Source organism: Stutzerimonas sp. Brlt_14, from assembly GCF_051948915.1.
In the GTDB taxonomy this organism is placed as follows: domain Bacteria; phylum Pseudomonadota; class Gammaproteobacteria; order Pseudomonadales; family Pseudomonadaceae; genus Stutzerimonas; species Stutzerimonas stutzeri.
In genome coordinates this window covers 398,928-514,270 of record NZ_JAYJLM010000004.1, presented here as the reverse complement: position 1 = coordinate 514,270, position 115,343 = coordinate 398,928, and the positions used below count along the sequence as shown (strand labels likewise).

Here is a 115,343-nt window from a genome sequence, read left to right as displayed (position 1 = left end):
TCATGTCGACCACGTGCGGACGGCCTTCGGTCACCTTGTTCACGCGACGCACCGGCAGCCCGGCCGCCTCGATGATACGCGCCGTGCCAGCGGTGGCAACGACCTCGAAGCCGAGGCCAACCAGATCACGTGCGACCTGTTCGACGTAGGGCTTATCGTCTTCGCGCACGCTGAGGAAGGCGCAGCCGGAGGTCGGCAGGATTTCACTGGCACCCAGCTGGGCCTTGGCGAAGGCTTCGGCGAAGCTGTCGCCGACACCCATCACCTCGCCAGTGGACTTCATTTCCGGGCCAAGAATGGTATCGACACCCGGGAATTTGGCGAACGGGAACACCGCTTCCTTGACGCTGAAATAGGTCGGGATGATCTCGCGGGTGAAGCCGACCTCGGCCAGGCTCTTGCCCGCCATGACGCGCGCAGCGACCTTGGCCAGCGACTCGCCGATGCACTTGGACACGAACGGCACGGTACGCGAGGCGCGCGGGTTGACCTCGAGCACGTAGATGTCCTCGCCCTGCACGGCCATTTGCACGTTCATTAGACCAACCACGTCGAGCTCCAGGGCCATCTTGCGCACCTGCTCGCGGATCTCGTCCTGGATGTGCTGCGGCAGCGAGTAGGCCGGCAGCGAGCAGGCCGAATCGCCGGAGTGCACGCCGGCCTGTTCGATGTGCTGCATGATGCCGCCAATCACTACCGTCTCGCCGTCGCAGACGGCGTCGACGTCCACTTCGATGGCGCAGTTGAGGAAGTGGTCCAGCAGCACCGGGCTGTCGTTGGACACCTGCACCGCCTCGCGCATGTAGCGCTTGAGCTCTTCTTCCTCGTAGACGATTTCCATCGCGCGACCGCCCAGCACGTAGGACGGGCGCACCACCAGCGGATACCCGATGGCCTTGGAGGCAGCGATGGCTTCTTCTTCGCTGCGTGCAGTGGCGTTCTGCGGCTGGCGCAGGTTCAGGCGCTGCACCATCTGCTGGAAACGCTCACGGTCTTCGGCGCGGTCGATGGCATCCGGGCTGGTGCCGATGATCGGCACGCCGGCTTCTTCCAGGGCGCGGCAGATCTTCAGCGGCGTCTGACCGCCGTACTGCACGATCACACCCTTGGGCTGCTCGACGCGAACGATCTCCAGCACGTCTTCCAGGGTCACCGGCTCGAAGTACAGGCGGTCGGACGTGTCGTAATCGGTGGAGACGGTCTCCGGGTTGCAGTTGACCATGATGGTCTCGTATCCGTCTTCACGCATGGCCAACGCGGCATGCACACAGCAGTAGTCGAACTCGATACCCTGACCGATACGGTTGGGGCCGCCGCCGAGGATCATGATCTTCTCGCGGCCACTCGGGTTGGCCTCGCACTCTTCCTCATAGGTCGAGTACATGTAGGCGGTGTCGGTGGCGAACTCGGCGGCGCAGGTGTCGACGCGCTTGTAGACCGGCAGCACCTTGAGCTTGTGGCGATGGCTACGCAGGTTCTTTTCGGTGACGCCGAGCAGCTTGGCCAGACGGGCATCGGAGAAACCCTTGCGCTTGAGCTTGTACATCAGGTCACGGTCGATGCTGGACAGGCCGAGCGTCTTGACCTGCTCCTCGTCCTTGACCAGGTCTTCGATCTGCACCAGGAACCACGGATCGATGTTGGTCAGGGCGAACACGTCTTCGACGCTCTTGCCGGCGCGGAAGGCATCGGCCACGAACCAGATGCGGTCGGCGCCCGGCACGGTCAGCTCGCGCTTGAGGGTGCTCTCGGCCTCGGCATCGGCCAGGTTCAGCTTCGGATCGAAACCGGTGGCGCCGACTTCCAGACCGCGCAGAGCTTTCTGCATGGACTCCTGGAAGGTGCGGCCGATGGCCATGACCTCACCGACCGATTTCATCTGGGTGGTCAGGCGGGCATCGGCCTTGGGGAATTTCTCGAAGGCGAAGCGCGGCACCTTGGTCACGACATAGTCGATCGCCGGCTCGAACGATGCCGGGGTGCGACCACCGGTGATGTCATTGGACAATTCGTCGAGGGTGTAGCCGACGGCCAGCTTGGCGGCGATCTTGGCGATCGGGAACCCGGTGGCCTTGGAGGCCAGTGCAGAGGAACGCGACACGCGCGGGTTCATCTCGATCACGACCATGCGCCCAGTGTTCGGGCAGATCCCGAACTGCACGTTGGAACCGCCAGTTTCCACGCCGATCTCACGCAGCACCGCCAGCGAGGCGTTGCGCATGATCTGGTATTCCTTGTCGGTCAGGGTCTGCGCCGGGGCTACGGTGATGGAGTCGCCGGTGTGGACGCCCATCGGATCGAAGTTCTCGATGGAGCAGACGATGATGCAGTTGTCCTTCTTGTCGCGGACCACCTCCATCTCGTATTCCTTCCAGCCGATCAGCGACTCGTCGATCAGCAGTTCGCTGGTCGGAGACAGATCCAGACCGCGGGCACAGATCTCTTCGAACTCCTCACGGTTGTAGGCGATGCCGCCACCGGTACCGCCCATGGTGAACGACGGACGGATGATGCAGGGGAAGCCGACCTTGTCGAGAACCGCGTAGGCCTCTTCCATGTTGTGCGCAATGCCGGATTCCGGGCAGGCCAGGCCGATATTCTTCATCGCCTTGTCGAAGCGCGAACGGTCTTCGGCCTTGTCGATGGTGTCGGCGTTGGCACCGATCATCTCGACACCGAACTTCTCCAGCACACCGTGCTTTTCCAGGTCCAGCGCGCAGTTCAGCGCCGTCTGGCCGCCCATGGTCGGCAGCAGCGCGTCGGGGCGCTCCTTCTCGATGATCTTGGCCACGGTGGCCCACTTGATCGGCTCGATGTAGGTGGCGTCGGCCATGGCCGGGTCGGTCATGATGGTGGCCGGATTGGAGTTCACCAGGATGACGCGGAAGCCTTCTTCCTTCAGCGCCTTGCACGCCTGGGCACCGGAATAGTCGAACTCGCAGGCCTGGCCGATGACGATGGGGCCAGCGCCGAGGATGAGGATGCTTTTGATATCTGTACGTTTTGGCATTTTCTTACTCTCGAATCCTTTGGTCAGTCGGCAGGCTTAGCGGCGCTTGGCCATGGCTTCGATGAAACGGTCGAACAGTGGCGCGACGTCGTGCGGGCCCGGGCTCGCCTCGGGATGGCCCTGGAAGCTGAAGGCGTCCTTGTCGGTACGCTCGATGCCCTGCAGGGTGCCGTCGAACAGCGACTTGTGCGTAGCGCGCACATTGGCCGGCAGGCTGGCTTCGTCCACGGCGAAACCGTGGTTCTGACTGGTGATCATCACCACGCCGGTCTTCAGATCCTGTACCGGATGGTTGGCGCCGTGGTGGCCATTGGGCATCTTCACGGTCTTGGCGCCGGAGGCCAGGGCCAGCAGCTGATGGCCGAGGCAGATGCCGAACACCGGGATGTCGGTTTCGAGCACCTGCTGAATCGCCTTGATCGCGTAGTCGCACGGTTCGGGGTCACCCGGGCCGTTGGCCAGGAAGATGCCGTCCGGATTCAGCGCCAGGGCTTCGCTGGCTGGCGTCTGCGCCGGCAGCACGGTGACGCGGCAACCGCGGGCGACCAGCATGCGCAGGATGTTGTACTTCACGCCATAGTCGAAGGCGACGACGTGATAGGGCAGCTCGCTGGCCGGGATCTCGGCATGCGCGTCGTCCTTCAGGCACCAGACACTGGAACGCCACTCGTAACGCTCCTTCACGCTGACTTCCTTGGCCAGGTCCATGCCCTTCAGGCCGGGGAAGCTGCGCGCCAGCTCCAGCGCCTTCTCTTCGGTCGCGTCGGCACCAGCCAGGATGCAGCCGTTCTGCGCACCTTTCTCGCGCAGGATACGGGTCAGGCGACGGGTATCGATGCCGGCGATGGCAACGGTGCCGTTGGCCTTGAGGTAATCGGGCAGTGATCGCTTGTTGCGCCAGTTGCTGGAAATCAACGGCAGGTCGCGAATCACCAGACCAGCGGCCCAGACTTTCCAGGACTCGGCGTCTTCCGGCGTAGTGCCGGTGTTACCGACATGGGGATAGGTGAGGGTAACGATCTGCTTGGCGTAGGAGGGATCGGTGAGGATTTCCTGATAGCCGGTCATGGCGGTGTTGAACACCACCTCACCAATGGTTTGCCCATCGGCGCCGATGGATTCGCCGCGAAAGATGCTGCCATCGGCAAGGGCCAGAATGGCTGGCGTAAGGGCTGGCTTAGTCAAGAGACCTCCCGTAGATCAAGGCTGGAGCAGACGCAGATTGTAAAAAAGCGGGATGACGTGTGAAGGTCATCCCGCTTTTTGTTTGATTCATTTCTGCGCAACTTTTAGTGGACACACTAAAGCGGGAAGCTTACACAAAACCGCCTTTCCGGTCCAGCCGAAATAGCCGGCCAGCGCACCCGAACGGGGCACAGGGCAACCGGTGCGCGCAGCGAATCATTTCAGGCCAAGGACGTCCTGCATGTCGTAGAGCCCTGCCGGCTTCTCGTCCAACCACAGCGCGGCGCGCACAGCCCCCTTGGCGAAGGTCATGCGACTGGAGGCCTTGTGGGTGATCTCGACGCGCTCGCCATCGGCGGCGAACAGCACGGTATGGTCGCCCACGACGTCCCCGGCACGTACAGTCGCGAAGCCGATGGTCTCGCGCGCCCGCGCACCGGTCTGGCCTTCGCGACCATAGACGGCAACCTTCTGCAGATCGCGCCCGAGCGCCTCGGCCACCACCTCCCCCATGCGCAGCGCGGTGCCGGACGGCGCATCAACCTTGTGCCGGTGATGCGCCTCGATGATCTCGATATCCACATCGTCACCCAGCACGCGCGCCGCGGTATCCAGCAGCTTGAGGCACAGATTGACGCCAACGCTGAAGTTGGCGGCGAAGACGATCGGGATCTCTCTGGCCGCCGCGACCAGGCGCTCCTTCTCTTCCGGCGAAAAGCCGGTGGTACCGATCACCATGGCCTTGCCGGCGCGCCGGCAGACCTCCAGGTTCTTCAGCGTCACCGAAGGGTGGGTGAAGTCGATCAGCACGTCGAACTCGTCGACGGCCTTGCCGACATCTCCCGTCAGCGGCACGCCCAGCCGCCCGATGGCGGCCAGTTCGCCGGCATCGGCACCCACCAGGGTACTGTCCGGCCGATCGATGGCAGCGGTCAGACCGGCGACGCCGCCAGTCTGCTGCACCGCCTCGATCAGGGTCTTGCCCATGCGCCCGGCGGCGCCCGTCACTGCAATACGTCGCATAGCATCAGCTCCAAGCTGCAAGCCGGAAACCGAGCGCGAGGCCGATGCACCAGGCACCGGACCTCAAGCCCTCAGCTCGACTCAAACATCACCGAAAAAGCGCTTCACACCCTCGAACCAGCCGCTGGCCTTGGGTGAATGGGAGGTGTCGCCCTGTAGCGTGCCGCGGAACTCCTCGAGCATCTCGCGCTGGCGCTTGCTCAGGTTGACCGGCGTTTCGACCACGACGCGACACATCAGGTCGCCCGCCGCACCACCACGCACCGGTGCTACACCCTTGCCACGCAGACGGAACTGCTTGCCGGTCTGGGTGCCTTCCGGGATTTTCAGCTTGACCCGGCCATCCAGCGTCGGGACCTCGAGCTCACCGCCCAGCGCCGCATCGGCGAAGCTGATCGGCACTTCGCAGTACAGATGCTTGCCGTCGCGCTGGAAGATCGCGTGCTCGCGCACGTTGACCACCACGTAGAGGTCGCCCGCCGGCCCGCCCTGGGTTCCGGCCTCGCCCTCGCCGGAGAGGCGGATGCGGTCGCCGGTATCCACGCCTGGCGGCACCTTGACCGAGAGCGTCTTCTGCTCTTCGACGCGGCCCTGGCCGTGGCAGCTGCCACAGGGGTCCGAAATCATCTTGCCGCTGCCATGGCAGCGCGGACAGGTCTGCTGTACAGAGAAGAAGCCCTGCTGCATGCGCACCTGACCGATGCCGCCGCAGGTGGTACAGGTCACCGGGCTGGTGCCTTTCTTTGCCCCGGAGCCATCGCAGGTCTTGCACTCGACCAGGGTCGGCACGCGGATGGTCACCGTGGTGCCGCGCACGGCTTCTTCCAGATCCAGCTCCAGCGTGTAACGCAGGTCGCTGCCGCGCTGAGCGCCACCGCGGGAGCCGCCACGACCGCCACTGAAGAAATCGCTGAATACATCGCCGAAGATGTCGGAGAAGTTGGCGCCGCCGTAACCGGCTCCACCTGCCCCGGCGCCCATCTGCGGATCGACGCCGGCGTGCCCGTACTGATCGTAGGCAGCCCGCTTGCTCGGGTCGGAAAGCACCTCGTAGGCCTCGTTGGCCTCCTTGAAGGCTTCCTCCGCCGCCTTGTCACCCGGATTGCGGTCGGGGTGATGCTTCATGGCGAGGCGGCGGTAAGCCTTTTTCAGCTCCGCCTCGCTGGCACCGCGCTCAACGCCCAGCACCTCGTAAAAATCGCGTTTGGCCATAACTATCCTGAACCCTCAATTTCATGCCTTCCAGACACGCCGACGCGGGAGCAAGCCCCCGCGTGGCGGTCTTGCCCGCCCCGACGATGTCGAGGGCGGGCTGGAGCGGAAGCAAGCCGGGGCTTACTTGTTGTCCTTGACCTCTTCGAACTCGGCATCGACCACGTCGTCGCCCGGCTTCGCCTGCTCACCTGCGGGCTGACCTTCACCGGCCTGAGCCTGCTCGGCGTACATCTTCTGCGCAACCGGAGTGGAGGCCTGGGACACCGCAGCGATCTTCGCTTCGATCGCAGCCTTGTCGTCGCCCTTGATGGCCAGCTCCAGCTCGCCGAGCGCCTTCTCGATCGCAGCCTTGTCATCGTCGCTGGCCTTGTCGCCGGCTTCGGTGAGCATCTTGCGGGTGGCGTGCACCAGCTGATCGCCCTGGTTGCGTGCGGTAGCCAGCTCCTCGAACTTGCGGTCTTCCTCGGCATTGGCCTCGGCGTCGCGCACCATCTGCTCGATTTCCTCCTCCGACAGACCGGAGTTGGCCTTGATCACGATGGACTGCTGCTTGCCAGTGGCCTTGTCCTTGGCGGATACGTGCAGGATGCCGTTGGCGTCGATATCGAAGGTGACTTCGATCTGCGGCATGCCGCGCGGGGCCGGCGGAATCTCGGCCAGATCGAAGCGACCCAGCGACTTGTTCTGCGCAGCCTGCTTACGCTCACCCTGCAGCACGTGAATGGTCACGGCACTCTGGTTGTCGTCGGCAGTGGAGAACACCTGCGACTTCTTGGTCGGGATGGTGGTGTTCTTCTCGATCAGCGGAGTCATCACGCCGCCCAGCGTCTCGATACCCAGGGTCAGCGGGGAAACGTCGAGCAGCAGCACGTCCTTGACGTCGCCCGCCAGCACGGCGCCCTGGATGGCAGCACCCATGGCCACGGCTTCGTCCGGGTTGACGTCCTTGCGCGCCTCCTTGCCGAAGAACTCGGCGACCTTCTGCTGCACCAGCGGCATGCGGGTCTGGCCACCGACCAGGATCACGTCATTGATCTTCGACACATCGATGCCGGCATCCTTCAGCGCGATGCGGCACGGCTCGATGGTGCGCTCGACCAGATCCTCGACCAACGACTCCAGCTTGGCGCGGGAGATCTTCACGTTCAGGTGCTTCGGGCCGGACGCGTCAGCCGTGATGTACGGCAGGTTGACGTCGGTCTGCTGGCTCGAGGACAGCTCGATCTTGGCCTTCTCGGCAGCTTCCTTCAGGCGCTGCATGGCCAGCGGGTCGCCCTTGAGGTTCATGCCGGTTTCTTTCTTGAACTCGTCGACGAGGTAGTCGATCAGGCGGATGTCGAAGTCTTCGCCGCCGAGGAAGGTGTCACCATTGGTAGCCAGCACCTCGAACTGGTGCTCGCCGTCGACCTCGGCGATCTCGATCACCGACACGTCGAAGGTACCGCCACCCAGGTCATAGACGATCACGGTGTGGTCGCCCTTGGCCTTGTCCATGCCATAGGCCAGCGCGGCCGCGGTCGGCTCGTTGATGATGCGCTTGACGTCCAGACCGGCGATGCGACCGGCGTCCTTGGTAGCCTGACGCTGGCTGTCGTTGAAGTAGGCCGGCACGGTGATGACCGCTTCGGTGACCGGCTCGCCCAGGTAATCCTCGGCGGTCTTCTTCATCTTCTTCAGCACTTCGGCAGAAATCTGCGGAGGCGCCATCTTCTGGCCCTTCACTTCCACCCAGGCATCACCGTTATCGGCCTTGACGATGGTGTAGGGCACCATCTTGATGTCCTTCTGCACGACATCTTCTTCGAAACGGCGGCCGATCAGGCGCTTGACCGCGTACAGAGTGTTCTGCGGGTTGGTGACTGCCTGGCGCTTGGCCGACTGACCGACCAGCGTCTCGCCATCGTTGGTGTAGGCGATGATGGACGGCGTGGTGCGTCCGCCTTCGGCGTTCTCGATGACCTTGACGTTGCCGTTTTCCATGATGGAGACACAGGAGTTGGTGGTCCCCAGGTCGATACCGATGATCTTGCCCATTTAATTCGCTCTCCAAATTTCGATTGATCCGCGCCTGTCTACCGGCTGCGGGTAACACAAAAACGCTTGGCTACCAGATGGGGATGGGTATGCCGATTTCAAGCCTTCTCATCGATAGAAGGCGGCGCGTCGGCGGGCGCCTTGCTGACCACGACCATCGCCGGACGCAACAGGCGCCCGTTGAGCAGATAACCTTTCTGGAACACCTTGAGCACGCTGCCCGGCTCGACGTGAGTGCTCTCCTCCATCGCCATGGCCTGGTGATGCTCGGGATTGAACGGCTCGCCGTGCGGATCCAACTGCTCCAGCTGATGACGGGCCAGGGTGTCGAGCAGCAGCTTGAGGGTAAGCTCGACGCCTTCGCGCATCGGCTTGACCGCCTCGTCATCCGGGTTCGACAGCTCGAGACCGCGCTCCAGGCTGTCGGCGACGGCCAGCAGGTCACCGGCGAACTTTTCCAGCGCGAACTTGTGCGCCTTCTCGACATCCTGCTCGGCACGCCGACGGATGTTCTGCAGCTCTGCCGCCACGCGCAGCGACTGATCCTGCGCGGCCGCCAGCTGCTCCTCCAGCGATTGCACGCGGGCTGCCAGATCCTCGGCTACGTCTGCTTGCGATTGCTCTGGCGTTTCCGGGTTCTGGTTATCCAGGTTCTGCTCGTCGGCCATGGGTCCTCCTCTCAGTACGATCAGCGGGCAGCAAGCCCGCGCTTGTGCCGCTATATGGGGGCGCGAAAACCGGCTTCAAGGGTATGCGGCGATGTGCAGCGGGCGAAATGACGAGCGACCGCACATTCATCCTTCTGCGCTTGTGGGCAGCAGGAAAACCACTGTATAAATAGCCAGCCACGCAAAATCGGGAGCCTTGCCATGCTGGTTCATCTGTCGGTTCACAACTACGCCATCGTCGAACACCTGGACCTCGAGCTGAAACGCGGCATGAGCGTGATCAGCGGTGAAACCGGCGCGGGCAAATCGATCATGCTCGATGCCCTCGGCCTGACCCTCGGCGACCGGGCCGACAGCAGCGTGGTGCGCATCGGTGCGGACAAGGCCGACATCCTCGCCAGCTTCGACCTGGACGACATCCCCGACGCCCGCGCCTGGCTGGCCGAACGCGACATGGACAGCGAAGGCCCCTGCATCCTGCGCCGAGTGATCACCGCCGAGGGCCGCTCGCGCGGCTACATCAATGGCACACCCTGCCCGCAGGGTGACCTCAAGGCGCTGGGCGAACTGCTGATCGACATTCACAGCCAGCACGAGCACCAGTCGCTGCTCAAGACCGACACCCATCGGCGCCTGCTCGACGAGTACAGCGGCAGCCAGGACCTGGCGCGCCAGGTGCAACTGGCCGCGCAGCGCTGGCGGCAGACGCGCCAGACCCTGGAACGGCTGAGCAACAGCAGCGACGAGCAGCGCGCACGCCACCAGCTGCTCAGCTATCAGCTGGAAGAGCTGGAGAATCTCGCGCTCGGCGAGCACGAACTGGAGCAGCTCGAACAGGAACACAAGAACCTGGCCAACGCCGAGCAGCTGCTCGGCGCCTGCCGCCAGGTCATGGAGCTGTGCAGCGAGAGTGATGCCGGCAACGTGCTCTCCGCCCTGACCAGCAGCCTGCAGCGGCTGACCGCCTTCCAGAATCAGCCGCAGGCGCTGAGCGAGGCGGTCAACCTGCTCGCCAGCGCGCAAATCCAGGTCGAAGAGGCGATCGGTGAGCTCAATCGCTTCGTCGACCATTTCGACGCCGATCCGGAACGCCAACAGATGCTGGAGGAGCGCCTGGACACCATCTACACCCTGGCGCGCAAGCACCGCGTACAGCCGAGCGAACTGCCCAACCTGCACCAGCAGCTGCTGGAAGAACTGGAAGGCCTCAATGCCGATGACGAAGCGGTCGAGCGCCTCGGCGAAGAGCTGGCCGCCTACGCTCGCCACTACGAGGAGAAAGCCGGCGAACTGAGCCGCAACCGTCAGGCTGCCGCCGAACAACTGGCGAGCGCGGTCGAGGCAGAAATCCAGCGCCTGGGCATGCCCGGCGGACGCTTCAGCGTACAGCTCAAGCCGGCAGCAGAAGGCGAGTACACGCCCTACGGCCTGGAACAGGTGGAGTTCCTGGTCAGCGCCAACCCTGGCCAGCCACTGCGCCCGCTGGCCAAGGTCGCGTCGGGCGGCGAGCTGTCACGGATCAGCCTGGCGATCCAGGTGATCACGGCACAAACCTCGCGCGTGCCGACGCTGGTGTTCGACGAAGTCGATGTCGGCATCGGCGGCCCCACTGCGGAAATCGTCGGCCAACTCCTGCGCCGCCTCGGCGAGCGCGGCCAGGTCCTGACCGTCACGCACCTGCCGCAGGTGGCTGCGCAAGGACACCACCACCTGTTCGTGCACAAGGCCCGCGGTACCGACGAAACCCGCACGGCGGTTACCGAACTGGACCAGGCGGGGCGCGTCGAGGAGATCGCCCGGATGCTGGGCGGCGTCGACCTGACCGAACAATCCCTGGCTCATGCCCGGCAGATGGTCACCTCCGCACAGGCCTGAACGCCAGGCAGAGCGGCACAAAAAAGGCGGCCCATGGCCGCCTTTTCAACATCTATTGAGGATCAGTCCTTCTTGCGCACGTAGAGCACCAGGTTGTGATCCACCAGCTCATAGCCGTGACGCTTGACGATTTCTTTCTGCAGTTTTTCGATTTCCTGGTCGAAGAACTCGATGACATCGCCCGTATCGACGCAGACCATGTGGTCGTGATGCCCGCTATCGGCCAGCTCGAAGACGGCATGACCACCATCGAAGTTGTGCCGAACTACCAGGCCGGCCGCCTCGAACTGGGTCAGCACACGATAGACAGTCGCCAGACCGACATCCTCGCCCGCCTCCATCAACGCCTTGTAGACGTCCTCGGCGCTCATGTGTCGACGGTCGGTCGCATCCAGCATCTGCAGGATCTTGACCCGCGGCAGCGTTACCTTGAGACCTGCTTTACGTAGTTCGCTATTTTCAACCATGGTTGGCTTTCTCGCTGCTGCTGTTTCGCAGCCTCCTTCAATACGGGTATGATCCGGGTTCTTTGCCCAGCCAAGATAGTGGAAGTCACCCACCGATGCAAAACACCAAGCTCATGCTGGCCAGCCTCACCCTCGTGGGTCTGTTCGCACTCGCCGGTTGTTCATTTCCCGGGGTTTACAAGGTCGACATTCAACAGGGCAATGTCGTCACGCAGGACATGATAGACCAGTTGCGGCCTGGAATGACCCGCCAGCAGGTGCGGTTTATCATGGGCAACCCGCTGATCACCGACACTTTCCATCCCAATCGCTGGGATTACCTGTACAGCATTCAGCCCGGCGGCAGTCAGCGCCAGCAGGAGCGCGTGAGCCTGGTATTCAATGCCAACGACCAGCTGGCCGGCCTGGCAGGCGATTTCATGCCTGGCGTCAGCCGTGACGAACAGATCCTCGGTCGCCAACCCCAGGCGCCGAGCGCGCCCGCAGCCACGCCCCGCCAACCGGAAGAACGTCCGGCGCCGGGATCGCTGCTGGAGCAGATTCAGCGCGAAGTGGACGAAGCGGAAGCCGTTCCGGTACCGATTCCAGAACCACTGGAAACCGAATGAAAAAACGCCCGGCGAGTCCGGGCGTTTTGCTATCTAGCGTTCAAGCATCCTCTGCCTTGTTCTTCGCCGCTTTCGCCGCACGCTGCTTGCGGACTTCCTTCGGATCGGCGATCAGCGGTCGGTAGATCTCGACGCGCTCGCCCTCTTCCAGCACCCGCTCTTCAGGCTTGGGCACCGCCTTGCCGAAGATTCCCAACGGCGCGCTGGCGAGATCGAGACCGGGAAAATGCGCATCCAGCCCGGAACGCAGCGCGGCCTCGCGGACGGTAGTGCCGGCTGGCACGGTCATCTGCAGCAGCTTCTGCTTGTCGGCCAGCGCATACACCACTTCGACGGCAATCGATGACTTATCCATAGAGCTGTTTCGCTCGCTCGCAAAAGGCGTCCACCAGGGTATTGGCGGCCTGATTGAACAGCGGACCAAGCGTCGCCTTGACCAGTGGCCCGGCGTAATCGAAGGTCAGATCGAGGCTGATCTTGCAGGCCTTCTCGCCCAGCGCCTTGAACTCCCAGATGCCGTGCAGGTGACTGAACGGCCCTTCTTCCAATGTCATTTCGATGCGCTTGCCGACTTCCAACGCATTGCGCGTCATGAACCGCTGGCTGAGCCCGGCCTTGGCCACCGTCATGCTGGCGTGCATCTCGGTCTCGCTGCTAGAGAGCACCTCGGTCGCAGAGCACCAGGGCAGGAACTGCGGATAGCTGGCTACGTCGTTGACCATGTCGAACAGCGCGTGCGCGGGGTAAGGCAGCAGCGCGGAACGTTGAATGTGCGTCGTCATGCGGACCTTCTACGTCGTCGTTTCATTGCGCGCCATCCGAACGTCGGCGCAGCCAGCCCGCGACCACGACTTCGACCTTTGCCAAAGCCGCTCAGCGCAAAGCGGGGCACATTGTCGGGGATTAACGGCTGCCCCTCAAGTTTCTGCCGCCAACGCTCCTGCAGGTTGTCGCCAGCCGCAACGGGACTCCCTATAATGCCGCCCCTATGGCCAAACAGAAGAAGCAGTCCCCCGGGACCATCGCGCTGAACAAGAAAGCGCTACACGATTACTTCATCGAGCAGAAGTTCGAGGCCGGCCTCGTCCTTGCCGGCTGGGAAGTGAAAAGCCTGCGCGCCGGCAAGGCGCAGCTGGTGGACAGCTACGTGCTGCTCAAGGATGGCGAAGCCTGGCTGATGGGCGCGCACATCACCCCGCTGACGAGCGCCAGCACCCATGTCATCGCCGACCCGACCCGTACCCGCAAGCTGCTGCTGAACAAGCGCGAGCTGGGCAAGCTGTTCGGCGCCGTGCAGCAGAAGGGCTATGCCTGCGTAGCGCTGTCGCTGTACTGGAAGAAGCACATGATCAAGTGCGAGATCGCCCTGGCCAAGGGCAAGAAGGAATTCGACAAGCGTCACACCGAGAAAGAACGCGATTCCGATCGGGAAATCCAGCGCGCCATGCGTACCAAGGGCAAGGACGACTGATCAGCTCCGGGCGGAGCGCCCACCGCCTCGCCCGCCAACCCCGCAGCACCCATCACCCCGCCTTTTGCGATGCCCCCACTCTCTCCTGCCGGCGCTGCGCGCGCGCCAGCCGCTGGGCTTCCTGCTGGCCTTCGGCAAGCACCTCCTGCACATAGTTGATGTGCCGATGGATGACGTCGCGCGCCTCCACCGCACGCCGCGCCATGATCGCCTCGTACAGCTCGCGATGCTGGCTCATCAGCATGTCGCGGGTCTCGTCGCGCAGGGCGTACATGCCGCCGATATTGGTCACCACGTTGCGCTTGAGCAGATCGAATAGGCCGCGAATGGTGTGCAGCAGCACCGCGTTGTGACTGGCCTCGGCAATCGCCAGGTGGAACTGCGCGTCAGCCGCGCCCTCTTCCGCGCGAGTCACCTTGCCCTCACGGGCGTAGCAGTCCTGCAGTGCCGAGAAGGCCTCCGTGAGTCGCTTCTGATCCACCTCGGTTGCACGCAGCGCCGCATAGTACGCACAGCTGCCCTCCAGGGTATGCCGGAACTCCAGCAGGTCACGCTGGGCGTCGCTGTTGTTTTCCAGCAGGTGCAGCAACGGGTCGCTGAAGGTGGAGCCCAGCGACTCGGCGACGAAGGTGCCGCCACCGTGCCGACTGATCAGCAGGCCCTTGGCCGCAAGCTTCTGGATCGCCTCGCGCAGAGAGGGGCGCGACACCCCGAAGCGCTCGGCCAGCACCCGTTCGGCCGGCAGTCGCTCACCGGCCTTGAGGGTGCCCTCCAGAATCATGGTTTCCAACTGCGCGACGATGTCGTCGGCCAGCCGCCGCTGACGCACCATGCCCACGTCCATACCCACCTCAGAAATGGTCTTACCAGTCGGAGAATGCTAGCCGTCGGCCCAAAGCCACACAAGGCCATCGGCTGCGACCAAAGTCTATGCCCGCCTGATTGACGCTCCCAGACGCAGCTCTTACGCTGGCCATTCGCTTCTGTTAATTGGTCTTACCACTTTACAGAAGCAACTAACAATAAGAGGACTCAGCATGAGATCTGTGCACAACAACTATTCCACGGTCCGCTCAGGGCCCCATCTGAATCGAACCGTAGGGGACGCCTGACATGTCCAACGGACTGCTCGCACTTTTCGCTTTCACTCCCATTCTGCTCGCGGCCGTGATGCTGATCGGCCTGCGCTGGCCCGCCAGCCGCGCCATGCCGCTGGTCTACCTGTTCACCGCGGCCATCGGCCTGTTCGTCTGGGACATGAGCTTCAACCGGATCATCGCATCCACGCTGCAGGGCCTGGTGATCACGCTCGGTCTGTTGTGGATCATCTTCGGCGCGATCCTGCTGCTGAACACGCTGAAGCACTCCGGCGGCATCACCGCCATCCGCGCCGGCTTCACCACCATCAGCCCCGACCGCCGCATCCAGGCCATCATCATCGCCTGGCTATTCGGTTGCTTCATCGAAGGTGCCTCCGGCTTCGGCACCCCGGCGGCAATCGCTGCACCGCTGCTGGTCGCGGTCGGCTTTCCGGCAATGGCCGCGGTGCTGCTCGGCATGCTGGTACAGAGTACGCCGGTTTCCTTCGGCGCCGTCGGCACCCCGATCGTGGTGGGCATCAACAGCGGCCTGGACACCGCCACCATCGGCGCGCAACTGACCGCCCAGGGTTCCAGCTGGAGCATCTTCCTGCAGCAGATCACCAGCAGCGTAGCGATCACCCATGCCATCGTCGGCACCGTCATGCCGCTGGTCATGGTGCTGATGCTGACGCGCTTTTTCGGCAAGGAGAAAAGCTGGAAAGCCGGCTTCGAAGTGCTGCCGTTCGCGATCTTCGCCGGTCTGGCCTTCACCCTGCCCTATGCCGCCACCGGCATCTTCCTCGGCCCGGAATTCCCGTCGCTGCTCGGCGGCCTGGTAGGCCTGGCGATCGTCACCACCGCGGCACGCTTCAAGTTCCTGACGCCGAAGACCACCTGGGACTTCGCCGACGCCAAGGAATGGCCGGCCGAATGGCTGGGCACCATCGAGATGAAGCTGGACGACATCGCCGCTCGCCCGATGAGCGCATTCCGTGCCTGGCTGCCCTACGTACTGGTCGGCGCGCTGCTGGTGATCAGCCGCGTGTTCCCGCAGGTGGGCGCCGCGCTGAAATCGGTCTCCGTTGCCTTCGCCAACATCCTCGGCGAGGCCGGCATCAACGCGGGCATCGAGCCGCTGTACCTGCCCGGCGGCATTCTCGTCGCGGTGGTGCTGATCACCTTCTTCCTGCACGGCATGCGTGCCGCCGAACTCAAGGCAGCGGTAAAGGAGTCCAGCAGCGTACTGCTGAGCGCCGGATTCGTTCTGCTGTTCACCGTGCCGATGGTGCGCATCCTGATCAACTCCGGCGTCAACGGCGCCGAACTGGCCAGCATGCCGATCGTCATGGCGCGTTATGTCGCGGACAGCGTAGGCGGTATCTACCCGCTGCTGGCGCCATCGGTCGGCGCACTGGGCGCCTTCCTGGCCGGCTCCAACACCGTCAGCAACATGATGTTCAGCCAGTTCCAGTTCGGTGTCGCACAGTCCCTGGGGATTTCCGGCGCGATGGTCGTCGCCACGCAGGCGGTCGGTGCCGCGGCGGGCAACATGGTCGCGATCCACAACGTGGTCGCCGCCTCCGCCACCGTCGGCCTGCTCGGCCGCGAAGGCTCCACGTTGCGCAAGACCGTATGGCCTACGCTGTACTATGTGCTCTTCACCGGGGTGATCGGCCTGATCGCCATCTACGTGCTGGGCGTCACCGACCCGCTGGTCGGGGTGTAAACGACAGAAACAGACCGTGCCCCCGCTGGGGGCACGGTTGCATTCCAGAAACCGCACTTGACAGTGCTATTGGAAAACGCAGGCGGGGCAGGCAAGACGAGGCAAACGCAGCCAAAGAAAAAGGACTGGGCTCGCATGGGAGTTTAGATTTCCTGAATGAGCGTTCTGAGGCTGCTTTAACGACGTATTGCCAACGCAGTTAGTTTTTCAAAAGCCTGTTTGCGGATAACCGGGCTGACCCGGAGACCAAGCCGATGAGCGAACTCTTCTACAATGCCGCGCCGAACGCCACCCGCGTCGCGCCGCCGCTGCCCAAGCCACGCGAGTATCCAGCCAAGCCGAGCCAGGTCTACCTGTTCGGTACCTGCGTAGTGGATCTGTTCTATCCCGAGGCTGGCCTGGATGCCATCCGCCTGCTCGAGCGCGAAGGACTGACCGTGCACTATCCGCAGGGCCAGACCTGCTGCGGTCAACCGGCCTACACCACCGGCTATACCGACGAGGCGCGCAAGGTCGCCCGCGCGCAGCTGGAGCTGTTCGCCAACGACTGGCCGGTGGTGGTGCCCTCCGGCTCCTGCGCCGGGATGCTGCGCCACCATTACCTTGAGCTGTTCAAGGACGAGCCGGCCACGCTGAAGCAGGCCCAGGCGCTGGCCGAGCGCACCTTCGAGCTGGCCGAGTTCCTGCTCAACGTCTGCAAGGTCGAGTTCAAGGATGCCGGCACACCGACCAAAGTGGCCCTGCATACGTCCTGCTCGGCCCGCCGCGAGATGAACACGCACCTGCACGGCCGCGCCCTGCTCGCCCAGCTGGGCCAGGTCGAGCGTGTCGAGCACGATCACGAGAGCGAATGCTGCGGCTTCGGTGGCACCTTCAGCGTGCGCATGCCCGACATCTCCGGCGCCATGGTGCTGGACAAGACCCGTGCGCTGAAGGAATCCGGCGCGCATCAGGTGGTTAGCGCCGACTGTGGCTGCCTGATGAACATCAACGGCTCGCTGGAAAAGCAGCGCGAATCCCTGCGCGGCCAGCATTTGGCGAGCTTCCTCTGGCAACGCACCGGAGGTGCCCGATGAACGCCGAACAGCGCATCCCAGCGATCCAGATCGAGAACGCCGGCGACCCGGACTTCCGCGCCCGCGCCCGCAAGTCCCTGAAGGACGACCAGCTGCGACGCAACTTCCGCACCGCCATGGATTCGCTGATGACCAAGCGCGCCGCGGCCTTCAGCGATGCCGACGAGCGCGAGCGGCTGCGCGAGATGGGCAACCATATCCGCGCCCGCGCCTTGTCCAAGCTGCCCGAACTGCTGGAGCGACTGGAAGCCAACCTGACCCGCAACGGTGTGAAAGTGCACTGGGCGGAGACGGTCGAGGAGGCCAACAACATCGTCCTCGCGATCGCCCAGGCACGACAGGCGAAACAGGTGATCAAGGGCAAATCGATGGTCAGCGAAGAAATGGAGATGAACCATTTCCTCGAAGGCCACGGGATCGAGAGCCTGGAATCGGACATGGGCGAGTACATCGTCCAGCTCGACCACGAAAAGCCGTCCCACATCATCATGCCGGCGATCCACAAGAATGCCGGCCAGGTCGCCTCGCTGTTCCATGACAAGCTCGGCGTGGAATACACCAAGGATGTCGACCAGCTCATCCAGATCGGCCGCCGTACGCTGCGGCAGAAATTCTTCGAGGCCGATATCGGCGTCTCCGGTGTGAACTTCGCGGTAGCCGAAACCGGCACCCTGCTGCTGGTGGAAAACGAAGGCAACGGCCGCATGAGCACCACAGTGCCACCGGTGCACATCGCCGTCACCGGTATCGAGAAGGTGGTGGAGAATCTGCGCGACGTGGTCCCGCTGCTCTCCTTGCTGACCCGCTCCGCGCTGGGCCAGCCCATCACTACCTACGTCAACATGATCTCCGGCCCGCGCAAGGCGCATGAGCTGGACGGTCCGCAGGAAGTGCACCTGATCCTGCTGGACAACGGCCGCAGCCAGGCCTTCGCCGACAGCGAGCTGCGCCAGACGCTCAACTGCATCCGTTGCGGCGCCTGCATGAACCACTGCCCGGTGTACACCCGCGTCGGCGGCCACACTTACGGCGAGGTCTATCCCGGGCCGATCGGCAAGATCATCACTCCGCACATGGTCGGTCTGGACAAGGTGCCGGACCACCCCAGCGCCTCGTCGCTGTGTGGCGCCTGCGGCGAAGTCTGCCCGGTGAAGATTCCGATTCCGACCATCCTGCGGCGCCTGCGTGAGGAAAACGTCAAGGCACCGGACGACCCGCACAAGGTCATGCGCGGCCAGGGCAGCAAGTACTCGCGCAAGGAGCGGCTGATCTGGGCCGGCTGGCGCCTGCTCAACACCAGCCCGACGCTGTACCGCGTATTCGGCTTCTTCGCCACACGCCTGCGCGGCCTGACGCCATCGAACATCGGCCCCTGGACACAGAACCACAGCGCACCGAAACCTGCCGCCCGCTCGCTGCACGAGCTGGCCCGCGAGCACCTGGAGGGCAAGCGATGAGCGCCAAGGCCAATATCCTCGCCAAGCTGAAGAAAAGCCTGGAAGGCACCACGCCGGTGGTCGATGACTACGACGCGTCGCTGGTCACCCAGCCCTGGAGCTACGCGCCGGAACAGCGTATCGCTCGTCTGCGTCAGCTGATGGAAGCGGTGCACACCGAAATCCACCTGACCACGGACGCCGGTTGGCCCGCCCTGCTCGAGCAGCTGCTGCACGACCGTCAGCTGCCGAGCCTGCTGATCGCCCCGACCACGCCGTACGGCCAGCGCTTCACCGCGCATTGCGCCGGCCGTGAAGGCCTGCCGGCGCTGAAGGCCTACGATCGCCCGGTCGAGGAGTGGAAGGAAGAGCTGTTCAACGACACGCCGGCGAGCCTCACCGCCACCCTCGGCGCCATCGCCTCCACCGGCAGTCTGATCATGTGGCCCACCCGCGAGGAGCCGCGCCTGATGAGCCTAGTGCCGCCGGTGCATTTCGCCATCCTCAAGGCCAGCGAAATTCACGACAACTTCTACGAAATCCAGCAGAAGTTCCAGTGGGCCGCCGGCATGCCGACCAATGCGCTGCTGGTTTCCGGCCCATCGAAGACCGCCGACATCGAGCAGGTGCTGGCCTATGGCGCCCACGGGCCGAAGGATCTGATCGTGCTGATCCTGGAGGACGCATGAACGCCGCCCTGCCCCTGGAACGCACTCCGCTGCGGGCGGCGTTCCTCGCCGAGGTCGAGCGGCTGATCCCTGCCGAGCGCCGCTTTGACGACCCGCTTTCCACCCTCGCCTTCGGCACCGACGCCAGCTTTTACCGGCTGATCCCCAAGCTGGTGGTGCGCGTCGAATCCGAAGCCGAGGTGATCGCCCTGCTCAAGCTGGCCCACGCGGAAAACGTCCCGGTGACTTTCCGCGCCGCCGGCACCAGCCTGTCCGGCCAGGCGATCAGCGACTCGGTGCTGATCGTGCTCGGCGACAACTGGAACGGCCGCGAGATTCGCAACGGCGGCGAGCAGATCCGCCTGCAGCCAGGCGTCATCGGCGCCAACGCCAACGCCGTGCTGGCACCTTTTCAGCGCAAGATCGGCCCTGATCCGGCCTCGATCAATGCCGCGAAGATCGGCGGCATCGTCGCCAACAATTCCAGCGGCATGTGCTGCGGTACGGCGCAGAACACCTACAAAACACTCGCTGGCCTGCGCGTCGTGCTGGCCGATGGCACCGTGGTCGACAGCGAGGATGCCGCCAGCGTTGCCGCGTTCCGCCAGAGCCACGCCGCCCTGCTCGAGCAGCTGGCCGAGCTGGGCCGCGAAACCCGCGCCAATACCGAACTGGCCGCGAAGATCCGCCACAAGTACCGGCTGAAGAACACCACCGGTTTTTCGCTCAATGCGCTGGTCGACTACGACGAGCCGCTGGACATCCTCAACCACCTGATGGTCGGTTCCGAAGGCACGCTGGGCTTCATCAGCGCAGTGACCTACGACACCGTGCCGGACCATCCGCACAAGGCCAGCGCGCTGGTCGTGTTCCCCGACGTGGAAACCTGCTGCCTCGCCGTGCCGGTGCTCAAGCAGCAACCGGTGTCCGCGGTGGAGCTGCTCGACCGCCGCAGCCTGCGCTCGGTCGAGCACAAGGCTGGGATGCCCGAGTGGGTGAAGGAACTGTCGCCGACGGCCTGCGCGCTCCTGATCGAATCACGCGCCGCCAGTCAGTCGCTGCTGCACGAGCAGATCAACCTGATCATGACCTCCATCGCGCACTTCCCGGTGGAGAAACAGGTCGACTTCAGCGAAGACCCGGTGGTCTACAACCAGCTGTGGAAGATCCGCAAGGACACCTTCCCAGCGGTCGGCGCCGTGCGCCAGACCGGCACCACGGTGATCATCGAGGACGTGACCTTCCCCGTCGAGCGCCTGGCCGAGGGCGTCAACCGGCTGATCGAATTGCTCGACAAGCACCGCTACGACGAGGCGATCCTCTTCGGCCACGCGCTGGAGGGCAACCTGCACTTCGTCTTCACCCAGGGCTTCGATGATCCGGCGCAGGTCGCCCGTTACGAAGCCTTCATGGGCGAAGTGGCGCAGCTGGTGGCTGTCGAGTTCGGCGGCGCACTCAAGGCCGAGCACGGCACCGGGCGCAACATGGCGCCCTTCGTCGAGCTGGAATGGGGCAGCGAAGCCTACGCGCTGATGTGGAAGATCAAGCGCCTGCTCGACCCCAGCGGCATCCTCAACCCGGACGTGGTGCTCTCCGAAGACCCGGACATCCACCTGAAGAACCTCAAGCCGATGCCGGCCGCCGACGAGATCGTCGACAAGTGTATCGAGTGCGGTTTCTGCGAGCCGGTCTGCCCATCCAACGGGCTGACCCTGACGCCGCGCCAGCGCATCGTCATCTGGCGCGATATCCAGGCCCGTAAGCGCGCCGGTGTCGATACCACGGAAATAGAGCGGCTCTACCACTACCACGGCGTCGAGACCTGCGCCGCCACCGGCCTCTGCGCCCAGCGCTGCCCGGTGGGCATCAACACCGGCGACCTGGTGCGCAAGCTGCGCGGACGTGAAGCGAGCAAAACCGGCGCCGCCAACTGGCTGGCCGATCATTTCTCCACGGCCGTGCAGGGCACCCGTTTCATGCTGCATGCCGCCAATGGCGCGCACATCATTCTTGGCACCAAGCGCCTGGCCAAGCTGTCTGCGACCATGACCAACGCCAGCAAGGGCCGCGTGCCGCAGTGGACCCCTGCGACACCGCAGCCGCTGCAACGCCTGCATCTGCCCAAACCAGCCGTGCAGGACGAGCGTCCGCGCGTGGTCTATCTGGCCGCCTGCGTTTCCCGCGCCATGGGCCCGGCGGCGCGTGATCAGGAACAGGAGCCGCTGCTCGACAAGACCCGCAGCCTGCTGGAAAAGGCCGGCTACCAGGTGATCTTCCCCGAACAGTTGAACGACCTGTGCTGCGGCCAGCCGTTCGCTTCCAAGGGCTATGCCGAACAGGGCGAACGCAAGCGCCAGGAGATGCTCGATGCGCTGCTCAAGGCCAGTCGGGGCGGGCTCGACCCGATCTACTGCGACACCAGCCCCTGCACGCTGCGCCTGGTCCAGGGCCTGACCGATCAGCGCCTCGACATGTACGACCCGGTGCGCTTCATCCGCACGCATCTGCTCGACAAACTGGACTTCGTCCCGCAGGACAAGCCGATCGCCGTGCACGTCACCTGCAGCACCCAGCATCTTGGGGAAGCACAGGCACTGATCGATATCGCCCGCCGCTGCGCAAACGAGGTGGTCATTCCGGAAGGCATCCACTGCTGCGGCTTCGCTGGCGACAAGGGCTTCACCACGCCGGAACTGAACGAGCACGCACTGCGCAGCCTGAAGAACGCCGTGCAGATCTGCGAGGAAGGCATCTCCACCAGCCGCACCTGCGAGATCGGCCTGTCACGTCATGGCGAGATCGACTATCACGGCCTGGTCTATCTGGTTGACCGTGTAACGCGTCGTAAAACTGCCGACCAACCGCTCTAGCACCAGCGTTACGGCCCCGCTCAGCGGAGCGGGGCCGTTCCGTTTGTGTCGCTTCGATGAACGCTCTTGCGCAATCGCAGTCGGATTTTTAGAGCCCCTGACGGGTTCGATTCGACTCGGCGCCGCCGTTTCAGCAGTTCTCAGGCAGGCCCGGGAAGTCCACAAGACTGGAGGACCCACAATGAAAGTTCATGCACTGCTCGCATCCGCGGTACTGCTAGCCAGCCCCGCCGTCTTCGCACAACAGGATCTGTGCCAGACCAACCTGCAGGAAATCGACGACAACATGGCCACCAACACCGCGACCCTGGGTGAGCCGGCCAAGAGCAAAGTCGAGGAGTATGTCCAACAGGCCCGCCAGGCACAGCAGTCCGGCGACACCGAAGCCTGCATCGCCCATTCCACCAAGGCCCTGCAAGAACTCAAGGGCCCAGGCAGCTCCGGCAGCGGCGGCACCGCCGGCTCCGGCTCGGGCGGCGGCAAATGAGCCAAGGCGGCGGGATCGTACCTGCGATCCTGCCGCTGCAGCTGATCATTTTCTAACCAGCATGATTAAAAAGTGATCGACACGCCGTAAAGATCTCCGTACACTTGTGCCCAGCACCACAAGCTGCACCAGGGGCCGATTAGGATTCGACGCCGGTAACGAAACTTGAGGGGCATGCCGAGTTGGTAACAGAACTCGTAAATAAACTGTTGCAAACCTATAGTTGCCAACGACGACAACTACGAAGGGTACGCGCTAGCCGCCTAACCTTCATCTGGTAGCTTCGGCTCCAGCGGTCACTAGGGGATGCCTGTAAACCCGAAATGACCGTCAGATAGAACAGGATCGCCGCCAAGTTCGCTGTAGACGTAACGGCTAAAACTCATACAGCTCGCTCCAAGCACCCTGCCAATCGGGCGGCGCGGAGTTAACTCAGTAGATCTGGCTAAGCATGTAGAACCAATAGCGGAGAGCTGGCGGACGGGGGTTCAAATCCCCCCGGCTCCACCAATTCAACACTGAAACCCGTCTAGAACGCGGGTTTCAGCCCAGATTTGATGGCATTGGATTACTCACAGTCCGTCTGTGAATCCAAAAGGTATGCCATCATGTCCAAGCGCCAAAGCAAAACGGGTGTCCCCCACCTGGTCTATCAAGCCAACACTGGCTTCCAGTACTACCTCACATTCCCTAAGCATTTCGCGGCCAACCCGAAACTGCCTGCGCAAATCCGGTGGTCGCTCAGCCACGACGAAGCCCTGGCCCGCGATCTCGCTAAGTACCTGAATGCTTCTTTCGAGCAGTTCCTTGCCAAGGCAACCGAGCACTATGTCGAGCTCTTTTCTGACCGCCTGCTGGTTGACCTCCAAAGGTTTCACTTAGCGGTAGCGGAAGCACTCAAATTCGCCGACCGGGTTTGGAAAGTCCGTCCGTCGCCCATGAAGCTCGCGAACCAAGACCTTTCGGTCGCCCACGCTCGCATGATGAAAGAGAGTGCCGAGCGTGTAGTGCTCTATAGCCACGAGCCAGGGGGCGAAATTTTCTTCGCACTGACACCAACGCCCGCACTGGTAAAAGCGCTTGGCGTTGGGTTCGTACGCTTCGACTGGCCGCTCGGAACCTGCAATCACAACGTCGCCAGCGACGCTGCCCGGTACATTTACGCCGCCCTTGATGTGCTTGAGACTGTCCCACCCTCTCCAGGTCGCTACTCGAAAGAATCTCCTGCGTTTGCAGCGATGACGCTTTATGAATACCTGTGCCATGCCCGCCCAGACCAGGGTCGGAATCTCATGCACATCCCCCCAGCACTACCGCAGTCTCGGCAAGCTTTGCATTTTCATCTTCAACAAGCCAACGCGATGCATTTGAAGCTGCGCATCATTGATCGTGCGTTCCTGATGCAGGAAGAGTCCGGGCTTTATGTGATGCTTATCGAACTCGATCCGCTGTGCATGAAAGCGCATCTGAGAGAAAAGAAAAGCTTTCGGATTGAGCTGCTCACTAGCTCCATCATCATTGCGGTCCTCATGCTGACGTATACGCTGCAGAAGGTTGATAAGGTGCTGTTGCGTTACTTTCAGGAAGACGATCACGAAGATCCTTACGCCCAGGCGATGCAGGAGATCGGTGACCTCGTTCGGCGGATGTTGGGTGTTGGCGCTGATGGAAAATTGACCCACCCTGCCGATTGAAATTTGACCCAGGGCGGATTGCTGATTTTGTTACCAGCAACTGTGGATAAGTCTACCAGCGCAGCTGCTGTTGCCCCCACTCCTTCGCTAGCCCAGTTCAGTTGTTTAAGACCTGCCACACGCAGCCATGTAGCAGGCCGTCGTCGCCATGAAATCAGAACGGCTCATCGTCCTCCGGTTCCTGGCCGCCCTTACGCTTTCGCTCCCGTGATTTGATCTTGGCCTGGGCCGCCAAGCTACTGTGTTGCAGGCGATAGGACTCGTTACCGGTTTCGACGATGTGGCAGTGGTGGGTCAGCCGATCCAGCAGGGCGGTGGTCATCTTGGCGTCGCCGAACACGCTCGACCATTCGGCGAAGCTCAGGTTGGTGGTGATCACCACGCTAGTGTGTTCGTACAGCTTGGACAGCAGGTGAAACAGCAACGCACCGCCAGCCTGGCTGAACGGCAGATAACCCAGTTCGTCGAGGATGACCAGATCCATGCGCAGCAGTGCCTGGGCGATCCGCCCGGCTTTGCCGTCGTGTTTTTCGCGCTCCAGCAGATTGACCAGATCGACCGTGGAGTAGAAGCGCACGCGCTTACCGTGCCGGGTGATGCCGGACACGGCCAGCGCGGTGGCTAGGTGGGTTTTACCGGTGCCTGGCCCACCGATCAGCACCACGTTCTGCGCGGTGTCGGTAAAGCTCAGATTGGCCAGCTCGCTGATCAAGCGAGCGTCGGCGCTGGAGGCGCTGAAGTCGAAGCCGGCCAGATCGCGGTGCATCGGCAGCTTGGCCATGTTCATCTGGTGGCTCACCGAGCGCATGGCGCGATCTGTGTGCTCTTGTTCCAGCAGGTGTTCGAGCAGCCACTTGGACGAGGCTGTGTTCGACTCACCCTGAGCAGTTAACTCCGCCCAGGCCGTGGCCATGCCGTGCAGGCGCAGCTCCTTGAGTTCCGCCATCAAATCACGCATGACCGACCTCCTCGGCCTGGCCACGCAGGCGGTCGTAGCGCGCCGTGTTAGCGACGGGGGCTTCCTTGAGCGACAAGTGGGTTTCGACGCTGGGTGGTGGTTCGGATGCTGTCAGCCGTGCCACGACATTGAGGATGTGTTCGGCGCTCAGGCTGCCGCTCTCCAGTACCAGCTCAACGGCTACCAGCACGGCATCGAGCCCGGCGACCGGTACGGCAGCCAGAACTTGCGCCATGATCCGGTCACCGCCGGCATGACGCCCCAGACCGTGCTTAAGCTGACGCAGCGGCGCCGGCAGATCAGCAAAGGGCGCGCCGTTGCGCAGCGCACCGGGCTTGCGTTCGATCAGCGGGAGGTAGTGCTGCCAGTCATAGCTGACCTGGTCGCGATCCAGCAAGCGGACATGGCTGGCGATCAGCGCGTCGTCAGCCACCACCTCGATTCGCGTCGGATACAAACGGCTGCTGACCCACTTACCCGCGTACTCACACGGCACCGAGTAGCGGTTGCGCCCGACGCTGACCAAGCAGGTGCTGGAGACCCGCGCAGGCCGCTCGACGTAACCGTCGAATGGCGCTGGCACAGGCATCAGTTCAGCGCGCTCCAACTCCAGCACTTCGGCCACACTCAGCCCGCTGTATTGAGGGTGCGTCAGCTCGTTCCAAAGCGCGCGGCAGCGCTGGCCCAGCCAGGCATTGAGTTCCTCGACGGAGTGAAACTGGCAGTCCTGGGCGTCTAGCCAGATACGCCTGCGGCTGTCTTGCACGTTCTTTTCAACGATGCCCTTTTCCCAACCAGCGGCGACGTTGCAGAAGTCCGGATCGAACAGGTAATGCGCGCACATCACCGCAAAGCGCGCATTCACCGCCCGGCCTTTGCCCTTATTGACCTTGTCGACGGCGGTCTTCATGTTGTCGTAGATGCCCCGGCGCGGCACGCCGCCCAAGGAGCCGAACGAGCGTGTATGGGCGTCAAATAACATCTCATGGCCCTGGCTCGGATACGCCACAAGCCAGAACGCACGGCTGGCACACAGCTTCAGATGTGCCACCTGCATACGCCGGTAAATGCCGCCGACCAGCAAGCCTTCCTCGCTCCAGTCAAACTGAAACGCCTCGCCAAGAGCAAAGGTCAGCGGCACAAAGGCCTGCGACGCCTTGCCCTGTCCCCCTCGCCAGGCACGGATAAACGCGGTGAGCTGGCTGTAGCCACCGTCATAACCTTCGGCTTTGATTTGCGCCAACAGCGCCTTGGCACTGCGCTGCTGTTGCTTGGGCCGCAGCGAATCGGCTTTTAGCGCCTGCTCTAGCGTGGCGTGAAAAGGGCTGAGTTTGTTGAAGATCGCGCGGCGTTGGTAGACCGGCGGCTTGGCCTCAGGTGCTCTGACCCACTTGCGAATCGTGTTGCGCGCCAACCCGGTGCGCTTGGCTATCTCATGCAGCGACAGCTTGTCGCGGAAATACATCCGGCGGATTTTGCCCATCATTTCCATACTGATCACCCTGTGTTCTCCTGCTCAAAAATTGAGCAGGAGCAGTTGAACACCTGGGTCAGTTTTCAGTCGGCAGAACAGCCTCTACTGGGTCAGTTTTCGGTCAGCGGCAACACACATATTACCGTCAGCGCAGCGGTGCTGGCTTCATGGTGACCGAGGGCACACAGATCGAACCCCGAGGACAGGGTTATGCCTGGACACCTGGCATTCATAGCCCGGAACAGATACAAGGCTGGCGTAAGGTCACCGACGCTGTTCACGCCGAAGGGGGGGTGATCTTTGCTCAACTTTGGCATGTGGGCCGCGTGTCGCACACGTCGCTGCAACCCGGTGGTGAAGCGCCCGTCGCGCCATCAGCCATCCGCGCGGACAACGTCAAGGTGTTCATCGAAACTGGCCCCGGCACGGGTACACTGGCCGACCCTTCGACCCCACGAGCCCTGTCCACCAAGGAGGTAAAGGAACTGGTTGAGCTCTACGCCCAAGCAGCCCGAAATGCTTTGGACGCAGGTTTTGACGGGGTGGAGCTTCACTGCGCGAATGGGTACCTGGTAAACCAGTTCATTTCGGCGCATACCAACCAGCGTGATGATGAATATGGCGGTTCGCTGCAGAACCGTCTTCGCTTCCTGCGCGAAATCACCCTCGCCGTTGCTGGTGTCGTCGGCAAGGAGCGCGTTGGCGTTCGCTTCGCCCCGCTGTTCGCGACCACAGACGAAGACCGCGTCTACCTTGGCCTGGTCGAAGAAGATCCTCACCAAACCTACATCGAGGCAGTGAAGATCCTCGAGGAAGTAGGCATTGCCTACCTGTCGCTCGCCGAAGCCGATTGGGAAAACGCACCCGAGCTGCCTGAGACGTTCCGGGAAGCTGTTCGTAAGACCTTCAGCGGCAAGATTATCTATGCCGGCAAGTACACCGCTGAACGAGGAAATCGCGTGATAAAAGCTGGCTGGGGCGACCTGATCGCTTTTGGCCGCCCCTTCATTGCGAACCCCGACCTGCCCGCTCGTATCGCCAACAACTGGCCGCTTAACCCAGTTGATCCAAGCAGCATGTACGGCGGTACCGATAAGGGCTACACCGACTACCCGACTTACAAATCCTAAACGCTCAGAGCCACGCCCCATAACTCAGGGGCGTGGCTCAGCGTTTGCTGACCGAGGAAGTTAAGCATGTACCAACCGAGCACGATCCCCTACCAAGAGCATAGGGGATTCAAACGAACCTTCAGGCAGGGTCATCTAAGCCTTGGGCTGTTCTTTCCCCTGGAGGCTTTCGAAGGTGATACACCGAGCATGCTAGATCAGGTCGCGCTGGCCAAACGTGCAGAGGCACTTGGTTTTTCGGCGCTCTGGTTTCGCGACGTCCCGCTCAGGGACCCAAGCTTCGGTGATGTCGGCCAGGTTTTCGACCCTTGGGTGTATCTGGGCTACATCGCAGCCCATACAACAAAAATCGCACTAGGCACCGCCTCCATCGCCCTTACTTTGCGTAATCCCTTGCACACGGCAAAGGCCGCAGCGAGCATTGATCAATTGAGCGGAGGTCGCTTGCTCCTGGGAGTAGCCTCTGGCGATCGTCCCGTGGAGTTTCCCGCATTCAGCGTTGATCCAGAACAGCGTGGCGAGACCTTTCAAGAAAACCTCAATGTGATACGCCAAGCCCATCGAACACACTTCGAGCCCATTCGCTGGAGTCACGGCGAGTTACTGGGGGCCGATCTCGTTCCCAAACCTACGACTCGGGAAATACCGCTATTCGTAACCGGACACAGCCGCCAGCCGCTCGATTGGATCGCGCGTGAAAGCCATGGATGGATCAACTATCCACGTCCGCCAAAAATGCAGCGACTCATCGTGGAAGATTGGCGACAGGAAACGGCTAAACAATGTGGCACTATCTACAAGCCGTTCTTGCAATCGCTGTATATCGACCTGGACGAACACCCATCCACGCCACCCTCGCCTATCCATCTAGGATTCCGACTGGGACGTAACCACCTGCGGGCCTTGCTGGATACACTTCAGGAAATCGGTGTAGATCACGTCATCCTGAACCTCAAGTATAGTAAACGCCCCGCAGCAGAGGTTATCGAGGAACTTGGCAAACATATCGTCCCGCAATTCGGCGCACAGGTGCCCGATAGTCCTACCTGACAGGACAATAGGATTCCAGTCCAAACCAGCCCGTCATTGCGACGGGCAGGCGCGCAGAGATCATGGCGAAGCCTTCCAATTTGATGCGCGAATCAGGAAGATATCTAGATATCGAAAAAAACAGGTCTCAAAAAATTCATGACTATTGACGTCAACGAAGCCCTGAAAGCATTGGCGAACCCGATGCGCCTTGCCATCCTCAATTGGCTCAAGGATCCCAGGACAGTCTTTCCCGAGCAGGAAGTCGACCCAGAAACGGTAGGCGTGTGCGTCAGTATCATCCAAGAGCGCACGGGCCTCTCGCAGTCAACGACATCGCTTTATCTCGCAGCTCTACAGCGCGCGCAATTGGTGACATCGCAGCGGATCGGCCCCTGGACCTACTACAAACGCCACGATGAGAATATCGATGCCTTCTTCAAGGCGCTGCAAGAAAGAATCTAGGGCTGCACACCCTTGTATTTCTGACTGATTTCAGTCTTTGCCGATGTCAAAAACAGCAATCTGACCAAATAACGATCAGATCATCCGAAGCTTCGAGTGATCGAACAGCATTACCAGTGATGCGGTGCGCGGAAAAAACGCTCCTATAGCAAAACTGCCATTTGACAACGCTGAAACCAGGGGCTGTACACGCAAAAGACAGCACACTCCAGAGAGGGACGCGCAGCCCTTCAAGTGCTCTTCTACGGCCAACCTTCTTTAGGGGGCAGCCGCCACGGCGTCGACATCCCACGCCAGCCCCTGGCGCGTTGGGTGATCCAAAGTGGCGAGCAACTGCAACCGTTGCTCAACCTGATGCGCGACAAGCTGCTGGACTACCCCGTGTTGCACTGCGACGAAACGCGCTTGCAGGTGCTGCATGAACCGGGACGAGACCCCTCGGCACAATCCTGGATGTGGGTGCAAAGCGGTGGGCCGCCGGACAAGCCGGTGATCCTTTTCGACTACACAGCCAGCCGCGCGCAGGAGGTGCCGCTACGCCTGCTCGATGGCTACCGCGGCTACCTGATGACCGACGACTACGCCGGTTACAACGCCGTGGCTGCACGCGACGGCATCGAACGCCTGGGCTGCTGGGCGCATGCGCGACGCAAGTTCGTCGAAGCCCAAAAGGTGCAGCCCAAGGGCAAGACTGGGCGTGCCGACGTGGCGCTGAGCCTGATCAACAAGCTCTACGGCATCGAGCGTGACCTGAAGGACGCTGACCATTCCATTCCAGCGGGTTCCCCATTGACGCTGGAGCCGCATCCCATTTCCCGCTATACCGAAGCGGTTAAAGGCCAAAGGGCCGAAACGGCAAGGGAATGGGGGTGCAAGGGGAAAGGCCCTACCTCGAAAAGGCGAAAAGGCATCCCGGCCGGCCCCCCCCAGAGGACACCCACATGCTCTCCCTGTTCCAGCGAAAACGGCCTCCGGTCACTGCCCCATCACCAGCGCCCGCCACCGACCTCCCCAAAGGGCTGCTACGGCCCGAATCGGCCGCATCGCTGCTGGCGACACCGCGCCGACAGAAGCTGCTGGAACACATCTGGCAGCGCACGCCGCTGGAGCGCTACGCCGAGCTGGTCCAGCAATTCCCCGCTTCCGAGAGCCATCATCACGCTTACCCCGGCGGCATGCTGGATCACGGGTTGGAGATCGTCGCCTATGCGCTCAAGCTGCGGCAGTCCCATCTGTTGCCCATCGGCGCCAGCCCCTAAGACCAGGCGGCGCAGTCGGAAGCCTGGACCGCCGCCGTTGCTTACGCCGCGCTGCTGCACGACATCGGCAAGGTGGCCGTCGATCTGCTGGTCGAGCTGGCAGACGGCTCGCTGTGGCATCCCTGGCACGGCCCGCTGCACCAGTCGTACCGCTTCCGCTACCGCGAAGACCGCGAGTACCGGTTGCACAGCGCCGCAACAGGGCTGCTCTACCGCCAATTGCTCGATGGTCCGCTCCTAGACTGGCTCAGCGGCTATCCGTCTCTGTGGGCACCATTGCTCTACGTCTTGGCCGGGCAGTACGAGCACGCCGGCGTGCTGGGTGAACTGGTCGTGCAGGCTGATCGCGCTTCTGTGGCACAGGAACTGGGCGGCGATCCCGCGCGCGCCATGGCCGCGCCCAGGCACGCGCTGCAACGCAAGCTGCTGGACGGGCTGCGCTTCCTGCTCAAGGAACAGTTGAAGCTGAATCAGCCGGAAGCCTCCGATGGCTGGCTCACTGAGGATGGGCTGTGGCTGGTGAGCAAGACTGTCTCGGACAAGCTGCGCGCGCACCTGCTGTCTCAGGGGATCGACGGCATTCCTGCGAACAACACCGCAGTCTTCAACGTGCTGCAGGACCACGGCATGCTCCAGCCTACCTCAGACGGCAAGGCGGTCTGGCGCGCGACCGTGACCAGTGCGACCGGCTGGTCCTACTCGTTCACCCTGTTGCGCCTCGCGCCCGCGCTGATCTGGGAATCCGGCGAGCGGCCAGCGCTTTTCGCAGGCACGGTGGCGATCGACACGACGCCAGCGGAAACCAACGGCAGTGCACCAGGCACACCGCCCGCGGTCGTGGGGCAGCCAACCCCCGAAGGTCTGGAGACTCCCCCTTGGGAATGCCCTCGCAGCGATACCGCCTTGCCGACTGCGGCCCCGCCCGTGCCCGACGTCATGGAGGACATGCTGCCGATGGTTGGATTGGATGGCACGGCCGACATGGGGAAGGGTGAAGAGCCAGTGGAGAAAGTCCCTGCCCAGCCTGACGTTCCTGCCCCAACCACAGCCGCAGCGTCTCCCTTGCCACTTACCCCTGCGCCTGGACCTGCATCAACTCCAATAGTCGCGATACCATCCGGGGAGCATTTCATGACGTGGCTGCAACAGGGAGTCGCCGCGCGGCGACTCATCATCAACGACGCCAAGGCGCTCGTGCATACGGTGAGCGACACCGCCTACCTGGTCAGTCCCAGCGTGTTCCAGCGCTATGCGTAGGAACATCCCCAGGTGGATGCGCTGGTCAGGCAGGACAAGCAACCGGATTGGCCGTGGGTGCAAAAGCGCTTTTAGAAACTGCAGCTACACCGCAAGCACCCAAATGGCCTGAACATTTGGACCTGTGAAGTCACGGCCCCGAGGAAGTCCCGCCGACTGCATGGCTACCTCCTCGAAAATGGGTCCTTGGTATTCGCCGAAATACCGCCCAACAATCCCTATCTTGCTCTGACTCAGGAAGGATGACGCGACTCGGGCAGCGACCGTCACCACCGTGTGGCGACGATCAATGCCCCGCGAAGCTGGCAACATTTGGCGAACTAAGCTACTCGGCCCGCGCCAACTCCCGTGCAAGGAACGGAGCGGTTCGGCTGCCAGACTTTCGGGCCACCTGCTGAGGGGAACCCGCCACCACGATGCTGCCGCCGGCAGCGCCCGCGCCTGGCCCTACGTCAATCACCCAGTCGGCTTGGGCCACCGCACGCATGTCGTGCTCGATCATCACTACGGTATTGCCGGCATCGACCAGGCGCTGCAACTGCACCAGCAGCCGGTCGGCATCCGACGCGTGCAGCCCGGTGGTCGGCTCGTCGAGCACGTACAGGCTTCGGCCGCGCTGGCTGCGCTGAAGCTCGGTCGCCAGCTTGATGCGCTGCGCCTCGCCACCGGAAAGCTCAGTGGCCGGTTGCCCCAGGCGCAGATAGCCCAGTCCGATGTCGCGCAGCAGTTGCAGGGGCCTTGCCACCGCGTCTTCACCCGCGAAGAATTCGCTGGCCTCGTCCACGGTCATCTGCAGCACCTCGGCGATGTTGCGCCCGTTCCACTGCACCTTCAGCGTGGCCTCGTTGTAGCGCGCGCCATGGCAGGTCGGGCACGGCGCGTACACGCTAGGCATGAACAGCAGTTCCACGCTAACGAAACCTTCGCCCTCGCAAGTCTCGCAGCGCCCCTTGGCGACGTTGAACGAGAACCGTCCGGCATCATAGCGGCGGCGTCGAGCATCGGGCGTGGCGGCGAACAGCTTGCGCACATGGTCGAACAGACCCGTGTAGGTAGCCAGGTTCGACCGCGGCGTGCGCCCGATCGGCTTCTGGTCCACCTGCACCAGGCGCTGTATGGCGTCCACGTCGCCCGCCAGATGGCCGCCGGTCGCTTCGACCACTGCCGGCCCTTCGCTGGTGGCGCTTTCGGCGGCATCGTCTTCAGGCTCGTGGCCCAGGTGCAGCAGCACCAATTCCGGCAGGGCCTGCGCGACGAGGCTGGATTTGCCGGAGCCAGAGATGCCGGTAACGGCTGTCAGCACGCCCAGCGGAATGCGCGCATCCACGCCATGCAGGTTATGGCGGTGGATGCCCTGCAGCTCCAACCAGCCGGTCGCTTCGCGTGCTCGGCTTCCGGGTGCGGGAATTTCGTCGAACAGGTAACGTGCAGTACGCGATTCGGCAATCTTGCGCAGGCCATCCGGCTCGCCGCTGTAGAGCACGCGGCCGCCACGCTCCCCGGCATCCGGCCCGACATCCACGAGCCATTGCGCGCGGCGCATCAGGTCCAGGTCGTGCTCCACCACAAACACCGAGTTGCCCGCGTCGCGCAGCCGGTCGAGTGCATCGTACAGGGCCTGGCTGTCGGAGGGATGCAGGCCCGCCGAGGGTTCGTCAAGTACGTACACGACGCCGAACAGCAGGGAACTTAATTGCGTGGCCAACCGCAAGCGTTGCAACTCGCCGGCCGAAAGCGTCGGCGTGGCCCGGTCCAGCGTCAGGTAGCCCAGGCCTAGCTCGCGCAGTTGGCGCAGGCGCGCCATCACGCCTCCAGCCAGGCGCTGTGCGGCGAGGCGCTTTTCTTCCGACAGCGCGGAGGTACGGCGCACGTCGGGCGATACCGCATGGACCGCATGGCCGGTGGCAGCGCGTTCGGCACGCTCGCGCCGGGTCGCTTCCTTGTCCGTAGCCGCACCCGCTGCATGGGCGCGGAAATCGCCCTGTGCGATGGGTTCGAGCAATGCCGCCAAGTGGTCCAGCGGCATCTGCATAAACGCGCCGATGTCCACCCCAGCGAAGGTGACCGACAGCGCTTCGGGCTTGAGCCTCTTGCCGTGGCAGGTGGGGCACGGCTTGCCCTCCATGAACCGGGATACGCGCTTTCTCATCAGCGCGCTCTGGGTATTGGCGAAGGTGTGCAACACATACCGCCGGGCGCCGGTGAAGGTGCCCATGTAGCTCGGCTCCATCTTGCGTTTGAGCGCGGTACGGGTTTCGGCAGGCGTGAAACCGGCGTACACCGGCACCGTTGGTGTTTCCTCGGTGAACAGGATCCAGTCGCGATCCTTTTTCGGCAGGTCCTTCCACGGCCGGTCAACGTCGTAGCCCATGCTGACCAGGATGTCGCGCAGGTTCTGGCCCTGCCAGGCGGGTGGCCAGGAAGCAATCGCCCGCTCACGGATGCTCAGGGAGGGGTCGGGCACCATGATCGCCTCGGACACCTCGTACACATGACCCAAGCCGTGGCAGGTCGGGCACGCCCCCTGCGGCGTGTTCGGCGAAAAATCCTCGGCGTACAGCATCGGCTGATTGGCGGGATAGGCGCCGGCGCGCGAATACATCATCCGCACCAGGCTGGACAGGGTGGTCACACTGCCCACGGAGGAACGCGCATTGCTGGACCCCCGCTGCTGCTGCAGCGCCACCGCTGGTGGCAGGCCGTCGATCGCATCTACGTCCGGCACGCCCGCCTGGTCGATCAGGCGCCGTGCATAGGGGGCCACCGACTCAAAGTAGCGTCGCTGCGCCTCGGCATAGATGGTGCCGAAGGCCAGCGAGGACTTCCCGGAGCCGGAGACACCCGAGAACACCACCAGCGCATTCCGCGGGATAGAGACGTCCACCTCTTTGAGGTTGTTCTCACGCGCGCCACGCACCTGCACGAGGCCGCTGGCCGCAGCGGTACAAGAGGATTCACCGAAAGTATTGTTTGGCATGTTCTTATCCTGTAGTTCGCCCCGCTCAGGACGGGACTTCCTGAGTGGTAGGGAAAACTGATGCTCTGCAGATGCTCGTCACGCTTGATGCGGTGCTTCTTCCTGTTCAGCCCCGCTCAGAAACAATTGGCACTGCTGATTGAAGAAGTCTTCCAGTTCAGCGGCTGTGAAGTGGTCGCTGAAGGCATGCTCGGCGTGACTCATCACGTCGAAATACACCACAGCCAATTCCAACTCTTCCAGCTCAAGCTGCTGGCAGAGCAGCCAGCCGTAGACCTTGACCTGCGCCCAATGCAGCAGCCGGTGGTTGGCCGGAATGCGGCTGATATCGCCACGGTGGGTTTTGATCTCTTCTAGGCGCCGCTCTTGCGGATCGTACCCGTCGGCCCTGCCGCCGACCAGCAGGCCGGGGTAGCTGCCACTTAGAGGTAACTCGGCGATATAGCCGTCTCCCCGCCGATCAACCACTGTCTGGTGCCCAGCCATGCCTTCCTGAGCGGTGGGGGAAGGGGTGAAGCGCAGATCCAGGTCACCTTCCTTGGCGGTGAACTCGCACAGTGCCCGCACCGCTACCCGATAGCTCATGCCTCAGCCCAGCGCACGTAGCAAACTACAACGGCGATACCGTGCTCAGCCGCGAAACTGAGCCAGCGTTTCTGGTTGTCCTGCAGGCGGTCGCCGGGGCCTTTGACCTCAATCATCCGGTAGCGATGTTCCTGCGGATAAAACTGGATCAGATCGGGCATGCCGGCGCGGTTGGCTTTCAGATCTCGCAGCAGGCGGGTAAAACAGGCGTGCAGGTGTGCAGCGGGAATGCACTGCAGGGCTAGTTCCAGGCGCGCCTCATCGAGCATGCCCCAAAAGACGAAGGGTGATTGCAGGCCGAACTTTTCCTGATACCGAGCCTTGATCAATTGCCTGTAGTCGGGTTGTTCAAGTTGTAGTAGACAGCGTTTGAACAGGTGTTGGCGGCGCGCATAAAAGTCCGGGCTGTGCAGGTCCACCGGGCCACTGTGGAACGGGTGAAAAAATGACCCCGGCAGCGGTGCGAAGATCGCCTCCCAGCACAGCAAGCCGAACAGGCTGCAGAGCAGGGTATTTTCCACATAGTGCACCGGAGCATCATCCTGCTGCAGGTGATCACGCACAGCTATCTCCACACTGCCATGTGTCGGCGCCGGCAATACCAAGTCGATGCGGGTTTCGCTCGCAGCCTTGGGCTTTTTCACCATCTGCAGGCCGAGCTTGCGCTGCAGGCGGGTGAGGGCTCGTTCCAGGCGCTGGCTTTCTTCATCGCTGCCTGGGGTTTGGCTAAAGGCCAGGGCCTGATCATAGGCCTCGGCATCGCGCCCCAGTTGTTCCAGTACGCGAATCTGTCGCCAGCGGGCTTCGCCATGCGCGCTTTGCTGATAAAGCAGCAGGGCCTGCTCCAGCTCACCGCTCCTCTCCAGTTGCTGGGCGATCTGAAACAGCAGGCACGATTGGCGGCTGCAAAGGTATGGGTTGCTTGAACTGAACGCCAGCAACGGCGGTACAATGTCCGCCAGGTCTGCGCCTTGCTCAACGCTGACGCGTAACTGGCGCAGGTGCAGGTAATCCTCAAGATCCTGGCGGCACTGAAAACCACGTGACTCCGGGCCTATATCCACCGATTCGTAACGGTAGATCCCCAGATCCGTCAGCACGAACTCGGACCAGTCCTGAGCCAGATTGCCAAAGAACATCAGGCGCAAACGATCACACAACTCGCCCACCATCAGGCTGAGTAACTGATCATCCAACATAGGGCACCAGTCCGTGAAGGTCTGGGCAGGTAGCTCCATTGCGCGCAGTTGTTCGAGCAGCTCGGCCTTTTTCTGCGCCGCGCGGCGGTCTGTGAGCGGCATATGAGTCAGCACCTCATCCTTGCGCAGCAGCTCGGCAATCTCATCGGCTGTGAGCAGCGCCTGCTCGGTGATCCATCCCTGTTCAAGCAGTGGATCGGCAGCAGCCAGGCAGTCGCCGATTTCCGGGTAAACGAGCTTGCTCAGACGAAAATGACAGCCCTTGCGCTAATCATGCGCACCAGCAAGGCCTGGGATGGCCAGGGCAGGGTATTGAAGGTGTCGAGAAAGGCACGTTCTTCATCCGCCAGTAGATCTGCATAGCGCTCAGCCACCCAGGCGAGTGCCGTACGGAAATTGCTGAGGTAGTAAAGCTCAGGGGCTAACGAGACGGACATGGTAGTGATCACTGTATTCTTGTACAGGATTGTCCGTGTTGCGGTGCCGAGGATCAACTGGCGCAGAAGCTGACGGTATCAGCAGGTGAAAGTGGCCAACTCCAGCCCGATGCTACTGGCGACTCCCGGCCGGTATCTGCCTGTCGCGTTAGGCAGGTACCGGCCGAGACTGTGTAAAAACGTTTTCAAGTGCGGCAGGTACTCAAACACAAGCTAGAAATCGTGCATCTGGGAGAAATCCACATTTGCTGACGTGCCGATAAACTCCAGATTTCACGTAGACGCGAGTACTTCAATTTTGACGAAGCGTTTTTACACACTCTGGGCCAATAGCGGTCAGTCGCGATACCATAGAGATGATTCACCATAAGGCAGCGACTGGAGCTCACGCAGCAATAATCCTTAGATCCATTGCTAACTGACTAATACAAGATGCTGCTTGTTGGCAGATTCGATTCGTTCTCTCATCAGGATCACAAGCCGTCGGTACTCAAGCTTAGGAACAGCATGGCGATTGGCAGATTTCCAAAGTCGCCATGAGTCGCTCAGAACGATGTTTCATGACCGGCGAAACTTGGATCCTGCCTGAGCATCATTGATGCTCGCATGGATTCGAACGATACAGCATCCGAGTAGCCGCCCCGAGCAGGAGACGGCTACTCAAAACACTAAGCCGCAGGCTTCATCACAACCTTCGTCCACCCCTTGTCTCGTGCATCGAAGTGCTTATAAGCACTTGGGCCATCATCCAGCTTCAATCGATGGGAAACGATCTGCGAGGGTGCGGCACGCCCGTGATGAATTAGCTCAGCCAACTGGCGGTTGTACGCCTTGACGTTGGCTTGCCCGGTGCCGATTTTCTGCCCTTTGAACCAGAAGGAACCGAAGTCGAAAGCCATCTTCCCTTCTTTGGCTAACTCGTTCTTGGCACCCGGATCTTGGGGAACGAATAGCCCGACTACTCCGATACCACCGGTTGCCTTGGTCGAGGCGACGAGGTTGTTCATGGTCAGGTGATTCACCTCGTGGCCATGTTTGTCGCAGCACTGGTAGCCCACGCATTCGCACCCACGATCCGTGCCTTTACCATCGGTGTAATTCAGGATTTCATCGACAGCCTTCTGCTCGACGGAATTGATTGGCGTGGCCCCCATCTGGGCAGCCAGTTTCAAGCGGTCTGGTTGATCGTCTATTACGAAGACCTGCGAAGCGCCTTGGATAAGCGCGGAGTGCGCCGCCATCAAGCCGACCGGGCCTGCGCCGTAGATGGCAATGGACTCGCCTGGTTGCAGCCCCGCCAGCCTTGTTGCGTGCCATCCCGTGGGGAAAATGTCGGAGAGCATGACGTAGTCGTCCTCGCGCTCCTTCGCATCCTCAGGCAGCACGAGACAGTTGAAGTCCGCGAAGGGAACTCGCAGCAGCTCGGCCTGGCCACCGTCATAAGTGCCCATCTCTGCAAAGCCGTAGGCGGCACCAGCGCTGCCTGGATTGGCGGTCAAGCAATAGCCGGTAAGTCCTTTCTCGCAGTTTTCACAAAAACCACAGCCGATGTTGAAGGGCAAGCAGACCATGTCTCCAACCTTAACGCGCTCAACTCCTGCACCTACCTCGACCACCTCACCGAGGTTCTCGTGACCGAAGACTCGACCCGTCTCGAAGGTGGTTCTGCCTTCGTACATGTGCAGATCGGAACCACAAATATTCGTGGATGTGACTCGAACGAGAGCATCCGTTGGTCTCTCGATCTTCGCATCTGGGACGTTCTGGACGCTGACGTCACGCGGGCCGTTGTAGACGATTGCTTTCATCTGGGTTCTCCAAGTCAGTTCAAAGGAGCGCCGATTGCGCTTTCGCTCCTACCTTGGTTCGTCTCCCATACAACGCGCGTTGTTCAGGAAAACTGGTCAAAGCCTGACGGGCGGTACCGCGTTCGAGGCTGATGCAACAGCTCTAAAACGACCATTTTCCTCTATTGAAGCGCACGTCGCCGTTGCTCGGCACTGGACTAAACTTTCCGTTTTTGCAGACAAATCGAGATGCCCAATGGAGACCGCTAAGATTCAAGCATTCGCAAACTGAATCGCCCCTGGTTTCGTAGACACCTCCAAGCCTCATAATGAGGCCCATCAGGAGGTGCCATGAGCAACCAGCGTTACCCCGAAGAATTCAAGATCGAAGCGGTCAAGCAAGTCACCGAGCGCGGTTTGCGCGTTGCCGATGTGGCGGAGCGTCTAGGCGTGTCCGCGCACAGCCTGTACGCCTGGGTAAAGCGCTACAGCAAGCCCCAAGCACAGCGGCAGCAGGTAGATGATCAACAGGCCGAGCTGCGTCGCTTGCGCGCGGAACTCAAGCGGGTGACCGAAGAGCGAGACATCCTAAAAAAGGCCGCCGCGTACTTTGCCAAGGAGTCCGGCTGAAGTACGCCGTCATCAGCAAGCTGTCGGTGGAGTACCCGGTACGGCGTCTCTGCCAGACCCTCCAGGTACATCCCAGCGGTTACTACGCCTGGCTGGCCGAGCCGAAATCCGCACGCGAGAAGGAAGATCAGCGCCTGCTCGGATTGATCAAGCATGCCTGGCTGGAAAGCGGCGGGGTCTACGGCTACCGCAAGATCCACGACGACCTGCGTGAGCTGGGCGAGTCCTGTGGCCGGCACCGCGTGGCTCGCCTGATGCGGGTGGAGGGGCTGCGTTCGCAGACCGGTTATCGTCGGCGCCCCGGCTATTACGGCGGTAAGCCGACGGTGGCTTCGCCCAACCGCCTGGAGCGGCAGTTCAAGGTCAGCGAGCCGAACAAGGTCTGGGTCACCGACATCACCTACATCCGCACCTATGAGGGCTGGTTGTACTTGGCGGTGGTGCTGGATCTGTTTTCGCGCCAGGTGATCGGCTGGTCGATGAAACCACGGATGTGCAGCGACCTGGCCATCGATGCGTTGTTGATGGCGGTCTGGCGGCGCAAGCCCAGGCAGGAGGTGATGATCCACTCCGACCAGGGCAGCCAGTTCAGCAGCTCGGACTGGCAGAGCTTCCTAAAGGCCAACAACCTAATCAGCAGCATGAGTCGACGCGGTAACTGTCACGACAACGCGGTCGCGGAAAGCTTTTTCCAGTTGCTGAAGCAGGAGCGCATCCGACGGAAAACCTACGGCACTCGCGAAGAAGCCCGCAGTGATGTGTTCGATTACATCGAGATGTTCTATAACCCCAAGCGCCGCACCGCCTCGATTCCAACCGTCGTGATGCGCCCTTGCAGTTGCTCGCGAACGATTAGCCGCACTGATCCGGCCATCAATTCGTCCCCCTGACGAGCGCTGCCATCGAGTGCCTCCTTTATCAACTGATCCAGGGGTTGCCCCTTTTCCGCTGCCAGGTCGATACCGTAGGAATTCCACACATCTTCAACCTTGGTGCTGCCCTTGAGCCGGAGTTCAAGGTTTGGCAGATCGGTTCTTGACGCTTCTACCGCCTGGGAAAAAACGCAGTCAACGAAAGGCTGATTGTTTGGCTTGAGGACGACAAACAGATGATCACCGGCTTCAAGCCTGGTCGACCCTCGAGGCGGTATGACGGCCGACCCTCGCGTGATCATCGCCACGACTACGCCTTCGGGCAACGCCATCTGCGAGAGCAAACGGCCGGCGGCTCTCGCATCGTTACCGAGCGTGTATTCGACGATTTCCGCGTCGACATCGTGCAGTGACGAGATTTCGAGAGTCGCGGCGGGCGTCGCTGGTGGCTTCTCCGTCAGCCCCAGCTTGCGCGCGACGAGCGGGAGCGTAGAGCCCTGCACCGTCGCCGATAGCAGAACTACGAAGAACACAACATTGAAGATCAGGGGCGCATTAGGCAGTCCGAAAAGCAACGGGAAGATTGCCAGGATGATCGGCACCGAACCACGTAGGCCTACCCAGGAAACGAGTGCCGTCTCCCTGAGATTGAAGCCAAAAAGCGCAAGCATTGGTGCGACGGCCAGCGGCCTGGCCAGCAACACCAGGACCAGTGCAATCACCAACCCCTCGACCCACACATCGAGCAGCGAAACCGGATCGACGAGCAGGCCGAGGACTACGAACATGGTGATCTGGCTAAGCCATGCCAGGCCATCCATGAACAGGAAGGTGCTGCGCTGGAAAACGAATTTCTGGTTTCCGATCATCACGCCAGCGACGAAGATCGCCAGAAATCCGCTGCCGCCCAGATTCGCGGATACTCCATAGGCGAGCAATCCGCCGGCCGCAACAAGCACCGGATACAAGCCGGTCGCGACCAGTTTTATCCTGCTCAGCAACCTGAGTATCGACCATCCGACACCAAGCCCGACCAGCGCACCTATCCCCATCTGCATCAAAAACATCTGAAGCAGACCCCAGCCAAGCGGCATGCTGTTAACCAGCACCTCCAACAAGCCCACCGTCAGAAAGATGGCCATGGGGTCGTTGGACGCGCTTTCAATCTCCAGCACCGACTTGAGCCGCTGATTGATGTGAATTCCGGCGTTTCGCAAGAGAGAAAATACGGCTGCAGCATCGGTCGAGCCGATGATCGCACCCAGCAACATGCCTTCCAGAACTGGAAGCTCAAGCATCCAGGCAGCTGCGAGCCCCGCGATTGCGGCCGTTGCGAGTACCCCAACTGTTGCCAGCAGAGACGCTGGCTTCCAAACCTTCCTTATGGACGAAACGGGCGTTTGCAGGCCGCCGTCAAAAAGGATAAGCGCCAAAGCCAGGGTGCCGAGGGCATGCGCGGCAACGGCATTATCAAAAACGATCCCGCCGATACCGTTCTCACCTGCAAGCATGCCGGTGATCAGGAACAACACGAGCACCGGCAGCCCCAGACGGGCCGACAGTTTGCTGGAGAGCACACCGAACAGGATCAGTACTGCTGCCAGCAGCAATAGCTTGTCAATTGCAAACACCGAAGGTCCTTAATTATCTATGCACCGCATTTCTCGCGAGCAGACGCAACGTCGTGATAAGCCGGCGAGCCGACCACACCGCCGGATCAGGTCAGTTGTAGCTCAGGAGTAAAAAGCGCTCATTTTGAGCGATGTTCGATACCTAGCGGTCGAATCGATTTCATGCCAGATGTTGCGAGGCCTTTCTCGCGCAATGCCAAATGGTCACCCTAGAGGTTCGACAATTGATCTTTGAGCAAGTCGTTTTATTGATTGCCACTGGTTTCGGGCTGGGGTCTTTACCCTGGGTGCCTGGAACCTTCGGATCACTGCTGGGGATACCACTGGCGTGGTGGCTCTGGGGGCAGGCGCTGACAAGGCAACTGCTGGTCATCACCGCGCTGCTGGCGGTCGGCGTTCCGCTGTGTCACTGGGCCTCGCGTTGGCTTGGAGGCGGTGATGCCGCGCAGATCGTTGCCGACGAGTACTTCGCCTTTCCACTGGTTTTTTTGGGAGTGGCCACAACCCATCGATGGTGGCTACTAGGTGCGGGATTCGCACTGTATAGGCTTTTCGATATCACCAAACCGCCCCCCATTGATTTCGTCGAAACCATTGGTGGTGGCTTGGGTATCGTTTTTGATGACGTGCTGGCCGCGCTATTGGCTTGGCTCGTTCTGCGTGGGACACAAGCAGTTTGGAGACGCCCGTAGCTCCAGCTCAAAGTCACCCCTACCGACAGTGATTCTAGGCCCAGTCACTCCGCTGCTGTCTGAAACGTTGCATAGGCCAAGATGCTCTCGGCTACAGGTCGACACCTCGTGTGCTGCTTTCTAGGACGACCCACTGGTCGGCTGTCATGAAACAGGTCCAACCTGCATCAGGTCAGTGTATACCGGTAGCGGCCGGTCGGGCCGCAGGCTCTCTGGAGATTTCGATGTCGAAAAAGGCACTGACCCCGCCCTCTGCGGCCTTGCATTTCAATCCATTACGCGTGCAACTCGAACGGCTACGTAACGAGATGACGAGCGACGCCTGCCTGGCATCGCTGAAAAATATCCAGGTTCATGAGTGCTACAGGCAAAGCGCCGAGAACCTGCTGCAGTACCTATGTCTTCGTCGCCATGACCTGCGCGAGTTACAAGCGCAGCTTGCCGAGATCGGTTTGTCGTCCTTGGGCCGCGCCGAGGCGGCAATACTCGCAGCTGTGACATCGGTGATGGGCGTGTTGCAGCGGCTCGAAGAGCCGAATACCCAAGAGCCCAAGGCCCCTGAGCGTGGTCTCCACGAGGGTGAGCGTCTATTGGCGGCTCACGCCGACGCGCTGTTTGGAAAGGCCCGTGGCACGCGCTCGATTCGAATCATGGTCACCCTCCCCTCTGAAGCGGCGCACAACCGCGACCTCATCGAAGCGTTGATCAAGGAAGGCATGGATTGCGCGCGCATCAACTGCGCACACGATGACCCAGACAGCTGGCGTGCGATGATCGAGCATGTTCGTGCAGCGGAGAAAGCGCTTGGGCGCGAATGCAAGGTAGCGCTCGATCTCGCTGGGCCCAAGTTACGCACAGGCCCTATCGCAACGGCGCCAGGTGTAAAAAAGGTACGGCCCACGCGTGATTGCTATGGGCAAGTCATCAGCCCCGCCCACGTTCGTATTACCTGGGCGACGGCAGCCATAAACGAGTCCGATACCGACCCATGCTTGATGGTTACAAGCGATAAAGCGCTGGCAGTCCGTGCTGGCGATACGCTTAGGTTACGCGATGCGCGCGGCTCGAAACGAAAGATGAAGGTCATCGCGTCTGATGAGGAGGGGTGCCTGGCGGAGCTGAAGAAAACGGCCTACTTCACAGACGGCAGGCAGATCAAACAGCGTCGGGCAGGCAAGACACTGGGACGAATGCGCGTTACTGGCTTGCCGCCGCGCGAGCAGCATTTGACCCTGCGGGTTGGCGACCTGTTGGCGCTGACCGCTGACGACCAACCTATCGATCCACCGAGCAACGACAATGCCGAGACCGCAAGGATAGGCTGCACACTACCGCACGTATTGGCGGCGGTCGCAGCGGGCGACCCTGTTTGGTTCGACGATGGCACAATTGGGGCGCGGGTGGAGAAAGCGTCTGCCGATGCGCTGATCTTGCGCATTACCCAAATCGCACATGCAAGCGGCCGCGCCAAGCTGGCAAGTGACAAGGGCATCAACTTCCCAGACAACGCCCTCCCAGTCCGAGCACCGACCGAGGACGATATTGAAACACTGGCGTTTGCGGCGAAACACGCCGATATCGTTCAGATGTCGTTCGCAAACAGCGCCGAAGACGTGATTGAATTGATTGATCATTTGGAACGACTGGACGCGACGCACCTTGGAGTAGTGTTGAAAATCGAGACCCGTGCCGGATTCGAAAACCTGCCCAAGATGCTGCTCGCCGGCATGCGATTGCCACGATTTGGCGTCATGATCGCCCGGGGCGACCTGGCCGTAGAGACCGGTTTCGAACGTTTGGCCGAAATTCAGGAAGAGATGCTGTGCCTGTGTGAGGCAGCCCATGTACCAGTGATATGGGCAACCCAGGTTCTTGAAAGCCTGGCTAAGAAGGGAGCGCCGGCGCGCTCAGAAATTACCGATGCAGCCATGAGCGTTCGTGCTGAGTGCGTAATGCTCAACAAGGGGCCATACATTCTTAAGGCGGTGACAACCCTCAATGACGTGCTGCGCCGCATGCGGGAGCATCGCGCGAAGAAACGGGACTTACTTCGCTCGTTGCAAGTGGCTGGGCGGCAGGATGCAACCGGGGCGCTAAGCTGAAGGCTGCTGAAGGAAGGTGTCGCGGTCACTGGCAATGGTGTTCAGCAGTGCTTTTCTTCGAGTTATCACCCGTCTGCCACTCGTATCTGCAGGCCCCATCCCACCCATATGGACGGGATTTGACAGCACTTGGCTCGCCGATACTCGACAGCAACCTGCGGGCTCGTCCGGCTTTTTGGTTACGCCGCATGCGCGACCGGACCCGGTTCTCCCACCTGCGTTTTGGACTTCGCAGAGCGTGGAGACGCATCGAGCAAAAGTTGGAAGAGCGGCGTTCGAGGGTAGCCGACTGAGAGGTATGAGCGTGGCTGTGGAAGGAGCACCAGCCGGGCGAGCCGATTGACGCTGGCTTGCTTCGCTTCGAGCGTGCGGGCCCCGTCGCGACCCAGGAGACACTTATCTTTGACGCACTAAACCACAGCGCATCGCGACACTCGCTGGTTGTCGCCCCCCTGCTTTGTAGGCGCCCCCAAATCTCAAAGTAAAACCTTGTTGAATGTCCGGTTCTGGCCGGTTAGCGACCACTTCTCAGGCTAGCCATGCTTGTCCTCCCACATGTGGAGGACTTGCCATGAACATCACTGCTACCTGCACCCGCCGGCCCTGGAACAAAGGAAAGTTGGTCGGACAGAAAACCCCGCTCCGGCTGAGAGATATCTGGCCATCCGAGTAAGGCTTCAGCTTGCAGAACGAACCCGGGATCTGGCTTTGTTCGATCTGGCCATCGACAGCAAGCTTCGAGCCTGCGACTTAACCAAGCTCCGTGTATGCGACGTTGCTCATGGCGAGCATGTGTCATCACGAGCAATGGTTATGCAGCAGAAAACGAAGCGACCAGTGCAGTTCGAAATTACTGAGCAAACACGGTCTGCTCTCGCGGCCTGGATACACCAAGCCCAGCTCCGTAGCCAGGACTGCCTTTTCCCGAGCAGGCTGCACACCTCAGACCATCTATCCACTCGTCAATACGCTCGTATCGTCAAAGGCTGGGTGCAAGCCATTGGCCTTGATCCGGCCATGTATGGCACTCACACAATGAGACGTACAAAGGCATCACTGATCTATCGCAGGACAAAGAACTTGCGGGCCGTTCAACTTCTGCTTGGCCATACGAAGCTGGAGAGCACCGTTCGATATCTTGGGATTGAGGTCGACGACGCCTTGGAAATGGCAGAGCAGACCGAGGTTTGACCATGTATAGCGACGGTCGAAGTCAGGCCGTCGCTAACCGGCCAAAAACAGCCCTTCATGACAGACAGCTTAAATGCGGAGACTAACGTTCGACATGAGCGGCAGCTGGAAGCCCTTGGTCTAAGGGCGCGGATGCTGACCTGCCACATCGGTCTGCCGAGCTAACCTCGGTCCAGTAATTTTTGTCGCCGGTCAGAGCGCTGAGATAATCGCGGAAGTCAGCGTGGCGATGCTTGCCACGTGAGGCAATGCCTTCAGCAAGGTCGATACGACCGTCTTGCTGGGCTTCGACGACGCAAGCTGAACCTCAACTGCATCGACGATTTCCAGCGCCTCCTGCTTTTGCTGAGCGTCGGTCAGGCTCTGTATGGCTTGGCGTAGTCCATCGATGTATTCACGTAGGTCAGCACCGATGTTCACTGTGTTCGTCGATTGGTCGACCGAGTGGTTATTGATACGGGCGTTATGGCCGGTGATGTTGTAGGTAATACTTTCAACGCGCTGCTTGGCCTCCGGAAGGCCGAGCTTACGGACCGACATCTGATAGTGCGCCTTGATCCCGTGAAAGGCTTCATGAAAGCCGGGATCAATTACTTCGAAAGTCTCAACAGCACCATTGGACATACGCCGCTCGATCAGGTCCCTGGGTTCAATGAGTACATTCGAACGATCCACGAAAATATTGTCGCGCTGTACGCTCGCTTTCAGCCCTTCAAGCACGTCACCGTTCTGTTTTCGCACGATGATGTCGTCCGTCATGAAGTCCTCAAAAGACATCGCTTGCTCCTTGCCGTGATGAAAGAGAATCCACTGTGCAGCAATCGTCAGCGCAAACTCAAGATGGCATCGATAAAAAGTCTCGCATCGCGCTGGGCTAGAGCTGGACTGTGATTAGGCTTTACCGTGGATAGTGCAAAAGTAAACCCTCACTGTGGCGGGTCAGAGCAATATTCACTGGTGCGTTACCAGTTGTTCCAGAGCCTGACTACCGCATCTATGAAGGCATCGCACTGGGCCTGCGGCCAGCACGTGTGATATCCATCACGTAATAAGTAATACTGCTCGTTGGCGCATAGAAGCTCATTTTTATTCGCCTCCTGGCGATACCAGTTCACAACGTTGACCACACAATCCGCACAGCTCGTCGTGAACCTGTCGGTCGGTACGTTGTACAGTAGACCTTCGAGATAGTACGAGGGGGCAGTACCGGCCTCGATCAAGCCTTCGTTGACCATTCTACTGCGCATTTTTTTGAACACGCGTGCCATAGGTTTCAGCCACCCGGACGTGGCTTGGTGCTTGGACGTCAGGTTCGCGGAGTGCTGTTTCGGGTAGTTTGCTATTTGTTCACCATCAGTGTTGAAGAAGCAGATCCCTTCAACGTACGCGGAGTCAGTTGTCGACCTAAATTTCGAGTACCGCCGGAACTGAATGGCCGCAATTACATCGGACTTCCGTCGCGACCCGTTGGCGTCGATGGTGATGGCTTTGCCGCCGGCATTGACCGCCTCCCCATACTGAGCTTGCAGCACGGAAAGTACATCTCGCTTGAAGTCGACATGCGTATAGGTCGCAGATTTGAAAGCATGCTTATGTGTTTCTTTCTCATCCTCAGACAACCAATCGGTATCGCTGAAAAAACAATCATCGAGTTTAATGATGATGTCCACGTCACTCTCGGCATAGATATTCGTATCGTTACCATAAGAGCCTTGGAGAAAAACTTTGAAGTTCTTATCGGCATAAGGCGTCGTAGAGGCTTCCAGCACGTCCTTGACCGAGTTGTAGGTGCTGCTCGACTGGGTGACTGATCCTTGGTGGGACCATGTTTCGAGCTGAGACTCTGGTATTGGCATCCGTTCCCTCTCCCTAAATCAAATACTCGCGGAGTTGCTGTTCTCGTGAGGCAAATGACTCGCGGCCACGTTGAAACAGAATCCCCAGCTTATTGAGGTCGTGCTCCAGAAGATCAGTGGCCATTTCCGGAGTGGTATAGGAGTCACTAATCCTGACGGTCGGCACGTCATGGAAAAGAACCTGGCGCAATTGATCCATCGACTGGGTGTTGATTTCCAGGGTCTTTTGCAGCAACTGCACGCTGACAAGGTACTTCTTCGCCAGCCACATCTTCAGCCCCGGCTTCGGCTCCGGGTAGATGCCTACACCGATACTCACTACCCGGATGTTCTGACGCTCGTGCTTGAGGGCCTGGACGGCATCTGCGATTGCGTACAGCGTTGGATTGTTCGCGCAGTAGCCGCCATCGAGCAGTTCGATGTCCTCACCACTCGATGTTCTAACGGTAGTGCGCTCGAAGAATGGGTAGGCAGAACATGAGGCCTTGACTGCATCCGCGATGCTGACGCCGAAACCAGGGACGAAGGTGCTCTTTCGTCCGTGTGCCTGCGAGACACTACCCTTGAAGATCATTGGGCGCTCAGTCATCCACTTGGCTGTGACGATCCCGACCCCAGTCTTGACGTGGCTGAACGTGGCATCGCCGAAGATTTCGCCGGCCAACTTCTTCAATGCCGCCGATTTGGCCGCAGCCGATTTTTGCGACATCACTGTCGGTACATGTTGTCGATACATGTCCAGAATGGAGTCGATGCTGTGGCCGAGTGCGATTAGCGCTGCAATGATGGCGCCCGTGCTCGTGCCGAATACTAAATCGAACTTCTTGTGCAGCGGCCCCCCTACCATGGCCTCGATTTCTTTTAGTACCCCTAAGGTATAGAACCCCTTAGCGCCACCGCCATCTAGCGACAAAATCCGAAGGGGAGTGGATGCTGCCTGTTCTGCTTCTAGCATTTCAAAATTCTTCCATTGGACTGGCTTAGATTGCACACCCTATGCCTGAATCTGTGGGATACCCGTGAAGCATGCGCCATTAGCCTGATACAATTCAACATCATGGTAGGCATCAGAATATAAATTTCTTTCAGGGTTGGATAGATAGACCAAATAACCGTACTATGGAATTTGCAACCATGGTAAAACTCAATAATCTATGCGTGTATTTTTGAGTAGTGCCAGCCTAGCCTTAATCCTATCGCCATTTGAACCTTGACTTCTAAAAGCTAGAGAGGCAATCAATCATGGATGAGCCGCTACTCCGAGAAATCGCTGAGCGTTATTTATTACCATTTTTTTCCGGCGCTAGACTCGAGCTACAAGCAGAAAAATCAAGTGCAAGCGAAAAAACCGTTGCCTTTGTAATCAATCAACAAACTATTGGATTTAAGGTTAATAAGCATGACGGATATCGCCTCCACATCAGGCGAGATCAAAGCTTTTCGGCTGCGACCAGTCCAGCTGGTGAATTTAATCTCATTCAGGCGTTCATTGACTGCCTCAGCAGCATGGAAAGCATACTAACGCAGGACCTCAAAGATGAGTTTCTCTCGACGTTTCAGAGGCGAGTAATTGCAAAAGCAATTGCGCCTGAAGGAAAATACAAAACTATCTTATCGGCGATAGACCAAATATCGCTTTGGGCGTCGAGGCTGTATGAGGGTGCTCCTATCTGCAGTGCTATTGGTATTTCACCAGATGCCGAGAACCCCTCCAGTCTTACATTGCAGAACATTGGAAGTGGTGACTTCGGCGCCGTACTCTCCAATGGAATTGATACCCTTCTTGAGTTCAACCAAGATTTAGAGTTCGTTAAGCATCACGTGCTTGATCTTCCTTCAACCACCGAAAAGGTCTCTCCTTGGAGACACCGAGCCATTGCCGAATGGACAAATGGTGCTGTCGGCAGAATTGCATTGGTGTTAAATCGCCTAGGTGAAATCCTAATATTTATTCATGGGCAGTTGCTATTCGCAAGAAGAAGTGGAACTTGGCATTTTCTAACTCATGATCCTGTTGTCAGCCAGATGTCAGTCCCCAAGAATCCAAATGTTCGCCAGGCGATCTATGAGACCTTATTGGATGCATCGTTTGCCCGCACAGGTGCGTGCATAGGGGTTGTACGTCATCGAGCTAGTCAGAGTTGGACTGAGTTAGTAAATATAACTGATAGGCTTGATCCGGCCGCCTCAGATAAGGCTGCCACCATCAAAAGAATTATTGGTGGCCGACTATTCCACGAACTCCCGCGGGCGTTAAGGCAGGAGTTGGTCGCGATTGATGGGTCAACCGTTATGGACCATACCGGAAAAATTCTCGCTGTTGGTGCAATACTGAGGCTACCTGGAGGCAGCACTAGTGGCGGCAGAACAGCAGCAGCAATCGAGCTCGGGAAATTAGGCCTGGGGGTCAAGGTCTCTCAAGATGGCGGAATTACTGGTTACCTTCATGCCAAAGACAAAGACAACTCCAATATCCCCGCTTTCCGCACGATGTGAATTGCCGCGGTCTTCGTAGATGCTTTGAACACCCGCTTCTGGCCGATTGCCGCCGGTGACGACTGGCAGCTACCGGGCCAGAGCGGCGTTTCGGTTCACGTGCTTCAGCACGGCGCCGGCTCTTCGAGCAGGCTCGCTGAGCACTCTTAAACCCCGCAGCGCTGCTTCACCAATGAATGCCCTCTCTCTGCCGCTCACGAATCAACGCACACACGAATTCCGCGTATGCGTTCTATGGGTACATTGATTGAATGGTATCGGATGGATCTCATCCAATCCAGAGCTCTGGGGTGCTTTGCTGTACGTACTGGCTGGCCAGTTTGAGCACGCTGGGGTTCTTGGGGACATCGTTGTAAGGTCTGACCAGGCGTCGGTCGCCCATGAGCTTGGCGGCAATCCAGACAGAGCTGTGGCAGCACCGCGTAACACTCTTCAGCGTCAGCTCCTCGATGGGCTGCGCTACCTGGTGAAGAACGAGCTCAAGTTGAATCAGCCAGACGCTTCCGATGGCTGGATCACGGCCGATGCGATCTGGCTGGTCAGCAAGACCGTTTCGGATCGGCTGCGTGCTCACCTCCTCAGCCAAGGGATTGAGGGTGTTCCGGACCGCAACTCCACTCTCTTCAATGTCTTTCAGGATAACGGCCTGATTGTTGCGAATCCTGCTGGCAAAGCTATTTGGGATGCCGAAATCCTGAGCCCTACGGGATGGAAGAACGCATTCACGTTCTTGAGAGTTTCACCTTCACTCATATGGGCAGCTGGCGAAGACCGCCCGGAGCCTTTTGGCGGCTCGGTGCAAGTCCTCAACGAAGAAGCAGCCCCTGCCGCAGCTTCCGAAGCGCAGGAGGAAAAGCCCAGCCTTACTGCCGGGGGCGGCGATGCCGTTGCGGCAGAGCCTCAAGGGGACGAACCCGCAAGTGACCATGGACCGCAACCCGATGAGGTAGATGATACGGACTACCTTCTGGATCTGATGGATATGCGTGACGCGCCGACCAATTCGGTACCCGCCCCGGCGATGCCGGCGGCGTCCGAGGTCGAAGCTCAGTCAGACACTGCCGCGACCGCTACCATCGCTGGCCCGATCGGCGACACGCTAGGTCACCTTTTCATGCACTGGCTAAAAGTGGGTGTAGGAACCCACAAGATCATTATCAATGATGCAAAAGCCAAGGTTCACACCGTCAACGGCACGGCTTTTCTGGTGACTCCTGAAATATTCAGAAGGTATGCCCAAGAGCATCCGACCCTCTTCTCAGCGAGGGCTGGCGAAGGACAGCCATGGCTGCAGGTCCAAAAGTCGTTCGAAAAGCTGAAGCTTCACGTTAAGAAGAGCAACGGACATAACATCTGGACGTGCGAAGTCTTTGGACCTCGTAAAACGAAAACACTGAAGGGTTATATGCTCAAAAAACCCGGCGACGTATTCACAACTGAGATGCTGGATAATCCCAATCTCAAACTTTGTGAGAGTCAGGATGATCACTAGCTATCATTGGATAGTTGCGCTGAGGTCTGGACTACCCTAATTATGGCGGATTGACTTTGTTGATGACCGCTTGTGACTGGGCAGCTAGGCCAGCCAAGTAAGCGCCTAGGTCCTGGAAATTGTTTTCCTTGAGAATCCTCGCAACCATGGCAGAGCGCTTCTCCTTTAGCGGTAAAAAAATTGCGCAACGCTGGTGGTTGTGCGGGCGGGGCAATGTCTTCCAATAATACGTTGCCTTGAAGCGAGCCATAGCTTCGTTGAACCCCAACCAAGCATCAGGCTCATGCGACAACACGAACATGCCGTATTCACGCCTGAGTTCTGTTATAGCCTGCTCACATAACCCGTAGATCTTATAGGTTCCGGTCAGCTCAACCGGCTGTTCAAGCCGCGCCGCGATGTACTTGGCAGCTGCGAAGTGATGCGAACCGCCGGAGTTCATCAGAAAGACGCGTCCGTCCCAAGCCCAAGTGGCGAAATAATCGTGATCGACGTGGCTGATGATCCGAATTTCATCCCAGGCCAGATTCTTCGCCAGCTTCGCCGGAGATATCTCGTCGATCATCTCGGGTGAGTTCCTTACCACCATGTCATCCATGGTGGCGAACTCCTTGAGTTCGGATTTCGACGCGGAGAAGCCATCTACCTGTTGGATATCGCACCGCCACCGTTGGATCTGCATCTCGCTGCCAACGCGCAATAGTGGGGCGCATTCGATGCTAGTCGAGCCATACCGACCATAGGTGCGGCAGTGGGTCCATCCATTCAGCTTGTCGCGATATATCCCGCGCTCATAAATAAGAGATCCGAAGTCGTGCCACCTAACAACCGCTCCTGCGCCAATACCTTTTGCTGTTTCCTGGATGGGCGAATTAAGTTTGACTGGGCTCTTAATCAGCTTCATGAGCGTTGCAGGATACCCACAGTCCTCACGCACTGAGTCCCATAGAAATGTTCCTGCTCTGCGCCAGAAAGGGAGGGGCTGATCTATCGACATGCATTCACCATCGTCGGAGGCAGGCGTTCAGTATAAGGATGTACTCAGTAAGCGGGGTGCCGCGAGAGATTGTCCTAATCATAGATCCCACTCGCCAAGGCGTTGCGGGCCGCAACACCGAGCAGCACAGTGACGAATGAGAGGTGTGTTATGTGCAGTCGTTACGAAGCCCCTACCCCAGAGCGTCTCCAAGAAGAGTTTGGTGTCGAGTTCGACGCTCAGGAGAAGCTCGAATTGTGGCCAGGTTATGCCGGGCCGTTCCTGCGCAAGCCTCGCAATGTCGACCCGTACGATGACGCCGTGTTGCCATTTGAAGCTGAGGTGGGAGTGTTTGGGCTCCTGCCCTTCTGGGCCGACAAAAAGCTGGCACGGTCCACCTACAACGCCCGTTCTGAGACGGCCTCGGTCAAGCGGTCATTCAGGGAGGCATGGAAGAAGGCACAGCACTGCATCATCCCTGCGGTGGCGATCTATGAGCCCGACTGGCGAACAGGCAAGGCTATTCCTACTCGAATTTCCCGTGCCGATGGGCGGCTGCTAGGGATAGCGGGCCTATGGGAGGTAGAACGGCAACCTTTTTTGGGTCTGATGAGCGGATTGACCAACTACACCATGGCTGACGAGCTTCGCGTAAAGCAGGCACTCGACATTGCTGTCGCGACCGGTGATCTGCTGGCGGTCGACAAGAACGGCAAAACAAGGCGTCGAAAAGGCACAAGCATCAAGTCGACAGATATCCTGATAGCGCCCCCGCAAAGACCCATCTTCTTCGTGCCACCTCTGAAGAAATCCAGTTCAGAAAACTGAGGGGCGGCATCGCTCTTCGGGTGGTCGGTTCGCCTCCAACGGTAGTGGTACTGGCATGATACAAGCAGTAGTTTTCGATGTGTTTGGCACGCTTCTCCAGATAGATGAGCGTCGCCATCCTTTCCGCCAACTGATGCAGCACCTGCGGCTTCAGGGCAGAACACCAAGGCCGGATGACGCACGGACTCTGATGACTCGAAATCTGGGTTTGGCTGGAGCTGCCGATTATTTCGGTGCGCAGTTGAGCAACTCTGAGTTAGCTAGCCTTGAAAGCGACCTTTTCACCGAGCTGGCCAGCGTTCGCCTTTTCGATGATGCGTTGGAGTCGCTAAATCAGCTAAAGAACGCCGGCCTGAAGCTCGCGTTGTGCTCCAATCTCGCAGCCCCATATGCGATTCCAGCCAAACTGTTACTGCCGTCGTTCGATGTTTACGGATGGAGCTTTGAGGTTGGGGCAATAAAGCCTGAGCCTGCAATCTATCGTCAGATGATCGAACAGCTTGGCTGCGAAGCCTCCGCCATCGCAATGATCGGTGACACGTTGCAAGCCGATATGCTTGGTCCAATTGGGCAAGGCATGCGGGGCTACCACCTACAGCGTGAAGGAAAAGCCGATCAGTGCGGCTTCGTCTCGCTGATGGACTTTGCAGCCCACGTTCTGCAATACCCACCATCCGTTAATGGCTAAAGCTGCGTCGCCAGTTCTAGCTGTCGCCGCTAGACCCGGATGGCTTACAGGCATGACGACACCCTTTTTCTGTAACGGGAGCTCCTTCAGCTCTTGAGCGCCAGAATACGCCGAGCGCCGTTGAGAACGATGAATCCCACAACAGTACCGATAATCAGGTCTGGGTAGTTGGATCCACTCCAAGCGACGAGCGCTCCGGCGACTATGACGCCCACGTTGATGACCACATCATTGGCGGAAAATATCCAGCTCGCTTTCATGTGGGCCCCGCCTTCCCTGTGTTTGGAAATCAGCAGCAAACAACCCATGTTGGCGAGCAATGCCAGGAATGCGACGGCCATCATTATCAGCGACTCGGGCTCGCTGCCGAATACAAAGCGTCTAAATACCTCTACGAGCACGCCGAGAGCCAAAATCAGCTGGAGCACACCAGCAAGGTGTGCAGCACGCACCTGCAGGCTGACGCTACGCCCCACCGCATAAAGGGCTAGGCCGTACACTGCCGCGTCAGCGAACATGTCGAGCGAGTCGGCAATCAGACCCGCGGACCTGGCGACCAGACCAGCAGTCATCTCTACCACGAACATGAAGGCGTTGATGCCTAACAGTAAACGTAGGGAGCGGGACTCCTGTGTAGATTCCGCCGAATTCTCGACGGCTTTAATCATCTCCGGGTCTGCAGTGACGGTTTTCTGAAGTGTGGCGCCTAGCCCTAACGCCGCCAGCTTTGTAGTTATGGGCTCAACGGCCCCGTCATGCATGACGTCTAATCGACGGTCCGATAAATCAAAAGTCAGTTTCCGAATTCCGTCCAAACTATTCAGCGCCAAGCGGATCATTCGCTCTTCTGATGGACAATCCATCTTGGGCACGGCGTAAACACTGACCCATTGCCCCGTCGTATCGGAATGATTTTGCACACCGGCATCGGCGGCTGGTGTCGCATCGCAGCCGCAGGGACCATCGGACTTGCTCATGATACGGCTCCACTTGAAATCGAAGATGGGGTCATTAAAAGCCCTATAGCTACTACAAGGTCAATAATGCAGAGCCGATAAGGATTCACACGATGCGCATTGGTCAATTAGCAAGGCTAATAGGGATTGATACACAGACGATCCGCTTCTATGAGCAGCAGGGCTTGCTGCCACCGCCTGATCGCCAGGCGAACGGCTATCGTGTCTACACCGAGAAGCATGGCGAGCGGCTAGCCTTCATCCGGAGCTGCCGAATCCTGAATCTGTCACTTCCAGAGATTCACGCACTCCAACGCTACCAGGATGACCCTCGCCAGCCTTGTACGGCCGTTAATGCCTTGCTCGATGAACACATTTCTCAAGTCAAGTCGCAGATAACCGCTCTGCAGTCACTCGAACGACAACTCGTATCACTGCGGGCTAATTGCAGTGATGGGCGGGAAGTTGAGGCTTGTGGAATTCTCGCTGGCATTAGCGAGGACGCGTGCATTAAATTAATGGCGTTGGGGCTTACTGGCCTGTTAGCCGTTGTTTATACCAACCGGGGCGCTCAAAAACTCAACCGTATGGATCTTCCCATCAGGGGTCTTAACCTTCATCTCGTACGTTTGAACTTTGCCGTTAGTTCTATAACTCTGAATCATTCCGGTCGTACCGGTCGTCCCTGCAGGTGCTATGCTCAGCACTTTACCTTCTTTAACAAGTATTTTAAGGGTGGGATTTGTTACTGACGCACTCTCAAGGCGCTGCATTGTTAGTTCCCCTCCGTCTTCAGCCATAGCGAGCGAAGAAGCAGCGGCCAGAAAGAACGGCAGGATTACTTTAGCAGGGCGGTTCATTTGTTACCCTCTTGGGTTAGTAGATACCTTTAGATTAAAGGGTTGACCCTTACCAGAAGATGTTCTTCGCATTACAAAGCAGTAATTAACCATCGCTTTCTGCCGATTCGGCTCTGTTTTAAACTCATCGTTTTTGTAGACCATCCCACGCTCGATTAGGCCATGCATGCATTACATGCATGCATTAAATGTATGGCGTTGGTCTGATGGGGAGTGGGTACCAAGCCGTATCACTTTGAATCAGGCGTGCCGAGGAAAGGTGAGTTCGAATGTGGTCCGACCGTCTTTGCTGGCGACGGCCACGTGGCCTTTGTGGAGGTTCATCACTGAACGGACAATAGCTAGCCCCAATCCTGCCCCACGAGGTTGTATGCCGTTAACGCGGTAAAAGCGGTCGAACAGGTGCGGGAGATGATCCGATTCGATAGTCGCGCCATGATTGGTGACAGCCAGCGAGACGATGTCTATGTCCTTCTCAAGTATCTTAATTTCGACCGTGCTGCCAGTATTCGAATGCCGCAACGCGTTGGATAGCAGGTTGGAAATGGCCCGTTGGACCATAAGCCGATTTCCTAGAACTATGGCATCGCCCGTTACCGTCGTTGCGACTCCGGCTTCTTCGGCGAGGACTTCGAGGTATTCACAGACGCGATTCGCCTCACTTCCCAGGGATAGTTGTTCGAGTTTCAGTGCTGGGCTGGCGTGGCTGGCCTGGGCGAGAAACAGCATGTCTGACACGATTCGATCCATGCGTTCGAGCTCTTCGACCGACGATTCGAGCACTTCCCTATATTGCTCCTTGCTTCGCTCACGCACCAATGTCACCTGCGCCTTGCCTATCAGGTTATTTAGGGGAGTCTTCAACTCATGGGCCACATCGTCCGAGAATTGTGACAGTTGCTGAACTCCGTCATCGAGTCGATGAAGCATTACGTTGAGGCTGTGCGCCAATTCCTGAAGCTCTAGTGGAAGCTGATCGCTGCGGATTCGGGGTGACAGATCCTGCGTCGATACCTTTGTCGCCAAGGCCCGAAACTTGCGAAGCGGTCGCAAACCGTTGTTAGCAACTAGCCATCCAGCCAACCCGATCAACATCAGCAGCATCGGCACAGTCACTAAGGCCGAGCGCAGGAATGCAGCCACTAGCAGTTGATCGGCACTGCGATCTTGCGTAAGTAAAAGCGTCATTGGAGCCAGTCCCGGGACCTGTATTTGCTTGCGCCCGGTTAGCATCTGCACGCCGTCTTCCGTGGTCCAGCCTAGGTATTCACCGTCTCTGTTCACAAGATCCATCTGCTGCGGCGCATGGGCGAACCGGCCGATACTAAAAATGGGGGATTTGGCTCTATCGCCGATGACGGTAATCGAAAGGTTGTCATGGCCGAGTACCGTATCGCTCAGTGCGTGTTGCCAGGAGCGGCCCATACGGGCTTTGGTGTCTTCTAGGAGTCCATGATCGATCTGCGAGAGCTTGGCCGTCACTTCCTCCTGGGCGCGCAGTTCCAGTTGGCGCACAAGTACCCAGTAGCTCAGTGCAATCAACAGCGCGACCAAGACGGCGCCGGTCAATGTGATTTGAAGCGCGAGACGCGATGCGAGGCTGAGTGGCTTCAAGGCCGCGCCTCCAGCACGTAGCCGACACCGCGAATGGTGTGTATCAGGCGATCGCCAAAGGGTTCGTCCACCTTCATCCGTAGGCGACGGATTGCAACATCCACCACATTGGTATCGCAGTCGAAGTTGATGTCCCACACCAGGGCGGTTATTTCGGTACGCGTGAGAACCTCGCCAGTCCGGCGCATGAGCAGATGCAGTAGCGCAAATTCTTTGCTGGTGAGATCAATACGCTGACCGCTCCTGTAGGCCCGATGCCGGCCCGGGTCGAGTTCGAGGTCGGCTACACGCAGATTGCTCGGGAGTGCGACCGCCTCGCCTCGCCGCAACAATGTTCGGATACGAGCGAGCAGCTCGGGGAACTGGAACGGCTTGACCATATAGTCGTCGGCGCCCGACTCCAGGCCGCGGACCTTTTGCTCTAAGCGGCCATTGGCCGTCAGCATGATGACGCGTGTCTGCTTACGTCGCCTGATGAGTTCGAGCACCTCCCACCCGTCCATGGTTGGCAGATTCACGTCTAGCAGCACGATGTCATAGTCGTTCTGCAGTGCCAGGTGGAATCCATCGAGCCCATCACTTACGCAATCGACCGTGTAACCACACTCGATGAGACCCTGCTGCAGGTATTCCGCAGCTTTAATCTCGTCTTCTACAACCAGAATGCGCATGTTTTCAGATGACTCAGCAATGAGGTGCGCGGTAAGCGGAACCAAAAAATTATTCATGTAGCAACTAGGCCAAGACTAACGCGGCTTGCCCAGCATGGAAGGCAGGCCGTAAAGATCAGCCTAGGGAAGCGGGAAGCACTTTAACGCGGTAAAAGTCCTGCGGGGCTGTCTTGCAAATTTGTAATCTACCTGTCATTTGGTTGGCCCGCAGCGCAAGGAGGTGCACTTAAGCAAAAAAAGGCGCCCTACGGGCGCCTGAAACACATCTTCAAACCAAGGGAGCACAAAAAGAAGATGTGGTGTTGCTCGTAGTGCTTCACAGGATCGAGAGCGGGTACTCGGCGATGAATCGAACCTCATTGAGGTCGGACTCGAAAGCAGTCGCCCGTGTTGTAGCCTGGCGCACCCGCAGAGAGAGGTCCTTGAACGAGCCTGTCTGTACAACGTAGCGTGCTTCGACGTCGCGTTCCCAGCGCTTCTGTCCGGACAGAGGCGCGCCGTTATCGTCTTGGCGCATATATACCTCATTTGCGTTGCTGTAATCGGCGCCCCAGCCGCGGGCGTAGCGAGTCATGAACGTAAGCCCAGGTATGCCGTAACCCGCCATGTTCAGGTCATAACGCAGCATCCAGGACTGCTCTTTAGGTGAGTTGAAATCACTGTACTGGATGGAGTTATTCAGGTAGATCGAGTCCGCTTGGCGCAAGTAGTCAAAGTCGTTGTTACCGTTGTTTCGCTGATACGACGCCGTGACGGTGTGCGCGCCGAAGGCGACACCCAGACTGGAACTCCAGATGCTGTTGTTAAACTCGCCCAGCAATTTCCGACCTTCGTCGGTTGCCTTGTAGTAGTTGAAGCTGCCCAGCAGCACGACGGCATCGGAAAGTGGATAGGTGGCCGAGACACCGAAATAATGTTGATCCCAGGCATCCTTCAGCCGGCTGGTATACAGGCTAAGACTGAGGTTTTCGTTCACGCTATAGTCGCCGCCTGCGTAGCCGAGCCAAGGCGAGTCGACGCCGCCGCCATAAAACGTGACGAAGTCATCGTTCGTGTTGCTGGTATTGGGCTGGCTCATCGCGTGCAGGCGGCCGCCCTGGAGGGTGAGGTCGTCCAGCGAGTTGTTCACAACGGTGACACCCTTGAAAGACTCCGGCAGCAGCCGTGCGTCACCAAAGTGCACGACAGGAGTAGCGGGAAATACATCGCCTGCCTTGATCTCGGTGCCCAAGAACCGTGCTTTCACGGCCCCCCCTACTCGAGAAAAGTCATCCTCGGCATCGCCGGCGCTATTGTAGGGGAGAAGATCGACGGTTCCGCCAGCACCGGAACGTCCTGATCCAGAATCGAGTTTGAGGCCGAGCATGGCGAAGGCGTCGACGCCGATCCCCACCGAGCCTTGGGTATATCCGGACTCAAAGAATGCCATCAGTCCGTGAGCCCATTCCTCAGAATAGCCATTGCCGGTGGCGCTCCCACCGTCGCGAAAATCTCGGTTGAAATAAAAGTTGCGATTTATCAGCGAAAGCGTGCTGCCTTCGATGAAGCCCTCCGCTGTTTCCGATTGGGCAAAGACCGGGGCGCTGCCCAGTGCCAGTGAAAGGGCTGTAAGTGAAAGGGCGGCCTTTTTGCTCATGATGATGCTCCTGATATACGGCATGTCAGCGCTCGAATGACGCCTTCGCCTTTTTGTTCGAGTGCCGGGCGATGATCTTCCCCTGTAAATGACCGCAGGATTAGCGGTAAATGACGATCTCGTAATCTTGAGCGGTGCAATCGCAGATATTCCTTGGATTACAAATTTGTAATGTCGTAGTCACCCGGCCGATATCCGCGCTTATCTAAAGTCACGCCGCTTAGCCATCAGCTATCTGGCCGGTTTAGTGCGGCTGAGGAAACGCTATCGACGAAGGGGGCACTGCACTGCAGTGTTGCGTATGTATCAAAAGAAACGCTTGTATCTGCTTGCTAGCGGGCTGCTTGGGCTCGGGCTGGCACTAATGTCGCTCGAGGTGGGCGCGCAAGACGGTCTGACACTGGAGCGGGCCGTGTCCCTTGCGTATGAACGCAACCCAGAATTTTCCGCTGCGCGGTCGGAGATCGGCATCGCAAGCGGTCTGCGCCGCCAAGCTGGGGTTATCCCGAACCCGGAATTAGGGTTCGAGGTGGAAGACACTCAGTCCGACCGCCAGACCCGCTCAATTACAATCACCCAGTCGATCGAGTTGGGCGGCAAGCGCGGCGCTCGAATCGGCGTGGCGGATGCTAATCGCTCGATGGTGGATGCCGATCTCGACCTTCGACGCCAAGGATTACGTGCAGATGTGATCCAGGCATTCTTCGCCGCCCTGCGCGCCCAAGAAGGCATGCGACTGGCCGAGGCCTCTCTGTCATTGGCCGAACGGGCTGCTAAGGTCGCCGATGCACAGGTCGATGCCGGAAAAGTTTCGCCAGTGGAGGCGACGCGCGCCGATATGCAACTGGCGACCGTACAACTGGACCTGCGGCGAGCACGCCAGGAATGGGACAACGCTCGACAGATGCTAGCGCGCCTGCTCGGGACCGACGCACCGGAGTTTGGCAGTTTGCTGGGCAGTTTCGAACACCTGCCAGATGTGCCTAGCGAATCTGCATTATTGGCGCGCGTGCGTGAGAGTGCCGATATGCGTAGGGCTCTGCGCCAAGTGGCCTTGAGTGAAGCCGAGCTGGGGCTTCAGCGAAGCCAGCGCTACCCGGACATAAGCGTCAGTATCGGTAGCCAGTACGACGAAATCGAGCGTGAGCGCGTCAACCTCGTCGGCCTCTCTGTTCCGCTGCCTTTGTTTGATCGTAACCAAGGCAATGTTCTGGCGGCCGCACGGCGGGCGGAACAGGCGCGTGATCTTCGCAATGCGGCCGAGCTGCGTGTGCGTGCGGAGATCCAACAGGCCCTGCGCGACTGGCGCACCGCACGTGCGGACGTCGAGGAGATACGCAACCGGATTCTGCCGGCGGGACAGCGAACCGTGGAAGCGGCAACGCGTGGCTTCGGTCTGGGCCGCTTCGCATTCCTCGACGTGCTCGACGCACAGCGTGCGCTGATCGATGCACGCACGCGCTATCTGCAGTCATTGCAAGCCGTGGTCGACGCCTGGGCGCGTATCGAGCGGCTGTACGGACCTACCACTACCTTCGAATGACCGAAACGCCGCCATTACGTATTGGCGGTGGGGGAGCTTGCATGAAAAAACAGACGGGAATCGCTCTGGCGGTCGCTTTGGTACTGCTGACCGGCGTTGGCGTAAAACAGGGCTTCGTTCTTGAGGCGCAGGCCAGCGATAACAAGGCTGAGCACGCCGAGGATGGCCACGCGCATGAGGATGGAGAAAGCGGTCACGAGGAATCTGAGAACGACCATGGGGACGAAGACGGTCATGACGCTGAAGGCGATGGCCACGGCCATGGTGACGAAAGCGGTCATGGCGGTGAGGAGGACGAGCACGGCAACGAAACGCATGCCGAAGGTGAGATTGAGCTTTCCGAAGAGCAGATACGTGCCGCAGGCATTCAGCTAAGCAAGGCCGGACCGGCTGAAATCGGCTCGTCTGTATCTTTGCCGGGCGAGCTGCGTTTCGACGAAGACCGTACCGCACATGTCGTGCCCCGTGTGGCCGGCGTTGTCGAATCGGTTTCGGTCAACCTGGGTGACCAAGTGAAGAAGGGCCAGTTGCTGGCGGTTATCGCCAGCCAGCAGCTGTCCGAACAGCGTAGTGAGCTGGCTGCCGCCGAGCAGCGCCTCCGACTGGCTCGCATCTTGTTCGAGCGTGAGCGCACCCTGTGGCAGGAGCGTATCTCTGCAGAACAGGACTATTTGCAGGCCCAGCAGAGCCTGCGCGTAGCAGAAATCGACTTGCGTAATGCCCAGGAAAAAACCCGGGCGCTGGGCGGCGGAAGTGACGCCGGTGTGGGTAATCGCTACGAGCTCCGTGCACCTTTCGATGCAGTGGTCGTCGAGAAGCATATTGTGCTGGGCGAACGTGCAGATGAAACGACCAGCGTCTTCACTCTGACTGATTTGTCGCGGGTTTGGGCCACGTTCAGCGTACCTGCCCGTGATTTGATGCGCGTAACCGTCGGCCGAGAAGTCGAAGTTGTTGCCGGCGAGCTAGGCGTGCGAACAATGGGGAAGGTCGCCCATGTGGGCAGCCTGCTGGGCGAGCAGACGCGTGCCGCGACAGCCCGCGTGACCCTGGCCAACCCCGATGGGGCTTGGCGTCCCGGTCTTTTCGTGACGGTCCGAGTTAGCGCCGACGGACGTAGTGTTCCGGTCACGGTTCCAGTCGAGGCGGTCCAGACCGTCGAAAACGCGCCGACGGTTTTCGTTCGCACGCCGCACGGCTTCCAGGCGCACCCGGTTTCGCTGGGCCAGCGCGACGAAAATCGCGTGGAAATTCGTGACGGATTGCAGGCCGGCCAACAGATCGCGACCGCTGGCAGCTTCATCCTGAAATCCGAACTCGGCAAAGGCTCCGCCGAGCACGTTCACTGATCCTCCGGATACCTAACTCATGTTCGAACGTATTCTTCGCTTCGCCATCGAGCAGCGCTGGCTAGTGCTGCTGGCGGTCTTGGGCATGGCGGGCGTCGGGGTTTATAGCTATCAGCGCTTACCTATCGACGCTGTGCCCGACATCACCAATGTACAGGTTCAAATTAACGCCGCAGTCCCAGGCGCGTCGCCGCTTGAAACCGAGCAACGCGTTACCTTCCCCATCGAGACGGCGATGGCCGGCTTGCCCCACCTGCGCCAGACACGTTCATTATCGCGCTCCGGGTTCGCTCAGATCACCGTAATCTTTGATGATGGCACCGATCTCTATTTCGCCCGGCAATTGGTGAGTGAACGGCTGCAGGCCGCGAGCAACGAGCTTCCGCAGGGCGTGGAGGTCACTCTCGGTCCCATCTCCACCGGCCTGGGGGAAATCTTCCTCTGGACGGTCGAGGCCGAGCCCGAGGCGCGCCGTCCTGATGGTCAGCCCTACACGCCGACCGACCTGCGTGAAATCCAGGACTGGATCATCAAGCCGCAGCTGCGAAACGTTCGAGGCGTTGCCGAGATCAACACGATCGGTGGCTTCGCCAAAGAGTATCAGGTAGCGCCCGATCCGAAGCGCATGGCCGCGTACCGAATCACTCTGGAACAACTCGTCGTTGCGCTCGAACGTAACAACGCCAACGTCGGCGCCGGCTTCATCGAGCGTAATGGCGAACAATTGTCGATCCGCACACCCGGCCAGCTCGGCTCCCCCGAGGACATTGGCAATATCGTCCTGAGCAACGCAGGCGGTGCGCCCGTGCGGGTACGCGATATTGCCGAAGTGGGGATCGGTCGCGAGCTGCGCTCTGGCGCGGCCACCGACAATGGACGCGAGGTGGTCCTCGGGACCGCCTTTATGCTGGTGGGAGAAAACAGCCGTAGCGTGTCGCAGGCAGTCGCGCAGCGTTTGGAGATTATCAACCAGAACCTGCCAGAAGGCGTGAGCGCCATAACGGTCTATGACCGGACCGACCTTGTTGACAAGGCCATCGCCACGGTTCGCAAGAACCTAATCGAAGGCGCGATCCTGGTTATCGCCGTGCTGTTTCTGTTCCTCGGCAACCTGCGTGCAGCCCTAATCACAGCGATGGTCATCCCGCTTTCCATGCTATTCACCTTCACCGGCATGGCGACTAATAAGGTCAGTGCCAACCTCATGAGTCTAGGGGCACTCGACTTCGGCATCATCGTCGACGGTGCGGTGGTCATCGTCGAAAACGCAATCCGCCGGCTTGCCCACGCCCAGGAAAAACATGGCAGGATTCTGACCCGCAGTGAGCGTTTCCACGAAGTATTCGCGGCGGCCAAGGAGGCACGGCGTCCGCTGATCTACGGCCAGCTGATCATCATGGTGGTCTACCTGCCGATCTTTGCGCTCACCGGTGTCGAGGGGAAGATGTTCCACCCCATGGCATTCACGGTGGTAATCGCACTGTTGGGCGCCATGATTCTCTCGGTCACCTTCGTACCCGCTGCTGTTGCCCTTTTTGTCACCGGTAAAGTGCAAGAGAAGGACAACCGCCTGATGCGTGCCGCGCGCAATGGCTACGCACCGGTGCTCGACTGGGTCATGCGTCATCGCACATTGGTATTCAGTGGCGCCGTGGCTAGCGTGCTGCTGTCTGCGCTGCTGGCCATGCGAATGGGTAGCGAGTTCGTTCCGAGCCTCAGCGAGGGTGATTTTGCGCTTCAAGCTCTGCGCGTTCCAGGGACCAGCCTCTCCCAATCCGTGGATATGCAGCAGCGGCTCGAAAAGGCAATTGCCGAACAGGTCCCGGAGGTCAAGCGTACGTTTGCCCGAACCGGCACCGCAGAGATCGCGGCTGACCCTATGCCGCCGAATATTTCGGACAGCTATGTGATGCTCAAGCCCAAGGAAGAATGGCCAGATCCGGACAAATCCCGCGAGCAGCTCATTGAGGACATCCAGAAGGCGGCCGCATCTGTACCAGGCAGCAACTATGAGATGTCTCAGCCGATCCAGTTACGCTTCAACGAGCTGATTTCCGGAGTTCGCAGCGATGTGGCCGTTAAGGTGTTCGGGGACGACATGGATATTCTCAACAAAACGGCTGATGACATCGCGGCGATACTTCAGGACGTACCAGGCGCGTCCGAAGTAAAAGTCGAGCAGACAACGGGCCTCCCGCTGCTGAGCGTCAATGTGGATCGCGACAAGGCGGCACGCTTCGGACTCAACATCGGCGATGTGCAGGATACTGTCGCAGCTGCGATCGGCGGACGGGAAGCTGGAACCTTCTTTGAGGGTGACCGCCGTTTCGACATCGTTGTTCGTCTTTCCGATACGCTGCGTGCCGATCCGGATGTGCTAGCTCGCTTGCCGATTCCGGTGCCGGCGGTGGCGGGCGCAGCTAGCGACCGAATCGACTTCATCCCGCTGGCTGAAGTTGCCACGCTGGAATTCGTGCTGGGACCGAACCAGATCAGCCGTGAGGATGGTAAGCGTCTGGTTGTGGTGAGTGCCAACGTTCGGGGGCGTGACATTGGCAGTTTCGTCCAAGACGCGTCTGCGGCAATCGCCGAGCGAAACCCGGTAGCGCCCGCTTATTGGACGACCTGGGGTGGGCAATTCGAGCAGCTACAGGCTGCCGCCAAGCGCCTGCAGCTGGTCGTCCCACTCGCCTTACTGCTGGTCTTCGTGCTTCTGTTCATGATGTTCAACACCCTGCGTGATGGGCTAGTCGTCTTCACCGGCATTCCGTTCGCGCTTACCGGGGGCATTCTTGCGCTCTGGCTGAGAGACATTCCCCTCTCGATTTCGGCTGGCGTCGGGTTCATCGCGTTGTCGGGGGTAGCAGTGCTGAACGGACTAGTGATGATTGCTTTCATTCGGGGGCTGCTAGAGGAGGGCCGGCCTTTATCCGAGGCTGTGCGTGAAGGCGCACTGGTGCGATTACGCCCGGTCCTGATGACGGCGTTGGTGGCGTCGCTCGGCTTCGTCCCGATGGCGTTGGCCACAGGGACCGGCGCGGAAGTCCAACGGCCTCTGGCGACCGTGGTCATTGGCGGCATCCTGTCCTCGACAGCACTGACGCTGCTGGTATTGCCTGCGCTCTATTACACGGCTCTGCAGCGCCGCATGAAACGCAACGAAGAGGATGAGGACGCGAGCTGATATTGGTTTTCTCCCAACGTAGGCCAGGCTTGATGCCTGGCCTTTTTATGAATATCCAATCGAAGCTTCGAAGGGTTCACTGAAAGGATTTGTGGCCCCAATGCGCTGGTAACGACTGACGGGTACGTTATCGAGAAACAAAAAAAGCGCCTCGAAAGGCGCTTAAATACAGCTTTACCAACGGGATTCGGAAGCTATCGGAGGCGAAGATTGTTCGGGTGAAGCGGTTATTCAGTTTTGGATTCTTTCTTTATTTGCATATTGCTCTGATCCGGGCGCGGATTCTTAGCTTCTAGTCCGTCTATTTTTTCTTCACCAGACTCGGTTTCGTGAATCCGTTTTTGTTCTGCACGAAACTTTTCGTTAAATTTCATTGAACGATCGTAGCCGTCTCCTGCATAGGATAATGCGGAGCCGAAGATTACCGATCCAACAATAATAGCTTTCAACAGATTCATATGGGCAGCCCTCGCTAAATTCAAAGTGGCTTGTTGAGCTTTCCCGGTGAGCTCTACAGGTTCTAACGAATTTTGCGCGACTGAAGATAACGGCAGTGTGAGCCAAACATTACATTATTGAAATGTAATCTTCCGCTGTGCAGCTTGAACCACGAAAGATGATGTGAAGATTACAAATCTGTCATATTCAGATCATGACAAGGGTTAGCCAGTTATCGGCGTATTGAAGGCAATGGCGCACGAACTCGGGCGATGATGGTCGGATTTCTGTCAACGGTTTGGAGGCTGTCTCCGTGTCAGACGGTACAAAGGCACTAGTATATTTATTTGTTGCTATAGACGACCGTTTGGCTTCCTGTGCTTAGTCTTTTTTTAGATTTTTAAGGGTGGTTAAAAACCAATGGGCCACGAACATAACCATAACACCGAAGCTATAGGCGATAAGCGTCTAATTGCTGCTATAGGCGTTAACGCCGCATTAACACTGGCACAAATAGTCGGTGGAATACTCTCTGGTAGCTTATCACTCATTGCTGACGCGCTACATAATTTGAGCGATGCCGCATCACTGGTTATTGCGCTGATCGCACGTAAGATCGGTCGCAGACCGCCAGATGCATTTAAAACCTTTGGCTATCGACGCAGTGAAACCATAGCGGCTTTGATCAACTTGGTCACCCTGATCATCGTCGGTCTCTATCTTATTTACGAGGCCATAGGCCGGTTGTTTTCCCCGCAGCCCATTGAAGGTTGGACAGTGGTCGTGGTCGCGGGAATAGCCTTGGTTGTAGATATCGTCACGGCCTTTCTCACCTACACAATGTCCAAGAACAGCATGAATATAAAGGCGGCATTCTTGCACAATGTGTCGGATGCGCTGGCCTCCGTCGGCGTTGTTATCGCCGGGACATTGATACTTCTGTATGGGTGGTACTGGGCGGATACTGTACTGACACTGATGATTGCTGGCTACGTGCTCTGGCAAGGCTTTAGCATGCTGCCTAAAACCATCCATCTGTTAATGGAGGGCGCGCCAGAAGGCGTTTCCGTCGCTGATATAATCAATGTCATGGAACAAGTAAACGACGTCGAGGGCGTTCACCACGTGCATGTTTGGGAAATCGCTGAGCATACAATTGCACTGGAAGCACATGTTGTCATCAAGAAGGCGAGTCTGCCTGGGATCGAACGAGTGAAGACTGATTTGAAACGTGTACTCCATGAGCAATTCAAAATCAGCCACTCGACACTCGAGATGGAGCTAGACGGCAGTGTTTGTCTCGACACCAAGCAGACCGACAATCACTGCAGCGAAGCATAAGCTTACTATTCGCTACAATTAAAACAAGGTATTAACAGAGCGAATAGCCGAATATCACTTATTGGCGCTATGCCCTCGACCTGCGACATATTTCAGGTATATAGATAAGCAGCTCGTCACGATAAAATTCAGCTAACTCAAGTGCACCTGCCGCAGGCTGACGCGATAGCAAGTCTCCTAGCCACTACCACTGACAACGCTCAGATCCAGCGGCGGACGCGGGCGCGGTAGCGAACGAATGATTCGCCGAACAGCGCCTCTAGCGCCCACTCTTCGGGTGCGATCTGGAAACGGTTCATGTAGGGGTTTGGGGAGCAATGGAACCAAAAACCAACGTAAGCTCTGAATCCCACCGTAAAGGGGCTTTCCGATCTCCAGCTCACCCGCCAGGCATTACTCTCTGATCAGTGCCTCGATGATCGGGCAGATCGTTCCGCCGTCTCCCGCATCACATTGCTGCACCAGTTCGCCTAACAGTTGCTGCATGACGACCAAGTCGGCCATCTTCTGCTCGATCAACGCGAGCTTGCGTGCAGCCCGTGCTCGCGTTTCGGCACAGGCGCACGACTCATCCAGCGTCAGCAGTCCACCGACTTCCGAGAGCGTGAAACCCAGCGCCTGAGCCCGCTTGATGAAACGCAGTCGCTTCACCATGTCCACCGGATAGCGCCGATGGCCACCCAAGGGTTTGGCTGGTTCATCCAGCAGCCCGCGTCGCTGGTAGTAGCGGATCGTCTCGACGTTCACCCCGGCGGCGTCTGCCAGCTTGCCAATGGTCAGCTCTGTGGCCATCACTTTCTCCTTGATTCCGTACTTTGGTACGGAGTTTAGAATAGCACCTAGGCAATCAGGCTCAGGAGATGGGAATGGGGATGCAACTCACCGGGAAAGGCTCGCTGGTCGCGAGTTCGCTGACCGCCATCGGTGCGTCGGTGTGCTGTGTCGGGCCACTGGTGCTGTTGGCACTCGGTGTCGGCGGTACGTGGGTGGGCGCTCTGACCATGATGGAGCCACTACGCCCCCTCTTCATCGGGTTGACTCTACTGTTCCTGGGATTGGCATTCCGCAAGCTCTACCTGGTGCCACAGGTTTGTACGCCAGGTACACCCTGCGCCGATCCGCGCACGCTCGTGCGACAGCGACTCGTGTTCTGGATCGTCAGCGTGCTGCTGCTCGGCCTATTGGCCGTGCCGTGGCTCGCCCCGCTGTTCTACTGAAGGAGATTAACCATGCGCAAACTGCTGATCGCCGTGCTTTTCGCCTTGCCCTTCGTGGCGCTGGCGGCTCCCCCGAAAACCGTCACGCTCGACGTGCAGAACATGACGTGCGGACTCTGTCCGATCACGGTCAAGAAGTCGCTGGAGAAGGTGTCCGGCGTGAGTGACGTCCAGGTCAATTTCGACCAGAAGACGGCGACCGTCACCTACGATCCCGATAAGGCCCAGCCCGAGGCACTGACTGAGGCGACCGCGAACGCGGGATACCCCTCCACAGTGCAGAAGTGAGGTCACGATGAGCGCCATTGTCCTTGAGTCCGTGCTGACTTGCCCGCGCTGCGGCTTCGCCAAGCCGGAAACCATGCCCACGGACGCCTGCCAGTTCTATTACGAGTGCAGCAACTGCAAGGCGCTGCTGCGCCCCAACCCAGGGGATTGCTGCGTTTTCTGTTCGTTCGGCTCGGTGAAGTGCCCGCCGATCCAGCAGCAGCTTGGGTGTTGCTCATAGCGTTTAGGGGGATCACAGGTCGTCGTCTGGATTACGCAGTGGCCGCAGCTCGCCGCGCGCAACTTCTTCCGGTACCGCAAAGGAATACCGCCCGAGCATGTTGATGTGCTCGTAGATCAGCGGCGATAGCCGGGCCAAATCCTCTTCCAGCACTGGATAGCCGTGCTGCTTGAGCCGTTCCACGGCCGCCGTCATGTAGAGGGTGTTCCACAGCACGATGATGTTCACCACCAGGCCCAGAGCACCGAGCTGGTCTTCCTGGCCTTCGCGGTAGCGCTGGCGGAGCTCGCCGCGTTTGCCGTGGAACACGGCGCGGGCCAGGCTGTGCCGGCCTTCGCCTCGGTTCAACTGGGTCAGGGTGGCGCGGCGCTTGGACTCGTCGTCGATATAGGTCAACGTGTGCAGAGTCTTTTCGATCCGCCCGAATTCGGCCAGCGCCTGGGCCAGCCGGGTGGGTCTATCTCCCGTTTGCAGCGTGCGCATGATGCCAGTCGCCGGCACCCGGCCGAGTTTGAGCGAGCCGGCCAGGCGCAGCAGGTCGTCCCAGTGCTCGGCGATCAGGTCGAGTTTGACCGACTGGCGGGCCAGCCCGTTGAGCTTGCCGTAGTCCGCGTCCGGGCGCGTGCGCCAGAAGCGGGTACCGCCGACATCGGCCAGCCGCGGACTGAAGTGGTAGCCAAGTAGGCGGAAGAGCCCGAACACCACATCGCTGTAGGCCCCGGTGTCGGTCATGATTTGCGTCGGCTGCAACTCGGTCTGCTGTTCCAGCACGACCGCCAGCAACACCAGGCTGTCGCGCAGCGTGCCGGGCACGGTGATGGCGTTGAGGCCGGAGAATTGGTCGGAAATCAGGTTGTACCAGGTGACACCCCGGCCGGTGCCGAAATACTTCGGATTGGGGCCGGCATGCACGGTGCGCACCGGTACGACGAAGCGCATGCCATCGGCGGAGGCGACCTCGCCGCCACCCCAGACTTGGGCCAGTTCCAGTTGGCTTTGCGCTCCGACCAGGATGGCGCTAGCCGCTGACAGGGTGTCGTCGCGGATATAATTCTGGCTGACCCAGGACAGCCGGTCACGGCGCAGCGCCGGGTTGTCGGTGCGGATCAAGGGCTCCAGGCCGGTGTTGCAGGCCCCGCCCAACAGCACCGCGCAGAGGCTGGTGACCAGGTTGTCGGCGCGTGCATTGCGTTCGGAGACATGGGTGAAGGCCTCGGAAAAGCCAGTGCGGGCGGCGATTTCCAAGAGGATTTCCGGCAGATCGACACGCGGCATCAGGTCAGACACGGCCGCCCGCAGTTGCAGCAACGAGCAGGGCTCGTCCAGCTTGTCCAGCGCCCCGAGCGACAGTTCGGTCTTGCCCTCGGTGTTCTCGCTCAGTTGAATCGCCGGGTTGTCGGGCAGGCGCGCGGCTACTGCCAGCCAGGTTGCATCCAGCTCGACGGACAAGGCGTCCAGGGTGGTTTTGGCGTCGATGGTCAGGCCCAGTGACCGGCAGATGATCGGTCGCGCCGCCAGCCATTCGGCACCGTCGAGCAGGCCAAGGCGCGGGTCGGCATAGCGCCAACTGGGCGAGACGAAGACATCGCGGCGGCGCAGGGCCGTGCGCAGCGCATCGAGCGTGCAGAACACATAGGCACCCATGTCGAGGGAGCCATCTTCGCGGGTGATGTGCTTCTGCCAAGCCTTGGCCACGATCTCCTGCGGCGCGTCATCCTCTGGCTTCCGGCGCGGCAGGTTCAGTTGCAGCCACTCCAGACTAGCCGCCACGCCCTTGCCGGCCGGGCTGAAGCCGAAGCGGATGTGCTTGAGCAGGTCGGGCAGGAAGCGGCGCACGCTGCGGTAGCGCGCTTCCAATGCAAGAAAATAGACGTCATCTACCGGGCGGATCAGCGCGTTGACCTCTTCCAGGGCCTTTTCCAGGGTGGTCCTCGGCAGGTCGTTGAACAGCCGGGCGCGCACGTTGTCATCGCTGATCGAGCTGTCCAGCACGACCTTGCACGCGGCGGCGAGCGTCGCGGCCGACCGATCCAGGTCTTTCAGGCTGCGCATGCGGGCTTTCTTGTCGGCCTTCTCCGCGTTGCTGAACAGGTCGCGCAGCAAGGCCTCCAGGACTTCCAGTGCGTCGTCGTGCGCAGTCGCCTCCAGGCAGAGTGCGAAGGCCACCAGTGTCGCCATCCGCCGCGACGCCGGCAGCCGATTAATCGCGGTGACCTTGGCCGTGTTGGCGAAGCGGGCCAGGGCGGCGATACGGCTGGGAGGGATGTGCGCCGCCGCCGGCAAGGTGATGCCGATGCCGCGCACGTCATCGAGCCGGCGCAGTGCCCGAATCAACGCGGGGCCACTGACCATGACCGGGCCGGAGCGCAATTGATCCAGCCGGGAGCTGCGGTTGCCTTCGGCCACCGTCAGCAAGTCTTGCAGTTGCAATCGCTGTTCCTCAGTCACGCTGCGGCCCAGCGTAAACCAGAGGCGTTCTTCGACCCGACTGCGCAACTGGGCGATAAAGCGCTCTAGTTGAGACACACCAGGCAGGAGGACTTTCTGTGTGAACAGCCACGAGGTGGCTCGCTCAAACAGCACTCCCGGCCGGTCGGTGCCCGTCCAGCAGAGGGCATACAGCCAGCGGCTCAAGCGAAAGCCGATGCCCGGATCGGTGAAATGACGATAGCCAAAGCGGTTCTGAATATCGGTGGCATGTATCCAGCGGCGATGATCGCTATAGCGCTGGAGGCAGTCGGGGTCTGGAATCGCCAGTTGTCGGCAAAGCACCTGCAGGACTTCCACCGGCACGGCGGCGGGCTTGTCCGGCAGAACGCCAACGAAGCGGACGGTGGTCAGCAGAACGGCATAACCCAGACGGTTATGGTTACCCCGCAGCACCTGGATGGCTTCACGGTCTTCATCGCTCAGGTGGAAGTAACGTTCCAGCTCTTCACGGCTGGGCGAATCAACATAGCGGCCAAAACCGTCGCGTTGCTCTTGAGTCAGAAAACCGACCGGCATTGATCACAGCACCTCGACGCAGAACACGGCGGGCGTGACGATCCGCGTGCGTTCGATGTGCCCGCGTTGCAGCAGGCCGGCGCGGCGATCACCGGTTACCAGGTAGTCCGCATCGCCCGCCAAGGCCATGGCCAGCAAAAACGAGTCATCCGGATCATCGGCTTCGACCTCGATGGTCAGGCGCTCCAGTACCACAGCCCGTTGCAGGTTATTGATCATGGCGCCCACCTTGGCGGGCTGTAGGATGGCCTGAAGCTTGGGATAGCGGCTGGCTCGACGAATTTCATCGAGTTGCATCCGCGAGGTCACCACCTCGAAACGCGCCGCCCGCCAGGCACGGTAGATCGCATCGGGCGCGCCATGTGGCGAGATCAGGGCGCTGAACAGGATGTTGGTATCCAACACGACCCGCATCAGCGCTTACGTGCCCAGTCGAGCGCTTCGTCAACCGCGTTGGTCAATTCTGCCTCACTCAGATGGGCGTTAGCGGCCTTGGCCTGCTCAGCGCTCAGCTCCAGGATGTGTGCCCGTACCGCTTCTTCGATGAAGCGCGACAGGTCGCCCTTACGGCCGCCGCCCTGGCTGGCCAGAAACATCCGAAGCGACTGGTCGGTGTCGGCCGAGACGGCGACATTCCAGCGAATGGTATTCATAGCGTTCTCCGCTAATAGGTGTTTGTGTGTTTATACGCCAATCACAAAGGGCGATGCAATGGTTCGACAAAACGAACAGATACCTGAGCGTTGACGACGTAAAGGTGGAAACCGCTATCAAAACCAGAGCTAGATACAAACGCTCTATAGCCTAAGGAATTCATGATTGTCCGCTGAAATGACCACATCACCTCAGCCGTCAGCGACCTCAGTCCTACGATCCAAGTCTCGCTGATCATTAAGAGCCACGGCGTCCGCACGCATTCGAGCAGGCACTGTATCTCTCACCTTTGAAAAGTCAGCATCGCTTGCAGGCTTAACCTTAACCGCTTCTGCACGTCCAAATCTTTTATCGCCATAGCGGCTAATCGAATCGGTAGCCTGGTGCCCCATGACGTATGCCATTTCTATTGCGGACATGCCTGAGGCTTTCAGATTTGAGCCGAACTGGTGACGAAGTGTGTACATACTCGGCACCTTCCTCCTACCGAATAGCTCAGTAGCGACTTGGTGAAGCGCAACGCGTATTGAATCCATACTGCGCGGCTGACATTTAAAAGCAGCGAGAGCGTTTCTCAAGATATTGCAGACGTCTCCATCAGCCTCAAGCGTTCGGCTAGCGCCGCGTAAACCGTTGTGGCTAAGCTTTGCACCGGATATATGGATGCGCCGGCCATCGATAGAAATTCCGTTAAGCTCGCATGGTCGCGCTCCGGTAAGAGATATCACCATTAAAGCTCCCGCTTCGACAGGCATATCTCGTTCAGCCAGACACCGTAGCCACGCTTCGAAATCAGCGGTAGAAAGCTTCTGCGGACGTCGCTGCTTTTTCTTTCGCGGCAGATTTAACACAGTGACCGGATTGAGCGTACGATTGATTTCTTGGGCAGCCCAGAAATTTCCTCGATGCTTTTGATCAAACGCCAAAGCGTTACGTAGGCGCCGATAATAATCCGGGCGGTAATCAGGGGCCGCCCGTAGTAAAGCACCAATAATATTGAGCTCATCAAGCTCAACGCCCTGCATCCGAGTCGCATAAAAATTACTGGCCAAACTAATATAGGCGCTTTGAGTCTCTGCATTCATATTATTCTTCTAATTATTATTTGCGTGACACATGCCACACAATCAATTATTGCAAATACGAAAACAAAAAAACAACAACCAGAGCATTATTTTTTATATAACCCCAAAAGCCAAACATTGCAAAGGTGCAAAAATTCTATCCTTTCTATATCGCATTCCGGACTTTGGTTCGTTGGCCAAGGACGCACCACGTTACCTGACCCCACAAGACGACCCGCCGGGAGCAGCACATAGACCGACTGAACAGCGCTGGGTATGAACAGGTGCTTCCACTCTTTCAGCCGATTCACATTTTAAAATGCGAGAACCAAGTAGAGTAATTTTAAATTGCGCTCACAGCCTGGGGCGGCGACGGACTGGCGCAATCGCTTACCGAGACACCACTGCCCACGACATACTGCTTATGCCACTTTTAAATTATGGGTTTTGGGCCGGACACTCACTAGATAGCCAGCCGAACGGCCTCCGGGGCGTCAACCATGGGCTGTATAAAAATACAGTATAGCCTATTGCCTTTTTTAAGCGGAGCAACTTAGAATAATGAACAGAACAACAACCTGAGGAAAAAACATGTCTATCCTAATTCTTAACCGCGAGCGCGACGAAGTCGGCGGTCAATACCTAGTAGCAAGCATTCACGGTGTGGAACACTGCGTATCACTTGATGATGACTATCCGGAGCAAATCCCAGATTCAGATGATATAGTCCACCGCATTAATGCAGATGACTTCAATGAGCTTTCAGAGAAGGTACGCTCCTACGTGCGCAAGCACAGCATCGCCCCCATTCACTCACTCGATGACGTTAGGCTGCTTGCGATGCAGCTCGGCGATATGAAAGCAAAGACCTACGAAATCGACGAAGAAGGTCTTGGCCTCACGCTCCGCGACTGTAACATAGATAAAGGTGTACGCACCCTAGTTCGTAAATTTAATAGCACATATCAGGCATATCGCTGGCTGACCGAGCAACTGGATATTTTGGATTTCAATGCGCCACGGTAAGCGTGCAAGCGCTAATGTCCCGCCATTGCATTCCTAATCAAAAGCCGCATGCAACCGAGGCGCGCTATAGATAAAGACGCTTATTGACTAAATTGGCTTCAATGCGACTCGGTTAGACGTTGGCTTTATTGTAGCTCGCCTGATTAACTTGAAGGCTGCTCACTTCAAACCTTTACTGTCTCGGTAGCCTTTCATTTACTAATGCCCGGCAACCGACGCACGCTTAAAGATTGCACCAACAAAAGCGCATGGATTATGGTTCATCTACAGCAGACGAACCGGCAGGCGCAGGGTTGGGCTTCAGCCTCAGACCATTTAGCCAAAACCACCCTAGATCATTGATCGCATCCGCATCGCCCAACAGAGCCTGTTCACGCAGCTCCACATAGCGATTTCGAATTATGATCGGATCAACCAATCCAAGAAGCGGATTTGCTTCCCTGATCTCGTGATAGTTGACACCCCGCGCCTGCCCGCTCAGCTCCATCACTCTCAGCGATGGCATACCGATTCCAGCATAAAGGCGTTGCAACTCGTCAGGCTCAACCATCTCGACGCAGTCAGCCCGGGGAAGAAGGTTGTCCATAAGATTGAAGATGTCTGCAGAGTTGCTCATGCTGCTGCCCATCGATGATCGTGTCTGACCATTTTCAGCGGCCATGCGACAACCTGTGTAGCACACAAACAAGGACGTAACTGTGGAACAGCTGCTTCGCCATGAACTCATTCTTGGCCTTCTCCCGAACAAGGAAAGCGCTCTCGATAGCAATGCCATTCACCAACGAGTAGCCAACCAGGGTGTCCAGGTTGATAAGCGCACCATTCAGCGTGACCTAAGCGAGCTAGAACAGAAATTCCCCCATGTGCATAGCAGGCCAAAGGGAAAAGCCAAGTTGTGGTGGGCAGAAAAGTCGCTGTCGCGACTGAGCATGCTGCCAACAGATGCAATGAACCTCGTCATGATCATGGATCACGCGGCTAGATTCGGAATGGCGGCACAGGTTGAGAATCTGGCGCCCCTTCGGAACTACGCAACATCACTGTTGAAAGGAAACCGGCCCAGCCAGGACTGTTCAGGCAAGATCATCAGCAATACCCGCTTCGTTGTTCTGGAACCAGGCCAAGTGAAGCCGGAGGTCCTAGAGGCTGTCCAACAGGCACTTCTGGATGATGCCTCTATCGAAGCGCTCTACCTGAAGCGCGGTGCCCGTGAGCCACGAACACTACATATCAAGCCACTAGGTCTTTCCTATCAAGATTCCAATATCTACCTCGTATGTGTTTTCAAAGGCTTGCCCGAAGGCAAACTGGCCTCCCTTCCCCTGCATCGCTTTCAATCTGCCAAGGCTACATGGGAAGACCTAAGAACTCCTGACGGTTTTGAGATGAACTCGTTCGAGGTCAAGCGCAGCCTGATATCCCAGAAATCTGAGCACCCAACTCAACTGAAGCTCCGCATTTCTCAGACGCTCTACGAACGCCTGGACGAGAACGCGCTCACTGCCGATCAACAGCTACAGCCCACCGCTGATGGCTGGTGGTTGATGACAGGCAGTCTGCCTCTTAGCCAAGGTCTCGAGCTATGGCTTTTGAGCCAAGGGGAGGAGCTGGAGGTTCTAGAGCCGGCTGAACTGAGGCAGCAAATCGCCTCGTCGGCACGTCGGATGGCCAGACTGTACGGTTGAATGCGACACAGGCTGTCGCATGCTGGGAGCATTCTGTCTCCGATTACCTGACCATGGAGACTCAGCTATGAAGACCTATTCCGCTTTCCTTCAGCGCGTAATCCCTAATGCGGGACCTCGCGCCAATTTCAAGACCACAGTGCAGGCCGTGAGTTCCGAAATGGCTCGCATCACAGCCGAAGCCCAATACCCGGGCTACAAATGCGCCAACGCCCCCGTGCCGGTACGCTGAAGTGTCCAAGCCACACTTCGGCAAATTGGGGCCTGGAGACCATCTTTATTACCAGTACCATTTGGTAAAGACGACCCCAACGATCAACATCATCCCAATCTCAGCCTACGACTACACCGAGCACTCAGTTAGCTGAACCGAGCAAAACAAGCCGAAGACACTAAATGACCGTTTCTTTTTTCTGTGGATCGCATTCAACGCTGCCTACGCCACCGATATCGTCGAGCAGCAGCGATTATCCGAGCGGGAAACCTTCAAAGCCTTTCTCGAAAAACCGTGTTCCTTGGTAGCAACAAAAACATCTAGACTTCGCCTGGTCGGAGTTTCCCGGCAGCACTCGCGTACTACTGGACAACCCGTACACCCTGCGCAACCCAGCTCATTCATGGTGGAGCAACCTGGAATGGCAGAGTGAGTAGGGATTAGCTACGAGACTGCTGCTACCTGCTAGGAAAACTGATGCCCTTGATCATCTAGATCACGCTGGACAGCCCGGACACCTTATGGGGCGATGCCAAATACCCAGTGGCTGGCTGAGGATGGACACAGGTTCATGTGATTGAGATGAACATCAATATGAGTGCAGCATGGGCACGGCTGCCAAAGGCTCGCATGCTGGCTCGTCGACTTACCTCTTGATTTTGTCTACCCCCTCTTAAGCAGGCGTCCACTGATGCAGCAAACCGGTTCCTACAGGTTGGACTTGCCTGGGAGCTGGCTTGTCGGAGCGACGAACCGCAACGATTGTGTCTATTCAGGCCCTAGCGGCGGTATTCGCCATCCACCAGCCGCGATACCCCCAGCGGGTTGGCCTCCTGCAGCGCCGCCGGCCCTCAGGTCAACTTCACCATCACCGTCCAGGCCGTAAGCTCTGACATGGCAAAGGTCACGGCCCAGGCCAGTAACCCGGCTACAAATGCCTGAATTCGCCCACTCAGATGCGTTGAGCCAGCGCCTCATGCAGTTGCAACGCCAAGCCGCTGGTGCGCTGCACGTTGCGGCCCACCGCGCCTTCGAACACACCCGGGTGAGTCTCGGCCAGGCTGAACCATTCCCTGGCGCGGGTGATGGCGGTGTACAGCAGCTCCTTAGTCAACACCGGGTTCAGCGCATCAGGCAACACCAGCACGGTGTGGTTGAACTCCGAGCCCTGGGACTTGTGCACCGTCATGGCGAACACCGTCTCCACCTCCACCAACCGGCTCGGCATCACGAAGCGCACGCCGCCACTGCCGTCGTTGCGCGGGAAGGCCACGCGCAGGGCCAGCGCACCGTCCGGCCCCGGCACCCATAGCGCGATGCCAATATCGCCGTTCATCAGGTTCAAGCTGTAGTCATTGCGCGTCACCAGCACCGGACGCCCTTCGTACCAGCCGTGGTCGCTGTCCAGCAAGCCGCGGCGACGCAATTGCGTAGCCACACGCTGGTTAAGCCCTTCGACGCCCCAAGGCCCCCGGCGCAATGCGCAGAGCAGGCGGAACTGGTCGAATGCAGACAACACCTTGCCTGCCCAACCGGCCCATAGCTCGCTGCCCACTGTGTATCAGCCACAGGGCGCAAGTCGCGCAGTTGCACCAGGTAATGCCGGTAGCCGGGCGCATTGCGGTTGCCATCGATGGCCAGGTCGCTAAGCGCCGCATCCTGCTCGCCACGCACCAGCAGGTTGAAAAGTTGCTCCGAGGGCTGTTCGAGCGCACGCCGTGCTTCGCCCGCCTGCTTGTTGTTGATCAGCTTGGCCAGGCGCCCGATACCCTTCTGCGGGTCGAAACGCCAAGAGCGGCGCAACATCACGGTCTGCTGCGCCAGCGGGGCACCCGCGCCTTCGGCCATCTGCAACTCAGGGTCAACCAGCGCCTCACCGCTGTGGGTGCTCAGCCACTGGGCGGTTTGCGCGTTGTAGTCGCCTTTTTCAGCCTCGCGGCACAAGTCGCCCATCACCGAACCGGCTTCCACCGAGGCCAACTGGTCCTTGTCGCCTAGCAGAATCAAGCGCGCTGCCTGGGGCAAGGCATCCAGCACGCAGGCCATCATTTCCAGGTCGATCATCGAGGCTTCATCGACCACCAGTACATCCAGCTCCAGCGGTTTATCGCGCTGGTGAATGAAGTTGCGCGAGTTCGGTCGGCTGCCCAGCAAGCGGTGCAAGGTGGACACATCCGTCGGGATCTCGGCGCGCACCGCATCACTCACCGGCAACACCCGAACCTCCTTGCCAATGGACTCGGACAACCGCGCCGCCGCCTTGCCGGTCGGCGCCGCCAGGCGGATGCGCAGCGGCTTGCCGCTCTCGACCGCCGGGGTTTGCAGCAACCCCAGCAGGCGCACCACCGAGGTGGTCTTGCCGGTGCCCGGGCCGCCAGTGATGACGCTGAAGTTGCCACGGGCCGCCAGCGCGCAGGCAATTTTCTGCCAATTGCTGCCTTGCGCGCGCTCGGCTTCGGAACGGGCGGGAAACAGTTCATCGAGACGGCTAGCGAAGTTATCTGGTGTGACCGGCGCCACGCTCAAGCGTGCGCTTAAGGCTTGGGCGATGCTGCACTCGTAGTTCCAGTAGCGGCGCAAGTAAAGGCGCAGCCCCACCAGCACCAAGGGCCGCTCGGGGGCGTCCTGGCGGGCGTCACGGTCCTCGACCAGGGTGCTGGCGGCCAGAGCCTGGCGCCACTGCGTAGCGTCCAGGCCCTGCAACCATTGCGACGGCAGCGTACTGCCCTCCTCGCCTTCTGGTGGCAACGACAGCACGAAATCCGGCGCTGCCAGGGTGGCGGTAAGGTCCAGGCAGGCATGGCCACGGCCCAGTTGGTGGCTGGTCATCGCGGCGGCCAGCAGCACGCTGGCCTGGGCCTGAGGGTCTTGTTCAAGAATGAATTTCGCCAAGGCACGATCCAGCGCGCGCAACCAGCCACGCGCCACCCAGGTATCGACTTGCTGCAAGAGCTCGCTGCTGCTGGCGGCGCCAATGAACACCGCCACCTGCTCGGTATCGCCCTGGCTGCTGCTCAGTTGCTTGAGGGTCTGGCTCATGCGCTGGCCTCCTCGAACTGGCCCATGAAGAGTTGGTCAAGCTGCTCGATCAGTTGCTGCGGTGGCCGCTCGAAGTGCAGGCCATGGGTGGGCGCCTGGTGCCCACGAATGAACAGGTACAGCGCCCCGCCCATGTGCTGCTCGTAGTCGTAGCCGGGCAGGCGCAGCTTGAGCTGGCGATGCAGGGCCAACAGGTACAGGCACAGCTGCAGATCGTAGCGTTTGTCCAGCATGGTTTCGGCCATGGCCTCAGCGACATAGGCGCTATCGGTGCTGCCCAGCCAGTTGGATTTGTAGTCCGCCACGTAGTAGCGGCCCTCGTGCTCGAAGGTCAGGTCGATGAAGCCTTTGAACATGCCGTTCAACTGGTTGGGCGCTAGTATCAGTCGCGGCGTACCGCCGAGGGTGTGTTCGCGTACCAAGGCATCGAGGCGTTCGACGTTCACGTTGCGGCTGGAGAACCAGAACTCCATCTCGACCTGATAGGTGCTCAACCCGGCTAGCGTGCACTGGGTGCCGTTGAAGCGCAGTGGGGCCTTGAGATAATGGCTCAACCAAGCCGACAGCGGGTCGATCCAGCGCTCCCAGCCGCGCAGGTTGCAGCGCCGGGCCACGGCGTCGTGCAGGGCTTGCTCGTCGCTGGCAGCGTTGCCGAAGCCCTCATCGCCGGCCCACTCGAACAGCCCGTGCAGGAAAGTGCCCGGCCCCGCCCCTCGGGGGAAGGCGTGAATACCAACGCCGGCAGGCGGGTTCTGCTCGTCGTCCTGCTCTTGCAGGTTGGCTTCCAGCGCGGTGGCAGGCTCAGGGGCAACCGGCGACTCGGCGCCCATCCGCGCACGGTCGTCGGCGATGGCCAAGGCAGAGTAGCTGGCGATCCACCAGTTGGTCGCCAGCGCATGCAGCGGGCGCAAGGCCTCGCTTACCGTCGGGCGCGCAGGTGCCACATGGACACCCTCGGTTTGCGCAGGGGCCTTGCACACCGCGATGTCGTCGCAGCCCTTCGCGAAGGCGTCCACCACTTCAGCCAACCAATCAGGGGCAACCGTGCCTTCGCCTGCCAGCAAGTAGCCCAAGCCCGACTTGTGCAGGTCTATCGACGAGCCTCCGGTCTTGAACCCCTGGGGCGCCACGCAGATCCAGGTGGCGTAGCGGGCGCGGGTCAGGGCGACATACAGCAGGCGCATTTCCTCGCCCATGCGCTCATCGTCAGCGCGTTTCTGCGCAGGCTTTGCCGGGTCGCCCTTGGCCAGTTCAAGCACCAGGCTGTAATGCTCATCCTGTCGTTCATGGAACATCGGCGGCGCCTTGCTACGGCCATCCACCGCCCTGGCGCTGCACGCGAACGGCAACATCACCAAGGGGTACTCCAGGCCCTTGGACTTGTGCACGGTCACCACTTTGATCAGGTCCGAGTCGCTTTCCAGGCGCAGAATTTCTTCCTCGCTCTGCTCCTTGATCTGCTCGGCCAGATGGCGAATCAGCGCGTGCTCGCCATCGAGTTCGGCGGCGCTGCGCTGCAGCCATTCGGCCAGGTGCAGCAGGTTTGTCAGGCGGCGCTCGCCCTGTTCTTCAGCCAGCAAACGGGCCGGCACCTTGAAGGTTGCAAGCAGCCTGCGCAGCATGGGCAGCACGCCTTGTTGCTGCCACAGCACGCGGAAGTCGCGGAACCACTGCACATGCGCTTCCCAGCACAGCTCGTTCTGGTTCAACTGCTCCAGGTCCTGCCAGGAAATGCCCACGCTGCGGGTGGCCAATGCCGCACGCAGCAAGCGATCGCTGGTGGGCTGGGCGCAGGCCCGCAGGATGCACAGCAGGTCGGTGGCTTCTTCGCTTTCGAATACTGAGTCGCGGTCAGACAGATAAACGCTGGCCAGTTTGCGACGCGCAAGAGCCTTGCGAATAGCTTCGGCTTCCTTGCGGCTGCGTACCAGAATGGCGATATCGGCAGGCTTGAGTGCAGTGAGTTGGCCATCGCTGTTGCGCAGGCCCGAGGGTTTTTCTGCACTGCGGTCGAGCCAGGCCTGAATCGCCGAGGCGCATACCTCGGAGGCCTCGCGCAGGTAAGTGGCGTTGTTGATTACTCCGTTGGTTTGCAGCTGCCAGAGGGTCAGGGCCTTCTGCTTTTCACCCTCGATCTCCAACGTATCGCTGCGGCCTTTGGCATCAACACCTTCGAACGGCACCGGGTTCTCCTTCCCCTCCTCGGCAAACCGGAACGCTGCTCGGGGGTGGGCTTCGGCGAACTTGAAACAATGGTTGGCGGCATCGACCATCGCTTGGGTGGAGCGGTAGTTGGTGCCCAGGGTGTAATGCCGGCCCTTGGTAGCCTCACGCGCTTTGAGGTAGGTGTAGATGTCGGCGCCACGGAACGAATAGATTGCCTGTTTCGGGTCGCCGATCATGAACAGGCCGCAGTCGGGCAGGTTTTCTCCAATGCAGTAGATTTTGCCGAAGATGCCGTACTGAACCGGGTCGGTGTCCTGGAACTCGTCGATCAGGGCCACCGGGTACTGCTGGCGAATGGTCTGCGCCAGGCGCGGGCCAGACGGGCCTTCCAGGGCACGGCCAAGGCGGTTGAGCAAGTCGTCGAAACCGATCTGCGCCCGGCGCAGCTTTTCTTCCTCGAAGGCGCCCTGCACTTCACGCAGAGCATGCAGCAGCAACTGCGCGCGGATGTCCTGCTTCGACTCCTCATGGTCGACCCAAGCATCGATGGCTCGAAACGCTGGGTGCGTACCGATGGCACCGCCTTTGTTCAGCTTGAAGCGGGCTTGCCCGCATTTGCGAACGTGGCTACTGGCTTCGCCTCCCTGGCTCCAGGCGGCGATATCGCCAAGCATTTGATCAAAAGTTTCGGGGGTTTTGGTGGGGTAGGACTTGCCGTTCAGTGCGCTGCGCGCGCTGTGCAGCAACGCCTCCAGAGCCACGATGTCGTTGGCCCAGGCCGCCCTTGCCTGCGCTTCGAGCGCGACGCACTGCGCAGCCCAGTCAGCAGGCCCCTGAAGCAAAGCATCCAGGCGCGCGGGCGCTGTGATCGACATCCCTGCCTGCTGAAACTCGGCATCGCTACGCGACAGCAGCGGCGTCAGCGCTTCGCGTAGCTCGGTGGGGCTTTTGAAGCTATCCGTCACCACCCTGGCAACCTCAGGCGGCAGGCCATAGAACTGCTGGCGCCAGTAGTCCCTGACCACTTCATCGAGCAACTCGCGCTGGTCGGTTTCCAGTGTCTGGGTAAACAGGCTGCCGCTGTCGAAGGCGTGCTCGCGCAGCATCCGGTAGCACCAGCCATGAATGGTCGAAACCGCGGCTTCGTCCATCCACTCGCTGGCCAACTGCAACCGACGAGCACAGGCCGGCCACTGATCGGCGGGGTAACCGTTGCGCAGTTTCACCAGCAGCGGGTCGTGACGCTCATCAGGTGCCTGAAAGCACTGGGCAGCCTCGTTCAACCGTGCGCGAATGCGGTCGCGCAGCTCTTGGGTGGCGGCGTCGGTGAAGGTCACCACCAGAATTTGCGGCGGCGTCAGCGCTTGCTTGAACGCAGCATCGCCTCCATGGCCCAGTACCAGCCGCACGTACAGCAAGGCGATGGTGAAGGTTTTGCCGGTGCCGGCACTCGCTTCGATCAAGCGGCTGCCATGCAGTGGGAAATCGAGGGGGTTGAGGTTAACCGCTGTCATTGGTCGCTTCCTGCGTCGGTCGAGGTGAAGTGGCCGAACAAGCCGCCATACAGGCGCTGGGCCCAGGCCACGAACTGGCCGCTCGCGCACAGTTGGTCGAAGTCCTCGTAGGCACGCCGTTGGGCGAACGAGCGCTCCACTTCACCCTTTTTCATGTAGCCGCCTTCATAGATATCGCGCGCTTTGTCGTAGGCCGAATCGCTGCTTTCCCCACCCGCTGCCAACCAGGCGAAGGCGCTTTCGCAGGCCACCGGCAGCGGCTCTTGCATGCCCGCCACCCAGGCCTGGAGCAGCGCTTGCAGCTGCTCCCGGGCCTGGGTTTCAGGCACTGGCCGGAACACCACATCGCCATTCAAACCCACCAGAATGGTCGTGCAGGCAGGCCCGTTCAACTGCAACGCCAAGTGCCGCAACCAAGGCCGCACCAGGTGCTGCCAACGCAGGCTGTCGTCGCTGCACAGCTTCTTGCTGTCCAGTTGCAGGTAGGCTCGCTCATCCAACGCGTTGCGGCGAATGCCACCCAGCCAATCCTTGAGGCCGGGACGCTCGTCAGTGGCTTCGATGGTTGCGGCGCTCTGGCCCTCTTCAAGCTCAGGCCAGGCTTGCAGTTGGGCGTGGTAGCGCGCCAGCAGGCCCGGCATCGGCTCCACCAGCGCCGAGGCGCTCAAGGTGCCGAAGCCGCCCAGTGGCAAGGCGCCCTCGCGTTGCAGGCGTTGCACTTGCAGGCCCAGTTCGGTCACGGCCTGTTCGGGATCGTAAGCCTCCTCGACCCAGCGCTTCAGCGCCTGGGTAAGCCTGTCCTGGTGCTGCCAGTTTTCCAGGCCATCGAGCTGGAAGGCTTCGTCATCGCGGTTTACCAACTCGTCGTCGTCGAATTTGACCTTCAACCGCTGGCTGAAGAAAGCGCCCACCGGGTCGCGCACGAACTCGGAAAGTTGCCGCAGGCTCAATGGCGTGTCCTGCACCAGCGCGGGCAGGCGCTCCCCTGCTGGCTGCGAGCTGTGTTCGTCATGCACCTCGCGCCACTCGCTGGAGTAGGTGAACAAGCCATCAGGCCCCGGCTCGTTGGCGAAGTAGGCGGCGCTGAAGGGTTGCAGTGGGTGCTCCTGGGTCAGCGCTGGCAGCAGTGGTTGGCCGTTTGCCGAGCGCCAACCGTTGGCCAGGTGGTCGCGCAACTGGCCGATCAGCACCGAGGGCACGCGCTCGCTGTTGTCGCGGATGTTGCGGCCCACCCAGCTCACGTACAGCTGCTTGCGGGCCGACAGCAAGGCCTCCAGCAACAGGTAGCGGTCATCTTCACGTCGCGACCGGTCGCCAGGGCGGTAGTCATTGCGCATCAGATCGAAATCGACGGGCGACTGCTGGCGCGGGTAATCGCCATCGTTCATGCCCAGCAGGCACACTACCTTGAACGGAATCGCCCGCATAGGCATCAGTGTGCAGAAGTTCACCGCGCCGGCCAGGAAGCGCTGCGACAGGCCGCCATCTTCGATACCGCTGAGCCAGGTTTCGTGCACCACACTCAGCGGCACTGGCTGCGCGAACTGCGCCACCTCGCAGGTGCGCAACCAACCTTCGAGCAGCTTGAGCAATTGACTGAGCAACAGCTCTTCGGCGTCGCTCACCGGGCGGAAGAACACTTTCAACAAGGCTTGCAGGCGCTCAGCCCATTGCACCGGCGTGGCCGGTTGCTGGAGCTCGTGAAGGGCCACGTCCAAGTGGTCGAGCAAGGTCAGCAGCGGCCCGGCCAGGGCAGCCTCCAGCCCCGCTACCTCGTCGTAGGGTTCGATGCCGTTGAGCTGAGGCGCTCGCCCAGCGGCGTAGCCAAGCAGCATGCGCCGCATGCCGAAGCGCCAGGTGTTCTGCTCGAGGCCCGCCGGCATGCCCAGGCTTTCGCGCTGCTCGGCATCGAGCCCCCAACGCACACCGGCACCGTCGATCCAGCGTTGCAGGGTGGGTACGTCGGATTCGTTGATCGCAAAACGTGCGCGCAAGGCCGGCACGTCCAGAAGGTCAAGAATGTCGCTGGCAGCGAAGCGGCTGTGGGGCAGTTTGAGCAAGTGTTCTAGGGCGATCAGCAACGGCTGGCGGCCGCGCTGGCCTTGGTCGGCCACGGTAAACGGCAAGTAGCGAGGGTCGTTCCTTGGCACCTGGCCGAACACTGCCTCGATGTGGGGGGCGTAGGCGTTGATGTCCGGCACCATCACGATCACATCCCGTGGGCTCAACTGCTTGTCGGCGCTAAAGCGGGCGAGCAGCTGGTCGTGCAACACTTCCACTTCGCGCTGCATACTGTGCACCACATGAAAACGCAGCGAGCGGTCGGCGGTAGCGTCTACCGGCCCCCAGGCTTCGCGGGTTTCCGGCAGCGGGCGTAGTTCGAGAATATCGCTTTGCAGCTGACCCAGAAGGGTTTCCGTATCCGGCTCGGTAAACAGGTCAATACGCCCGCCATTGAGGCCGTCGAGCAGGTGGCGATAACTGTCAGGCTCGTCGTGGTGGTCGAGCAGGTTGATGTAGTCTCGCCCCTGTTTGCCCCAGGCGGCGAGCAAGGGCTGGCCGTACTCGTTCGCAGCTGCGGCAACATCACGGGCAGGCTGGCGACGATAGTGGTGCGCCAGCAAGTCTTTGTCGGCGACGATATCACCCCAGTGGTGCCGGCAAGGGTTGTGCACGCACAGCAGCACTTGGCTGTAGCGGGAAAGCTCTTTCAGAGCTTCGAGCACCTGCGCAGGCATCGAGGAAATGCCGAACACCACAACCCTGCGTGGCAGCCCCTTTGGCGCCTGGGCAGCGCTGCGCAGGTGAGCGACGAAACGTTTGTGAACTCCTGCGCGGCTTTGTTCAAGCGCGCCCTCGCCAACGTCGGCCAGCACCTCGCGCCATAGCTGCGCCTGCCACAGGTTCGGCGCATCCAATGGCTGCGCAGTGCCCTTGATGTGTTGAAGTTGATCCCGCCCGGCAGCCCAGTCCTCCAGCCAATCGGCGCGGTACACCTGGTACTGGTCGAACAAGTCCGCCAACCGCTCGCACAGTTGGTGCAGCTTGCGCTGTTCATCGTCCTTTTCCAGAAAGCGCTTCAGGCTTGCGAAAACCGGGTTCGTGAACAAGTTGGGCAGCAGGCGCATCAGCCGCCAGCTCAGCGCGGCCTTGTCCAGCGGCGAGGACTGCGGCGTGGTCTGCGCCCCCAGCACCCCGCGATACACCTGCCACAGAAAGCGCGCCGGCAACTGCACATCCAGCGCCGCGGCAATGCCGCAGCCGCCGTTGTGCGGGTCTTCGGCCAGCGCCAGTTTCAGCCACTGAGCGATGCCGTTGCTCTGCACCAGCAGCACTTCGTTTTCCAGCGGGCGCAGCGGGTGGGTACGCATCCACTGCACCGCAAGGGCTCGCAGTTCTTCTAGATGATTGCCATGGATGACAACGAGACCAGGCTGAAGCTCCTGCATAGACACACATCCCTCTAGGTACGCTGGAGTGAAAGCTAATCAACACATGCGACACCCTGTGTCGCACGGGATCGATCACGGAAGAAGCAAAGTGACGTCGTTGAGCTGAGGCAGCGATTGGAGAAACGCTCCGGCAACCTCAAATGACTTCAAGCCGGTAGGTATTGGCATCATCGACCAATTCAAAGAACAGCTCACCATCCGAAGACCGAGGGCTGTCAGATGCGGAGGACCAGAACGAAGAGTGCTGCCTCGCATAGGTGCAAAGCGCGGCCACCAACGGATGGGCCTTCCACAGCTCGGTCAGCTCACGTCGATGCAGGCCCGGCATAAAGAGCGGTGCAAGCTTCTGCTTTTGATCCAACGAAAGCTCAGCCAACTCCTGCCCATGCTGACTGATCCACTTGCCAATCAAACGAATGTCGCTGTGGTAGCGCGCATCGGTCACTTGAAGCTGAGCAATACGGATTTTCTGCGGTTCTACAACAACCCGGCAGGCAACGTATTCATCGCCATCCGCCAGCGGAGCACTGGCATTCTGCAAAGCGAGCTCAGGAGTTGGGCTGGCGTAAATTGCATGCCGGCGGGACGGCATATTTTTCGGCCGAAGAGACTCCCAGAGGTTGTCGACCACGTAGGGAACATTGCTGGGTATTCGCATCGTTGAGTGACGACGAAGATCTTTTTCCGCCCTCCCCACTTGGCTGGCAGGAATCGCCCGATAAAGCTCCATGTAAATCTCCTTATGGGGAAACCCGGGGAAGCGGCAGAGGGGGGAGATCTGTATCTACGTTGTAACCGATCATGAAGAGGGCTTTCTCAAGCTCTGCAATGGAGCCAATGCTTGGGTTGTAGGCCATCACTTGCTGCAGCAACTCTCCTGCAAGCAACACCTGTCCCGCCCATAGCTGGCACTGAGCGGCATTGAGCTTGCGAAACTTGAACGCCCCCAGCGATGGATCTCTATTCGTCGTATCGCCTTGTCCGGCCCCCCACCGAAAGGATAAATCAGCAGGGACGCTAGGGACGCCAGCACGCATAAGTGAATGACGGGCGAGCAATCCAAGTGCAGCACCAACGCGACCGTCGTAGATAATGATGTGGTCAGGGTCGGCAGCCGCGTAGACCTTTGTCATAGCGGAATTCATCAGGAGTTTCTTGCCATCGAATGCAGCAAGGCCTTGTGCAGATCCAGGTTGAAGCAGTTGGACTGCCTGCATGATCGATTGGCATAGCGTTTTTTGTTGGTACTGATCCTCGACCCAAGCCAGAGATTTACGTCCCCGGACGCCCCCCCAGCGGAATATAGCCAGGCATGCATCGCGGGCAGTTGCTTGATCATGCACAGCTAGTGCTTGCCGTAAACGGGCGGCAATGCATTGGAATGAATTAGGCTTAGGGCTATCAGGCCAGGAGTAATGGAGAAAGGCCTCCTGAAGCGAATGACACCACCAATGATGAACCGCTGAGGCAATACGCCCTTTCCAAGGCTTCCAGCTCTGATGTTTGCTAATGCGAAAGCTATGCAGCAGCCCTGCCTCCGAAGCATCTCCCACTGGGAACAAACCACGCATCTCCCCCAGTGCCTCTGGCCTGCCCCATAAATCAGCCAGGTACCGTGCAAAGGCCTTTTGATTTCCAGTCAGACTCATTCCCTTCCTCTTAGTCCTAACCCCAGCACCTATTGATATCCCTGCAGGGGCATAAAGCCAGCATGCTATGAGCTTTTGCATACCTGTTGAATAGCAACATCCGATGCACGCAACTCTCTGGCCCACAAGCTTCCCTGGCTGATCGCCAGATCCCGCCAGAAACGAAACAGCAGCCCATCTGGATCCGGTGGAGACTCGAAGGTAGAAAAGTAAAATTCAGCAAGTCGCTCAGTCGCCAGCACCAGCCCCCTCATGGCCGCCGACTGCAGCCAATACAAGCCAAGTGCTGGATCATACTCAGGTGATGTCTCATCCAGAGCCAACCTGCCGAGTGAGAAGCACGCCATCAAGTCCTGCTCGGCCGCTCCACGCTTGTACCAACTGATGGCTTTGCCATGATCGACGATGACACCCTCGTCCCCACGCTCATACAAGCCCCCTAATGCTTGCGCAGCACAGGGAATCCCTGCTTCGAAAGCCTGCTCGTAATAGTCGACGGCTAAGTCCTGATTGACCGTCAACCCCTTGCCGTAAAAGGCCAGCTCGGCGAGGTTGAATAACGCCTCTGCGGAGCCCATTACCGCAGCAATCCTCAGCAGCCTCTTGGCGAGAGCTGGATTTGGCTTAAGCCGCAAACCGTTGAGCCACCACCACCCAAGATCATTGAGTGCATTCTCGTCACCAATCAGGGCCTGCTCACGCAGCTCCACATAGCGATTTCGAATTCTGATCGGATCAACCAATCCAAGAAGCGGATTGGCTGCCTTGATCTCGTGATAGGTAACACCAGCCTGCCCGCTTAGCTCCATCGCTCTCAGCGATGGCATTCCAATGCCAGCGTAAAGGCGTTGCAACTCGTCAGGCCCAGCTAGCTCGACGTCTTCAGCCCGCGGAAGAAGGTTATCCATGAGATTGAAGACTTCCGCAGATTTGCTCATGCTGCTGCCTCATCGATGATTGTGCCTGACCATTTTCAACAGCCATGCGACAGCCTGTGTCGCACACAAGCAGGGACGGAAGTGTGGAACAGCTACTCCGCCATGAGCTCATCCTTGGCCTTCTCCCGAGCAAGGACAGCGCTCTCGATAGCAACGCCATTCACCAACGAGTAGCCAATCAGGGCATCCAGGTTGATAAACGCACCATTCAACGTGACCTCAGCGAACTCGAACAGAAATTCCCCCATGTGCACAGTAGGCCCAAGGGCAAAGCAAAACTGTGGTGGGCAGAGAAATCGCTATCGCGACTGAGCATGCTGCCAACAGATGCAATGAACCTCGTCATGATCATGGAGCACGCTGCTAGATTCGGAATGGCGGCGCAGGTAGCAAATCTGGCGCCCCTTCGGGATTACGCAACATCACTGTTGAAAGGAAACCGTCCTAGCCAAGACTGCTCAGGCAAGGTCATCAGCAACACCCGCTTCGTTGTCCTGGAACCAGGCCAGGTGAAGCCAGAGGTACTGGAGGTTGTCCAACAAGCACTTCTGGATGATGCATCTATCGAAGCGTTCTACCTCAAGCGCGGCGCCAGTGAGCCACGAACCCTACATATCAAGCCACTGGGACTTTCCTACCAAGACTCCAATATCTACCTCGTATGTGTTTTCAAAGGCTTGCCCGAAGGCAAACTGGCATCCCTTCCCCTGCATCGTTTTCAGTCTGCCAAGGCTACATGGGAAGACCTAAGAACTCCTGACGCTTTTGAGATGAACTCGTTCGAGGTCAAGCGCAGCCTGATATCCCAGAAATCTGAGTACCCAACTCAACTGAAGCTGCGCATTTCTCAGACGCTCTATGAACGCCTAGACGAGAACGCGCTCACTGCCGATCAACAGCTACAGCCCACCGCTGATGGCTGGTGGCTGATGATGGGCAGCCTGCCTCTTAGCCAGGGGCTGGAACTATGGCTATTGAGCCAGGGCGAACACTTGGAGGTTCTTGAGCCGGTTGAGCTAAGACAACAAATGGCCTTATCGGCGCATCGGATGGCGGCACTGTACAAACAAGGTTGAATGCGACACAGGCTGTCGCATACCCAACCCATTCTGTCTCCTGTCATCTGACCATGGAGACTCAGCTATGAAGACTTACTCTGCCTTCCTGCAACGCGTGACACCTAATGCGGGCCCACGCGCTAACTTTACAATCACGGTACAGGCCGTCAGCTCCGAGATGGCTCGCGTCACGGCTGAAGCCCAATACCCCGGTTACAAGTGCGCAAACGGCCCCGTGCAGGTGCGCTAAAGATGAACAACGCGCATCGCAAGCGCATGCAGCCTAGCGACTATCTGTACCACCTTTTAAACCAAGGTGACGATACCGAAAGCGCTAAGACAGAAACGCACCAGAAAGCTCTCAATCTACGGGAACAATACTCGGTAAGTTTCGATATCGCCTTGATCGCAGAAACACAAGCCGAAGCTCAGCGACTAGCAGACCAAATACTTGAACTGCCCAGAGCTTATTTCCCCGAAAGCATCAACTGCCTCGACAGGCATCGTTTTTCCGCTCACGGACTAGACGAACCTTGGCCTGAACAGCATTTTGATGAGCTTCATTTTTTCTGCTCATCTCCAGACCAGCTACCTCCCGCGAGTCACCTAGATCGACTAGCAGCCATCATCCACATCCATCATTTAGCCCCATGCATGGCACAAGCATATCCGGGTTATCGCAGCTATCTATGGTGCACTGAGCAAGCTCTGTGTGACTTCTGGGCAAGCCTGTACTTAGCAAGAGAGATGCAAAGCATCCCAGGGTTGAACTGGAATAGTTACCCCACATGGCAGTTGCCTGAACACTGCATTGGTCAAGCAGCAACTAGCTGGGGCTCAACACCAAATGCAGCTATAGATTCATTACTAGCGCAGGCTGGGCATACAAGACTCACTACTGCGGCCGATGCAATCCTCGTAATAGAAGGCAATTGCGATATGTCGATAAGCGACTATTTCGACCTATTGATCCTGCTAGAGGCCAAAATCAAATGCGATATCGCACCCACTGGCTGGGTAGCCCCTGAATACTCAGGTTATGGCCTAAAGCTGCTCACATTCGGCCCACTTAAAGACCAAAGTTGACGCAGTGGAGAACAGTGCATGGATAAACAGCAACCTGAGCATCTGCTGCAACTCCTCGCTCAAGGCGCATCACTCTGCAGTAAGAACAGGGCACTGGCGTTTCCCTTGCTGCAGCGGGCTTGCGCCCTGCTCTGGCGTCTTGAGCCTGTTGGCTACCCAATGTCAGCCATAGAATTGGAGCGCAAGCTGAGCGTTCCCCTTGAGGACTGGCTGCCTTCGGCTATCAGGGCCGACTACTCAGGCCCCTTACTGTATTCCAACATCGCCACGCAAACCTGCAATGAGATGCTGCTTGAGCTCGACGTAAGGGGGCTGTGGGAGCAAGTCCAGGCCAGCGTAAACCGGGTCAAGCAAGCGTGCCGCCTTCGGGCTGACGGTGAGACACACTATCGAAACTTCCGGTTGTTTCTGATTGAGCATGGCGTGATCGTTCCCTTCCAGGCCCAAGAATCCTTCGTTCCACTCAATCTTTCTCTAAGCGAGTTCTACGAGCCCATCCCCCCTCACCTGCACCATAACGGGCTTCTGTATCTATGCCCCGAATGCAAATGGCCGATGAATGCTCAGCGGCACCAGGTCAGTTGCGACTCCGCTTGGTGCCAGGACAAAAAGAGTCTTTTTGTTCGTGATGGTTCGAGACTGATCAACCGTGTAGACAACAGCATCCTTCTGGGACACCCCGTCGAAGACCGGCTGATGCTCAAACCGCCATTATGGAAATTCACGCTCCAACCTGGACTGCTTGAGGTTGCGCTCGCAAGCGCGCTCGTGGCGAAAGGTTTGGAGGTGCAGCTGTGGCCTGATGTGGATCGAACGGATCTGCGTATCCGTCTTGGCCACGCTTACCAGGATATTGATGCCAAGGTCTGGATATCGTCCTACGAGCTGGCCAAACACATCGAATCAATCCCTTCGAGCAAGCCTCGCTGGATCGTAATCCCGGATTACCAGATGCAGAACATTCCCCTGCTCCGCCAACGCTGCCCAGCAGGGGTTGCGGTCTTCACGCAGAGCCAGTGCGTAAGGGAGGCACAAAAACATGCAGCCCCTTTCTGACATTAGTACAACGCTTTTCCTCGCCCTGGCTGCGCGATATGTGGGCAGTGAACCCATGCTGGCCGATGCAGCAGCTCTCTGCGCGGGCCGAACACGCGGCTGGAGCACCTGGTGCGCGCTTCAGGACGCTGATCAGCTGCTGATAGCCGAGAGCTTGCGGCTCAGGCCCTCACTTGTAGCCCAACCCAAGCGTTTCCTGATGAGCGCCGAGGCGATTATCAAAGGTGAGCGCAGCCCCTTTGAGTTGATCGACGCGAGCAAGCTGAGTGACGAGCTCCACGAACAGGATTGCTATCGCATATCACCGCACTTGAATGCCGACCAGCTCATCAGGGAATACTTCGAGGCACTCAAGTATGGGCGGGCGACACCGGTCTATGCCCAGCTCCCAGAGTCTGGGGACGTAGTCCTCAAGCATATCGCTGGAGATCAGGTCAGGGTTTTCGTTGTACCTGAAAGCGAGCGGAGCGTCCTCGAAGTCGCTGACTGCCACATCCATATCCCCTCATCGCCCGCTGTGCAGGAAATCAAGTGGGAGCTTGGCTCACTACGCGAACTCGCCCAGCAACTCGATGCAACGCCCAATCTCCACAGCCAACACGAAGCCTCCCTGACCAACATTTGGGGATCAGAACCCAGACGCGCAGCAGACTCGGGCAATTTTTACCGCGTGAATGCCCCCACTGGAACCGGCAAAAGCGTTGCCATGGTGATGATGTCGATTGACGCGGCTCGCCGAGGTCACAGAGTCGTGATTGCGGTACCGACGCTAGTCGAACTGGAAAACACCGTACGTATTCTCAAGCAGTCGCTAGCTGTGGCAGCGGCTGATCTGAAGGTTGCACCATTGCACTCAGCGACGCGGGTCTATGAGCGTGCACAGATCCAGTTCGCGCAGAGCAATACTGCGTCCGCGTACGACTATGCCTGCCTGCTGGATGCTTACGCGTCCGACCTCCTCGACGTCGAACCCGGTAAAGAGCCTTGCTTCAACGTTCGGGTATCGACCCAGGAGGAAGGCCGACTTGAGCATTCAAAACGGCTTAACCACTGTCCTTTTCTCTTCAAATGCGGTCGGACCAGAATGTTGTCAGAAGCTCTTGAAGCCGACATCGTGGTGATCAACCATCATGCCCTATTGTCGGGCACTACGCGCATTCCGCTGTCCGACGCCGACCAGTTTCCTGGACCGCGCAGCCTGATCGAGTTGCTGCTCCGGACTGCCCCGGTGTTTCTCGTCGACGAAATCGACGGTCTGCTGAAGTCAGCCATCGACAGCAGTGTCATCGAGTTGAAGCTTGGCAACCAGGGTGACAATAGCCCTCTCTTGCGCCTGTTCAACACCGTTGTTGGCCGGTCAAACATACTTGGGATTGATCGAAGCAGTCTGTACCGGGTGAACTGGGCGCTCACCTATTGCACGCTCAGTGTGAGCCAGCTCATGAACCTTCAGCAGGAAAAATATTTCGAGTGGCCAAAGAAGGAAACAACCTGGTCAGATGCCGACGACACCTTCATAACCGAAAAGCTGGGAATCAATCGCGAGGAGCTGGAACAGCTGTTCAACAACACGAACCGCATACCACCCCACCTGGAAAGGCTAAGTCACCACCTTGCCTGCTGGCGCTCAAACGATGGCGAACACAAGCTTGAAACCCTGGCGGTCAACCTTGGTCATCTCATCAAGGCATTGTCCGACAGTGGTCTGCTTCCTGCACCGCTGAAAGAGCATGACCAGATCCGCCTAAAAGCATCGTTGATCTTGCGTGGCACGCTGCTGGTCATCGAAACACACCTGCGAAACCTCCAGGTTGAGCTTCCTGCCTTCGTCAACGCCGAGATCCCAAACGCTTATGAGGTTCGAAGGAGCATTGCAGGGCCAGAGCCGTTGAGTCCTACCCCCAACGGCCCCTTGCAGCGGGCCGTGTTTGGTTTCAAGCGGAAAGACAGTAGCGACAATGACTCGACCCTGAACGTCGTCGCCATGCGCGGTGATCCGCACAGCACTCTACTTTCACTTCCGGATGTCAGTGCTCTGGGCTATGCCGGTGTGAAACGGTTGTTCATAGGGTTCTCTGCCACTGCATATTTTCCCGGAGCCAGTGCTTACGACCTTCGAGCCAAAGACTTCATCGACGTTCCGGATGCAGCTGGCCAGATCACCTTCGAGAACGTCAACCAAACGACCGCCATCTCTGGTGCCACCTTTGCGGAGCGCAAGTTCCTGGTATCGAAATTTGCCAAAGAAATATGGCCCTGGGCGAAAGCCCGTCTCCAGAGCCTGGCAAACGACCCAAAGACCCAAGAGCGCGCTCGCCTGCTCTTGGTCACCAACAGCGATACGGATGCTGAAGTGCTGGCCATGACCCTCGCGAAAATGCAGGGCGGCCCTGGCCAATTGGTAGGCTGGGTGCGAGGACGACAGAGCGAGTACAAGCCATCCTCACTCGAAGCACAGCAAACACTTGTCTACGACGACCTGGCGGAATTCACCAGCGGCCGGCATAAGGACAAGACGTTGCTGGTCAGTGCGCTTGGCCCTATGGCGCGCGGCCATAACATCGTAAACGCCGATGGTCTTTCGGCGATTGGCGCCGTAGTGATCTGCGTCCGTCCACTGCCCTCTTCGGACAGCCCAAACAACAACCTTGCCCATATCTGCTACGAGACGGGGAAAGCGGTTGCCTTCTACAGCAGCCCTGGCTTGCTGATGATGCAGGAGCGAAAGCATTCCAATGCTCTCCTACAAAGTATTCGTACCGCACGCCCGGCGTTTAGCCAGCAACCGGATAACATCCGTCATTACACCATCATGAACATCCTGGTGAGCCTCACTCAACTCATCGGACGGGGGCGTCGAGGAGGTACTCCGGTAACTTGTTACTTCGCTGATGCCGCGTTTCTGAATGGCCTCAAGCCTTGGCACGAGATGCTCAACGAGAGCGTCCATCAACTCAAGAAGGATGGAGATTGGGATCAGTTCGAACGTCACCATGCCGGCGTCGCATCAGCACTTCTGAAATACATCAATGAATCAAGAAAGGACGCGAGATGAAGGCCCTTGAGCTACGCACCAGCCTATTCAAATTTGATGCGACCCAATTGGGGCAAGCCTACCGTGTGGTAATCGGCCCCCAGTATCTCGACGCGTGGCAAGCGCTTCAGGGGCTGGTTAAAAAGCCACATCCGGGCCTGCCTACGACAGGATTGGAGGAGATGCTTGCCGTTCTTTCCCGGGGCCCCGTAAAGGTGGACCTATTCCCCCAAAAAAAGGGCGGTGTCTCGGCAATTCTCATGCTCTATCCGCTGTCGGTCGACACTATCAACGAGGTGCTCCACCTATGGTCGATGGACGTCCTTAGGATTTGGAACGAGCAACTGGTCGGCATTGAAGGAAAGTTGATCGTCACCGACGTGGTGCCGCTGGATACAAGTCGTCTAGTCACGCCTGGAGACATTTCATCGCTCGCGTATACGGTCATTCCTTGGCTGGTGGGACAAGCCCTCATACAAACGCCCATGCAGGCAGCGAGGCCCATCAAGCTGTACCAGGCAGCTGATTCCAGCTTGCTTGCATGGGATGACCCTATCGTTTCCGAAAATGATGTCCGATATGCCAGTGCACTGCATGCTATCGAACCGACTCTTGTCTTGCTGCACGGTCGGCCGCAGCCCTACATCCAGCTACGTGTGAAACTGACCCAGGTGATGCCCAACCTTGTAGGCAAGAAAAAACATGCCTGGGTCAAAACCGGCGACCTGATCGTCAAAGCGAAGCTCAAAACCAAGAAGACGGACGAAGGCTGGGAAACTACGTACGAGCACCCTGTCGAGAAGCTGCTGACCTTCATGGGCGTACAGTCGTTTCCTCCAATGGTCGACGGCGACATCCCCGTCGACAGCGACGTGAGACCCATCTACGCCATCCCACCGTCAAATCCAATGATTGCGTCAGGCCCTGGCCCGCTGTTCCTCGACCAAGCCGGCTTTCACCTCCTTGCAAGTCTGCCTGGAACGGCTCCGCTTCTGGTCAAGAAGGCGGTGGCTAGCTTACGAGAGGAGAAGGTTGTCAACACGGGAGAGGCCGCCAATCTGAACGCGATGGTACTCGCAGCACACGCTGACGTGATGCTGCGGCTACATGCAGCCAGTACCACCCTGGCCCAGGACAGCAAGTTCTTCGATAAGGTGATGCCTCCTCTCGTGGCACTGACACGCCTGGATGTACCGGACGCGCAGCGAATGCTTGAAGGAAAACATGACAGCAACAGCCTAAACGACTGGCTAATGAACCATGTGGTGCCCGCTAGCAAGCAGGCTTCTGAAAATGGCGCAAAGGTAATGATCGTTGAGACCAGTACGTCCGCTGCCTCTCAGGAAGCAGGGCTAGACCCCAAGCACGTCATTCGAAGGGTACTGGCAAAGCACGGCATCGCGACCCAGTTCATCATGCATATCGACCCTGATGCACAAGCTAAGAGGCGGAAGACCAAAGCGGATGATCGTGATTTCAAAGCTACCAACTCGATCATCGAAGCGATTCGACTAAGCGGGCACCTCCCCGTTCCGACGCCCAAAGTAAAATCGATGCCGGCGAGCACAACGGTGCTGTCGATTTTGCTGGATAGAATTCAGGATAAAGGCCCGGCCATCTATCTGCCGGTTATCACCCGGACGGTGTTGGGCGGGAATAAACCAGAGGTTTTCTGGTTCGAATCTTGCTTGGACTCCAATGGCAAATGGTTCAGCTACGGCGAGGGCTTGGCCGCCATCCACGGGACGGACACTCTGCTCAAGCCTGACCAATTGAAGACATTGGTCACCCAATCCTTGCTGGACTGCAAGATCAATTCGAACGACTCGTTGATCGTCTGCCTCGATGCCAATCTAAGAACCTTCTATGGAGCATTGAAAGATGGCCCCGGGGAGGGTCTTCCTCCCGTCCCATCAGATGCCGCTGTCGTCCGCATTCGAGCCGATCACCAGGTAGCACAGATCAGCGGCAACCACACCTTGTCTCCCAACTCGGCTCACTACATCGGGACGAAGGTGGGAGCTTTTCAATCTTGCGAGAGCGCCTCGGTATTTTATTTCGTGTCACCGTCTAAGCAGTACGGCAGCGTTCGCTCACAGCGCGAGAACACAAGATACGACGTATCAGAACGAGACCTGCGAGATCCATGGCAGCAGTTGGGCGTAACAGAAATCACGATCATAACGCCCGGGGCATTTAGCACTGCGACAGTGATCGCTGAACAGGTCGCCTTGCTGTGCAGGAACCCTTCACTGTGGGACGGCTACCTGCGTCTGCCTGGGCCCATGCACTTGGGCAAACAAGTAGCGGCAGACCATCCAATTTTGGAAATGCGACGCAAGTCTGAAGCGAACCGGTATGGAAATTAGGGAATCTAATGTGTGGAGGCACTGAAGCCGGTCAAATAGTCACTTGTTAGCACTCGGTCTTAAGTTGTGCTCCATATGCACTGGATTTTGGTTCATATTGACCAGATGAACCAAAGTCGGCTTTCAACAAAGCAGGCACCACACGAATAAGCTAGATATCAGGCCGTCTCCGCAGGCTGGCTCACTAGAGCCAATGCCAAGGCCTTTGCTCCACCCAAGTCCAAATGCATCGTGGCGTAAGACTGCATGAGTAATGCTGGCGGAAGCACCCAATCCCATTTTTCTTGAGCCATGTTCTGTACGTCCGCTAGAACAGCGGATTCATCAATACCGTCCCACTCGGCGATCTCACGCAGCTTGCGTTCAAGCGACGTCCGATCTCCCTCAACCTCGATGACCAACCCGCTGTTCTCACTGGCCAGTCCGGTGTGCGTCAACAAGATGGCTAGGGCATCGTTTGTCCAATCGCCTCGCCAGCTGAAAAGGTAAGTCTTACCTCCGCTTTCGGTCATGCTCGAATGTACCAATCCAAGGTCCGAGAAAGCGCTACGTGCCTGAGCTAGTAGCTCTTGTGCCGTAGTATCAAGATAGGGGTAGACGTCCGCCTCCAACAAGACGCTCCTCATCTCTTGCCGAACCCGATCATGTACACGGGCTCCAAGCCCGTCAAAGGACGGGGGAGCACCACCGGGATCGGATCTCACGACAACGACCCTGGCCTCAGTGTCCACGCTCGTTACCCGCCAGCGGCGCCCAGCAAAGATAATTCGCTGATCGACGGTCAATGGCCTGGAGACGGGCAATGCGCCAAGTAGTTTGCCATCGCATACCAGGCGGAACTCTTCATTACTGACAAATGCACTGTAGAAGTCGTAGTGGTTGATCAGGCGTTCCCCCACTACGCCGGGCAGCAGGAGCCCCGATGTTTCCTGGGTTATCAAATCGCGCTCACCGAGGGCACGAAGCAAACTGAGGAAGCTGCCCTGCTCCACCCCAGTGAACGGACCACTGCGTATCAAGGTGCTCCACAGCTCTGCAGCTGTAGCTCCTCCCCGCTGGGCTATCACCGAGAGGCACTGCTGTACCAGCGTCGATAAATGAAGGCCATGAACACGAGGAGGCTCGAACCAGCCCTGCATCAACAACCGGATCATCGCGATGCTTTGCAGCAAACCCTGGCGAAGTCGATCTGACAGGGGCGAGCCATCGTCTAGCTGACGCTCCTTGCAGTAACTTCGGAGAATGGCTGCCTCTCCCGGACGGCGTCCGGATCGCCCCAAGCGTTGACGCAAGCTAGCTACCGATGGCGGAGCCCCGATCTGCACTACCGTCTTGATGCTGCCGATATCGACCCCAAGCTCCAGCGTGGTAGTGCAGACTGCGGTGGCAGGCCGGTCACCGTCTTTCAGCGCTTTCTCAGTTTCCTCTCGAATGTCCTTCGCCAAACTGCCGTGATGCGGCCAGAACTCGTTCGGTACACCATCCTGCTCGCAACGGCGCCGCAGATTGTCAGCGAACCACTCAACCTGAGTTCGACTGTTGGGGAAGATCAGGTTATTGCTGCCGCGTAGCACCTGAAAGAGATGCTCTGCGATGGCATGGTCCGGAGAAAAAACATCGTCACCTTCAGGCTGTACCGGGAGCGCCTTCTTGGACTCCACATACCCTCTGATCTGAACCTTAAGTATCTGGCCACTACCCTTGGATTCGATCACCGACACATGATGAGGGGCATTGGGACGCAAGAAGGCAGCAGCCAACGTCATGTCGCCCAACGTGGCGGAAAGACCAACCCTGGGCAGGGGGCGATCAATGATTGTTTCAACACGATGCATGAGTGACTGCAGCTGCTTGCCTCGCTCACTGCCGATAAAGGCATGGAGCTCATCCACCACCAGGTACCGCAGGTTGGCAAACAATCCCGCCAGGCTGGTTCCCTTGTTCACGAACAGAGCTTCGAGCGACTCCGGCGTGATCAGCAGAATGCCTTCCGGGGACTTGAGGAAGCGATGCTTGCGGCTCGCTGAGATATCCCCATGCCAAGCAATGACAGGAAGCTCAAGCTCATCGCAAAGCCTCGCCAAACGATCCCACTGGTCATTGATGAGAGCCTTCAGCGGGCTGATGTAAAGCACCGCCCCAGGCTTTTCCGTGTCCTGCAGGAGATTGGTAAGGATGGGCAGAAACGCGGCTTCGGTTTTGCCTGCAGCTGTAGCCGCCGCGATGATGACATCCTGGTCGGCCCCCAAGAGCGCAGGGATAGCACGCTCCTGGGCATCGCGTAGGGAGGTCCAGCCCTCGGCCCATATCCAGCGCTGGATTCGCGGTTCAAGGAGATCGAAGCCAACCGATTCAGAGCTGGAAGGTGGCAAGCTCATCGTCCGCATCCACTTGGGTATCGGCCTCACCGCCTCGATCCGGTGCAATCTCCACGGCACCCAACAGCGTCCGCCAATCAGCGTCAGGATTCTGCTCCAACACCGCTAGCAGGCTGATGAATGCGGTAATGGTCGTCCGCGGGGTACGGAAGTAGGCCTCACCCATTCGCTGGTTGCAGTGGGCCATAAACAGCGGCAATGCTTCGTCGGGTAGCAGATAGCGCTCGCTCACGCCTGCCGCGTATACATGACGCAGTTTCTGCAGCAGCACGTAGAAATCCTCAGGCGTCAGACTAGTGAGGCGTATGACAGGGCCGGACAGATCTACCAGCCCGGACTTGGCGAAGTTATTTTCAGCCAGACGCGACTGCAGCGCCGGATAGCTGTAGAGGCCGCGGCGAGTATCCATGAGAAATTCGGGTGTACCGCCCAACACAAAACCAAGCCCCTCAGCAGAGCCCTGCAGGGAGTCATTGAGGATACGAAGAATCTGCTCGTAGTTAGCGTTACGAGCTTGGGTGTTGGAAAGTTTGTACAGGTTCACCAGCTCATCGAGACATACCATCAACCCGCTAAAGCCGGCCAACCGAACGAATCGCGCAAGCAGCTTGAGCTGATCGTAGACCGAAGCATCGTCGACGATGGTTCGCACCCCCAGTGCGGTGCGGGCATCTGTCTTGGTAGTGAACTCGCCACGCAACCAGCGGATAGCATCAGCCTTGAGCTGCTCGTTACCCTCTTCGAAGCCTTTGCAATAGGCCGCGATTACATCAGCAAAGTCATAGCCGTTGACCATCTCTGCCAGTTGGTCGAGATGCTCGCGAATCACGGCCTCACTGTCTTTGCCGGACGCTTTGGCTTCCGTTTTGGCCTGCGCCACGAATTTCTCGACTATTCCTTGCAGAGCGCCGCCATCAGGCTTAGTCCGGGTGGACATATTCTTGGCCAATTCGGCATACAGCGAGCGAGCCTGGCCACCAGTAGCATGGAGACGACGATCCGGGTTCAGATCGGCATGCATGGTGACGAGCTTGCGCTCCATCGCGATAGAGCGAACCAGGTTGAGGAAGAATGTCTTGCCTGCACCATACTCACCGATCACTACGCGGAACGCGGAACCGCTTTCCGCGAGGCGCTCCACATCACGGATGAGTGCTTCCAGCTCCCCGACACGCCCCACTTGAATCAGGTGCTGGCCTGCACGGGGGACGACGCCGGCGCGCAGGGACTGGATGACCGCATCGCGGTCCTTGGCTCTGATGCTGCTCATAGCGGTAGTTTGTCCATAATGTCAGGGTTAACTTCGAAGGGGTCTTCCCCTTCGGTGACTGGCATATCGAAATGCTCAAATGCCATGTCGTTGATCTGCTCCAATGCTCCGTCGAGCATGAGTTCCATATCGCTTGCTACGGCCCCCAACTCGTCACGAGACCACTCGGTACGGGATACGAGTACACGCAGGAAGGCTGAGTGATCGGCGTCTAAGCCACAAACGGAGGAAGTATCCTCAACAGTCTCTTCCACAACTACGTCATCTGGCTCAGCAGTCTTGTCGTCAACGAAAACCTGAGCCAGCAGCGCAGATACCTGTTCCGTTTCACGCTGCAACTGAGCGATGCGCTCTTTGTCCAGAGCAAATTCGCCAACAGGCTTGGACGGAGTTGCTCCGGGAATGGAAGGCGTTGTCTGCGATGAGCCTACGGCGCTGCCACTGGCGGCCACATGAAGGTCGCTGTAGAGCGATTGCGGATCCAGCTGCAGGGTCTTGTAGACGCGCTCCAGCAACTTCACCTCTGCGGGGCTAACCTCGCCGTCGACCTGCGCCAAGTGAGCGAGAAAAGCCGCCACAACCCTCTTCGCCGGCTCGGCCAGGGGTTCCAGTTTCTTCTTCAGGCTTTGCAGGGTTGGTGGCTGGTTAAGCTGCAGACGCAGGTGGGCCTTCAGGCGTTTCCGATGAGCACCGCTCAGGTGACACCAGGAGTCGATATGCTGGGATAGCAGCATAATTTCCTGCGGCGACGTGTCACCATCGGCCGCCGCCACAGCACAAGCAAGGTCCAACGTAACAGAGGCGGCGCTATACGCCGGCGAAGAACGCAGATCACCATCTTCAGCCTGGGTCGCAAAGAGCGCCACATTGTCCTCTGCCTTGGGTGTTCGGCTGCCTGTCAGCACATCCGGCTCGATACCGATGTGTAAAGACTCCAGAGCGCGGGCGAGCGTCAGAACCTTGTCTCGCGACAGGCTACCTGCACTCTGCAGTCGCCCTGCCAGCTCACCGAAGCTCATGACCACCATGCCATCGCCGATGCGTTGCTTTAGCTCGGCGAGCGCTGTTCGAGCTGCTGGCGGCCACAGGTTTACGGGCAGCTGTAACAGCCCTTCTAGTGCATCAGGAGTGCCGGGGTTGCGGCCGAGATAACGACTGTAGGGCTCCAACTGCACTGTGCATTCGTCAACCAACTGCTGCAGCTTCTTCCGAGCTGCGCTAGTCGCAGTGACATCAGGGATACCGGATAGGCCATCCAGCTCTTGGGGTGGTAGACCCGCAGAAGCGGTGTTGTATTGGAGTCTCAGACGGGTCTTGTTCTGAGGGAGCACCATACCGGCGCCATAACGTTCCTCGTAGCGCATGCAGAACAACTGGGCGAACGCTTCTTTACAGCGGGTTACGGGTGTCCGCTTCCCGATGCTGTGATCAGACAGCACCCAGGCCAACGCCCAGCCAGCCGGCATTGGTTGCTTGTCAGCCGCCAACTGACCCAGGCCAATACGCAGCTCTACAGGCATTTCGTAGCCGTAAGGTAACGGTGCCGGCGGCGCCTTTTGATAGCGCCTGGCGAGTATTTGGCCTTGGCGGAGGAAGTCTACGAAGCGACTGGCGTAGTTATTGAAGGAGTTATTCTTGCCATAGATCGAGAGCAACCGCTCCACCTCGGCAATTATGATAGGTATGTCGGCCGCCGCAGCCTGATCCGTCTTGGCGTCGACAAAAACCCTACGCTCAAGACCGTAGAAGAATAAGAACACGTAGCCGATGTTGGCATGCGGAGCCTTTCGACCACTGGATAGCCATTGCAAATATGCGCGGCGGGCCTCAGGAGAGATGCTGTCGTAACTGGGCCAGTAAGGGGTGAGACGCTCAGATATATCGACGATGCCCCGTGCGACCTTCAGTTTCGGGTTGATCAGTGACGGTTCCGAAGGTCCATTGCGCCTGTTTTTATCTTCGCCGACGTAGATCAGACCAATAGTGATATTTTCGCCCGCCACTTCGATGGTTTCGCCAGCAGAAAGCCACCGCACGTTGGCACTATTCAGGTTCGCCGGCGCGCTCGGAATTCGGTGGGAAGGCCGCTCAGTGGCCTCTAAAGTTACGGTAAAAAAGCCAGAGTCGTCTCGCTTTGCCGAAACCTGCCGGGGCGACGCCGAGACTTGCGCAGGAGCAGAGGGCTCACTTAGTGGCGAGACCTCATCCAATGAAAACGTCAGGCCGGTGCTTATGCCGAGGTCCGAGGAACTTGAACGAGCTCCCCCTTGGGGTGGCCGCATAGTTGTTGCCGAAGACATGACTGACGGTTTGCTGAAGGCCTTTATTACTAGCCACCCGCCTATGCCGACAATAAGTGCTCCGCCCAAGAAAACCCATACACCCTTGGGAACGGAAGCAAGCCCCCCAATCACTAGGGCACACAGAACCATCGCTCCAGATACACCAGACTTGCTGCTGCGCTTACGCTTCCCTGCCATCGCTTCGACTCCCTATACAAGCATGCTGGCCATTTAGCAGTATCGGCAATTCGGGTGCATCAGCCAATACCTCGCGCCAAGCTATGTGTTGAATCTCTTTATGATGTTATCCAGATGTGTTCCGTATGCACTGGTGAGATGGCGGCCAGATGCGAGCCGGGCGGTCACGGGGTTGAATTGATGAGCAGGCACAGCGCCGTCCGCCCCTACTACGTCGGTTGCCTCGCGCTGAGCAGTAACTGCGCTAACCGTGCCAGATTACGCGCATCGTCGATGGCCCTGTGATGCGCACCCTCCCACAAAAGGCCCATGCTTTCCACTGCACACTTCAGCCCTAGCGCACGGCAAGCGAAAATCTTCCAAAAGCACTTCTTTAGATTGATATGACGGGCCGGATCCAGCAATACATCTACCCCTGCTCTGAAAGCGTCCTCCTTCAGCTGGTTTCGGTCGTAATCGCCCCAAGAGCACCAGCGCCAGCCTTCTGTATTTCGCGGCCTCAGCCATTCACCAAGCTGATCTTGTACCTCCGCGAAACGCTTTGCAGTATCGACGTCAGATTGAGATATGCCGGTCAGCCCCGTGCAAAACTCAGTTAGCGTGGGGCGAAGTAGCGGCCGGACAAACTGTCCGAAATGATCGACAATCCTGTACTCCAACTGAACATCCAACAGCCCGATGCCAATTTCGATCGTCTCCATCTCGTCGCGCTGGACCTCCAATACGTGAGCGTTCCGGGCCGCCTCGTTTAGGTCGGCAGGGTAGTCATCGCAAGTCGCTTCCAGATCCACGCAAAGTAACCAGCGACTTTCGCCAAGTTGTTGACGAAGCGCATCAAGTTGTCCCCAACGCTTTACCTGCATGACACCCCGCCCTTCTTTTCCTCAGAGGATATAAACCTACGAGCACCAGCACGGACCGTGGGCTCCGTTTTATAGTAGTGACACGAGAAACGGATCACTGAATCGTTACCGGGGTTGCGTGTAAGCCTTTTGCCCTCTGTGCCAACAGCCAATCCAGTGACAGACGCCCGCCGTCTTCTTTGAAAGTCACAATAACGTACAAGCTGCCCGTGGCGGTAAACAGCGCCCAAAACCCGCCTTGCTCATGAGCTTTCAGTACATCGGAGGTCCGAACCCGGTGACCGTCCTGAAACCTTCCATACACATCCGCCCGCACGTGACGATGAACCACGCCGATACAACAGCCTGCGATTAAATAAGCGTCCGTGAGATACGCCGTAACTTCCCTACCAAAAGACATATCCATTGCTCGCGACAACGCGCCAGATACATCACGTGCTTGGTTGATACTTCGTTTAGTTGAACCCATCACGTCAGCACCCAAATTCGGATCAAAACTCGTTGCCTCCCCCCCACTAACGGCTAGCTGTCCAACCAATAATCGTCTCGAGCAATACGCCCAAACTTGTAGTCTTCATGCTGCGGGGCGTCGCCAAACAAATGATGTATGCGTCGCTCCTGTCGCAAATACGCCAAGGTCATGAAGAAGCAGGTTTCACACATCCGTACGCGATAACGCTCACCGTCATGTCGCGCGCCGTATCCCCAGTGCGCTTGCAGCACACCGAACTGTTCGCCGTACCCAGGCACTCGCATGGAGGTACCACAGACGTCGCAAGGCACATCGGGGTGTCGGTTGCCTGGTACGTCCATGCCCGCCAATATCTGTCTACGCATCAAAAAATCTTCAACACAGTAGTGAGCTCGGCGCTTTTGCGAGCCCCTGGGCCAGCAAGCACATATCGCGTATTGCGCGTTCTGAAAATGCACCCATCGGCAAACTCAATCAGTTGTGTTGTACGCACCCAGTCACCCTCTTGGAAACGGTTGGCACTGTCGTACAACACGCGGCCGGCATACACCATCGCGGGCTGTTGCCCGGACGCCTGTAACGTTTCTCGTATCGCGTCAGGCACGATGAGATCGATCCAGATCCAGTCACGCACAACACAGAAAGGCACCTCGTCATGCAACGCAGCCGCTGAACCACGCGCGCACGCTTCTGCTAACGACATCTCGATACCAGGCATTACCTCACCCGGGGCGTATAACAAATGAGATATTTTCTTTAAATCGTCCATACCGTCTCTCTATCTGAACCATAGATGTCTAGAGGCAGAATCTGGGCAAAACTTCCCTACCTTGACAAAACTACCAAGTATGAAAAGCTTGCTTCCCAATGAGCGTCAGTTCTGATTTTTGATATATGGCCTGAGTCTAAAAGGCGAACAGCGCAACCCCATCAACCTCCATTATTAAACTAAGTACTTTATTCATCAATGCAAGCCTATGGCGTCGCCCCACTACGCTCAGTATTGGACAAAAAACAGCAACCTGAAACCAATGCAATAAAATAATCCAGCTCCAACGACCGCCCGTCAAGCACTTTTAGAAAAGAAAAAGCCAACCACTGACCATCGGTATTTGTAATACGTATATATTGACAAGGATTGCCAGAACTCATGCACCAGAAGAGCAAGAAGATAATCCTTATCGGACTTACCCTGGGCGCGGTCAATGACTATTTGAGATCAAGACATATCTCCACGGACGATGCGAGGCTGATCCAACCGGCTCGGAGTCTTCTTTTCGAATTTTGAAATTTCGCACCGTTGGTAATCACCAAAAGCGAGGCGCGTCGGTGACGCGGAAGGGTACCGCGACTCCTCGCGACTGCTTAAATTGCAAACGAAAGCGGATGATCTGAGTAATTTGTAGCGAGGGGCAGGTTCGAGAAAGTCTGCGTACGCTGAGATCTGCTCACTAACACCTAGCTACCCATCTAGTGCACGCACGAAGCGCGCCACGCGTCGAGCTGTACGGCGAGGCCACAAAATGATGGAAATTATGGCTCAGCAATAATTATGGCTGAGCCATAATTCCATATAACCGCAGCGTCACGGAAAAACCGCAATTGTTTACAGCCTGCAATTGACCATGACAGCTGCCCCTCCAATGAGGGGATAGACTAAGTGGGTTAGCTAACTCGGGGCTGTGGAGATGATCGAGGATCGCGCCAATGAGCTGTTCATCAGCGCCGCTAGCATCTGGGAAATCGGCCAAAACGCGATGGGCAAAGCAAGCTTTCAGTTCGATCCAGGAGTACTAAGAAGGTCTCTTCTGGACGGCGACTACAAGGAGCTGTCCGTGACCAGCCGACACGCCATTACGGCTGCGGCCTCGCCTCTCCTTCACAGCGCCCATTTGATCGGATGCTCATCGGACAAGCAGCTTCGGAAGGCTTCATCCTAGTAACCAATAATCATGCTACAGCGAAGTATTCGGGGCCAATCAAGCACGTCGGTTGAATGCGCCAGCCTTCATACCCTGTCGTAACGGGATGTCTAATGACCATACAAGCCGTCATTTTTGATGCTTTCGGGACACTGATAAAGATTCAAGATGGGTCGCATCCGTACCGACAGTTGATGAAGATCGGAAAGGCGCATGGGCGGCGCCCCCGCCCGGACGACGCGTCTTTCCTGATGAAATCTGCGATAACGTTGACGCAAGCCGCAGCGCATTTGGGGATCACTGCAAGCCCTGAACAATTGAGCACTCTGGAAACTGTCCTGGCAGAAGAGATCGCAGCCGTTGAGGCATATCCTGACGGGCTCGAAGCGGTGAAACTGCTCCAAGAGCAAGGCATTCGAATCGGTGTTTGCTCGAATTTGGCTTTCCCGTACCGGCAAGCCGTCCTGCGTTGCTACCCCATGCTAGACGCATATGCATTTAGCTGTGATTTAGGCGTAATGAAGCCCGAACCCACCATCTACAGTTGGATTTGCGATCAGCTTGGGGCGTCCCCGACCGCATCGTGGATGATCGGTGACTCCCAACGTTGCGACCGAGATGGGCCAACGGCAGTAGGCATCCGAGGCTTTTTTGTTGACCGAAACAGCACCAACGGTGACTGCCCTGAATTGGTTACGTTCGCTCGTAAGGTATTGGCAACCGCGCCTTGAGCGAGCGATGTCAGCCCCATCCATTTTCGCACTTCGCGATTGAAACCTGGAATCACACCAAGCAATCCTGCTCCATGAACCTCGAACCGCAGTCAAGATAAGACCGTAAATTGAGTTGAGGTGATTATGATCGGGGGCCAACGGGAACACCTTAGAAACCCAAGACGCCTCCCTAGATCATTGGTAACTTCAAACTCAGGAGCGTTTGGCTTCAACGCAGCCTAAACCCAACCGACTGCGGGCAGCTCTACTCGCCAACGCACGCAAAGCCACTCTCACAGATAGGTGAATGCGATGCTTGACAAGGCTCGAAAGGTTCATATACTCGCGCTCACTGTGAGCAATCCAACAAATCAAGGTTTCCTGCATAATGCGCTGAAGCCTTGATTTGGCCGGGATATTGAAGTTTGGGATTCAAATCCCCCCGGCTCCACCAAACAAACAAAGCCCCGAGAATCTCATGAATCCCGGGGCTTTTTCTTTGTGTGTCGGAAGATGGCCGCGGGTCCTGGCAAGCATCTCTTGCCCGTTTTCTTGGGCAACAGGATTTCGTTGGCGCCGCGGTATTGCCCACTGCCGGCAGTCGGAAGAACATAGCCCGGTCAGCTATTGCATTGACGCTCCCGCAGAATGGCGCCGAGAAGTTCAGGCAGCCACTCAGGCTTGAACGAAGATGGCGCCTCATCTTGCATCTCGCGCAGGCTCCACCACTTCCATTTCTGGATCGTGCTCTGCTCTTCTTCGGTCCATTTTGCAGCGAACACATCAGTGTTCGCCGGGCACTCTACGAGGAAGTACTTTTCCAACCAACGCGCCGGCGTCGAGCGTGCCACGGCATAGACCTCGTCTCGTTCCTTTAGCAGCTTGCCGATTGGACGCGTAAGGCCGGTTTCTTCATGCAGCTCTCGTGCAGCTGCGTCGGTGTAGCTTTCGCCCGGTTTCAGTTCGCCGCCAGCGGTCGCCCAGAACGGCGGCTGGTGTTCGTCCTTGTAGAAAAAAAGCAGCAGCCGCCCATCGGCATCCGCTATGACCAGTCGAGAGCACCTTCTGACTTCCATTGTTTCCTCGCAGCAAATTGGCACGTTGTGGCGTAGGTTACCCAGAGGTCCGGATCAGCGCGCGAGCGTGTCGCGGAATGGCGCTCGGACTGGCCCGCCCCAACCCGTAGACACGCGACCGCAGCCAGCCTCTCGGGCGTGCTATTTCAACCCGCCCATGCGCAGTTCGATCGGCGCCCGGCCCGGATAGTCTCGATGGATGCTCTATGCTGGTTCACTCCAACCGTCCCATAGCAAGGAGTCCCCATGCCCAGCCTCGAATATCTGATTACCTGTCTGGTCGTCGTACTGATACCTGGCGCGGGTGTGATCTACACGGTATCGACGGCACTGGTGCATGGGCGTCGCGCCGGCATCCTGGCCGCGCTGGCCTGTACGCTCGGGATCCTGCCGCATCTGTTGGCGACCATTCTCGGCGTCGCCGCCATCCTGCATTCCAGTGCGCTGGTTTTCGAGACGCTGCGCTATGCCGGTGCCGCGTACCTGCTCTATCTCGCCTACGCAACCTGGCGCGATCGTTCCGCGCTGGCGGTGGGCGGCGATGGTGCGACACTCGACATTCGATCGCTGGTTGCCAAGGCGCTGCTGGTCAATCTGCTGAACCCGAAGCTGACCATCTTCTTCCTGGCCTTCCTGCCGCAGTTCGTCCGGCCCGGCGCCGGTGACGAGCTTGCGCAACTGCTCGGGCTCAGCGCGACCTTCATGCTGATGACCTTTGTCATCTTTGCCATCTACGGCTTGCTGGCCCATGCTTTTCGCAAGGCGGTCGTCGAGTCGCAGCAGGTTCAGGCCTGGCTCCGTCGCGGGTTTGCGGCGTCCTTTGCCGGACTCGGTGCAAACCTGGCGCTGGCCGACCGATGAACGCCCTGGGCGGCTGAAGCCGACCGAGTACAGCAGTCCGAAACCCTGGGCCAGCGCCTCGATCGTCGGCGATGAGGCCGGCCCGCGCTTCTTCTGCGTGACCTGAGTTATGCTGCGGCACGCCCAGCGCTCCAAGCGTTGCGCTTCCATCAGGAACCCTTGCGCCGTGTCGATTCGCTCCCGTCTGGTTTGGCTGGTCATTGCCGTTATAGCCCCGGCATTCGCGTTTGCGCTGTATGGCACCTATGCGGTCTATCGTGCGCAATCGGCGCAAGTCGATCAGGGCATGAAGGAAGTTTCGCGAGCCGTCGCGCTGGCCGTCGATCGCGAGCTGAGTCGGTATGCCACCATCGTCTCGACGCTCGCGGCGTCCCCAACGATCGTCAAAGGTGACGTGCGGACCTTCCACGAGCGCCTTCAGCAGACCGAACATGCGGTGGGCGCCAGCGTGGTGATCTACGATCCGCAAGGCACCCCCTTGGCTGACACGGATCATCCGTTTGGCGCACCCCTGCCAAGCCTGCCGGACTTTCGAACCTTCATAACCACCACGCAGGCCGACGTCAGCCCGGCGTTCCGCGACCCAGTGACGGGGGCGCAGAGCATCGCCATCCGCCACCCGGTGATCCGCGGCGGCGAGGTCGTTTACTACCTGACCATGGACTTTCCGGTTGCAGGCATCGGTGCGCTGCTGGAGCAACAGGCGCTGCCGGAGAAGTGGCTCGGGGTGATTCTGGATCAGAACCAAACCGTCGTCGCGCGCACCCGCGATCCGGACAAGCACATCGGCAAGCGCGCCAGCCCCGATTTCGTCAGCCAGCTGCAGGCCGCGGCAGGCGTCGACGGCAAGGTGCAGTCCATCACTCGGGACGACGTGCCGGTAACGACGTTCTTCAGCCATGCACCGGCCTCCGGCTGGGCGGCGCTGATCGCCATCCCCCGCAACGACCTGCTGGCCAGCGTGCTTGCGCCGCTGGGGACCGTGGTGCTGGGTATCCTGGTCGTGCTGGCGTTGGCGGTCGTGCTGGCGATCGCAGTCGGTCGAACCATCACCCGACCGCTTGCGCAGCTCGATGATGCGGCCAGCGCGCTGGCGCGAGGCGAGGTATTCGACCCGCCCAGCACGGGAATGGATGAAACCGACCGTACCGCGCAGGTGATGGCCCAGGCCAGCGTGACGATCCATCGCTCCAGCCGGGAGATGGCTCACAGGGTCAAGGAGGCGGTCGCCCAGGCCGAGCGCTCCCATCAGGCCCTGCTCCAGGGGCAGAAGCTCGAAGCGCTGGGCAACCTGACGGCGGGGATTTCCCACGAGTTCAACAACCTGCTGCAAAGCATGACCATGGGCCTGCAGCTGGCCGAAATGCTGACCTCACATCCGCGCGCCAGGCGTGCCATCGAGGGCTGCCAGCGGTCCGCCCGGCGGGCCACTCGCCTCACGCGGCATCTGATGACCTTCAGCAGAAGCCGCACTGCCGACGCCGAACAGGTCGACCTGCGCGTGTTGATCATCGGCATGCACGAGCTGCTGACCGGCGCCCTTCCCAACCGCGTGACGCTGACGTTGGAGCTGCCAGAAGGGGCCTGGCCGACGGTCCTCGATCCGGTGCAGTGCGAGCTGGCCGTCCTCAACCTTGCGATCAACGCCCGTGACGCGATGCCGGAAGGCGGCCCGCTGGTCATCGCCCTGCATCAGCTCACTCTGGTGCAGGACAATCCGTTCGGTCTGGCAGCTGGCCCCTACCTGTGCGTGGATGTGGAAGATTCCGGCTGCGGCATGAGCCCGGAAGTCCAGGCTCACGTGTTCGAGCCGTTCTTCACCACCAAGCCGGTCGGCGAAGGGACTGGCCTGGGCCTGGCCCAGGTCTATGGTTTCGCCCGCCAATCCGGCGGGACGGTATCGATCCAGAGCGAGCTCGGCAAGGGAACCCGCGTGTCCTTGCTACTGCCGCGCATGGAACAGGCTGTCTGCGCCATACCGGAGGATCAGGATGCGTCCGTGCGGGCCGGCCGCCCGGCACGGGTGCTGGTGGTCGATGATGACGCCGAAGTGCGCGAAGCGATGGTCGCGATGCTCGATGAGCTGGGTTATCAGGTCGACGAAGCACCTTCGGCGGATGACGCGCTGGCGAGGCTGGCCGACCGGCGTCAGCCGGCCATCGACATCCTCCTGTCGGATGTAGTCATGCCTGGGCGGCTGGATGGTGTCGGCCTCGCCGAAGAAGTGCAGCGGCTCTATCCAACGATCCCGATCATCCTCGCATCCGGGTACACCACGCGGATTGCCACCGAGCCGGCGGTCAGGGTGCTGGCGAAACCGTTCAGCCATCAGGCCCTGGCCGAGACCCTGTCGGAAATCCTCGACTCGAATACGCCCGCGCCTTCCGCCGCGCCGTGAGCGCCCGGGCAGGCGCCACGCGTGCGAGGGTCGGTTCGCTCCCCTCCTTCCGTCGCTCCGCCCTGCCGCAGCCCCTTACCCGTAGATGGCCGGCTCCCGATAGTGCCGGGTGCACGCCTCGCCGTTCTCGCGGAACAGGTGGCACTTGTCGGCCTTGAGGCCGGCGGCGAAGGTCTCGCCCTCGGTGACGCGCAGGTTGCCGTCGACGCAGAGGGTGATCACATCCTGCAGGCGTTCCAACGTGAGGTGCAGCAGGTTGTACTGGCCCAGGCGCTCGGCCACGGTGATTTGGCCATGGAAGGTGAAATCGGCCTGATCAGGCATGACGAAGTGCTCCGGGCGAATGCCCAGGGTGAGCGGGTCGCCGGGGCTCACCGCGCTGCCGTCCACCGGCAGGGTCAGCGGGAAGCCGCTGGGCAGTTCGATGGTGACGGCCTCGGGGCTGGCGGAGATGGCCCTCACGTCGACGAAGTTCATCTGCGGCGAGCCGAGGAAGCCGGCGACGAAGCGGTTCTTAGGGTAGTGATAAAGGTGCAGCGGCTGGCCGACCTGGGCGATCTCGCCGGCGTTGAGCACGACGATCTTGTCGGCCAGGGTCATGGCTTCGACCTGGTCGTGGGTCACGTAGATCATGGTGGAGCGGATGCGCTGGTGCAGGCGGGCGATCTCGATGCGCATCTGCACGCGGAGGAAGGCGTCGAGGTTCGACAACGGTTCGTCGAACAGGAAAACCTTCGGCTCGCGGACCATGGTGCGGCCGATGGCGACGCGCTGGCGCTGACCGCCGGAGAGGTCCTTGGGCTTGCGTTCGAGCAGCTTGTCCAGCTGCAGGATCGCCGCGGCCGCCTCGACGCGACGCGCGATCTCGCGTTTCTCGACACTGGCAAGCTTGAGGCCGAAGGCCATGTTCTCGGCCACTGTCATGTGCGGATAGAGGGCGTAGGACTGGAACACCATGCCCACCGAACGGTCCTTGGGGGGCAGGTCGTTGACGCGCTGGTTGTCGATGAACAGGTCACCGGAGGTGATGTCCTCGAGCCCGGCGATCAGCCGCAGCAGGGTGGACTTGCCGCAGCCGGAGGGGCCGACGAAGACGACGAACTCACCGTCTTCGATATCCAGGTCGATATGCCGGGTAATGGGCGTACCGTCGTAACTCTTGCAGATGTCGCGCAGCGTGACACTGGCCATCGTTGTTGTTCTCCGTAGATGTCGCCATGCACTTCGTTCGTTCGCAGCGGTGGGCCGCCCCGCCGCTGCCGGCTCCCTACCGCGCCAGCCGCGCGTAGCCGAAGCCGTGCGCCGGCAACCGCGCCCAGTGGTCATCGTACTCGGCGAAACTCGCCGGCACGTCCACCAGCGGCACCGCCTGTGCCGGCAGCTCGTAGCTGCGTGGCAGGTCGCCGAGGTTGAACAGGCACAACCAGGCTTCCTCACCCAGCCGGCGCTCGAATACCAGCAGGGCGTCGTCATGGTAGACCATGCGGATGTCGCCCTCGATCAGCAGCCGTTGCTCGCGCCGCCAGCCGAGGAAGCGCCGGTAGCAGTTGAGCATCGAATGCGGGTCGGCATCCTGCGCGGCCACCGACAGCGAGCGGTGCGAGTCGTCCACCGGCAGCCACGGCTGGCTGCCAGTGAAGCCGGCGTGATGCGCCTCGCTCTCCCAGGGCATCGGCGTGCGGCAGCCGTCGCGGCCCTTGAATTCCGGCCAGAAGGTGATGCCGTACGGATCGACCAGATCTTCATAGCGCAGTTCCGCCTCCGGCAGACCCAGCTCCTCGCCCTGATAGAGGCAGACGCTGCCGCGCAGGGACAGCAGCAACGCCATCAGCACGCGGCCGCGCTCCGGATCGGGCCGGCCGTCGAGCGCCCAGCGGGTCATCACCCGCACCACATCGTGGTTGCCCATGGACCAGCACGACCAGCCATCGGCCAGCTCGCGCTCGATGCCCTCCACCGTGCGGCGGATATAGGCCG

Annotated in this window: 84 protein-coding genes, 1 other RNA gene and 8 pseudogenes (2 of these 93 cut by a window edge); 44 read left to right on the top strand and 49 right to left on the bottom strand. The window is 59.2% G+C overall.

All coding sequences use genetic code 11. The features are described 5' to 3' along the window. The 6 genes from carB to grpE form a co-directional block, all read right to left on the bottom strand. On the bottom strand, positions 1–3,010 hold the 5' portion of the coding sequence (gene carB / locus VF716_RS12725; protein ID WP_011914383.1) for a carbamoyl-phosphate synthase large subunit. The gene continues 212 nt to the left of window position 1, outside the view; only the first 3,010 of its 3,222 coding nucleotides appear in the window; the start codon lies at positions 3,008–3,010; its stop codon lies off the left edge, out of view. Between the two features lie 36 nt (positions 3,011–3,046). Beyond that, complete coding sequence (gene carA / locus VF716_RS12720; RefSeq protein ID WP_440552730.1) at positions 3,047–4,195, bottom strand: glutamine-hydrolyzing carbamoyl-phosphate synthase small subunit; 1,149 nt, start codon at positions 4,193–4,195, stop codon at positions 3,047–3,049. Positions 4,196–4,411: 216 nt separating this feature from the next. After that, the gene (gene dapB, locus VF716_RS12715) at positions 4,412–5,218 is read right to left on the bottom strand and encodes a 4-hydroxy-tetrahydrodipicolinate reductase (protein WP_013983883.1); all 807 of its coding nucleotides are present in this window, start codon (positions 5,216–5,218) and stop codon (positions 4,412–4,414) included. A gap of 81 nt (positions 5,219–5,299) precedes the next feature. Then, positions 5,300–6,430: a molecular chaperone DnaJ gene (gene dnaJ / locus VF716_RS12710; protein WP_013983884.1), complete on the bottom strand. Its 1,131-nt coding sequence runs from the start codon at positions 6,428–6,430 to the stop codon at positions 5,300–5,302. Positions 6,431–6,553: 123 nt separating this feature from the next. Beyond that, entirely contained in the window at positions 6,554–8,467 is a 1,914-nt protein-coding gene (gene dnaK / locus VF716_RS12705) for a molecular chaperone DnaK (protein WP_014597592.1), read from the bottom strand. Positions 8,468–8,565: 98 nt separating this feature from the next. Next, positions 8,566–9,135: a nucleotide exchange factor GrpE gene (grpE, locus tag VF716_RS12700; RefSeq protein ID WP_011914388.1), complete on the bottom strand. Its 570-nt coding sequence runs from the start codon at positions 9,133–9,135 to the stop codon at positions 8,566–8,568. A gap of 201 nt (positions 9,136–9,336) precedes the next feature. Between grpE and recN the strand changes: the two genes are divergently transcribed. Beyond that, positions 9,337–11,010, top strand: coding sequence for a DNA repair protein RecN (gene recN / locus VF716_RS12695; protein ID WP_045159893.1), 1,674 nt, complete (start codon positions 9,337–9,339; stop codon positions 11,008–11,010). Between the two features lie 62 nt (positions 11,011–11,072). Here recN and fur read toward each other — a convergent pair whose 3' ends face one another. After that, entirely contained in the window at positions 11,073–11,477 is a 405-nt protein-coding gene (gene fur, locus VF716_RS12690; RefSeq protein WP_423567446.1) for a ferric iron uptake transcriptional regulator, read from the bottom strand. A 95-nt stretch (positions 11,478–11,572) separates the two neighbouring features. On the opposite strand from fur, the gene VF716_RS12685 reads away from it, so the two are divergent. Further along, positions 11,573–12,085 (top strand): outer membrane protein assembly factor BamE, encoded by a 513-nt coding sequence (locus VF716_RS12685; protein WP_013983887.1) that lies wholly within the window; start codon positions 11,573–11,575, stop codon positions 12,083–12,085. 40 nt (positions 12,086–12,125) lie between these two features. Here the strand turns inward: VF716_RS12685 and VF716_RS12680 are convergent, their stop codons facing one another. After that, positions 12,126–12,440: an RnfH family protein gene (locus tag VF716_RS12680; RefSeq protein ID WP_011914392.1), complete on the bottom strand. Its 315-nt coding sequence runs from the start codon at positions 12,438–12,440 to the stop codon at positions 12,126–12,128. Next, positions 12,433–12,867 (bottom strand): type II toxin-antitoxin system RatA family toxin, encoded by a 435-nt coding sequence (locus VF716_RS12675; protein WP_011914393.1) that lies wholly within the window; start codon positions 12,865–12,867, stop codon positions 12,433–12,435. The genes VF716_RS12680 and VF716_RS12675 overlap by 8 nt, the downstream gene beginning before the upstream one ends. Positions 12,868–13,073: 206 nt before the next feature. On the opposite strand from VF716_RS12675, the gene smpB reads away from it, so the two are divergent. Beyond that, entirely contained in the window at positions 13,074–13,556 is a 483-nt protein-coding gene (smpB, locus tag VF716_RS12670; RefSeq protein WP_011914394.1) for an SsrA-binding protein SmpB, read from the top strand. Positions 13,557–13,608: 52 nt separating this feature from the next. On the opposite strand, the gene VF716_RS12665 is transcribed toward smpB, so the two are convergent. Further along, positions 13,609–14,400, bottom strand: coding sequence for a GntR family transcriptional regulator (locus tag VF716_RS12665; RefSeq protein ID WP_011914395.1), 792 nt, complete (start codon positions 14,398–14,400; stop codon positions 13,609–13,611). 269 nt (positions 14,401–14,669) lie between these two features. Here VF716_RS12665 and VF716_RS12660 point away from each other — a divergent pair, with 269 nt between their 5' ends. The 8 genes from VF716_RS12660 to VF716_RS12625 all read left to right on the top strand — a co-directional run bounded on the left by VF716_RS12660 (position 14,670) and on the right by VF716_RS12625 (position 24,595). Further along, complete coding sequence (locus tag VF716_RS12660; protein WP_013983888.1) at positions 14,670–16,364, top strand: L-lactate permease; 1,695 nt, start codon at positions 14,670–14,672, stop codon at positions 16,362–16,364. 254 nt (positions 16,365–16,618) lie between these two features. After that, positions 16,619–17,440 carry a (Fe-S)-binding protein gene (locus tag VF716_RS12655; protein ID WP_013983889.1) on the top strand — a complete coding sequence of 274 codons (822 nt, stop codon included), beginning with the start codon at positions 16,619–16,621 and terminating at the stop codon, positions 17,438–17,440. Then, positions 17,437–18,897, top strand: coding sequence for a LutB/LldF family L-lactate oxidation iron-sulfur protein (locus VF716_RS12650; protein WP_011914398.1), 1,461 nt, complete (start codon positions 17,437–17,439; stop codon positions 18,895–18,897). The genes VF716_RS12655 and VF716_RS12650 overlap by 4 nt, the downstream gene beginning before the upstream one ends. Next, entirely contained in the window at positions 18,894–19,565 is a 672-nt protein-coding gene (locus VF716_RS12645) for a LutC/YkgG family protein (protein ID WP_192475480.1), read from the top strand. The genes VF716_RS12650 and VF716_RS12645 overlap by 4 nt, the downstream gene beginning before the upstream one ends. After that, positions 19,562–22,414: an FAD-binding and (Fe-S)-binding domain-containing protein gene (locus VF716_RS12640; RefSeq protein ID WP_196111491.1), complete on the top strand. Its 2,853-nt coding sequence runs from the start codon at positions 19,562–19,564 to the stop codon at positions 22,412–22,414. The genes VF716_RS12645 and VF716_RS12640 overlap by 4 nt, the downstream gene beginning before the upstream one ends. A gap of 181 nt (positions 22,415–22,595) precedes the next feature. Next, positions 22,596–22,901 (top strand): hypothetical protein, encoded by a 306-nt coding sequence (locus VF716_RS12635; protein ID WP_256044192.1) that lies wholly within the window; start codon positions 22,596–22,598, stop codon positions 22,899–22,901. 131 nt (positions 22,902–23,032) lie between these two features. After that, positions 23,033–23,411, top strand: a transfer-messenger RNA (tmRNA) gene (gene ssrA / locus VF716_RS12630). A 98-nt stretch (positions 23,412–23,509) separates the two neighbouring features. Beyond that, positions 23,510–24,595: a hypothetical protein gene (locus tag VF716_RS12625; protein ID WP_440552729.1), complete on the top strand. Its 1,086-nt coding sequence runs from the start codon at positions 23,510–23,512 to the stop codon at positions 24,593–24,595. 154 nt (positions 24,596–24,749) lie between these two features. On the opposite strand, the gene istB is transcribed toward VF716_RS12625, so the two are convergent. Both istB and istA read right to left on the bottom strand, forming a co-directional pair. Next, positions 24,750–25,553 carry an IS21-like element ISPst3 family helper ATPase IstB gene (gene istB, locus VF716_RS12620; protein WP_003459721.1) on the bottom strand — a complete coding sequence of 268 codons (804 nt, stop codon included), beginning with the start codon at positions 25,551–25,553 and terminating at the stop codon, positions 24,750–24,752. Further along, positions 25,546–27,045, bottom strand: a complete 1,500-nt coding sequence (gene istA / locus VF716_RS12615) for an IS21-like element ISPst3 family transposase (protein ID WP_169873434.1) — start codon at positions 27,043–27,045, stop codon at positions 25,546–25,548. The genes istB and istA overlap by 8 nt, the downstream gene beginning before the upstream one ends. A 53-nt stretch (positions 27,046–27,098) precedes the next feature. Between istA and VF716_RS12610 the strand changes: the two genes are divergently transcribed. From VF716_RS12610 to mobH, 5 genes and pseudogenes are all read left to right on the top strand, one after another. Then, positions 27,099–28,157 (top strand): alkene reductase, encoded by a 1,059-nt coding sequence (locus VF716_RS12610; RefSeq protein ID WP_440552741.1) that lies wholly within the window; start codon positions 27,099–27,101, stop codon positions 28,155–28,157. 66 nt (positions 28,158–28,223) lie between these two features. Beyond that, positions 28,224–29,207, top strand: a complete 984-nt coding sequence (locus VF716_RS12605; protein WP_015275825.1) for an LLM class oxidoreductase — start codon at positions 28,224–28,226, stop codon at positions 29,205–29,207. 138 nt (positions 29,208–29,345) lie between these two features. Beyond that, positions 29,346–29,651 (top strand): ArsR/SmtB family transcription factor, encoded by a 306-nt coding sequence (locus tag VF716_RS12600; RefSeq protein ID WP_015275824.1) that lies wholly within the window; start codon positions 29,346–29,348, stop codon positions 29,649–29,651. Between the two features lie 267 nt (positions 29,652–29,918). Then, positions 29,919–30,413 (top strand): annotated as a pseudogene (locus tag VF716_RS12595) (IS66 family transposase); the annotation flags it as partial. 179 nt (positions 30,414–30,592) lie between these two features. Then, positions 30,593–32,413 (top strand): annotated as a pseudogene (mobH, locus tag VF716_RS12590) (MobH family relaxase). A gap of 79 nt (positions 32,414–32,492) precedes the next feature. Here the strand turns inward: mobH and VF716_RS12585 are convergent. The 4 genes and pseudogenes from VF716_RS12585 to VF716_RS12570 form a co-directional block, all read right to left on the bottom strand. Then, positions 32,493–35,144 (bottom strand): excinuclease ABC subunit UvrA, encoded by a 2,652-nt coding sequence (locus VF716_RS12585; protein WP_049340879.1) that lies wholly within the window; start codon positions 35,142–35,144, stop codon positions 32,493–32,495. Positions 35,145–35,152: 8 nt separating this feature from the next. Beyond that, a pseudogene (locus VF716_RS12580) lies at positions 35,153–35,729 on the bottom strand (ATP-dependent DNA helicase); the annotation flags it as partial. Continuing rightward, positions 35,726–37,365: pseudogene (locus VF716_RS12575) on the bottom strand (VRR-NUC domain-containing protein). The pseudogenes VF716_RS12575 and VF716_RS12580, both read right to left, overlap by 4 nt. Positions 37,366–38,033: 668 nt before the next feature. Next, the gene (locus VF716_RS12570; protein WP_015275821.1) at positions 38,034–39,173 is read right to left on the bottom strand and encodes a glutathione-independent formaldehyde dehydrogenase; all 1,140 of its coding nucleotides are present in this window, start codon (positions 39,171–39,173) and stop codon (positions 38,034–38,036) included. Positions 39,174–39,503: 330 nt separating this feature from the next. Here VF716_RS12570 and VF716_RS12565 point away from each other — a divergent pair. After that, positions 39,504–40,672 (top strand): IS3 family transposase gene (locus VF716_RS12565; RefSeq protein ID WP_440552728.1). Its coding sequence is split into 2 segments (ribosomal slippage): positions 39,504–39,741 and positions 39,741–40,672, totalling 1,170 coding nucleotides; the frame shifts between segments, so codons are not numbered across the junction. Here VF716_RS12565 and VF716_RS12560 read toward each other — a convergent pair. Next, positions 40,564–42,285, bottom strand: coding sequence for a potassium/proton antiporter (locus VF716_RS12560; RefSeq protein ID WP_020307703.1), 1,722 nt, complete (start codon positions 42,283–42,285; stop codon positions 40,564–40,566). The two genes, VF716_RS12565 and VF716_RS12560, sit on opposite strands and share 109 nt — an antisense overlap. A 200-nt stretch (positions 42,286–42,485) precedes the next feature. On the opposite strand from VF716_RS12560, the gene VF716_RS12555 reads away from it, so the two are divergent. From VF716_RS12555 to VF716_RS12545, 3 genes and pseudogenes are all read left to right on the top strand, one after another. Then, positions 42,486–42,977 carry a phosphatidylglycerophosphatase A family protein gene (locus tag VF716_RS12555; RefSeq protein ID WP_011914444.1) on the top strand — a complete coding sequence of 164 codons (492 nt, stop codon included), beginning with the start codon at positions 42,486–42,488 and terminating at the stop codon, positions 42,975–42,977. Between the two features lie 224 nt (positions 42,978–43,201). Next, on the top strand, positions 43,202–45,079 hold the full coding sequence (locus VF716_RS12550) for a pyruvate kinase (protein WP_440552727.1): 1,878 nt from the start codon (positions 43,202–43,204) through the stop codon (positions 45,077–45,079). A gap of 571 nt (positions 45,080–45,650) precedes the next feature. Continuing rightward, positions 45,651–46,270: pseudogene (locus tag VF716_RS12545) on the top strand (tyrosine-type recombinase/integrase). Between the two features lie 192 nt (positions 46,271–46,462). Here the strand turns inward: VF716_RS12545 and VF716_RS12540 are convergent. The 3 genes from VF716_RS12540 to VF716_RS12530 all read right to left on the bottom strand — a co-directional run bounded on the left by VF716_RS12540 (position 46,463) and on the right by VF716_RS12530 (position 49,081). Further along, positions 46,463–47,047 (bottom strand): hypothetical protein, encoded by a 585-nt coding sequence (locus VF716_RS12540; protein WP_256045788.1) that lies wholly within the window; start codon positions 47,045–47,047, stop codon positions 46,463–46,465. A gap of 185 nt (positions 47,048–47,232) precedes the next feature. Further along, a complete protein-coding gene (locus tag VF716_RS12535; RefSeq protein WP_440552726.1) occupies positions 47,233–48,126 on the bottom strand; it encodes a nucleotidyltransferase domain-containing protein in 894 nt (297 codons plus the stop codon). A 13-nt stretch (positions 48,127–48,139) separates the two neighbouring features. Then, positions 48,140–49,081: a patatin-like phospholipase family protein gene (locus tag VF716_RS12530; protein ID WP_256045790.1), complete on the bottom strand. Its 942-nt coding sequence runs from the start codon at positions 49,079–49,081 to the stop codon at positions 48,140–48,142. 287 nt (positions 49,082–49,368) lie between these two features. Between VF716_RS12530 and VF716_RS12525 the strand changes: the two genes are divergently transcribed. Together VF716_RS12525 and VF716_RS12520 are read left to right on the top strand one after the other, a co-directional pair. After that, complete coding sequence (locus VF716_RS12525; RefSeq protein ID WP_256045791.1) at positions 49,369–50,622, top strand: hypothetical protein; 1,254 nt, start codon at positions 49,369–49,371, stop codon at positions 50,620–50,622. Positions 50,623–50,869: 247 nt separating this feature from the next. After that, complete coding sequence (locus VF716_RS12520; protein WP_079328581.1) at positions 50,870–52,114, top strand: helicase/relaxase domain-containing protein; 1,245 nt, start codon at positions 50,870–50,872, stop codon at positions 52,112–52,114. A 40-nt stretch (positions 52,115–52,154) separates the two neighbouring features. Here the strand turns inward: VF716_RS12520 and VF716_RS12515 are convergent, their stop codons facing one another. Continuing rightward, the gene (locus VF716_RS12515) at positions 52,155–53,018 is read right to left on the bottom strand and encodes a DUF6685 family protein (protein ID WP_020307701.1); all 864 of its coding nucleotides are present in this window, start codon (positions 53,016–53,018) and stop codon (positions 52,155–52,157) included. 243 nt (positions 53,019–53,261) lie between these two features. Between VF716_RS12515 and VF716_RS12510 the strand changes: the two genes are divergently transcribed. Together VF716_RS12510 and VF716_RS12505 are read left to right on the top strand one after the other, a co-directional pair. Continuing rightward, entirely contained in the window at positions 53,262–53,918 is a 657-nt protein-coding gene (locus tag VF716_RS12510) for an SOS response-associated peptidase family protein (RefSeq protein WP_011914452.1), read from the top strand. A 55-nt stretch (positions 53,919–53,973) separates the two neighbouring features. Next, complete coding sequence (locus VF716_RS12505; protein WP_011914453.1) at positions 53,974–54,606, top strand: HAD family hydrolase; 633 nt, start codon at positions 53,974–53,976, stop codon at positions 54,604–54,606. An 86-nt stretch (positions 54,607–54,692) separates the two neighbouring features. Here VF716_RS12505 and VF716_RS12500 read toward each other — a convergent pair whose 3' ends face one another. Then, positions 54,693–55,583: a cation transporter gene (locus VF716_RS12500; RefSeq protein WP_011914454.1), complete on the bottom strand. Its 891-nt coding sequence runs from the start codon at positions 55,581–55,583 to the stop codon at positions 54,693–54,695. Between the two features lie 92 nt (positions 55,584–55,675). Between VF716_RS12500 and cadR the strand changes: the two are divergent. Continuing rightward, positions 55,676–56,062, top strand: a pseudogene (gene cadR, locus VF716_RS12495) (Cd(II)/Pb(II)-responsive transcriptional regulator); the annotation flags it as partial. Positions 56,063–56,104: 42 nt separating this feature from the next. Here the strand turns inward: cadR and VF716_RS12490 are convergent. The 4 genes from VF716_RS12490 to VF716_RS12475 all read right to left on the bottom strand — a co-directional run bounded on the left by VF716_RS12490 (position 56,105) and on the right by VF716_RS12475 (position 60,343). Further along, positions 56,105–56,422, bottom strand: a complete 318-nt coding sequence (locus VF716_RS12490) for a co-regulatory protein PtrA N-terminal domain-containing protein (protein WP_019405735.1) — start codon at positions 56,420–56,422, stop codon at positions 56,105–56,107. Positions 56,423–56,662: 240 nt separating this feature from the next. Beyond that, positions 56,663–58,036 carry a heavy metal sensor histidine kinase gene (locus VF716_RS12485; RefSeq protein ID WP_014597623.1) on the bottom strand — a complete coding sequence of 458 codons (1,374 nt, stop codon included), beginning with the start codon at positions 58,034–58,036 and terminating at the stop codon, positions 56,663–56,665. Continuing rightward, positions 58,033–58,707 (bottom strand): heavy metal response regulator transcription factor, encoded by a 675-nt coding sequence (locus VF716_RS12480; RefSeq protein ID WP_013982153.1) that lies wholly within the window; start codon positions 58,705–58,707, stop codon positions 58,033–58,035. The genes VF716_RS12485 and VF716_RS12480 overlap by 4 nt, the downstream gene beginning before the upstream one ends. 316 nt (positions 58,708–59,023) lie before the next feature. Next, on the bottom strand, positions 59,024–60,343 hold the full coding sequence (locus tag VF716_RS12475; RefSeq protein ID WP_011914459.1) for an OprD family porin: 1,320 nt from the start codon (positions 60,341–60,343) through the stop codon (positions 59,024–59,026). A 301-nt stretch (positions 60,344–60,644) separates the two neighbouring features. Here VF716_RS12475 and VF716_RS12470 point away from each other — a divergent pair, with 301 nt between their 5' ends. The 3 genes from VF716_RS12470 to VF716_RS12460 are packed head-to-tail and all read left to right on the top strand — an operon-like array spanning position 60,645 to position 66,419. Further along, positions 60,645–61,886, top strand: coding sequence for a TolC family protein (locus tag VF716_RS12470; RefSeq protein WP_011914460.1), 1,242 nt, complete (start codon positions 60,645–60,647; stop codon positions 61,884–61,886). Positions 61,887–61,927: 41 nt separating this feature from the next. After that, positions 61,928–63,235 (top strand): efflux RND transporter periplasmic adaptor subunit, encoded by a 1,308-nt coding sequence (locus VF716_RS12465; RefSeq protein ID WP_011914461.1) that lies wholly within the window; start codon positions 61,928–61,930, stop codon positions 63,233–63,235. 19 nt (positions 63,236–63,254) lie between these two features. Then, complete coding sequence (locus tag VF716_RS12460; RefSeq protein WP_058076946.1) at positions 63,255–66,419, top strand: CusA/CzcA family heavy metal efflux RND transporter; 3,165 nt, start codon at positions 63,255–63,257, stop codon at positions 66,417–66,419. A gap of 227 nt (positions 66,420–66,646) precedes the next feature. Here VF716_RS12460 and VF716_RS12455 read toward each other — a convergent pair whose 3' ends face one another. Beyond that, positions 66,647–66,877: a hypothetical protein gene (locus VF716_RS12455; protein ID WP_003282470.1), complete on the bottom strand. Its 231-nt coding sequence runs from the start codon at positions 66,875–66,877 to the stop codon at positions 66,647–66,649. A 400-nt stretch (positions 66,878–67,277) separates the two neighbouring features. On the opposite strand from VF716_RS12455, the gene VF716_RS12450 reads away from it, so the two are divergent. Next, the gene (locus tag VF716_RS12450; RefSeq protein ID WP_011914465.1) at positions 67,278–68,198 is read left to right on the top strand and encodes a cation diffusion facilitator family transporter; all 921 of its coding nucleotides are present in this window, start codon (positions 67,278–67,280) and stop codon (positions 68,196–68,198) included. Positions 68,199–68,591: 393 nt separating this feature from the next. On the opposite strand, the gene merR is transcribed toward VF716_RS12450, so the two are convergent. Beyond that, positions 68,592–68,990 (bottom strand): Hg(II)-responsive transcriptional regulator, encoded by a 399-nt coding sequence (merR, locus tag VF716_RS12445; protein WP_003089120.1) that lies wholly within the window; start codon positions 68,988–68,990, stop codon positions 68,592–68,594. Positions 68,991–69,064: 74 nt separating this feature from the next. Here merR and VF716_RS12440 point away from each other — a divergent pair, with 74 nt between their 5' ends. The 3 genes from VF716_RS12440 to VF716_RS12430 are packed head-to-tail and all read left to right on the top strand — an operon-like array spanning position 69,065 to position 69,923. Then, positions 69,065–69,415, top strand: a complete 351-nt coding sequence (locus VF716_RS12440; RefSeq protein ID WP_003089115.1) for a mercuric transporter MerT family protein — start codon at positions 69,065–69,067, stop codon at positions 69,413–69,415. Positions 69,416–69,427: 12 nt separating this feature from the next. Then, positions 69,428–69,703 (top strand): mercury resistance system periplasmic binding protein MerP, encoded by a 276-nt coding sequence (gene merP, locus VF716_RS12435; RefSeq protein WP_003150552.1) that lies wholly within the window; start codon positions 69,428–69,430, stop codon positions 69,701–69,703. Between the two features lie 7 nt (positions 69,704–69,710). After that, positions 69,711–69,923, top strand: coding sequence for a GDCCVxC domain-containing (seleno)protein (locus tag VF716_RS12430; RefSeq protein WP_003089113.1), 213 nt, complete (start codon positions 69,711–69,713; stop codon positions 69,921–69,923). A gap of 12 nt (positions 69,924–69,935) precedes the next feature. Here the strand turns inward: VF716_RS12430 and VF716_RS12425 are convergent, their stop codons facing one another. The 4 genes from VF716_RS12425 to VF716_RS12410 all read right to left on the bottom strand — a co-directional run bounded on the left by VF716_RS12425 (position 69,936) and on the right by VF716_RS12410 (position 74,668). Continuing rightward, entirely contained in the window at positions 69,936–72,929 is a 2,994-nt protein-coding gene (locus VF716_RS12425) for a Tn3 family transposase (RefSeq protein WP_440552725.1), read from the bottom strand. A 3-nt stretch (positions 72,930–72,932) separates the two neighbouring features. Next, positions 72,933–73,343, bottom strand: coding sequence for a putative toxin-antitoxin system toxin component, PIN family (locus tag VF716_RS12420; protein ID WP_003150546.1), 411 nt, complete (start codon positions 73,341–73,343; stop codon positions 72,933–72,935). Continuing rightward, on the bottom strand, positions 73,343–73,582 hold the full coding sequence (locus tag VF716_RS12415) for a ribbon-helix-helix domain-containing protein (protein ID WP_003089107.1): 240 nt from the start codon (positions 73,580–73,582) through the stop codon (positions 73,343–73,345). The genes VF716_RS12420 and VF716_RS12415 overlap by 1 nt, the downstream gene beginning before the upstream one ends. A 192-nt stretch (positions 73,583–73,774) precedes the next feature. Beyond that, positions 73,775–74,668, bottom strand: a complete 894-nt coding sequence (locus VF716_RS12410; RefSeq protein ID WP_003291594.1) for an integrase — start codon at positions 74,666–74,668, stop codon at positions 73,775–73,777. A 570-nt stretch (positions 74,669–75,238) separates the two neighbouring features. Between VF716_RS12410 and VF716_RS12405 the strand changes: the two genes are divergently transcribed. Further along, the gene (locus VF716_RS12405) at positions 75,239–75,673 is read left to right on the top strand and encodes a hypothetical protein (RefSeq protein WP_003291593.1); all 435 of its coding nucleotides are present in this window, start codon (positions 75,239–75,241) and stop codon (positions 75,671–75,673) included. A gap of 253 nt (positions 75,674–75,926) precedes the next feature. Here VF716_RS12405 and VF716_RS12400 read toward each other — a convergent pair whose 3' ends face one another. Next, positions 75,927–76,334, bottom strand: coding sequence for a hypothetical protein (locus tag VF716_RS12400; RefSeq protein WP_237703399.1), 408 nt, complete (start codon positions 76,332–76,334; stop codon positions 75,927–75,929). A gap of 37 nt (positions 76,335–76,371) precedes the next feature. Between VF716_RS12400 and VF716_RS12395 the strand changes: the two genes are divergently transcribed. Continuing rightward, entirely contained in the window at positions 76,372–77,358 is a 987-nt protein-coding gene (locus VF716_RS12395) for a helix-turn-helix transcriptional regulator (RefSeq protein ID WP_038663123.1), read from the top strand. A gap of 256 nt (positions 77,359–77,614) precedes the next feature. After that, a pseudogene (locus tag VF716_RS12390) lies at positions 77,615–78,067 on the top strand (hypothetical protein). Positions 78,068–78,524: 457 nt separating this feature from the next. On the opposite strand, the pseudogene recD reads toward VF716_RS12390, so the two are convergent. The 6 genes and pseudogenes from recD to VF716_RS12360 form a co-directional block, all read right to left on the bottom strand. Further along, positions 78,525–80,611, bottom strand: a pseudogene (recD, locus tag VF716_RS12385) (exodeoxyribonuclease V subunit alpha). Next, a complete protein-coding gene (gene recB, locus VF716_RS12380; protein WP_014597631.1) occupies positions 80,608–84,291 on the bottom strand; it encodes an exodeoxyribonuclease V subunit beta in 3,684 nt (1,227 codons plus the stop codon). Before recB ends, recD begins: the two are co-directional and overlap by 4 nt. Then, on the bottom strand, positions 84,288–87,740 hold the full coding sequence (recC, locus tag VF716_RS12375; protein WP_014597632.1) for an exodeoxyribonuclease V subunit gamma: 3,453 nt from the start codon (positions 87,738–87,740) through the stop codon (positions 84,288–84,290). Before recC ends, recB begins: the two co-directional genes overlap by 4 nt. Positions 87,741–87,879: 139 nt before the next feature. Next, positions 87,880–88,473 carry a hypothetical protein gene (locus tag VF716_RS12370; protein WP_043942261.1) on the bottom strand — a complete coding sequence of 198 codons (594 nt, stop codon included), beginning with the start codon at positions 88,471–88,473 and terminating at the stop codon, positions 87,880–87,882. Positions 88,474–88,483: 10 nt separating this feature from the next. Further along, positions 88,484–89,392, bottom strand: coding sequence for a hypothetical protein (locus tag VF716_RS12365; RefSeq protein ID WP_125460630.1), 909 nt, complete (start codon positions 89,390–89,392; stop codon positions 88,484–88,486). Positions 89,393–89,457: 65 nt separating this feature from the next. Further along, the gene (locus VF716_RS12360) at positions 89,458–90,330 is read right to left on the bottom strand and encodes a tetratricopeptide repeat protein (RefSeq protein WP_020306051.1); all 873 of its coding nucleotides are present in this window, start codon (positions 90,328–90,330) and stop codon (positions 89,458–89,460) included. Positions 90,331–90,413: 83 nt separating this feature from the next. On the opposite strand from VF716_RS12360, the gene VF716_RS12355 reads away from it, so the two are divergent. The 5 genes from VF716_RS12355 to VF716_RS12335 all read left to right on the top strand — a co-directional run bounded on the left by VF716_RS12355 (position 90,414) and on the right by VF716_RS12335 (position 98,933). Then, positions 90,414–91,406, top strand: a complete 993-nt coding sequence (locus VF716_RS12355) for a helix-turn-helix transcriptional regulator (RefSeq protein WP_037004347.1) — start codon at positions 90,414–90,416, stop codon at positions 91,404–91,406. A gap of 234 nt (positions 91,407–91,640) precedes the next feature. Beyond that, positions 91,641–92,474 (top strand): hypothetical protein, encoded by an 834-nt coding sequence (locus tag VF716_RS12350; protein WP_125460628.1) that lies wholly within the window; start codon positions 91,641–91,643, stop codon positions 92,472–92,474. An 18-nt stretch (positions 92,475–92,492) separates the two neighbouring features. Further along, on the top strand, positions 92,493–93,530 hold the full coding sequence (locus VF716_RS12345) for a restriction endonuclease-related protein (protein WP_020306048.1): 1,038 nt from the start codon (positions 92,493–92,495) through the stop codon (positions 93,528–93,530). Further along, on the top strand, positions 93,514–96,585 hold the full coding sequence (locus VF716_RS12340) for a hypothetical protein (protein ID WP_014597636.1): 3,072 nt from the start codon (positions 93,514–93,516) through the stop codon (positions 96,583–96,585). The genes VF716_RS12345 and VF716_RS12340 overlap by 17 nt, the downstream gene beginning before the upstream one ends. After that, positions 96,582–98,933 (top strand): RNaseH domain-containing protein, encoded by a 2,352-nt coding sequence (locus VF716_RS12335; RefSeq protein ID WP_014597637.1) that lies wholly within the window; start codon positions 96,582–96,584, stop codon positions 98,931–98,933. Before VF716_RS12340 ends, VF716_RS12335 begins: the two co-directional genes overlap by 4 nt. A 158-nt stretch (positions 98,934–99,091) precedes the next feature. Here the strand turns inward: VF716_RS12335 and VF716_RS12330 are convergent, their stop codons facing one another. The 7 genes from VF716_RS12330 to VF716_RS12300 form a co-directional block, all read right to left on the bottom strand. Continuing rightward, entirely contained in the window at positions 99,092–101,311 is a 2,220-nt protein-coding gene (locus VF716_RS12330) for a DEAD/DEAH box helicase (protein ID WP_014597638.1), read from the bottom strand. Then, a complete protein-coding gene (locus VF716_RS12325) occupies positions 101,286–102,581 on the bottom strand; it encodes an ATP-binding protein (protein ID WP_014597639.1) in 1,296 nt (431 codons plus the stop codon). The genes VF716_RS12330 and VF716_RS12325 overlap by 26 nt, the downstream gene beginning before the upstream one ends. After that, positions 102,578–105,061 carry a TerB N-terminal domain-containing protein gene (locus tag VF716_RS12320; protein ID WP_440552724.1) on the bottom strand — a complete coding sequence of 828 codons (2,484 nt, stop codon included), beginning with the start codon at positions 105,059–105,061 and terminating at the stop codon, positions 102,578–102,580. Before VF716_RS12320 ends, VF716_RS12325 begins: the two co-directional genes overlap by 4 nt. 209 nt (positions 105,062–105,270) lie before the next feature. Further along, positions 105,271–105,924 (bottom strand): 3'-5' exonuclease, encoded by a 654-nt coding sequence (locus VF716_RS12315; RefSeq protein ID WP_011914492.1) that lies wholly within the window; start codon positions 105,922–105,924, stop codon positions 105,271–105,273. 94 nt (positions 105,925–106,018) lie between these two features. Beyond that, a complete protein-coding gene (locus tag VF716_RS12310; protein WP_080505063.1) occupies positions 106,019–106,393 on the bottom strand; it encodes a hypothetical protein in 375 nt (124 codons plus the stop codon). 53 nt (positions 106,394–106,446) lie between these two features. Then, complete coding sequence (locus VF716_RS12305; protein WP_125856462.1) at positions 106,447–106,761, bottom strand: hypothetical protein; 315 nt, start codon at positions 106,759–106,761, stop codon at positions 106,447–106,449. Further along, the gene (locus VF716_RS12300; RefSeq protein ID WP_011914493.1) at positions 106,761–107,165 is read right to left on the bottom strand and encodes a DUF6957 family protein; all 405 of its coding nucleotides are present in this window, start codon (positions 107,163–107,165) and stop codon (positions 106,761–106,763) included. Before VF716_RS12300 ends, VF716_RS12305 begins: the two co-directional genes overlap by 1 nt. A 919-nt stretch (positions 107,166–108,084) precedes the next feature. Here VF716_RS12300 and VF716_RS12295 point away from each other — a divergent pair. Both VF716_RS12295 and VF716_RS12290 read left to right on the top strand, forming a co-directional pair. Next, complete coding sequence (locus VF716_RS12295) at positions 108,085–108,336, top strand: hypothetical protein (RefSeq protein WP_440552723.1); 252 nt, start codon at positions 108,085–108,087, stop codon at positions 108,334–108,336. 95 nt (positions 108,337–108,431) lie between these two features. Then, positions 108,432–109,049, top strand: a complete 618-nt coding sequence (locus VF716_RS12290; RefSeq protein ID WP_020306044.1) for an HAD family hydrolase — start codon at positions 108,432–108,434, stop codon at positions 109,047–109,049. A gap of 602 nt (positions 109,050–109,651) precedes the next feature. Here the strand turns inward: VF716_RS12290 and VF716_RS12285 are convergent. Then, positions 109,652–110,107, bottom strand: coding sequence for an NUDIX hydrolase (locus VF716_RS12285; protein ID WP_049325124.1), 456 nt, complete (start codon positions 110,105–110,107; stop codon positions 109,652–109,654). Between the two features lie 246 nt (positions 110,108–110,353). On the opposite strand from VF716_RS12285, the gene VF716_RS12280 reads away from it, so the two are divergent. Both VF716_RS12280 and VF716_RS12275 read left to right on the top strand, forming a co-directional pair. Continuing rightward, a complete protein-coding gene (locus VF716_RS12280) occupies positions 110,354–110,968 on the top strand; it encodes a LysE family translocator (protein WP_011914500.1) in 615 nt (204 codons plus the stop codon). A gap of 166 nt (positions 110,969–111,134) precedes the next feature. Next, positions 111,135–113,366, top strand: a complete 2,232-nt coding sequence (locus VF716_RS12275; protein WP_186416297.1) for a hybrid sensor histidine kinase/response regulator — start codon at positions 111,135–111,137, stop codon at positions 113,364–113,366. A 75-nt stretch (positions 113,367–113,441) separates the two neighbouring features. On the opposite strand, the gene malK is transcribed toward VF716_RS12275, so the two are convergent. Then, a complete protein-coding gene (gene malK, locus VF716_RS12270; protein ID WP_440552722.1) occupies positions 113,442–114,557 on the bottom strand; it encodes a maltose/maltodextrin ABC transporter ATP-binding protein MalK in 1,116 nt (371 codons plus the stop codon). A gap of 76 nt (positions 114,558–114,633) precedes the next feature. Continuing rightward, positions 114,634–115,343 carry the end of an alpha-glucosidase gene (locus tag VF716_RS12265; RefSeq protein WP_017244392.1) on the bottom strand. It continues 919 nt past the right edge of the window, so the window shows 710 of its 1,629 coding nt (coding positions 920–1,629); its start codon lies beyond the right edge, outside the window; its stop codon occupies positions 114,634–114,636.

Excerpts from the sequence above, each read along its gene's own strand:
- dapB (WP_013983883.1), bottom strand. The coding sequence starts at position 5,218 with ATGCGACGTATTGCAGTGACGGGCGCCGCCGGGCGCATGGGCAAGACC.
- dnaJ (WP_013983884.1), bottom strand. The coding sequence starts at position 6,430 with ATGGCCAAACGCGATTTTTACGAGGTGCTGGGCGTTGAGCGCGGTGCC.
- dnaK (WP_014597592.1), bottom strand. The coding sequence starts at position 8,467 with ATGGGCAAGATCATCGGTATCGACCTGGGGACCACCAACTCCTGTGTC.
- grpE (WP_011914388.1), bottom strand. The coding sequence starts at position 9,135 with ATGGCCGACGAGCAGAACCTGGATAACCAGAACCCGGAAACGCCAGAG.
- recN (WP_045159893.1), top strand. The coding sequence starts at position 9,337 with ATGCTGGTTCATCTGTCGGTTCACAACTACGCCATCGTCGAACACCTG.
- fur (WP_423567446.1), bottom strand. The coding sequence starts at position 11,477 with ATGGTTGAAAATAGCGAACTACGTAAAGCAGGTCTCAAGGTAACGCTG.
- VF716_RS12685 (WP_013983887.1), top strand. The coding sequence starts at position 11,573 with ATGCAAAACACCAAGCTCATGCTGGCCAGCCTCACCCTCGTGGGTCTG.
- VF716_RS12680 (WP_011914392.1), bottom strand. The coding sequence starts at position 12,440 with ATGGATAAGTCATCGATTGCCGTCGAAGTGGTGTATGCGCTGGCCGAC.
- VF716_RS12675 (WP_011914393.1), bottom strand. The coding sequence starts at position 12,867 with ATGACGACGCACATTCAACGTTCCGCGCTGCTGCCTTACCCCGCGCAC.
- smpB (WP_011914394.1), top strand. The coding sequence starts at position 13,074 with ATGGCCAAACAGAAGAAGCAGTCCCCCGGGACCATCGCGCTGAACAAG.
- VF716_RS12665 (WP_011914395.1), bottom strand. The coding sequence starts at position 14,400 with ATGGACGTGGGCATGGTGCGTCAGCGGCGGCTGGCCGACGACATCGTC.
- VF716_RS12660 (WP_013983888.1), top strand. The coding sequence starts at position 14,670 with ATGTCCAACGGACTGCTCGCACTTTTCGCTTTCACTCCCATTCTGCTC.
- VF716_RS12655 (WP_013983889.1), top strand. The coding sequence starts at position 16,619 with ATGAGCGAACTCTTCTACAATGCCGCGCCGAACGCCACCCGCGTCGCG.
- VF716_RS12650 (WP_011914398.1), top strand. The coding sequence starts at position 17,437 with ATGAACGCCGAACAGCGCATCCCAGCGATCCAGATCGAGAACGCCGGC.
- VF716_RS12645 (WP_192475480.1), top strand. The coding sequence starts at position 18,894 with ATGAGCGCCAAGGCCAATATCCTCGCCAAGCTGAAGAAAAGCCTGGAA.
- VF716_RS12640 (WP_196111491.1), top strand. The coding sequence starts at position 19,562 with ATGAACGCCGCCCTGCCCCTGGAACGCACTCCGCTGCGGGCGGCGTTC.
- VF716_RS12635 (WP_256044192.1), top strand. The coding sequence starts at position 22,596 with ATGAAAGTTCATGCACTGCTCGCATCCGCGGTACTGCTAGCCAGCCCC.
- VF716_RS12625 (WP_440552729.1), top strand. The coding sequence starts at position 23,510 with ATGTCCAAGCGCCAAAGCAAAACGGGTGTCCCCCACCTGGTCTATCAA.
- istB (WP_003459721.1), bottom strand. The coding sequence starts at position 25,553 with ATGCGTGATTTGATGGCGGAACTCAAGGAGCTGCGCCTGCACGGCATG.
- istA (WP_169873434.1), bottom strand. The coding sequence starts at position 27,045 with ATGGAAATGATGGGCAAAATCCGCCGGATGTATTTCCGCGACAAGCTG.
- VF716_RS12605 (WP_015275825.1), top strand. The coding sequence starts at position 28,224 with ATGTACCAACCGAGCACGATCCCCTACCAAGAGCATAGGGGATTCAAA.
- VF716_RS12600 (WP_015275824.1), top strand. The coding sequence starts at position 29,346 with ATGACTATTGACGTCAACGAAGCCCTGAAAGCATTGGCGAACCCGATG.
- VF716_RS12585 (WP_049340879.1), bottom strand. The coding sequence starts at position 35,144 with ATGCCAAACAATACTTTCGGTGAATCCTCTTGTACCGCTGCGGCCAGC.
- VF716_RS12570 (WP_015275821.1), bottom strand. The coding sequence starts at position 39,173 with ATGAAAGCAATCGTCTACAACGGCCCGCGTGACGTCAGCGTCCAGAAC.
- VF716_RS12555 (WP_011914444.1), top strand. The coding sequence starts at position 42,486 with ATGGTCACCCTAGAGGTTCGACAATTGATCTTTGAGCAAGTCGTTTTA.
- VF716_RS12550 (WP_440552727.1), top strand. The coding sequence starts at position 43,202 with ATGTCGAAAAAGGCACTGACCCCGCCCTCTGCGGCCTTGCATTTCAAT.
- VF716_RS12540 (WP_256045788.1), bottom strand. The coding sequence starts at position 47,047 with ATGTCTTTTGAGGACTTCATGACGGACGACATCATCGTGCGAAAACAG.
- VF716_RS12535 (WP_440552726.1), bottom strand. The coding sequence starts at position 48,126 with ATGCCAATACCAGAGTCTCAGCTCGAAACATGGTCCCACCAAGGATCA.
- VF716_RS12530 (WP_256045790.1), bottom strand. The coding sequence starts at position 49,081 with ATGCTAGAAGCAGAACAGGCAGCATCCACTCCCCTTCGGATTTTGTCG.
- VF716_RS12525 (WP_256045791.1), top strand. The coding sequence starts at position 49,369 with ATGGATGAGCCGCTACTCCGAGAAATCGCTGAGCGTTATTTATTACCA.
- VF716_RS12515 (WP_020307701.1), bottom strand. The coding sequence starts at position 53,018 with ATGAAGCTGATTAAGAGCCCAGTCAAACTTAATTCGCCCATCCAGGAA.
- VF716_RS12510 (WP_011914452.1), top strand. The coding sequence starts at position 53,262 with ATGTGCAGTCGTTACGAAGCCCCTACCCCAGAGCGTCTCCAAGAAGAG.
- VF716_RS12505 (WP_011914453.1), top strand. The coding sequence starts at position 53,974 with ATGATACAAGCAGTAGTTTTCGATGTGTTTGGCACGCTTCTCCAGATA.
- VF716_RS12500 (WP_011914454.1), bottom strand. The coding sequence starts at position 55,583 with ATGAGCAAGTCCGATGGTCCCTGCGGCTGCGATGCGACACCAGCCGCC.
- VF716_RS12490 (WP_019405735.1), bottom strand. The coding sequence starts at position 56,422 with ATGAACCGCCCTGCTAAAGTAATCCTGCCGTTCTTTCTGGCCGCTGCT.
- VF716_RS12480 (WP_013982153.1), bottom strand. The coding sequence starts at position 58,707 with ATGCGCATTCTGGTTGTAGAAGACGAGATTAAAGCTGCGGAATACCTG.
- VF716_RS12475 (WP_011914459.1), bottom strand. The coding sequence starts at position 60,343 with ATGAGCAAAAAGGCCGCCCTTTCACTTACAGCCCTTTCACTGGCACTG.
- VF716_RS12470 (WP_011914460.1), top strand. The coding sequence starts at position 60,645 with ATGTATCAAAAGAAACGCTTGTATCTGCTTGCTAGCGGGCTGCTTGGG.
- VF716_RS12465 (WP_011914461.1), top strand. The coding sequence starts at position 61,928 with ATGAAAAAACAGACGGGAATCGCTCTGGCGGTCGCTTTGGTACTGCTG.
- VF716_RS12460 (WP_058076946.1), top strand. The coding sequence starts at position 63,255 with ATGTTCGAACGTATTCTTCGCTTCGCCATCGAGCAGCGCTGGCTAGTG.
- VF716_RS12455 (WP_003282470.1), bottom strand. The coding sequence starts at position 66,877 with ATGAATCTGTTGAAAGCTATTATTGTTGGATCGGTAATCTTCGGCTCC.
- VF716_RS12450 (WP_011914465.1), top strand. The coding sequence starts at position 67,278 with ATGGGCCACGAACATAACCATAACACCGAAGCTATAGGCGATAAGCGT.
- merR (WP_003089120.1), bottom strand. The coding sequence starts at position 68,990 with ATGGCCACAGAGCTGACCATTGGCAAGCTGGCAGACGCCGCCGGGGTG.
- VF716_RS12440 (WP_003089115.1), top strand. The coding sequence starts at position 69,065 with ATGGGGATGCAACTCACCGGGAAAGGCTCGCTGGTCGCGAGTTCGCTG.
- merP (WP_003150552.1), top strand. The coding sequence starts at position 69,428 with ATGCGCAAACTGCTGATCGCCGTGCTTTTCGCCTTGCCCTTCGTGGCG.
- VF716_RS12430 (WP_003089113.1), top strand. The coding sequence starts at position 69,711 with ATGAGCGCCATTGTCCTTGAGTCCGTGCTGACTTGCCCGCGCTGCGGC.
- VF716_RS12425 (WP_440552725.1), bottom strand. The coding sequence starts at position 72,929 with ATGCCGGTCGGTTTTCTGACTCAAGAGCAACGCGACGGTTTTGGCCGC.
- VF716_RS12420 (WP_003150546.1), bottom strand. The coding sequence starts at position 73,343 with ATGCGGGTCGTGTTGGATACCAACATCCTGTTCAGCGCCCTGATCTCG.
- VF716_RS12415 (WP_003089107.1), bottom strand. The coding sequence starts at position 73,582 with ATGAATACCATTCGCTGGAATGTCGCCGTCTCGGCCGACACCGACCAG.
- VF716_RS12410 (WP_003291594.1), bottom strand. The coding sequence starts at position 74,668 with ATGAATGCAGAGACTCAAAGCGCCTATATTAGTTTGGCCAGTAATTTT.
- VF716_RS12405 (WP_003291593.1), top strand. The coding sequence starts at position 75,239 with ATGTCTATCCTAATTCTTAACCGCGAGCGCGACGAAGTCGGCGGTCAA.
- VF716_RS12400 (WP_237703399.1), bottom strand. The coding sequence starts at position 76,334 with ATGGCCGCTGAAAATGGTCAGACACGATCATCGATGGGCAGCAGCATG.
- recB (WP_014597631.1), bottom strand. The coding sequence starts at position 84,291 with ATGACAGCGGTTAACCTCAACCCCCTCGATTTCCCACTGCATGGCAGC.
- recC (WP_014597632.1), bottom strand. The coding sequence starts at position 87,740 with ATGCAGGAGCTTCAGCCTGGTCTCGTTGTCATCCATGGCAATCATCTA.
- VF716_RS12370 (WP_043942261.1), bottom strand. The coding sequence starts at position 88,473 with ATGGAGCTTTATCGGGCGATTCCTGCCAGCCAAGTGGGGAGGGCGGAA.
- VF716_RS12365 (WP_125460630.1), bottom strand. The coding sequence starts at position 89,392 with ATGAGTCTGACTGGAAATCAAAAGGCCTTTGCACGGTACCTGGCTGAT.
- VF716_RS12360 (WP_020306051.1), bottom strand. The coding sequence starts at position 90,330 with ATGAGCAAATCTGCGGAAGTCTTCAATCTCATGGATAACCTTCTTCCG.
- VF716_RS12350 (WP_125460628.1), top strand. The coding sequence starts at position 91,641 with ATGAACAACGCGCATCGCAAGCGCATGCAGCCTAGCGACTATCTGTAC.
- VF716_RS12345 (WP_020306048.1), top strand. The coding sequence starts at position 92,493 with ATGGATAAACAGCAACCTGAGCATCTGCTGCAACTCCTCGCTCAAGGC.
- VF716_RS12340 (WP_014597636.1), top strand. The coding sequence starts at position 93,514 with ATGCAGCCCCTTTCTGACATTAGTACAACGCTTTTCCTCGCCCTGGCT.
- VF716_RS12335 (WP_014597637.1), top strand. The coding sequence starts at position 96,582 with ATGAAGGCCCTTGAGCTACGCACCAGCCTATTCAAATTTGATGCGACC.
- VF716_RS12330 (WP_014597638.1), bottom strand. The coding sequence starts at position 101,311 with ATGAGCTTGCCACCTTCCAGCTCTGAATCGGTTGGCTTCGATCTCCTT.
- VF716_RS12325 (WP_014597639.1), bottom strand. The coding sequence starts at position 102,581 with ATGAGCAGCATCAGAGCCAAGGACCGCGATGCGGTCATCCAGTCCCTG.
- VF716_RS12320 (WP_440552724.1), bottom strand. The coding sequence starts at position 105,061 with ATGGCAGGGAAGCGTAAGCGCAGCAGCAAGTCTGGTGTATCTGGAGCG.
- VF716_RS12315 (WP_011914492.1), bottom strand. The coding sequence starts at position 105,924 with ATGCAGGTAAAGCGTTGGGGACAACTTGATGCGCTTCGTCAACAACTT.
- VF716_RS12310 (WP_080505063.1), bottom strand. The coding sequence starts at position 106,393 with ATGGGTTCAACTAAACGAAGTATCAACCAAGCACGTGATGTATCTGGC.
- VF716_RS12305 (WP_125856462.1), bottom strand. The coding sequence starts at position 106,761 with ATGCGTAGACAGATATTGGCGGGCATGGACGTACCAGGCAACCGACAC.
- VF716_RS12300 (WP_011914493.1), bottom strand. The coding sequence starts at position 107,165 with ATGGACGATTTAAAGAAAATATCTCATTTGTTATACGCCCCGGGTGAG.
- VF716_RS12295 (WP_440552723.1), top strand. The coding sequence starts at position 108,085 with ATGATCGAGGATCGCGCCAATGAGCTGTTCATCAGCGCCGCTAGCATC.
- VF716_RS12290 (WP_020306044.1), top strand. The coding sequence starts at position 108,432 with ATGACCATACAAGCCGTCATTTTTGATGCTTTCGGGACACTGATAAAG.
- VF716_RS12285 (WP_049325124.1), bottom strand. The coding sequence starts at position 110,107 with ATGGAAGTCAGAAGGTGCTCTCGACTGGTCATAGCGGATGCCGATGGG.
- VF716_RS12280 (WP_011914500.1), top strand. The coding sequence starts at position 110,354 with ATGCCCAGCCTCGAATATCTGATTACCTGTCTGGTCGTCGTACTGATA.
- malK (WP_440552722.1), bottom strand. The coding sequence starts at position 114,557 with ATGGCCAGTGTCACGCTGCGCGACATCTGCAAGAGTTACGACGGTACG.